Annotated in this window: 109 protein-coding genes, 2 tRNA genes and 1 pseudogene (1 of these 112 running past the window's edge); 46 read left to right on the plus strand and 66 right to left on the minus strand. The window is 35.8% G+C overall.

The genetic code is table 11. The annotated features are described in order from the left end of the window. Positions 1-751: OmpA family protein (locus ACFPVY_RS10760; protein ID WP_379792011.1), on the plus strand; the 751-nt coding region annotated here is incomplete at its 5' end. A 256-nt stretch (positions 752-1,007) separates the two neighbouring features. Here ACFPVY_RS10760 and ACFPVY_RS10765 read toward each other — a convergent pair. Next, a complete protein-coding gene (locus ACFPVY_RS10765) occupies positions 1,008-1,601 on the minus strand; it encodes a HupE/UreJ family protein (protein ID WP_379792012.1) in 594 nt (197 codons plus the stop codon). 130 nt (positions 1,602-1,731) lie between these two features. On the opposite strand from ACFPVY_RS10765, the gene ACFPVY_RS10770 reads away from it, so the two are divergent. After that, the gene (locus ACFPVY_RS10770; RefSeq protein ID WP_379792013.1) at positions 1,732-2,163 is read left to right on the plus strand and encodes a tellurite resistance TerB family protein; all 432 of its coding nucleotides are present in this window, start codon (positions 1,732-1,734) and stop codon (positions 2,161-2,163) included. A gap of 80 nt (positions 2,164-2,243) precedes the next feature. On the opposite strand, the gene fbp is transcribed toward ACFPVY_RS10770, so the two are convergent. Continuing rightward, positions 2,244-3,260: a class 1 fructose-bisphosphatase gene (fbp, locus tag ACFPVY_RS10775; protein WP_379792015.1), complete on the minus strand. Its 1,017-nt coding sequence runs from the start codon at positions 3,258-3,260 to the stop codon at positions 2,244-2,246. A gap of 145 nt (positions 3,261-3,405) precedes the next feature. Here fbp and ACFPVY_RS10780 point away from each other — a divergent pair, with 145 nt between their 5' ends. From ACFPVY_RS10780 to ACFPVY_RS10815, 8 genes are all read left to right on the plus strand, one after another. Beyond that, the gene (locus ACFPVY_RS10780) at positions 3,406-4,257 is read left to right on the plus strand and encodes a M48 family metallopeptidase (RefSeq protein WP_379792016.1); all 852 of its coding nucleotides are present in this window, start codon (positions 3,406-3,408) and stop codon (positions 4,255-4,257) included. 5 nt (positions 4,258-4,262) lie between these two features. Further along, positions 4,263-4,733 carry a GNAT family N-acetyltransferase gene (locus ACFPVY_RS10785; RefSeq protein WP_379792017.1) on the plus strand — a complete coding sequence of 157 codons (471 nt, stop codon included), beginning with the start codon at positions 4,263-4,265 and terminating at the stop codon, positions 4,731-4,733. Between the two features lie 51 nt (positions 4,734-4,784). Beyond that, positions 4,785-6,044 (plus strand): aspartate kinase, encoded by a 1,260-nt coding sequence (locus ACFPVY_RS10790; protein ID WP_379792018.1) that lies wholly within the window; start codon positions 4,785-4,787, stop codon positions 6,042-6,044. 14 nt (positions 6,045-6,058) lie between these two features. Next, entirely contained in the window at positions 6,059-6,208 is a 150-nt protein-coding gene (locus tag ACFPVY_RS10795) for a hypothetical protein (protein ID WP_379792019.1), read from the plus strand. Positions 6,209-6,250: 42 nt separating this feature from the next. Then, the gene (locus tag ACFPVY_RS10800) at positions 6,251-9,658 is read left to right on the plus strand and encodes a hypothetical protein (RefSeq protein WP_379792020.1); all 3,408 of its coding nucleotides are present in this window, start codon (positions 6,251-6,253) and stop codon (positions 9,656-9,658) included. 56 nt (positions 9,659-9,714) lie between these two features. Beyond that, complete coding sequence (locus tag ACFPVY_RS10805) at positions 9,715-10,188, plus strand: hypothetical protein (protein ID WP_379792021.1); 474 nt, start codon at positions 9,715-9,717, stop codon at positions 10,186-10,188. 326 nt (positions 10,189-10,514) lie between these two features. Beyond that, the gene (locus tag ACFPVY_RS10810; protein ID WP_379792022.1) at positions 10,515-11,648 is read left to right on the plus strand and encodes a M48 family metalloprotease; all 1,134 of its coding nucleotides are present in this window, start codon (positions 10,515-10,517) and stop codon (positions 11,646-11,648) included. Next, complete coding sequence (locus ACFPVY_RS10815; RefSeq protein ID WP_379792023.1) at positions 11,645-13,222, plus strand: DUF6770 family protein; 1,578 nt, start codon at positions 11,645-11,647, stop codon at positions 13,220-13,222. Before ACFPVY_RS10810 ends, ACFPVY_RS10815 begins: the two co-directional genes overlap by 4 nt. A 70-nt stretch (positions 13,223-13,292) precedes the next feature. On the opposite strand, the gene ACFPVY_RS10820 is transcribed toward ACFPVY_RS10815, so the two are convergent. The 20 genes and pseudogenes from ACFPVY_RS10820 to ACFPVY_RS10915 form a co-directional block, all read right to left on the minus strand. Continuing rightward, entirely contained in the window at positions 13,293-14,663 is a 1,371-nt protein-coding gene (locus ACFPVY_RS10820; protein WP_379792024.1) for an NADH-quinone oxidoreductase subunit N, read from the minus strand. Between the two features lie 16 nt (positions 14,664-14,679). Continuing rightward, positions 14,680-16,119 carry a complex I subunit 4 family protein gene (locus ACFPVY_RS10825; protein ID WP_379792025.1) on the minus strand — a complete coding sequence of 480 codons (1,440 nt, stop codon included), beginning with the start codon at positions 16,117-16,119 and terminating at the stop codon, positions 14,680-14,682. 16 nt (positions 16,120-16,135) lie between these two features. Beyond that, complete coding sequence (gene nuoL / locus ACFPVY_RS10830; protein WP_379792026.1) at positions 16,136-18,022, minus strand: NADH-quinone oxidoreductase subunit L; 1,887 nt, start codon at positions 18,020-18,022, stop codon at positions 16,136-16,138. Between the two features lie 6 nt (positions 18,023-18,028). Beyond that, the gene (gene nuoK, locus ACFPVY_RS10835) at positions 18,029-18,349 is read right to left on the minus strand and encodes an NADH-quinone oxidoreductase subunit NuoK (RefSeq protein WP_379792027.1); all 321 of its coding nucleotides are present in this window, start codon (positions 18,347-18,349) and stop codon (positions 18,029-18,031) included. A gap of 2 nt (positions 18,350-18,351) precedes the next feature. Beyond that, a complete protein-coding gene (locus tag ACFPVY_RS10840) occupies positions 18,352-18,870 on the minus strand; it encodes an NADH-quinone oxidoreductase subunit J family protein (protein ID WP_379792028.1) in 519 nt (172 codons plus the stop codon). Between the two features lies 1 nt (position 18,871). After that, positions 18,872-19,417: a NuoI/complex I 23 kDa subunit family protein gene (locus ACFPVY_RS10845; protein WP_379792030.1), complete on the minus strand. Its 546-nt coding sequence runs from the start codon at positions 19,415-19,417 to the stop codon at positions 18,872-18,874. Positions 19,418-19,585: 168 nt separating this feature from the next. Beyond that, positions 19,586-20,620 carry an NADH-quinone oxidoreductase subunit NuoH gene (nuoH, locus tag ACFPVY_RS10850; RefSeq protein WP_379792031.1) on the minus strand — a complete coding sequence of 345 codons (1,035 nt, stop codon included), beginning with the start codon at positions 20,618-20,620 and terminating at the stop codon, positions 19,586-19,588. A gap of 5 nt (positions 20,621-20,625) precedes the next feature. Beyond that, positions 20,626-21,675, minus strand: coding sequence for an NADH-quinone oxidoreductase subunit G (locus ACFPVY_RS10855; RefSeq protein WP_296142996.1), 1,050 nt, complete (start codon positions 21,673-21,675; stop codon positions 20,626-20,628). An 83-nt stretch (positions 21,676-21,758) separates the two neighbouring features. After that, positions 21,759-23,126 carry an NADH-quinone oxidoreductase subunit NuoF gene (gene nuoF / locus ACFPVY_RS10860; RefSeq protein ID WP_379792033.1) on the minus strand — a complete coding sequence of 456 codons (1,368 nt, stop codon included), beginning with the start codon at positions 23,124-23,126 and terminating at the stop codon, positions 21,759-21,761. An 11-nt stretch (positions 23,127-23,137) separates the two neighbouring features. After that, the gene (locus ACFPVY_RS10865) at positions 23,138-23,662 is read right to left on the minus strand and encodes a complex I 24 kDa subunit family protein (RefSeq protein ID WP_379792034.1); all 525 of its coding nucleotides are present in this window, start codon (positions 23,660-23,662) and stop codon (positions 23,138-23,140) included. A 93-nt stretch (positions 23,663-23,755) separates the two neighbouring features. Continuing rightward, positions 23,756-24,991: an NADH-quinone oxidoreductase subunit D gene (locus ACFPVY_RS10870; protein ID WP_379792035.1), complete on the minus strand. Its 1,236-nt coding sequence runs from the start codon at positions 24,989-24,991 to the stop codon at positions 23,756-23,758. After that, positions 24,992-25,339, minus strand: coding sequence for a HepT-like ribonuclease domain-containing protein (locus ACFPVY_RS10875; protein ID WP_379792036.1), 348 nt, complete (start codon positions 25,337-25,339; stop codon positions 24,992-24,994). After that, positions 25,332-25,631, minus strand: a complete 300-nt coding sequence (locus ACFPVY_RS10880; RefSeq protein WP_379792037.1) for a nucleotidyltransferase family protein — start codon at positions 25,629-25,631, stop codon at positions 25,332-25,334. The genes ACFPVY_RS10875 and ACFPVY_RS10880 overlap by 8 nt, the downstream gene beginning before the upstream one ends. A gap of 4 nt (positions 25,632-25,635) precedes the next feature. Further along, positions 25,636-26,157, minus strand: a complete 522-nt coding sequence (locus ACFPVY_RS10885; RefSeq protein WP_379792038.1) for an NADH-quinone oxidoreductase subunit C — start codon at positions 26,155-26,157, stop codon at positions 25,636-25,638. An 8-nt stretch (positions 26,158-26,165) separates the two neighbouring features. Beyond that, positions 26,166-26,714: an NADH-quinone oxidoreductase subunit B gene (locus tag ACFPVY_RS10890; protein WP_379792039.1), complete on the minus strand. Its 549-nt coding sequence runs from the start codon at positions 26,712-26,714 to the stop codon at positions 26,166-26,168. 119 nt (positions 26,715-26,833) lie between these two features. Continuing rightward, entirely contained in the window at positions 26,834-27,199 is a 366-nt protein-coding gene (locus tag ACFPVY_RS10895) for an NADH-quinone oxidoreductase subunit A (RefSeq protein WP_379792040.1), read from the minus strand. 302 nt (positions 27,200-27,501) lie between these two features. Next, a pseudogene (locus tag ACFPVY_RS10900) lies at positions 27,502-27,703 on the minus strand (cold-shock protein). Positions 27,704-27,983: 280 nt separating this feature from the next. Beyond that, on the minus strand, positions 27,984-29,156 hold the full coding sequence (locus ACFPVY_RS10905) for a carboxypeptidase-like regulatory domain-containing protein (RefSeq protein ID WP_379792041.1): 1,173 nt from the start codon (positions 29,154-29,156) through the stop codon (positions 27,984-27,986). 95 nt (positions 29,157-29,251) lie between these two features. Then, positions 29,252-30,997 (minus strand): aspartate--tRNA ligase, encoded by a 1,746-nt coding sequence (gene aspS / locus ACFPVY_RS10910; RefSeq protein WP_379792043.1) that lies wholly within the window; start codon positions 30,995-30,997, stop codon positions 29,252-29,254. Positions 30,998-31,128: 131 nt separating this feature from the next. Then, positions 31,129-31,536, minus strand: coding sequence for a hypothetical protein (locus tag ACFPVY_RS10915; RefSeq protein WP_379792044.1), 408 nt, complete (start codon positions 31,534-31,536; stop codon positions 31,129-31,131). 245 nt (positions 31,537-31,781) lie between these two features. Between ACFPVY_RS10915 and ACFPVY_RS10920 the strand changes: the two genes are divergently transcribed. Next, positions 31,782-32,129, plus strand: coding sequence for a toxin-antitoxin system YwqK family antitoxin (locus ACFPVY_RS10920; RefSeq protein WP_379792045.1), 348 nt, complete (start codon positions 31,782-31,784; stop codon positions 32,127-32,129). Positions 32,130-32,190: 61 nt separating this feature from the next. Here the strand turns inward: ACFPVY_RS10920 and ACFPVY_RS10925 are convergent, their stop codons facing one another. The 5 genes from ACFPVY_RS10925 to ACFPVY_RS10945 all read right to left on the minus strand — a co-directional run bounded on the left by ACFPVY_RS10925 (position 32,191) and on the right by ACFPVY_RS10945 (position 39,359). Beyond that, on the minus strand, positions 32,191-32,751 hold the full coding sequence (locus ACFPVY_RS10925) for a hypothetical protein (protein WP_379792046.1): 561 nt from the start codon (positions 32,749-32,751) through the stop codon (positions 32,191-32,193). Positions 32,752-33,031: 280 nt separating this feature from the next. Then, positions 33,032-36,205: an efflux RND transporter permease subunit gene (locus tag ACFPVY_RS10930; RefSeq protein WP_379792047.1), complete on the minus strand. Its 3,174-nt coding sequence runs from the start codon at positions 36,203-36,205 to the stop codon at positions 33,032-33,034. Positions 36,206-36,290: 85 nt separating this feature from the next. Next, positions 36,291-37,355 (minus strand): efflux RND transporter periplasmic adaptor subunit, encoded by a 1,065-nt coding sequence (locus tag ACFPVY_RS10935; RefSeq protein ID WP_379792048.1) that lies wholly within the window; start codon positions 37,353-37,355, stop codon positions 36,291-36,293. Between the two features lie 7 nt (positions 37,356-37,362). Continuing rightward, a complete protein-coding gene (locus ACFPVY_RS10940; RefSeq protein WP_379792050.1) occupies positions 37,363-38,730 on the minus strand; it encodes a TolC family protein in 1,368 nt (455 codons plus the stop codon). A 32-nt stretch (positions 38,731-38,762) separates the two neighbouring features. Then, entirely contained in the window at positions 38,763-39,359 is a 597-nt protein-coding gene (locus tag ACFPVY_RS10945; RefSeq protein WP_379792051.1) for a TetR/AcrR family transcriptional regulator, read from the minus strand. A gap of 179 nt (positions 39,360-39,538) precedes the next feature. Here ACFPVY_RS10945 and ACFPVY_RS10950 point away from each other — a divergent pair, with 179 nt between their 5' ends. Both ACFPVY_RS10950 and ACFPVY_RS10955 read left to right on the plus strand, forming a co-directional pair. Beyond that, on the plus strand, positions 39,539-40,513 hold the full coding sequence (locus tag ACFPVY_RS10950; RefSeq protein WP_379792052.1) for a polyprenyl synthetase family protein: 975 nt from the start codon (positions 39,539-39,541) through the stop codon (positions 40,511-40,513). A 53-nt stretch (positions 40,514-40,566) separates the two neighbouring features. Next, positions 40,567-40,920 carry a hypothetical protein gene (locus tag ACFPVY_RS10955; RefSeq protein WP_379792053.1) on the plus strand — a complete coding sequence of 118 codons (354 nt, stop codon included), beginning with the start codon at positions 40,567-40,569 and terminating at the stop codon, positions 40,918-40,920. 151 nt (positions 40,921-41,071) lie between these two features. Here ACFPVY_RS10955 and ACFPVY_RS10960 read toward each other — a convergent pair whose 3' ends face one another. After that, positions 41,072-41,605, minus strand: a complete 534-nt coding sequence (locus ACFPVY_RS10960) for a hypothetical protein (RefSeq protein ID WP_379792054.1) — start codon at positions 41,603-41,605, stop codon at positions 41,072-41,074. Between the two features lie 114 nt (positions 41,606-41,719). Between ACFPVY_RS10960 and ACFPVY_RS10965 the strand changes: the two genes are divergently transcribed. Together ACFPVY_RS10965 and odhB are read left to right on the plus strand one after the other, a co-directional pair. Next, positions 41,720-44,506 (plus strand): 2-oxoglutarate dehydrogenase E1 component, encoded by a 2,787-nt coding sequence (locus ACFPVY_RS10965; protein WP_379792055.1) that lies wholly within the window; start codon positions 41,720-41,722, stop codon positions 44,504-44,506. A gap of 77 nt (positions 44,507-44,583) precedes the next feature. Beyond that, positions 44,584-45,831 (plus strand): 2-oxoglutarate dehydrogenase complex dihydrolipoyllysine-residue succinyltransferase, encoded by a 1,248-nt coding sequence (gene odhB / locus ACFPVY_RS10970; protein WP_379792056.1) that lies wholly within the window; start codon positions 44,584-44,586, stop codon positions 45,829-45,831. A gap of 71 nt (positions 45,832-45,902) precedes the next feature. On the opposite strand, the gene ACFPVY_RS10975 is transcribed toward odhB, so the two are convergent. Both ACFPVY_RS10975 and ACFPVY_RS10980 read right to left on the minus strand, forming a co-directional pair. After that, positions 45,903-46,340, minus strand: a complete 438-nt coding sequence (locus ACFPVY_RS10975) for a retropepsin-like aspartic protease (protein WP_379792057.1) — start codon at positions 46,338-46,340, stop codon at positions 45,903-45,905. Between the two features lie 134 nt (positions 46,341-46,474). Beyond that, positions 46,475-47,431: a hypothetical protein gene (locus ACFPVY_RS10980; protein WP_379792058.1), complete on the minus strand. Its 957-nt coding sequence runs from the start codon at positions 47,429-47,431 to the stop codon at positions 46,475-46,477. Between the two features lie 186 nt (positions 47,432-47,617). On the opposite strand from ACFPVY_RS10980, the gene ACFPVY_RS10985 reads away from it, so the two are divergent. From ACFPVY_RS10985 to ACFPVY_RS11005, 5 genes are all read left to right on the plus strand, one after another. Continuing rightward, positions 47,618-48,088 carry an Lrp/AsnC family transcriptional regulator gene (locus tag ACFPVY_RS10985; protein WP_379792059.1) on the plus strand — a complete coding sequence of 157 codons (471 nt, stop codon included), beginning with the start codon at positions 47,618-47,620 and terminating at the stop codon, positions 48,086-48,088. 44 nt (positions 48,089-48,132) lie between these two features. Beyond that, positions 48,133-48,906, plus strand: coding sequence for a sensor histidine kinase (locus ACFPVY_RS10990; protein ID WP_379792060.1), 774 nt, complete (start codon positions 48,133-48,135; stop codon positions 48,904-48,906). After that, complete coding sequence (locus ACFPVY_RS10995; protein ID WP_379792061.1) at positions 48,869-49,588, plus strand: LytR/AlgR family response regulator transcription factor; 720 nt, start codon at positions 48,869-48,871, stop codon at positions 49,586-49,588. Before ACFPVY_RS10990 ends, ACFPVY_RS10995 begins: the two co-directional genes overlap by 38 nt. A gap of 107 nt (positions 49,589-49,695) precedes the next feature. Then, a complete protein-coding gene (locus ACFPVY_RS11000; RefSeq protein ID WP_379792062.1) occupies positions 49,696-51,966 on the plus strand; it encodes a cation:proton antiporter in 2,271 nt (756 codons plus the stop codon). 118 nt (positions 51,967-52,084) lie between these two features. After that, positions 52,085-52,414 carry a DMT family transporter gene (locus ACFPVY_RS11005; RefSeq protein ID WP_379792063.1) on the plus strand — a complete coding sequence of 110 codons (330 nt, stop codon included), beginning with the start codon at positions 52,085-52,087 and terminating at the stop codon, positions 52,412-52,414. On the opposite strand, the gene ACFPVY_RS11010 is transcribed toward ACFPVY_RS11005, so the two are convergent. From ACFPVY_RS11010 to pyrH, 3 genes are all read right to left on the minus strand, one after another. Continuing rightward, entirely contained in the window at positions 52,411-54,906 is a 2,496-nt protein-coding gene (locus ACFPVY_RS11010) for a DUF5686 and carboxypeptidase-like regulatory domain-containing protein (protein ID WP_379792064.1), read from the minus strand. The genes ACFPVY_RS11005 and ACFPVY_RS11010 overlap by 4 nt on opposite strands. A gap of 119 nt (positions 54,907-55,025) precedes the next feature. Continuing rightward, positions 55,026-55,589 (minus strand): ribosome recycling factor, encoded by a 564-nt coding sequence (gene frr, locus ACFPVY_RS11015; protein ID WP_379792065.1) that lies wholly within the window; start codon positions 55,587-55,589, stop codon positions 55,026-55,028. Between the two features lie 77 nt (positions 55,590-55,666). Then, on the minus strand, positions 55,667-56,374 hold the full coding sequence (gene pyrH / locus ACFPVY_RS11020) for a UMP kinase (protein WP_296143293.1): 708 nt from the start codon (positions 56,372-56,374) through the stop codon (positions 55,667-55,669). A gap of 152 nt (positions 56,375-56,526) precedes the next feature. Between pyrH and ACFPVY_RS11025 the strand changes: the two genes are divergently transcribed. Beyond that, on the plus strand, positions 56,527-57,138 hold the full coding sequence (locus ACFPVY_RS11025) for a thioredoxin family protein (protein ID WP_379792066.1): 612 nt from the start codon (positions 56,527-56,529) through the stop codon (positions 57,136-57,138). Positions 57,139-57,211: 73 nt separating this feature from the next. On the opposite strand, the gene ACFPVY_RS11030 is transcribed toward ACFPVY_RS11025, so the two are convergent. From ACFPVY_RS11030 to ACFPVY_RS11050, 5 genes are read right to left on the minus strand one after another with little or no spacing between them, the layout of a single operon-like run. After that, positions 57,212-57,841 (minus strand): YiiX/YebB-like N1pC/P60 family cysteine hydrolase, encoded by a 630-nt coding sequence (locus ACFPVY_RS11030; protein ID WP_379792067.1) that lies wholly within the window; start codon positions 57,839-57,841, stop codon positions 57,212-57,214. 2 nt (positions 57,842-57,843) lie between these two features. Further along, positions 57,844-58,551 carry a tRNA pseudouridine(55) synthase TruB gene (gene truB, locus ACFPVY_RS11035; protein ID WP_379792068.1) on the minus strand — a complete coding sequence of 236 codons (708 nt, stop codon included), beginning with the start codon at positions 58,549-58,551 and terminating at the stop codon, positions 57,844-57,846. Further along, positions 58,551-59,369, minus strand: a complete 819-nt coding sequence (locus ACFPVY_RS11040) for an undecaprenyl-diphosphate phosphatase (RefSeq protein ID WP_379792069.1) — start codon at positions 59,367-59,369, stop codon at positions 58,551-58,553. Before ACFPVY_RS11040 ends, truB begins: the two co-directional genes overlap by 1 nt. A gap of 51 nt (positions 59,370-59,420) precedes the next feature. Further along, positions 59,421-59,663, minus strand: a complete 243-nt coding sequence (locus tag ACFPVY_RS11045) for a DUF3098 domain-containing protein (RefSeq protein WP_379792070.1) — start codon at positions 59,661-59,663, stop codon at positions 59,421-59,423. Positions 59,664-59,707: 44 nt separating this feature from the next. After that, positions 59,708-60,583: a cell division protein FtsX gene (locus ACFPVY_RS11050; protein ID WP_379792071.1), complete on the minus strand. Its 876-nt coding sequence runs from the start codon at positions 60,581-60,583 to the stop codon at positions 59,708-59,710. 162 nt (positions 60,584-60,745) lie between these two features. Here ACFPVY_RS11050 and ACFPVY_RS11055 point away from each other — a divergent pair, with 162 nt between their 5' ends. From ACFPVY_RS11055 to ACFPVY_RS11080, 6 genes are all read left to right on the plus strand, one after another. Then, positions 60,746-61,252, plus strand: coding sequence for a hypothetical protein (locus ACFPVY_RS11055; RefSeq protein WP_379792072.1), 507 nt, complete (start codon positions 60,746-60,748; stop codon positions 61,250-61,252). A 48-nt stretch (positions 61,253-61,300) separates the two neighbouring features. Beyond that, on the plus strand, positions 61,301-64,501 hold the full coding sequence (locus ACFPVY_RS11060) for a leucine--tRNA ligase (RefSeq protein ID WP_379792073.1): 3,201 nt from the start codon (positions 61,301-61,303) through the stop codon (positions 64,499-64,501). A 247-nt stretch (positions 64,502-64,748) separates the two neighbouring features. Further along, the gene (locus ACFPVY_RS11065; protein ID WP_379792074.1) at positions 64,749-65,447 is read left to right on the plus strand and encodes a zinc metallopeptidase; all 699 of its coding nucleotides are present in this window, start codon (positions 64,749-64,751) and stop codon (positions 65,445-65,447) included. Between the two features lie 539 nt (positions 65,448-65,986). Next, on the plus strand, positions 65,987-67,420 hold the full coding sequence (gene asnS, locus ACFPVY_RS11070; protein WP_379792075.1) for an asparagine--tRNA ligase: 1,434 nt from the start codon (positions 65,987-65,989) through the stop codon (positions 67,418-67,420). Positions 67,421-67,534: 114 nt separating this feature from the next. Then, positions 67,535-69,001, plus strand: a complete 1,467-nt coding sequence (gene rpoN, locus ACFPVY_RS11075; RefSeq protein ID WP_379792076.1) for an RNA polymerase factor sigma-54 — start codon at positions 67,535-67,537, stop codon at positions 68,999-69,001. Positions 69,002-69,093: 92 nt separating this feature from the next. Beyond that, a complete protein-coding gene (locus tag ACFPVY_RS11080; RefSeq protein ID WP_379792077.1) occupies positions 69,094-69,699 on the plus strand; it encodes a hypothetical protein in 606 nt (201 codons plus the stop codon). Here the strand turns inward: ACFPVY_RS11080 and ACFPVY_RS11085 are convergent. Beyond that, positions 69,694-70,509, minus strand: a complete 816-nt coding sequence (locus ACFPVY_RS11085; protein ID WP_379792078.1) for a porin family protein — start codon at positions 70,507-70,509, stop codon at positions 69,694-69,696. The genes ACFPVY_RS11080 and ACFPVY_RS11085 overlap by 6 nt on opposite strands. 223 nt (positions 70,510-70,732) lie before the next feature. On the opposite strand from ACFPVY_RS11085, the gene ACFPVY_RS11090 reads away from it, so the two are divergent. Further along, positions 70,733-71,047 carry an HPF/RaiA family ribosome-associated protein gene (locus tag ACFPVY_RS11090; RefSeq protein ID WP_379792079.1) on the plus strand — a complete coding sequence of 105 codons (315 nt, stop codon included), beginning with the start codon at positions 70,733-70,735 and terminating at the stop codon, positions 71,045-71,047. 59 nt (positions 71,048-71,106) lie between these two features. Here the strand turns inward: ACFPVY_RS11090 and ACFPVY_RS11095 are convergent. From ACFPVY_RS11095 to ACFPVY_RS11115, 5 genes are all read right to left on the minus strand, one after another. Beyond that, positions 71,107-71,191: transfer RNA gene (locus ACFPVY_RS11095), tRNA-Ser, on the minus strand. 70 nt (positions 71,192-71,261) lie between these two features. Next, positions 71,262-72,290 carry an asparaginase gene (locus tag ACFPVY_RS11100; RefSeq protein WP_379792080.1) on the minus strand — a complete coding sequence of 343 codons (1,029 nt, stop codon included), beginning with the start codon at positions 72,288-72,290 and terminating at the stop codon, positions 71,262-71,264. Beyond that, complete coding sequence (locus ACFPVY_RS11105; protein WP_379792081.1) at positions 72,280-73,416, minus strand: 1-acyl-sn-glycerol-3-phosphate acyltransferase; 1,137 nt, start codon at positions 73,414-73,416, stop codon at positions 72,280-72,282. The genes ACFPVY_RS11100 and ACFPVY_RS11105 overlap by 11 nt, the downstream gene beginning before the upstream one ends. Positions 73,417-73,481: 65 nt before the next feature. After that, complete coding sequence (locus ACFPVY_RS11110) at positions 73,482-74,249, minus strand: TatD family hydrolase (RefSeq protein WP_379792082.1); 768 nt, start codon at positions 74,247-74,249, stop codon at positions 73,482-73,484. Positions 74,250-74,395: 146 nt separating this feature from the next. Continuing rightward, a complete protein-coding gene (locus ACFPVY_RS11115; RefSeq protein WP_379792083.1) occupies positions 74,396-75,766 on the minus strand; it encodes a saccharopine dehydrogenase family protein in 1,371 nt (456 codons plus the stop codon). A 127-nt stretch (positions 75,767-75,893) separates the two neighbouring features. Here ACFPVY_RS11115 and ACFPVY_RS11120 point away from each other — a divergent pair, with 127 nt between their 5' ends. Both ACFPVY_RS11120 and pckA read left to right on the plus strand, forming a co-directional pair. Continuing rightward, the gene (locus ACFPVY_RS11120; RefSeq protein WP_379792084.1) at positions 75,894-76,280 is read left to right on the plus strand and encodes a DUF423 domain-containing protein; all 387 of its coding nucleotides are present in this window, start codon (positions 75,894-75,896) and stop codon (positions 76,278-76,280) included. 78 nt (positions 76,281-76,358) lie between these two features. Next, entirely contained in the window at positions 76,359-77,987 is a 1,629-nt protein-coding gene (pckA, locus tag ACFPVY_RS11125; protein WP_379792085.1) for a phosphoenolpyruvate carboxykinase (ATP), read from the plus strand. A 58-nt stretch (positions 77,988-78,045) separates the two neighbouring features. On the opposite strand, the gene ACFPVY_RS11130 is transcribed toward pckA, so the two are convergent. From ACFPVY_RS11130 to ACFPVY_RS11140, 3 genes are read right to left on the minus strand one after another with little or no spacing between them, the layout of a single operon-like run. Then, the gene (locus ACFPVY_RS11130; protein WP_379792086.1) at positions 78,046-79,035 is read right to left on the minus strand and encodes a hypothetical protein; all 990 of its coding nucleotides are present in this window, start codon (positions 79,033-79,035) and stop codon (positions 78,046-78,048) included. A gap of 24 nt (positions 79,036-79,059) precedes the next feature. Continuing rightward, complete coding sequence (locus tag ACFPVY_RS11135) at positions 79,060-79,785, minus strand: LytR/AlgR family response regulator transcription factor (protein WP_379792087.1); 726 nt, start codon at positions 79,783-79,785, stop codon at positions 79,060-79,062. Beyond that, positions 79,782-80,783 carry a sensor histidine kinase gene (locus tag ACFPVY_RS11140; protein ID WP_379792088.1) on the minus strand — a complete coding sequence of 334 codons (1,002 nt, stop codon included), beginning with the start codon at positions 80,781-80,783 and terminating at the stop codon, positions 79,782-79,784. Before ACFPVY_RS11140 ends, ACFPVY_RS11135 begins: the two co-directional genes overlap by 4 nt. Before the next feature lie 276 nt (positions 80,784-81,059). Between ACFPVY_RS11140 and ACFPVY_RS11145 the strand changes: the two genes are divergently transcribed. Then, positions 81,060-81,836 carry a hypothetical protein gene (locus ACFPVY_RS11145; protein ID WP_379792089.1) on the plus strand — a complete coding sequence of 259 codons (777 nt, stop codon included), beginning with the start codon at positions 81,060-81,062 and terminating at the stop codon, positions 81,834-81,836. Between the two features lie 579 nt (positions 81,837-82,415). On the opposite strand, the gene ACFPVY_RS11150 is transcribed toward ACFPVY_RS11145, so the two are convergent. The 9 genes from ACFPVY_RS11150 to ACFPVY_RS11190 form a co-directional block, all read right to left on the minus strand. After that, entirely contained in the window at positions 82,416-83,471 is a 1,056-nt protein-coding gene (locus ACFPVY_RS11150; RefSeq protein ID WP_379792090.1) for a phytase, read from the minus strand. Between the two features lies 1 nt (position 83,472). Then, a complete protein-coding gene (locus ACFPVY_RS11155; protein WP_379792091.1) occupies positions 83,473-86,283 on the minus strand; it encodes a TonB-dependent receptor in 2,811 nt (936 codons plus the stop codon). Positions 86,284-86,410: 127 nt separating this feature from the next. Then, positions 86,411-87,664, minus strand: a complete 1,254-nt coding sequence (locus ACFPVY_RS11160) for a TSUP family transporter (protein ID WP_379792092.1) — start codon at positions 87,662-87,664, stop codon at positions 86,411-86,413. 48 nt (positions 87,665-87,712) lie between these two features. After that, entirely contained in the window at positions 87,713-88,624 is a 912-nt protein-coding gene (cysK, locus tag ACFPVY_RS11165) for a cysteine synthase A (protein WP_379792093.1), read from the minus strand. A gap of 27 nt (positions 88,625-88,651) precedes the next feature. After that, on the minus strand, positions 88,652-89,473 hold the full coding sequence (epsC, locus tag ACFPVY_RS11170; protein WP_379792094.1) for a serine O-acetyltransferase EpsC: 822 nt from the start codon (positions 89,471-89,473) through the stop codon (positions 88,652-88,654). Between the two features lie 12 nt (positions 89,474-89,485). Further along, complete coding sequence (locus ACFPVY_RS11175; RefSeq protein WP_379792095.1) at positions 89,486-90,724, minus strand: sulfate adenylyltransferase subunit 1; 1,239 nt, start codon at positions 90,722-90,724, stop codon at positions 89,486-89,488. Positions 90,725-90,745: 21 nt separating this feature from the next. Further along, on the minus strand, positions 90,746-91,651 hold the full coding sequence (gene cysD, locus ACFPVY_RS11180) for a sulfate adenylyltransferase subunit CysD (protein WP_379792096.1): 906 nt from the start codon (positions 91,649-91,651) through the stop codon (positions 90,746-90,748). A 21-nt stretch (positions 91,652-91,672) separates the two neighbouring features. After that, positions 91,673-92,365, minus strand: a complete 693-nt coding sequence (locus ACFPVY_RS11185; protein WP_379792097.1) for a phosphoadenylyl-sulfate reductase — start codon at positions 92,363-92,365, stop codon at positions 91,673-91,675. A gap of 548 nt (positions 92,366-92,913) precedes the next feature. Next, positions 92,914-92,987: transfer RNA gene (locus ACFPVY_RS11190), tRNA-Ala, on the minus strand. Positions 92,988-93,085: 98 nt separating this feature from the next. Here ACFPVY_RS11190 and ACFPVY_RS11195 point away from each other — a divergent pair. The 4 genes from ACFPVY_RS11195 to ACFPVY_RS11210 all read left to right on the plus strand — a co-directional run bounded on the left by ACFPVY_RS11195 (position 93,086) and on the right by ACFPVY_RS11210 (position 96,421). Further along, positions 93,086-93,853: an enoyl-CoA hydratase/isomerase family protein gene (locus ACFPVY_RS11195; RefSeq protein ID WP_379792098.1), complete on the plus strand. Its 768-nt coding sequence runs from the start codon at positions 93,086-93,088 to the stop codon at positions 93,851-93,853. 26 nt (positions 93,854-93,879) lie between these two features. Beyond that, positions 93,880-94,329 carry a 6-pyruvoyl trahydropterin synthase family protein gene (locus ACFPVY_RS11200; RefSeq protein ID WP_379792099.1) on the plus strand — a complete coding sequence of 150 codons (450 nt, stop codon included), beginning with the start codon at positions 93,880-93,882 and terminating at the stop codon, positions 94,327-94,329. An 87-nt stretch (positions 94,330-94,416) separates the two neighbouring features. After that, on the plus strand, positions 94,417-94,857 hold the full coding sequence (locus ACFPVY_RS11205) for a deoxycytidylate deaminase (RefSeq protein ID WP_379792100.1): 441 nt from the start codon (positions 94,417-94,419) through the stop codon (positions 94,855-94,857). Beyond that, positions 94,847-96,421 (plus strand): S41 family peptidase, encoded by a 1,575-nt coding sequence (locus tag ACFPVY_RS11210; protein ID WP_379792101.1) that lies wholly within the window; start codon positions 94,847-94,849, stop codon positions 96,419-96,421. Before ACFPVY_RS11205 ends, ACFPVY_RS11210 begins: the two co-directional genes overlap by 11 nt. A gap of 76 nt (positions 96,422-96,497) precedes the next feature. Here the strand turns inward: ACFPVY_RS11210 and ACFPVY_RS11215 are convergent, their stop codons facing one another. Genes ACFPVY_RS11215 through ACFPVY_RS11225 form a run of 3 tightly spaced genes read right to left on the minus strand, consistent with a single transcriptional unit; the run spans position 96,498 to position 97,936 of the window. After that, on the minus strand, positions 96,498-97,106 hold the full coding sequence (locus tag ACFPVY_RS11215) for an FAD-dependent oxidoreductase (RefSeq protein WP_379792102.1): 609 nt from the start codon (positions 97,104-97,106) through the stop codon (positions 96,498-96,500). A gap of 6 nt (positions 97,107-97,112) precedes the next feature. After that, the gene (locus ACFPVY_RS11220; RefSeq protein WP_296142720.1) at positions 97,113-97,313 is read right to left on the minus strand and encodes a hypothetical protein; all 201 of its coding nucleotides are present in this window, start codon (positions 97,311-97,313) and stop codon (positions 97,113-97,115) included. A 47-nt stretch (positions 97,314-97,360) separates the two neighbouring features. After that, positions 97,361-97,936, minus strand: coding sequence for a MarC family protein (locus ACFPVY_RS11225; RefSeq protein WP_379792103.1), 576 nt, complete (start codon positions 97,934-97,936; stop codon positions 97,361-97,363). Between the two features lie 170 nt (positions 97,937-98,106). Here ACFPVY_RS11225 and ACFPVY_RS11230 point away from each other — a divergent pair, with 170 nt between their 5' ends. The 9 genes from ACFPVY_RS11230 (at position 98,107) to ACFPVY_RS11270 (ending at position 105,983) form a co-directional block, all read left to right on the plus strand. Further along, positions 98,107-98,676 (plus strand): DUF3109 family protein, encoded by a 570-nt coding sequence (locus ACFPVY_RS11230; RefSeq protein ID WP_379792104.1) that lies wholly within the window; start codon positions 98,107-98,109, stop codon positions 98,674-98,676. 261 nt (positions 98,677-98,937) lie between these two features. After that, positions 98,938-99,927 carry a ribonucleotide-diphosphate reductase subunit beta gene (locus ACFPVY_RS11235; RefSeq protein WP_379792105.1) on the plus strand — a complete coding sequence of 330 codons (990 nt, stop codon included), beginning with the start codon at positions 98,938-98,940 and terminating at the stop codon, positions 99,925-99,927. Positions 99,928-100,035: 108 nt separating this feature from the next. Continuing rightward, complete coding sequence (locus ACFPVY_RS11240) at positions 100,036-102,477, plus strand: ribonucleoside-diphosphate reductase subunit alpha (RefSeq protein ID WP_379792106.1); 2,442 nt, start codon at positions 100,036-100,038, stop codon at positions 102,475-102,477. 91 nt (positions 102,478-102,568) lie between these two features. Then, on the plus strand, positions 102,569-102,787 hold the full coding sequence (locus ACFPVY_RS11245) for a hypothetical protein (protein WP_379792107.1): 219 nt from the start codon (positions 102,569-102,571) through the stop codon (positions 102,785-102,787). Beyond that, positions 102,784-103,068: a type II toxin-antitoxin system RelE/ParE family toxin gene (locus ACFPVY_RS11250; protein WP_379792108.1), complete on the plus strand. Its 285-nt coding sequence runs from the start codon at positions 102,784-102,786 to the stop codon at positions 103,066-103,068. The genes ACFPVY_RS11245 and ACFPVY_RS11250 overlap by 4 nt, the downstream gene beginning before the upstream one ends. Before the next feature lie 76 nt (positions 103,069-103,144). Then, on the plus strand, positions 103,145-103,864 hold the full coding sequence (locus ACFPVY_RS11255) for an AAA family ATPase (protein ID WP_379792109.1): 720 nt from the start codon (positions 103,145-103,147) through the stop codon (positions 103,862-103,864). A gap of 11 nt (positions 103,865-103,875) precedes the next feature. Beyond that, entirely contained in the window at positions 103,876-104,103 is a 228-nt protein-coding gene (locus tag ACFPVY_RS11260) for a hypothetical protein (RefSeq protein ID WP_379792110.1), read from the plus strand. A gap of 5 nt (positions 104,104-104,108) precedes the next feature. After that, positions 104,109-104,606, plus strand: coding sequence for an RDD family protein (locus ACFPVY_RS11265; protein ID WP_379792111.1), 498 nt, complete (start codon positions 104,109-104,111; stop codon positions 104,604-104,606). A gap of 30 nt (positions 104,607-104,636) precedes the next feature. Further along, on the plus strand, positions 104,637-105,983 hold the full coding sequence (locus tag ACFPVY_RS11270) for a deoxyguanosinetriphosphate triphosphohydrolase (protein WP_379792248.1): 1,347 nt from the start codon (positions 104,637-104,639) through the stop codon (positions 105,981-105,983). Position 105,984: 1 nt separating this feature from the next. Here the strand turns inward: ACFPVY_RS11270 and ACFPVY_RS11275 are convergent, their stop codons facing one another. Together ACFPVY_RS11275 and ACFPVY_RS11280 are read right to left on the minus strand one after the other, a co-directional pair. After that, positions 105,985-106,959, minus strand: a complete 975-nt coding sequence (locus ACFPVY_RS11275) for a DUF3078 domain-containing protein (protein ID WP_379792112.1) — start codon at positions 106,957-106,959, stop codon at positions 105,985-105,987. A 41-nt stretch (positions 106,960-107,000) separates the two neighbouring features. Then, positions 107,001-108,770: a 1-deoxy-D-xylulose-5-phosphate synthase gene (locus tag ACFPVY_RS11280; protein WP_379792114.1), complete on the minus strand. Its 1,770-nt coding sequence runs from the start codon at positions 108,768-108,770 to the stop codon at positions 107,001-107,003. Positions 108,771-108,818: 48 nt separating this feature from the next. Between ACFPVY_RS11280 and ACFPVY_RS11285 the strand changes: the two genes are divergently transcribed. Further along, a complete protein-coding gene (locus ACFPVY_RS11285) occupies positions 108,819-109,262 on the plus strand; it encodes a nucleoside deaminase (protein WP_379792115.1) in 444 nt (147 codons plus the stop codon). Here ACFPVY_RS11285 and ACFPVY_RS11290 read toward each other — a convergent pair whose 3' ends face one another. The 5 genes from ACFPVY_RS11290 to ACFPVY_RS11310 all read right to left on the minus strand — a co-directional run bounded on the left by ACFPVY_RS11290 (position 109,263) and on the right by ACFPVY_RS11310 (position 114,535). Then, a complete protein-coding gene (locus tag ACFPVY_RS11290) occupies positions 109,263-111,875 on the minus strand; it encodes a carboxypeptidase-like regulatory domain-containing protein (RefSeq protein ID WP_379792116.1) in 2,613 nt (870 codons plus the stop codon). It lies immediately after the preceding gene. Positions 111,876-111,914: 39 nt separating this feature from the next. Next, a complete protein-coding gene (locus tag ACFPVY_RS11295; protein ID WP_379792117.1) occupies positions 111,915-112,700 on the minus strand; it encodes a GLPGLI family protein in 786 nt (261 codons plus the stop codon). A gap of 7 nt (positions 112,701-112,707) precedes the next feature. Beyond that, positions 112,708-113,484, minus strand: a complete 777-nt coding sequence (locus ACFPVY_RS11300; RefSeq protein ID WP_379792118.1) for a GLPGLI family protein — start codon at positions 113,482-113,484, stop codon at positions 112,708-112,710. Between the two features lie 69 nt (positions 113,485-113,553). After that, positions 113,554-113,685, minus strand: a complete 132-nt coding sequence (locus ACFPVY_RS11305; protein ID WP_379792119.1) for a hypothetical protein — start codon at positions 113,683-113,685, stop codon at positions 113,554-113,556. Positions 113,686-113,851: 166 nt separating this feature from the next. Next, a complete protein-coding gene (locus ACFPVY_RS11310; protein ID WP_379792120.1) occupies positions 113,852-114,535 on the minus strand; it encodes a DNA-binding response regulator in 684 nt (227 codons plus the stop codon). A gap of 284 nt (positions 114,536-114,819) precedes the next feature. On the opposite strand from ACFPVY_RS11310, the gene ACFPVY_RS11315 reads away from it, so the two are divergent. Continuing rightward, positions 114,820-115,343 carry the 5' end (the start) of an alpha-2-macroglobulin family protein gene (locus tag ACFPVY_RS11315; protein WP_379792121.1) on the plus strand. The gene runs 4,972 nt beyond the window's last position, so the window shows 524 of its 5,496 coding nt (coding positions 1-524); its start codon is at positions 114,820-114,822; its stop codon lies off the right edge, out of view.

Raw genomic sequence — 115,343 nt, forward strand, 5'->3', positions numbered from 1 at the left:
TGTTGGCGAGCCGGTAAACACCTCGAAAGACGACTTCGCATTCTCGTTCAACAAGACAAAGAACGTGGGTTTCTTCTCAAGCAACAAGACAGGAAAAGACAAGATATACCAGGCTAATCCGGTTTGTCATATTGAGATCGTTACTTTGGTAAAAGATGCAAAAACTGGGGCTGTTCTATCTAATTCAAAGGTTTCTGTTCTTGATGACAAAAAGAATGTTATCGAAACGAAAACTTCTGGAGCTGATGGAAAAGTTTCTTATAACGCTGATTGCAACAAAGCATTTACTATTCAAGTTGCAAGAGATGGCTATGAAAGCAACAGTTTTCCGGTTGCAAAAACAAATGGCGGTGTCGTGAATATCGCTGCTGACTTGCAGCCAATTGAAACTATTGTTAAAGAGGATGTTGTGGTATTAAACGATATTTTCTTTGAGTTCAATAAATCTAATATCACCAGAGAAGGTGGTTTTGAATTAGACAAATTGGTTCAGGTTTTAAACAAATATCCAAATATGGTTATTATGGTTAAAGGACACACAGATAACAGAGGAAGCGACCAATATAACATGAATTTGTCTGACAGAAGAGCGAAAGCATCTGTTCAGTATGTTCTTTCAAAAGGTATTGCGAAAGCAAGAATTTCAGGAAAAGGTTATGGCGAAAGCGAGCCTAAAGTGGACTGCAAAGAAAACTGTACTGAAGAAGAACATGCTCAAAACAGAAGAAGTGAATTTGTTATCGTAAAATAATATATTTGATTAGTTTTAATTTAGTTAGCATGAAAAAGCAGCCGAAAGGCTGCTTTTTTTATGGGTAATTATTGGTGAAGACAAAGATTGGAAAAGCCAACAAGTATTCAAATGAATTCTCAAATAGCCCTGATGGTGGTGACTATCCTTTTGTGCCGGTCCCGACGCTTCGGGGGGGCGCAAAAGATAGTGCCAACCAGCAGGAAAATGGAAGGCTGAAAATGCCTAAACTTTCGCTTCTAAAAATGATTTGAAATTATCTTCCCCAGATTTCGCTTTCAATCACCATTGGAATTACAACGCCAATAACAAAGGCTGACATCACCAACGTCCAATCGCGTTTTGAAAAACGAAAGACGGTTTGCACAATGTAAGATAAAATCAAAACGATTAAAACGACGATCACTTGTGCGGCTTCGATTCCTAATGCGAATTCTAAGAGCGGAATTAATTTTGCGGAAGCATTTCCGGGTAAAATGGTATTGAAATAATTAGAAAATCCGAGTCCGTGGATGATCCCAAAGAATAAAGTTACGACTGCAATGAAACTGATGCTTTCTTTCTTTGAGTTTTTTCCGGCGGTAAAAAGATGAAAAACTGCGGTAATCAAAATGGTTATTGGAATCAGAAATTCTACCAAATTTACCTTGATTTGAACAAATCCATAAACTGAAAGTAAAAGTGCCATCGTGTGTCCAACAGTAAAAAGTGTCACTAATAATAAAACTCTTTGCCAGTCTTTAAACGCGTAAGGAATGGTAAGCGCTATTAAAAATAAGACGTGATCATAAGCGTTGATGTCTAAAACGTGACGCAATCCGGTGTTGAAATAGATCCAAAATTCTGACATAAAATTGTATTTTTTCGATTGGGATTCCAAACTTACGATATATTTTTAAAACACTTTATTTGTGTTAAGAAAAGTGACAATTTTGTGTTGTTAAAATGGAAATAGAATTATATTTGCAAAAAATTTAATTATGTCAATTTCAGATTTATTTGATAGCGGATTTAAAAATAGAAATAAAGGTCATTTTGCTTCTATCGTGAGAGTTGCAATGGAAAATGGGCATTTGAGCGAAGAAGAAAGACACTTCTTAGACAAATTAGCGAACCAATTGGAAATTTCTCCTGAAGAATATACAGAAATTCTTGCAAATCCGATGAAATACCCAATCAATCCTCCATATTTGCACACGCAACGTTTGGAGCGTTTATATGATTTGTCACGAATGGTTTATGCAGACCACGTTCTCGGACCTAGACAAAAAGAGATTTTGACGCGTTTTGCATTGGCTCTTGGTTTCACGCCTGGAAACGTTCATTATATCACTGATAAAGCGCTGTCATTGCTTGTTTTGGGAGTTGACTTAGATACTTTTCTTTTTGAAATGCAACACATGAACAAATAATTGTTCGTTTATTTATATTAAAAAAGCTCCGAGATTTTCGGAGCTTTTTTGGTTTTTGTTGGTTTGGTTTTTTGGTTGTATTATAAATTGTTATTTGCTTGCTCCATAAATTCTTCGGCTTTTTCAACCATATTATAGCTTCCGCAGAAAAACGGAACGCGTTGGTGTAATTCGGTTGGCTGAATTTCCATGATTCTTCCAAAACCGTCTGAAGCTTTTCCGCCTGCTTGTTCTGCCAAAAAAGCCATTGGATTGCATTCATACAAAAGACGAAGTTTTCCGCTTGGCGCTTTTGAACTCGTTGGATAAATATAAATTCCTCCTTTAATCATGTTTCGGTGAATGTCAGAAACCAAGCTCCCGATATAACGCGAAGTATAAGGTCTGTCGCCTTCTTCAAGCTGGCAATATTTGATATAATCTTTTACGCCTTGCGGAAAATGGACATAATTTCCTTCATTTATAGAATAAATAGTTCCGTCTTTTGGAAATTGCATATTTGGGTGCGAAAGATAAAAAGTTCCAATCGCCGGATTCAAAGTAAATCCATTAACGCCACGACCAGTTGTGTAAACTAGCATTGTTGAAGTTCCATAAATCACGTAACCTGCAGCAACTTGATTCACGCCCGGCTGCAAGAAATCTTCTATCGTTACCGGAGTTCCAATTGGCGTAATTCTTCTAAAAACCGAGAAAATTGTTCCCACAGAAACATTAACGTCGATGTTTGAAGAACCGTCAAGCGGATCCATTAAAACCACATATTTATTGTTATGGCATTCGTCTTTTCCTTTGATCGTAATAAATTCGTCACTTTCTTCAGAAGCAATTCCACAGACAATTTCTCTATTAATTAAAGTTTGGATAAAAGTGTCATTTGCAAAAACATCTAGCTTTTGTTGATCTTCACCTTGGATATTTTGTGCTCCAACGGCTCCAACGATATCAACTAATCCTGCTTTATTTACTTTGTAATTTACGACTTTCGCGGCCAAACGAATGGAATTGATCAATCTTGATAATTCTCCTGAAGAATATTGAAAGTCTTCCTGCTTTTCGATAATGAATTCGCCTAATGTTTTATTTCTTTCTTCCATACTATAACGTTGTAGTTGTTTTGCAAATATCGTTTTTAAATTCAATTAAACCATTTCGAAATAAATATTTTATAATTTAATTAATGTTAATTATTTCTCATAAAAGTTATTTATATTTGTTAAACAATTTTAAACCATGCAAACAATGAAAAAAAGTATTTTATTCGGCATTTTAGTGACATTTTTTGGCTTAACCGAAGCTGAAGCACAAATTAAATTAGGAGATAAAGCCGTTGGAGCTTTAGAAAAGGGCGTTAAAGGTTTCACTTTTAGCGATGCAGAAGCAGCAGCACTTTCAAAGGAAGCTGTTGATGAAATGGATAAAACAAATCCGGTTGCTGATGCAAAAGACGGTTATGCAGTTCGTTTGGAAAGACTTTTTGGGAAACACAAATCTGAAAACGGTCTGACCTTAAATTACAAAGTTTACAAAGTAAAAGACGTAAATGCGTTTGCAACAGCTGACGGAAGCGTTCGCGTTTTTGCTGGTTTGATGGATATTATGGATGATAATGAACTTTTGGCGGTTATTGGTCACGAAATTGGTCACGTTGCCAATCACGATTCTCGCGATGCAGTAAAAGCGGCTTATAAAAAAGAGGCTTTATTAGACGCAGCGGCTTCGCAATCTGATAAAGTTGCAAGTTTGTCTGACAGCCAATTGGGCAAAATCGGAAACGCGATGCTTGACAGCAAGCACAGTCGCAAGCAAGAAACAGAAGCCGACGAATATTCATATGAATTTATGAAAAGAAATGGCTATGACGTGAATGCTGTGGAGTCATCTTTTAATATCTTAGCAAAAATGAGCGAAGGATCTGAATCGTCTTTTATGGCAAGAATGATGAGTTCGCACCCAGATTCTAAAGACAGAGCTGAAAAATCGAAAAAAAAGGCAACCAAGGAAGGCTTGTATAAAGCTTACGTTCAAAAGCCGATTTCAAACACAGCGCCTGCAGCAGCAAAGAAAACTACCACAAAAAAGAAGAAAAAATAAAGTAGATGATTATCCGAAAGGGAAATAAAAATGATATGCCAGCTGTTTTAGACTTAATAAAGCAGCTGGCTTTTTTTGAAAAAGAACCAGAAGCCGTGGTGATTTCTACGGAAGATTTGGTCAAAGATGGTTTTGGCGAAAACCCATTGTTCAGTACTTTTGTAGCCGAAGTTAATAACGAAATTATTGGCGTGGCTTTATATTATTATCGATATTCCACTTGGAAAGGGAAAACAATTCACTTGGAAGATTTGATTGTAACCGAAAGCAAACGAGGAACTGGAGCCGGTTTCGCCTTATATTCCGAAATAATTAAGGAAGGAAAAAAACAAAATGTTCGAAGAATCGAATGGGCCGTTTTAGACTGGAATGAACCCGCAATTCGTTTTTATGAGAAATCAGGAGCCAAAGTTTTTGACGATTGGCGAACGGTTCAAATGGACGAAAATGCCATAAATGAATTTTTAAAAAGATAAGTTACCACATTTCAGATCCCAAATCTGGAATCTTAATTCTTAAAATAAATAATGAGAGTATTTAAATTTGGAGGTGCTTCAGTAAAAGATGCTGAAGGAATTAAAAACGTGTATGACGTTTTGCAACAAGTTGGTTTTGATGATGTTTTGCTCGTAGTTTCGGCGATGGGAAAGACAACAAACGCATTGGAAGTTGTGATAAAGAACTATTTTGAAAAATCCCCAGAACTTCAATCTTCGGTTCAAGATGTTAAGAAATACCACAACCAAATCCTTTTAGATTTATTTGACGACGAAAAAAATGGCGCTTTTACGGCAATAAATACGTTGTTCTCAGATTTAGAAAGTTTCTTGAAAAATAATAAGTCTCCAAATTATAATTTTGTTTATGACCAGATTGTAAGCTTTGGAGAAATTATTTCCACGACAATTATCAGCCATTATTTTAATTTTAGAGGATTGAAAAACAATTGGCTTGACGTTAGAAATTTTATTAAAACCGATACCACTTATCGCGACGCCATCGTTGACTGGGATCAAACACAACAATTGATTTCTAAAAATGTAAAGAAAAAAGTGCTGAATATCACCCAAGGATTTTTGGGTTCAGATGAAAATAATTTCACAACAACTTTAGGCAGAGAAGGTTCAGATTACACGGCGGCGATCTTTGCCTATTGCTTGAATGCCGAAAGTGTGACAATTTGGAAAGACGTTCCAGGAGTTATGAATGCAGATCCGCGATATTTTGAAAACGCGACTTTATTAAACCAAATTTCGTATCGTGAAGCCATCGAATTAGCATTTTATGGCGCGACAGTAATTCACCCAAAAACATTGCAACCTCTGCAAAGAAAGGAAATTCCGTTGTTTGTAAAATCATTTTTGAATCCGTCTTTGCCTGGAACAAGCGTGAGCAAAGGAGCCGATTTAGAACCGCATTTGCCTTGTTTTATCGTGAAGAGAAGCCAGCTTTTGATATCGCTTTCTTCAATAGATTTTTCTTTTATTATGGAAGAAAACATCAGCGAAATCTTTGCACTTTTCCACCAATATAAAATGAAGGTGAGTTTGATTCAGAATTCTGCGATTAGTTTTTCAGTTTGTATTGAAGATAAATTCGGGAATTTTAATGACTTAAAAACGATACTTTCAAAGAAATTTAAGGTTTCATATAATGACAATGTTTCGCTTTACACGATTCGTCATTTTAATGAAAAAGCGCCAGAAATGGTCGAAAAAGGAAAACAAGTTTTATTGAAACAAGTAAGTCGCGAAACAATGCAAATTGTGACTAAGGATGTGGAATAAATAAAATTTTGAAATTGAAAGAAAGTAAAATTACTAAGGAATATAAAAAGGAAATAGATTCTCGTTTAGAAAAACTTCTAGACGAGAATCTAAAATTATATACTTGGGAAGAAGTGAAACAAAAAATAGCGGAAGCACGAAAGGATTTTCATTCTAAATTTTAATTTTATAAATACTACTTTTGACCTTTCCGAGTTATAGTATTTATGTTGAAAAAACTGCTCTTTTTATTTTTAATCGGCTTTGTTTCTGGGCTTTCTGCTCAGGAAATAAAATCGCCTTATAAAAACAAGAGAATTGCTGTTTCAAACGATACTATTAAAATTGACAGCGTCAGCATCAATAAATCGTTTTTTAAACTCCAAGATGCGCTCGGAAACGCTATTGATACGACTTTTTACAAAATTGATTTCCAAAAAAGTATTCTGGTTTTTCGAAATAATTTTAAAGCTGAAGATTCTTTGAGTATTCGGTATTTTGCTTATCCTGAATATCTTACCAAAGAATATAGCATTTATGACGACAGTCGTGTAGTTTCAAATAATGCTGATCAAGGCAATCTTTACAAAGTTTCACGCGATCCAATTTCCACATTTAAACCTTTTGACGGATTAAATACTTCTGGAAGTATTACCAGAGGAATTACTGTGGGAAACAACCAAAATTCTGTTGTCAATTCGAATTTAGATTTACAGATTACCGGAAAAATCTCTGATAAAGTCAGCCTTCGTGCATCCATTCAAGATAGTAATATTCCATTGCAAGAAGGCGGTTATTCTCAAAAGTTAGATGAATTTGACCAAATTTTTATTGAGCTTTTTGCCGAAAAATGGAACATCCGTGCTGGAGATTTATTTCTTGAAAACAGACAATCTCGTTTTTTAAACTTCAATAAAAAAGTACAAGGTTTGGCGGCCAATTTCACATTTGGAACTCCAGAAAAAAAGACAAATGTTTTTGCTTCGGCGGCGTTGGTTCGGGGTCAATATGCCAAAAGTACTTTTGTCGGTCAGGAAGGAAATCAAGGTCCGTATAAACTTCAAGGTCCAAATGGTGAATTGTATATTTTAGTAATTTCAGGTTCTGAGCGTGTTTTTGTCAACGGAATTTTACTTACTCGTGGCGAAAATAAAGATTATACGATAGATTATAACGCTGGAGAAATCATTTTTACTTCTTTATTTCCAATCACTTCTGAAATGCGTATTAATGTCGAATACCAATATTCTGATAGAAATTACACGCGTTTTGTGACGTATGCAGGAGCCACGCACGAACAAGAAAAATGGAGCATCGGCGGTTATTTGTATTCTGAAAATGACGTAAAAAATCAGCCTTTGCAACAAAATCTTTCGGCTGAACAAGTGGCGATTTTAAAGGAAGCTGGCGATGATTCTGCTTTAATGACCGCGCCTTCCGCTTATGTTGATTCTTATTCTGAAAATAAAATTCTCTATAAAAAAGTAGTTATTGACGGCGTGGAAGTTTTCGAATTTTCTAATGATCAAGAAGCAGAATTATTCAACGTAAGATTTACTTTGGTCGGAGCCAATCAAGGAAATTATATTTTGTCAAATTCGGCCGCTGTTGGAAGAATTTACCAATATGTTGCGCCTTTAAACGGAATCCCACAGGGAAATTATGATCCGATTATTCGTCTTGTGGCTCCCACAAAAATTCAGATTGCCACGGTTATGGGAAAATATAAGCCGAGTGAAAAAACATTGGTTGACTTTGAAATTGGCATAAGCAATAACGATTTGAATCTATTTTCTTCCGAAGGAGATGATGATAATCAAGGAATTGCAGGAAGAATTTATGCCAAAAAAAGACTGCTTTCAAAGAAATGGGAAATCGATGCTTTTGGGAATTATCAATTTGTGCAGAAAGAATTTAAGACAATCGAGCGATTATTTACCATTGAATTTGACCGTGATTGGAACTTGACAAATCCGTTGGGCAATCAAAGTTTGCTGATAACCGGAGCCAATTTTAACCTTCCGGGAAAAGGTTCGGCGAAATATCAGCTTGAAAAATTAGACTTTTCAGAAAGTTTTTCGGGAACAAGACACGTTATCGACGGATTATTTCGCTTTAAAAATTTGATGATCCAAAACTCAGGAAGCATCTTGAAAAGCGACAGCAATTACTCTGAATCTACTTTCATCAGAAACCAATCGCAAGCTCGATATAATTTCAAGAAAAACTGGATTGGCGGTTCATTTCGACTGGAAGATAACGAAGAAAAGTTGAAAGAAACCAATCAATTTTCGGCTTTAAGCCAAAGATTTAATGAGTTTGGAGCCTTTGTTGGACGCGGTGACAGTACAAAAGTTTATGTGGAATTGGGTTATTTGCAACGTTCAAATGATAGTTTGGTCAATGGATTTTTGCAGAAAGTAAATACTTCAAATTCGTATTATTTAAAATCGAGATTGATTAAAACCGATAAAAGTGATTTGTCGCTCTTTGTAAATTATAGAAATTTAAAATTTGAAGACGAAACCAGAAAAAATGAGCCATCTTTAAATTCTAGATTGCTTTATAATGACCGATTTTTTGACCAGTTAATTCAGTTGACGACAGCTTATGAAACAACTTCTGGAACGATTCCGCAACAAGAATTTACGTATTTAAAAGTAGAACCTGGACAAGGAATTTACACTTGGATTGACTATAATGCAAATGAAATTCAGGAATTGGAAGAATTTGAAATTGCTCAATTTTCGGATCAAGCAGAATACGTTAGGATTTTTCTTCCGAACCAAATTTTTATAAAAACACATCAAAATAAATTCTCGACTTCCGTCATTTTAAATGGAAATCAATGGCAAAATGAGAAAGGTTTCTTGAAAATTCTCTCTTATTTTTATAACCAAACTTCGTTTTTAATGGATCGAAAAATCATCCGTGGAAATGACAATTTTGATTTGAATCCGTTTTCTTCAAATGACGAAGATTTGCTGGGATTGAATTCTAGTTTTAGAAATAGTTTGTTTTATAATCGAGGGAAACAAGATCACTCGATAACATTTACTTATTTGCAAAATCGGGCTAAAAATTTGCTTTCCGTGGGCTCGCAAGAAAGCAGTAATCGCTCGTATCAAGGACAATACACGCATTTATTGAAGAAAACTTGGCTGTTTAATTTCTTGACAAAAACCATTGAATCTGAAACAATTTCAGAAAATTATTCTAGCAAAAACTTCGAATTAAAAGGCTATCAATTGGCTCCGAAAATTTCTTACTTGTTTTCAAGAAATGCGAGTTGGGATTTATTCTATGAATATCAAGATAAAAAGAATCAAATTAACGACCGAGAAACCTTGGAACAGCATCGTTTTGGAACTTCTTTTACTTACAATTCAGAGAAAAAATTTACTGCAAATGGCGAGTTTTCATTGTATCAAAATGATTTTGCTGGTGATGCATTATCGCCTGTTGCTTATCAAATGTTAGAAGGTTTGCAAGCCGGACAAAATTTAACTTGGAGATTATTGCTCCAAAAAAATCTGACGCAATATCTGGATGTAAACGTGAATTATCAAGGCAGAAAAAGCGAAGAAAGTAAAACAATTCACACTGGAAGCGTTCAGTTAAGAGCCTATTTTTAACATAGATACTTGTTTTATTATAGTATATTTGGAATCTTAATATTTAACAACCAACGATGAAAACTAAAATATTTTTAAGTTCACTTTTAGCTGTTTCTCTTTTTATGGTTTCTTGTAAAAAAGAATTGCAACCACAAGAAAGTGCTGCGCCACAAGAGGCAGCTGTTATTGATGCAAGTTCACAACAGGTTCCGGGTAATCAACCTGCAGCAATGCCAGCTCAGCCAGTTACCGTAAGTAGTCCAGCTGCGCAACAAATACAACCGCAAGCGACGACTACCGCGCCAGGAATGAATCCGCCACACGGTCAGCCGAATCACAGGTGTGATATTGCTGTTGGAGCGCCTTTAAATTCACCTCCTGGAAAAAATCCTGCGCAGGCACAAGCGCAAGCTCCGGTTCAGGCACAACCACAAATGCAACCACAAGCATCGGCTCCGGCAGTTGCAACAGCTCCTGGGATGAATCCGCCACACGGTCAGCCAGGTCATAAATGTGAAGTTGCTGTTGGCGCACCGCTTCCAAAATAATTTTATCTTAAAATTAAAAAAAGGCTGTTTAAAATTTTAGACAGCCTTTTTTGTTTTTGAACATTTCTGATAAAATTTGTTACTAATAGCTAAAAGAATAATCTTATTATTTTTGTGTTAAAATAATATTCTATATTTATATTTATTTGCAAAATGCGATATTTATGAGATTGGTGTTTTTGTTAATGTTATATTTTTTCTGTCATTTAAGCTATTCTCAAAAAAGCTCGATTGATACCACTAATCATTCTTATAGAAAGGAATTAGAAAAAATGTATTTGCATCGAACTTCAATAACAAAACTTTCTTTCAAATCTATTTCTGATATGAAAATTAGAAATGAAGTCAGTAAGTCTTACACTGAAATGAACGAAGATTTTATCACAAAAATTAAAAAAGGAGTTTTTGTAAAAGATACTTTGTATTCTGAATTTCTGAACGAAATAGTGCAAAGATTAGCAAAAGAAAACACGGAGTTTCCTCAAATAAAAAATACTAAAATTCTGCTTTCGTTCAGTGATATTCCCAATGCTTATGCGATTGGTGATGATTTTATTATTGTGACCTTACCTTTATTAAAAAGCATAAATAATGAGTATGAATTGGCATTTATCATTGGGCACGAAATTGCACATAATATTTTATCGCATTCTTATAACGGACTTTTAGATTATGCTCAAACAGTACACTCGAGTGAAATCAAAAGGCAAACTCGAGCAATTGAAAAAAGAAAATATGATAAAGGCAGTTATGCGTCTGCGCTTTATAAAGAAATTGTGTATGGCAAAAGAAAGAATAGCAGAAAGTTAGAACAGCAAGCAGATTCTCTCGGATTCTTGCTTTATAGAAAAGCATTCAAAGGATATGAGCATTATGCTATTCAAAGTTTAGAAACTTTAGATAAAATTGATTTTGAAACAGATTCACTAACAATAGCTGATTATGCTCGCTTTTTTTCAACAGAAAAACTTCAGTTTAAGGCAGAATGGCTGAATAATGACGAAATTAGCGGTTATAAATATGACAAGTCAGTTAAGTATTGGCTGATTGATTCTTTGAAAACTCATGCTGATTGTGCCTTAAGAACTGGTTTTATGAAAAAGGAATTTCAAATTCATAAAACGCTTGAAAAGAAAAATACAGCCATTTTTGATTCAGTAAAGAAAAATAGTTTTTATGATTATATACTTGGGCTTTTTGTGATTGAAGATTATGGTAAATCCCTATATGAAACCTTGCTATTCTTAAAAAAAGAACCTGAGAATTTGTATCTGAAAAACTTGTTATATTTCAATTTGGTCAAAATTCAAGAAGCCCAAAAAGCATATACCTTGAACAGGCATCTTGACAATGTAAATCCAAATTTTTCGCAGAGCTATAATCGCTATTTGTCATTTATACGAGAACTTCGAAAAAGTGAATTGAATGAATTTATAAGTTATTATTCCTTACAACTATGAAAAAACACATTACCCTTTTATTTCTGTTTTTTGTTTCAATTGCGTTTTCACAAGTTCAGAAGTTGGGCGCGCTGTCTTCTGGGCAGTTTTTAGACTCCGCAATTATCTATGAAGAAAACGGAGAGGATGTTTGGGGCTATCTTTTGGCTTACAAAATTGACAAAAAAAGCAAGGAAGTCTATGAATTAGAATATGTTGTCTTGGATAAAAATTTAAACAAATTAACTTCTGCAAAGTTTTTAGAAGGAATGTTTGACACCTTGTTGCTGAAATTTAAAATTGAATTGACTTTCGTCAAAAAGATTAAAAATCAATTGATTATTGGTATAAATGACAAGGCAAATAATACAGAACTTGCTGCCAGAGTTTATATTAATCATAGGTTTAGAACTTTAAATTTAGACACATTTGCTTTTTCGAAAGAGTTTGTTCTAGAGGATTTTAAAATGATAGATAGAGATTATGCAGCGGGCACAAATACAACTATTGACGATTTTTGGAATGTGCAGCAATTGATCAAAACTAAAGGAAATTATCTTTTTGGTTTTGCAACTCCTGCATATAATCCAAAGGCAGTCGCTTACATGTCTGAACAACGCCATAAAGATAAAATTACCAAGTCTATTAAAAGTTTCGCAGTACTTGATGAAAAAATGAACATCGTCTGGAAAAAGGAAATCAATGCAGGTGATTCAAAAATATTTGATGAATACAGTTATTTCGATTCTGATACTGATGTGCTATTATTGCAGAAATACCGTCATGGAACTAAGGATAAAGAACCAAGGTCAATAGAAATATATAATTTGCACAACGGAGATTTGATTGGAGAAATGCCTTTTTTAGATGCAAAATACCTCATGTTTCCAGATCGTGCAGAATTTACTAAAGATAAAGTCGCATTCTATGTTCAGCTTTATGACAATAAAAATATGTTATACGAGGAAGTTGTGGGTTTCTCAAAAGTTATCTTTGATAAAAAAACCGGTAAAGAATTAAATCGAGATCATTTTTTATGGGAGAATTTTAAGCCTCATTTACAAATTACAAACAAATATGGCGAATATGATAAGTATGGAAAAATATTGCCACAAGATTTTGTATTGTTAGAAAACGGCAATACATTGATTGTTGCTGAAGGATACAAAAGCAAAAGATCTTCAGAGATTTTAGATCTTTTTATGGTAGAATTATTGCCTGATATGTCAATCAAGTATTTTAAGAAAATCGATAAAAATAAAATTTCATTGCAAAATATTAACGCAGCAGGAATTGAGTTAAGACAATATGGTTATTTTGATTTTCTATACAAACAGAAATTAAATAATCGAGAGGAATATGTCTTTTTCTATGCGAATAATGAACGAGAAGGAAGCAAATATGAGCGCCGAAAAAATCCTTCGTGGGTGTTGGGAATTATTACTTTTGTGGATGGAGAATTTAATTATGACAAGTTGCAACTTACTAAAAAAGCATCTCAAATTATTCCGGGAAAAGCTAAGAAAGGTTATGTAAGATTGATAGAAGTTGGCAGTGACGATGTCGAAATGCGTTTGGAAAAAGTAAATTATTAAACATGTTATATCTCCAAGAAAAAGGCTGTCTAAAATTTTAGACAGCCTTTTTTGTATGGTAAACTGTTTTCTAATTAAATAAATCTAGTAAAAAAGAAGGATAAAGCCCAATTGCAATGTTTAATGCGATTGCAAGAGTTGCTACGGCATGATAAACGAATGGAACTGGTCTTGCTTCTTCCGTAGCGTCTTTGGTGTACATCGCTAATATCAACTTGAAATAATATCCAACACTAATAATTGAATTAACTACGGCAAAGATTACTAAGACGAGATGCCCTGAATTCAACATTTGTCCGAATAAAAATACTTTTGCAAAGAATCCAGAAAAGATTGGGATTCCGGCCATTGAAAGTAACGAACAGGTCAAAATTCCGGCTAATAACGGACTTGTTTTTCCTAATCCGTTGAAATTGAAGATATCTTCGTTGTCTTTATCTTTGGTTACATATAAAACCACAGCAAATGCTGCAATTCCGGCAAATGCATAAGCTGAAGTGTAATATAATAAAACGCCAGCTGAAGTTGTTACTGCCAATAATGTCATCAGCATAAATCCGGCGTGTGAAATACCAGAAAACGCCAACATTCTTTTCACATTTGTTTGTTTCAAGGCCATGATATTACCAATTGACATTGATAGAATTGAAATTACAATTATTACTGTCGAAGAAGAACTTGGAAGATTAACATTCATTGCTCCGACCAATTTGAAGAAAGCGGCCATCGCCACAACCTTCGCCAAAGTGCTCATCAAAGCTGTTGTTAATGCTGGAGAACCTTCATAAACGTCTGGAGCCCAAAAATGAAATGGCGCAGCTGCAACTTTAAAAAGCATACCAATACTTAGTAAAATGGCTCCGATGTAAAACCAATCTTCCACGTCAGCAGAACTTCCTGCTTCTGTGATTGTTGCCATGTCAAAAGAACCTGTTGCTCCATAAATCAAAGCAATTCCGAATAAAATAAATCCAGAAGCAAAAGCTCCCATCAAGAAATATTTCATTCCCGCTTCGTTACTTTTTAAGCTTAAGCGATCGCTCGCTGCCAAAACATATAAAGCGATGGAAAGGATTTCAATTCCTAAGAAAAACATAGATAAATTTCCGAAAGAAACCATTGCCACGGCTCCGGTCAAAAGAAATAATTTGATAGATACGAAATCTGATATTTTGTGTAATTGTTTGGCATGAAAACTTGGCGTTAACGCTACCAAGAAAATGGTCAAAATCATGAACAAACAAGAGAATGTAGTTGCAAATTTGTCAAATACAATCATGTTATTGTAAGTATCTGCCGAGTCATTGAAACCAGTCGCAGTCAATCCTAAGATGGCCAGCAACCCCACAATTGTTATTGGGACGATTGCTTTTCTTCCGTTGAAAATTTCAGCGATAAGGCATAAAACTCCTAATGCGGCAATAGCTATTAATGTGTACATTTTATATCTGACTAAATTAAATTCTGTTTATAACTGCTAAAATCTGCTCTAAGCTTGGCGTGATCAAATCAACGATTGGTTTTGGATACAATCCAAAAAACAATAAAACCGCAATAATTATGACCATTGTAAAACCTTCGTTGAAATTTACATCAGCAAAAATCTTTTCGTTTTTGTCTCCAAGCATTACTTTTTGGAACATTCTCAACATATAGAAAGCGCCTAAAATAATTGTTGTTCCGGCTAAAGCGGCAACCCAAATATTTCTTTGTGCCAAACTATAAAGCAATTCAAATTCTCCGATAAAGTTGAAAGTTCCTGGCAAAGCTACAGAAGCTAATACCAAAATTAAGAACATCGAAGTAAACTTTGGTGTCTGAATTCTGATACCACCCATTTCTGAAATTTTCGTGGTATTATATCTTCTTGTAATTATTTCAGCAGCGAAGAACAATCCAACTACTCCAAAACCGTGAGCGATCATCTGTAAAACTGCCCCACGAAGACCATCTAATGTCAAAGTATAAATTCCTGCAGCGATTAAACCAACGTGCGCTAATGAAGAATAAGCCAATAATTTTTTAAGATCTTTTTGCTTCAAGGCCACGATTGAACCATAGATTACTCCGGCCACGCTCAATCCGATGAAATAAAACATAAATTCTTTTCCTGCAACTGGCGCAATTGGCAATTGCCATCTGATGATGCTATAAAGTGCCATTTTAAGCATAATTCCAGATAAAAGCATCGTTCCAACGGCTGGCGCTTTTTGGTACACTTTTGCTTGCCAAGTATGAAAAGGGATCAAAGGAATTTTAATTGCGTACGCCAAGAAGAAACCTAAGAATATCCAAAATTGTTCTCTTGGAGAAAGGTCAGCTTGTACTAAATCTGCAAGCAAGAAACTTCCCGCTCTCAAATATAAATAGATAAAACTCACAAGCATAAATAACGAACCTGCAAAAGTGTAAATAAAGAATTTTACTACTGCTTTTCTTCTGCTTTGTATGTTTCCACCACCCCAAATTAATGCAATGAAATAAATAGGAATTAAGGAAAGTTCCCAGAAAATATAATATAAAAACCCGTCGGCGCTCAAGAAAGTTCCAACCATGGCAAAAACCATGAACAATATTAGTGCATAGAAATTTTTAGATTTTGCGTATTTATTTCCAAAGGAAGAAAATATGATTAATGGCGTTAATGCAGTTGTCAATAAAACCAATGCCATTGAAAGACCGTCAAGATTTAATGCGATATAAATGTTTGGTGATTTTACCCAAGGCAAAATGATTCCGGTATTTTGTCCAGAATTATATAAATTTAAAAGTAAAATCGAAGCGGCGAAAGCAACTAAGCTGAATGCCAAAGCTGTTTTTGAAGCCCATTTATCTCCAGATAAAAAAGTGGCAATTGCTCCAACTAATAAAATAATTAATAATAAAGATACGTCCATTAGTGATGATTATAGTCTAAAGATAGTGTTCTAAAAATAAATAGGCGATGAAAGAAGCTGATGCAATTACAAAGACAAAAAGGTATAAACCAACGCTTCCGTTTTGAATTGCTTTTCCTTGATTTCCAACCATATTTGTTACTTTTCCTAATCCGAAAACAAATCCAGACAAGGCCGTTTCAATAAAGTTTTTCGAGAAGCTTGCAATTGCATAAATTGGCTTCACGATTACCGCCGTATAAATTTCATCTACATAAAATTTATTATATAAAACTTTTGAAAAGCCAGTGATTTCGCTGTCTTCGTTTGGCACTTGCGATTTTTTGATATAATTTGAATACGCAATACCAATTCCGATTAAGGCTCCGATAACTGCAATTCCCATTAACATATAAGTCGTTCCGTCTAAATGATGTTCTTCTCTTGCTCCGATAAAAATTGGTTTCAAATAACCGTTCAACCAGCTATGACCCGGGAAGCTGATAAAACCTCCAACAGTTGAAAGAATTGCCAAAATAATCAGTGGAAAAGTGATCAAACTTGGAGACTCGTGCAAGTGGTGTTTTTGTTCTTCCGTTCCTCTAAATTCTTTGAAGAAAGTCAAATATAACAAACGGAACATATAAAAAGCGGTCATAATTGATGCTAACGAAGCAATAATCCAAAGCGCTTTATTTTCATGGAAAGCCACCATCAAAATTTCATCCTTAGAGAAGAAACCTGCAAATATTGGAATACCTGAAATTGCTAAAGTTGCAATCAAAAAAGTGATATAAGTCACTTTCATATATTTTCTCAAACCGCCCATTTTGCGCATGTCTTGTTCTCCGTGCAGTGCGTGAATTACAGAACCTGAGCCTAAGAAAAGACAAGCTTTAAAGAACGCGTGCGTGATTACGTGAAAAACAGCAATTTCATAAGCTCCTAAACCTAAGGCCAAGAACATCAAGCCTAATTGTGAAACCGTAGAATAAGCCAAAACTTTTTTGATATCGTTTTGTACCAAAGCAATAAATGCAGCAACTAACGAAGTTACAGCTCCGATTACAGCAATAATCATTTGAACATCTGGCGTCAAATCAAACAAGAAATTTAATCTTGTGATCATAAAAATACCAGCAGTTACCATCGTTGCCGCGTGAATCAATGCAGAAACCGGAGTTGGTCCGGCCATCGCGTCAGGCAACCAAGTATATAATGGAATTTGTGCCGATTTTCCGGAAGCTCCGATGAAAAGACATAAAGTTGCAAAACCTAACCAGCCTAAATCTACAGATTTTCCGGTAGCAATCGCCGTTTTCATTGTTGCAAAATCTACAGAATTGAATAAATATCCAAGGATGAAAATTCCGATTAAGAAACCTAAATCTCCGATTCTGTTCATGATAAACGCTTTTTTAGCCGCGTCATTATAATCTTGATTTTTGTACCAAAATCCGATCAAAAGGTAAGAACAAAGTCCTACGCCTTCCCAACCGATGAACATTATTAGCAAGTTTGAACCTGTTACCAATGTAATCATAAAGAAGATGAACAAATTTAAGTAAGCAAAAAACTTATTTAAATTCTCATCATCGTGCATGTAACTAATTGAGTAAATGTGAATCAAAGTTCCGATTCCGGTAACGAACAACAGCCAAAGAATTGACAATTGGTCTAACAAGAAGCTGAAATTTACATTGAAGTTTCCTAAAGTCATCCATTGAAATAAATCAATAAGAATCGGCTGTTTCGTGCTGTTTATTTGGAAGAAAAAATTCAAAGAAACGATGAAAGAAACAGCAACAGCAATGGTTCCGATAGTTCCGGAAATATTTCGGCTGACTTTCTTTCCAAAAAATACATTGAATAAGAACCCTGCGAATGGGGCCAATAGTAAAGTTAATAGTAAGCTTGTCTCCATCAGGGATTATCCTTTTAAATTTTTTAATTTGTCAATATCAATCGAATGGATGTTTCTGTAAATTCCAACCAAAATCGCTAATCCAACGGCAACTTCCGCGGCAGCGACAGCCATTGAAAAGAATACGAAAACTTGTCCCGAAGCATCTTGGTGATACGTAGAAAAAACAACCAAAAGTAGATTTACTGCATTCAGCATAATCTCAATCGACATAAACATTACGATAGCATTTCTTCTGAACAATACTCCAAATATCCCGATACAAAATAAGATTGTAGAAAGATAAATATAGTTTTCAACGCCTATTTCTTGTAAAACATTTTGCATAACTATAAGCTTATTTTTTCTTCTTTTTTAGACAATAAAACCGCTCCAATCATTGATACCAAAAGTAAAACAGAAGCAAATTCGAACGGAACCATAAATCCATTTTTCTCGTCAAGCAAAACTTGACCAAGAACTTTGATGGATTGATAATCTTCGCCTGAAACATAATATTCCTCGATAATTGGCATAGTTTTCAAGAAAGCCGCCAATAATACGAAGCAAACCAAACAGAAAGAAGCAACTGCCGCAATAATCGTGAGGCCACTTTTATGTCGTTCGTCTTCTTTGTTGAGATTCATAAGCATTATGGTAAATAATAGCAGAATCATAATTGCTCCAGAATACACGATGATGTGAACAACCGCCAAAAATTGTGCGTTGAACATCAAGTAATGGCCGGCAATTGAAAAGAAACAGATTACCAAATAAATCGCACTGTGGATTGGGTTTTTGGTCAAAATGGTCAAAAACGCCGACGCCAGAGTCAATGCAGATAAAATATAAAATACAGTTGTCAACATATTAATTCGCCGTTTTCAATTTAGTATTATTCAAAGCTTGCTCAAGTGGCATCACCAATTTGTCTTTTCCGTAAATAAATTCTTCACGGTTGTAATCTGCCTGAACGATTTTTTTAGAAGTCGTCAAGTAAATTGCCTGTTTTGGGCAAGCTTCTTCACATAATCCGCAGAAAATACAACGCAACATATTGATTTCATAAATCGAAGCATATTTTTCTTCTCTGTACAAATGTTTTTCGTCTGGTTTTCTTTCTTCGGCTTTCATGGTAATGGCTTCCGCAGGGCAAGACAAGGCACAAAGTCCGCATGCCGTACACCGTTCGCGACCTTCGTCATCACGCATCAACATGTGTTGACCACGATACACAGGACTCATTTCTCTTTTTTGTTCTGGATATTTAATCGTCACTTTTCTGGTGAATAAGTGCTTGATCGTAATGAACAATCCTTTCACAATCGCAACAAGATAAAGGCTTTCCAAAAAAGTCATCTTTTTATTGGAAACCTGCGTTTTTCTTCCCGATAATGATACAGTTTCTATACTCATTTTTGATTTAAGATTTTTGATTTAAGATTTAGAAATAAATTTCTTCGCTTAATTCCCTTTGTTATATCTTATTTATATTCTTGTCATTCCGACGAAGGAGGAATCCTCGTTCGTTAAATTCTTCTGGAGATTCCTCCTTCGTCGGAATGACAAAATTCCTTTTAGTTTCTAGCTATCAAACAACAAAATCACAACTCCAGTAATCACAATATTTGCAATCGCCAACGGAATCAACATTTGCCATCCCAATCGCATTAATTGATCATATCTAAATCTTGGAATCGTCCATCTTACCCACATAAAGAAGAAAATGAAGAAACAGATTTTGCCAAATAACACAAAAATCCCGATTACGTTTGCAATGTTCACGCCCCAGTTTTCAACAGCCCAAGCCATTCCTGGATAATTATAAGCACCAAGGTATAAAACGGCTAAAATCGTAGATGAGATAAACATACTCGCATATTCAGCGAACAAATAAAATCCCATTCTCATTGACGAATATTCTGTGTGGTAACCTCCAATTAATTCGGCCTCACATTCTGCCAAGTCAAAAGGCGTTCTGTTAGTTTCAGCGAAAGAACATACTAAAAAGATTACGAATCCTAAAGGCTGGTAGAAAATATTCCAGTTCATTCCTGATTGCTGTAACGAAATTTCGCGCAAGCTTAAAGTTCCTGTCATCATTAGTAAAGCAATGATTGAAAGTCCCATCGCAACTTCATAAGAAATCATCTGCGAAGCCGCACGCATTGCTGACATTAACGAAAATTTGTTGTTAGAAGCCCAGCCTCCAATCATAATTCCGTAAACACCAACAGACAAAACTCCGAATACATATAAAATTGCTACGTCAATATCCGTAGCTTGTAAAATAATATCTCTGCCAAATAAATGCAACTTGTCACCCCAAGGAATAACGGCACTTGTCATCAAGGCCACACTCATTGAAATCGCCGGACCAACTACAAATAAAAATTTATTTGGAGTATCTGGCAAGAATTCTTCTTTTGAGAATAATTTCAAACCATCGGCAAGCGGTTGCAAGATTCCACCTTTTCCAGCTCTATTCGGACCCACACGGTCTTGAAGCCAAGCGGCAACTTTTCGTTCTGCAAGCGTAGAATACATCGCCATCAACATTGTAATTGCAAAGATGATGACAATGAAAATCCCTTTTTCTATAATTATAGTGCTATCCATTTTGATTAAATATTACCTTCCTTAAATGCTTCTTGTTCTTCTCTTTTCAAAGGAATTGCCGGCATACTGATTTTTTTTCTGTCTTGGTCACGACCTTTCAAGATTCCTTTTTCGGTTTCAATAACTACCGTATCTAATTTTCTAGTGTAATTATTTTGGTTGATTACAGAATCTTTTTCGAATTTTCTTGGACCTTCAATAACCCAGTCTTTTGTGTCTTTATGGTCAAAACGGCATTCGTTGCAGATGAAATCTTCCACTTCGTGAAATTCATCTTTTCTTCCTGTAACTCTTTGGATTTCGTTACCAAACATCCAAACCGTAGTTTTTCCGCAACATCCTGGCGTCGTACATTCTCTGTGTGCGTTGTAAGGTTTGTTAAACCAAACTCTCTGTTTGAAACGGAAAGTCTTGTCAGTCAAAGCTCCAACAGGACAAACATCAATCATATTTCCAGAGAATTCATTGTCAATCGCTTTTGAAATACAAGTCGAAATGTTCGAGTGATCGCCTCTGTCCATAACTCCGTGAACGCGATTGTCAGTTAATTGGTCAGCAACCATCACACATCGGTAGCACAAAATGCAACGATTCATATGCAATTGAATATTCGGACCTATGTTTTCTGGCTCAAAAGTTCTTTTTTCTTCGATATAACGCGTTTGCGATTTTCCGTGCTTGAAGCTCAAGTTTTGCAAATCACATTCTCCAGCTTGGTCACAAACAGGGCAATCCAATGGGTGATTAATCAGCAAAAATTCCGTAACCGATTTTCTTGCTTCTGTAACACGTTCTGATTTGATGCTGTTCACTTCCATACCGTCCATAACTCCTGTCACGCAGGAAGCCATCAACTTTGGCATCGGAGTAGGGTTGGCGTCGCTTCCTTTAGAAACTTCTACCAAACAGGCACGGCATTTTCCGCCAGAACCTTTCAATTTTGAGTAATAGCACATCGTTGGCGGTACAGATTCCCCACCAATCATTCGAGCAGCTTGCAGGATTGTGGTCCCTGGTTCTACTTCTATACTTTGACCGTCTATTGTTACTTTCATATTTTTATGCTCTAAGCTTTAAGCTTTAGGCTGTAAGCTAAGTTTCAAGACTTATAGCTTACCGCTTATAGCTTACTGCCATTTTAAACTGTTTGCTTCGCTACCAAATGTTTTACCTTTTCAAAAGGTTCCGCCACATAATGGTCTCTGTTTTTAATCTTTTCAGGAAAACGAACGTGGTATTCAAATTCGTCTCTGAAATGGCGAATTGCTGCTGCAACTGGCCAAGCTGCCGCGTCACCTAACGGACAGATTGTATTTCCTTCAATTTTTCTCTGGATGTCCCAAAGCAAGTCGATATCTTCTTCACGGCCGTGACCGGTTTCAATTCTATGCAAAACTTTTTCAAGCCATCCTGTTCCTTCACGGCAAGGCGAACATTGGCCACAGCTTTCGTGGTGGTAAAATCTTGAGAAATTCCAAGTGTTTCTAACGATGCAAGAAGTGTCATTGTAAACGATAAATCCTCCAGAACCAAGCATCGAACCCGTTGCAAAACCTCCATCGCTTAAAGATTCGTATGACATCATTCGGTCATCGCCGTTGGCTGTCTTGTAAATTAAATGCGCTGGCAAAATTGGCACAGAAGAACCTCCTGGAACCAATGCTTTCAAAGGTCTGTCGTCTAACATTCCTCCTAAATACTCATCAGAATTGATAAATTCATAAACACTTATTCCTAATTCAATTTCATAAACTCCTGGATTTTTGATATGTCCCGAAGCAGAAATTAATTTAGTTCCTGTAGATTTTTCAGTTCCGAATTTTGCGTATTCAAGACCAGAATTATTTACGATATAAGGAACTGTAGCGATAGATTCCACGTTATTTACAACGGTAGGATTTGCCCATAATCCACTGATTGCTGGAAATGGCGGTTTGATACGAGGATTTCCTCTTTTTCCTTCCAAAGATTCAATTAAAGCAGTTTCTTCTCCGCAGATATAAGCTCCAGCTCCAACGTGAACGTGCAAATCTAAATCATAACCTGTTCCTAAAATATTTTTTCCTAACCATCCCGCAGCATAAGCTTCCTTGATAGCATTTTCTAGAATTTTAAAAACCCACATATATTCTCCACGAATATAAATGTAAGAAAGGTGTGCTTCCAAGGCGAAACTTGCGGTAATCATTCCTTCAATCAAAAGATGCGGAATATATTCCATCAAATAACGGTCTTTAAAAGTTCCTGGTTCAGACTCATCGGCGTTGCAAACCAAGTGTCTCGGATTTCCAGATTTCTTGTCGATGAAGCTCCATTTCATTCCCATTGGGAAACCAGCGCCACCACGACCTTTCAGTCCAGAATTCTTAACTTCAGTAACAACTTCGTCTGGAGTCATTGTTTTCAGGGCTTTTTCCACAGAAGCATAACCGCCTTCGCGACGATAGACTTCATAGGTTTTAATCCCTGGAACATTTATTTTGTCTAATAATATTTTCTTTGACATAATTTCTATTATTAGTGTAAGCTTACTTTACCGTTTTTGCAATCCTCAATCAGTTCGTCAATTTTTTCTTTCGTAAGATTTTCTTTGTAGAAATCTCCCAATTGAAGCATTGGCGCATAACCACAAGCACCAAGACATTCCACGCCTCTGACTTCGAACAGTCCGTCAGCAGTTGGTTCGCCTAAATTAACGCCTAACTTATCGCAAGTGTAATCCATTAAATTTTCAGCGCCACGAAGACAGCACGAAGACGTCTGGCAGAATTCAAACATAAATTTACCAATTGGCCTTCTGTTAAACATCGTGTAAAACGACACCACTTCATACACTTCGATAGGTTTGATTTCAAGGATTTCTGCCACTTTATCCATTAATTCGATGCTCAACCAATTGTCGTGAGCATCCTGAACATCGTGTAAAACCGGCAATAAAGCTGATTTTTTCTTGTCCGCTGGATAATGGCTCAAAAGCTCGTTGATGCGTTCCATCAAGGCTTCTGTCATGTTTATTTCTTGTTTGATATGCGAAACTTCCATATTCTGTTTACTTCTAATATATTTGAGATTTATGATTTATGATTTATGATTTTTAGCGTTGCTTCCAATCTGAAATCTAAAATCTGAAATCTTTTAAGCGTCTAATTCTCCTGCAATTACGTTCAAGCTTGACAATGTTGCAATCGCATCGGATAGCATTTGTCCTTTTACCATTTCGTTAAATGCTTGGTAATAAATGAAACAAGGTCTTCTGAAATGCAATCTAAAAGGTGTTCTTGAACCATCTGTAATTAAGTAAAAACCTAATTCTCCGTTGCCGCCTTCCACCGGATGATACACTTCTGTTACCGGAACCGGAATTTCTCCCATCACGATTTTGAAATGGTAAATCAAAGCTTCCATTGTGGTGTAAACATCTTCTTTTGGAGGCAAATAATAATCAGGAACATTAGCGTGGAAAGGACCTTCCGGCATTTTTGCCAACGCTTGTTTGATAATACTGATACTCTCCCAAACTTCTGCATTTCTTACGCAGAAACGGTCATACGTATCACCTGATTGCCCAACTGGAATTTTAAAATCAAAATCTTCGTAAGAACTATAAGGTTGCATTACTCGAATATCATAATCAATTCCAGAAGCTCTTAAATTTGGACCCGTAAATCCGTAGCTCATGGCGCGTTCTGCAGAAATAGGACCCACGTTTATCGTTCTGTCCATAAAGATTCTGTTGCGTAACAATAAGTTTTCAAATTCTTGCCAAACTGGAGGAAATTCTTCCAAGAAATCATTGATTTTTTTGAATGCAGCAGGACTCCATTCTCTTTCAAAACCTCCGATTCTTCCCATATTTGTAGTCAAACGAGCGCCACAAATTTCTTCGTAGATTTCATATATTTTTTCTCTGAATTGAAAAACGTATAAGAAACCTGTTAAAGCTCCAGTATCCACTCCAAGTACAGAATTACAGATAATGTGGTCGGCAATACGCGCCAACTCCATTACAATAACTCTTAAATATTGGACTCTTTTTGGAACTTCTATATTTAATGCTTTTTCCAAAGTCATCCACCAACCCATATTATTGATAGGCGACGAACAGTAATTCATTCTGTCTGTCAACGGCGTGATTTGGTAAAAAGGTCTGTTTTCTGCAATTTTTTCGAAAGCACGGTGAATGTAACCAACCGTTCCTTCGCCTTCCACGATGCGTTCTCCATCCATCAAAAGAATGTTCTGGAAAATTCCGTGCGTTGCCGGGTGCGTTGGCCCAAGATTCAGAATCGATAGCTCGCTTCCGTCTTCATTTTGCCTTTGCTTGATGATATCGGCATATCTTAATTCTGGTGGTAATAATAAGTCTGACATTTATAATGCGGAATTATTTATTTTTGTTTCTACTTCGTTTTTTAGGCTCGGAATATGATTTATCACGATACTCCAAATATTTTCGTCAGAAATATTGTCATAAGAATGAATAATTTGGTTTCTTAATCCAATAATTCTTTTGGCATTTTTTATTTCAAAATCAGGATTGCCTTTCAAGATTCTGTTTGTTGCTTCTCCGATGATTTCAAGATTTCTTTCAATTGCACGGCGAAGCAAAATATTTTTTTGATAATTTGAAAATGTTTTTTCTTCCTTTAAAAAGAAGTTATCCATTTCTTCAATTGCCAATTTTATGTCATAAAGCGATTTTAAAATCTTCTCATCCATAAATTAGTTGTTTTTCTCTGTCAACAATTTTTCGGAAAACAGGATTTTTTATGGCTTGATTTTCAACAAGGTCTATTTCTCTTTTAAATAGGTTTTCTAAGCTTTCTTTAAAATCCATATAGTTGTCAAAATAGTCTTTCAATTCAATTTTCGAAAACTGAATCAGCATATCTATGTCGCTATCTTTATTAAATTTTTTTGTCAAAATAGATCCAAACAAGTAAAGTTCTTTCACATTATATTTAATGCAAAGCTGTATTAATTTTTGCTTGTTATCTTCTATTAGTTTCATTTATTTAGCAATTATCAGTTGTTCTTCCGAAGAAACGGTCGTCTTTATCAGTTCTTCCGCCGTCTTCCAAAGGAAATTCTTTACGCATTGGGAAAGAAGTCATTTCATCCATATTTAAAATTCTTTTCAACTGCGGATGGCCGTTGAAAATAATTCCGTAGAAATCATACGTTTCTCTTTCTTGCCAGTTGGCACCAAGGAATAAACTTGTAACCGTATCAATTTCTGGATTTTCTCCGTTTAAAAAACATTTGATTCTGATGCGAACATTGTCCATCCAATTGTGCATATGGTAAACCACGGCAAATTGCCTGTCAATTTCATTATCAGGGTAATGGATACCGCAGACGTCAGTTAAGAAATTGAAACGTAATGTCTTGTCATCTCTCAAAAATTTCATCACTTCGATGATTGATTCAGAATCAACTTCGAATGTAAAAATATCGTGCTGTTGTTCAAAATTTGTTGCAATTAATTGGAAATTATCAACAAGCTTATTTTGTATATCAGAGGTTTCTAAAGCCATTTTTCGTATTAAGAAATGTTATAAGAAGCTAATAATTCTTGGTATTCAGGAGAACTTCTTCTTCTCACAGATTCAGATTTTACTAAATCTTGCAAACGCATCACACCATCAAGAATTTGTTCTGGTCTGGGCGGGCAACCCGGAACGTAAACATCCACAGGAATTACCTTGTCAATACCTTGCAAAACAGAATAAGTATCGAAAATTCCACCTGAAGAAGCGCAAGCTCCCACAGCGATAACCCATCTTGGTTCTGCCATTTGTTCATAAACTTGGCGTAAAATTGGCGCCATTTTTTTTGCGATTGTTCCCATAACCAAAAGCATGTCTGCTTGGCGCGGGGAAAAACTCATACGTTCTGAACCAAAACGTGCCACGTCATAATGGGATGCCATTGTGGCCATAAATTCAATACCGCAACAAGATGTCGCGAAAGGCAATGGCCAAAGTGAATTGGCGCGCGCTAAACCTACAACGTCAGATAACTTTGTTGCAAAAAAGCCTTCGCCTTGAACTCCTTCTGGAGCGTTTACTATATTTACTTTTGAATCACTCATTTTTCTAGATTTTAGATCTTAGATTTCAGATTTCAGAAAAATCGGAAGCTTAAATCTGTTTCATCATTTATTCATAAAGTTTGAAAATCTTAAAATCAAAATTCTCAAATCTCAAATTATTATTCCCACTCCAATCCTTTTTTCTTCATTACGTAGAAAAAGCCTACGACAAGAAGAGACATAAAGATTCCCATTTTTGCTAATCCCATCCAGCCCATTTCTCTGAAATTTACGGCCCAAGGATACATAAATATTACTTCAACATCGAATAATACGAACAGAATTGCAACCAAAAAATATTTTACAGAAAAAGGAATACGCGCATTACCGACAGATTCTATACCGCACTCAAAACTTTTGTCTTTGTTTTTTGATTTTCTTCTTGGCCCTAAAAAACTAGAACCGATGATGGTCATCACTACAAATCCAACAGCAAGCAAAAACTGCATCAATATTGGAAAATAACTAGCCTGATCTGTGTTCATAAATTAAGTTTATTTTATAAAATATCTACAAATATACGAGCCAATATTGATTTCGCACCCTAACGTTTTCAATACCTTATTATATTGTGCTTAATTTTAATTTAGAATGAATAAAAATAATAATTAATTAATTTTATTGATTTTATGAATATGTTATTTTTTTAATGCAAATATTTAGAATTGCTTATAATTAAACTTAAAAATTTTAATCAATTTATAACTATTGTTAAAATTAAGGCATAAAAAAACCGCTCCAATTGGAGCGGCTAGTTGTGAGGTAACTAAAAATAGTATGCTATATATTAGTCTTCAAGAACTGCAACTTGAGCAGCTACTTTACCTTTTCTTCCTTNCTTCTTCTTCGTAAGATACTCTGTCACCTTCGCGAAGTTCTTCCGCTCTGATTCCTGATGCATGAACGAAAATGTCTTTTCCTGTTTCTTCGTCTGTAATGAATCCGTAACCTTTAGACTCATTGAAAAATTTAACTGTACCTGTACGCATTGTAATTGTAATAATAATTTATAATAAGCAAATGTAATATTTAATACAATACGAAAGACACATTTGTGTTAAAAAAATGAAAAAAAAATATTATTTTCTTTTTAAGCTTCCATTTTATAAGCATCTGCAACGTTTTGATTTTCAAATTTTAAAGAGAATAAGTTGCTGTTTTACGCTTTTTTTATTTCAAAATCGAACGCCATTTTAATCCTAAATTTCTTAATTTTACAAAGCTTCATTTTGAAACATTACCAGTTTTACTAAAACGTTTTCTTTAAGATTATTCAAATGACCTGATGATTTTTTCTTCCTTTGAAGTTAACAATATTATGTTACTGGTTTTCCAATATTCGTTTTGAATATTATTCCCGGCTTCAAAAAGACCTTTTTTCTTAAAACGTAGTTTTCGGTCAAAATCAAATTCGCCTTCTTTGTAATCCATCATCACAAAATCATTTACAAATTCAAACGTATCATCAAAGCTCTTTTTTGTTTTTACATAAAAATTTATTCTGTTTTGGCTGTACGTCATCACATATTTATCTCCGTCGAGTTTAAAGTTTATCTTTTTTGCGAATTCGTTTATTTTCATTTTTACGATTAAAAAATTGTATAATTTGCTGTATTTCTGATGTTCAGGAGACTTTTTTAAATCAATTTCAAGAATCAGTTTGGTTTTTGCATCATACGTTATAGAACCGATGTAAAGATCCTTTTCAACTTCAGGCTTCGGGATTATTTTGATAATTTCTAATTCATTCCCCGCATTGTCTTTTTTTGTGCGCAACTCAAACTCATATTCTTTTGTGTTTGTTAACGTTTTTATGGCTTTAAAATCATAAGCATCTTCCATTGCCTCGGTAATATCATAAAATGCAATGGCTTCTTTTCGAGATTCAAAATCAGATTTGTCTTCCGTTTGGTTTAATTTGAACGTACGACTTTGTTTGATAAAAAGGTCAGAAGCGCCACTTTTTCTTTTTATATAATAATCCAAAAGTCCATCAGAAAACTTTACGATTTTGCCATTTAAGCTGATGAATTCTCGGCCATAAGTGTTGATAAGCAATGATTTTTCAAGTCTTTTCTTAGAAGTGTTTAATACATCAGAAAATATCTGGTCAACAGGTTTGCTAGTAACTACAATTTCATCTAAATCATACCCGGCCGGCTCCAGGAGAATATCGATTTCAGATTTCCCAGAAGCTAATTCATACGTTGAAACTTTGTAATTCAAATGGTTGAAAAGTAAAGTTTTTGCTTTTGCTGGAACTGTAATTCTAAATTTTCCTTCTTCGTTTGTGACCGTTCCCACATTGAAATTTTCAACCCCAATGGAAACCATCTCAATGGGCTGATTGTTTCCTGATTCGTGAATTGTTCCTGTAAAAGTTTTGCTTTGAGCTAATGATAAAAAGGGGAGGAGTAAAAAAAAGTGTAAAAGTTTTTTCATTTGGTGGTTTTAAGTTGGTTGAAGCCCAAATGTAGCTTTTTTTGGCATAAAAAAAGCCCCGAATTTCTTCGAGGCTTGATTTATAAAAAATTTTTTTATTTCAATCTAATGTGTAACTCTTCCAATTGCTTTTCATCAATAACAGACGGCGCGTCAATCATCACATCGCGACCTGAATTGTTTTTTGGGAAAGCGATGAAATCACGAATCGTTTCTTGTCCGCCTAAAATGGCAACCAATCGATCCAAACCAAAAGCCAAACCTCCGTGTGGTGGCGCTCCAAATTGAAACGCATCCATCAAGAAACCGAATTGTGCTTTTGCTTCTTCTTCGGTGAAACCTAAATATTTGAACATTAATTGTTGTGTAGCCTTGTCGTGAATTCTGATAGAACCACCACCAATTTCATTTCCGTTCAAAACCATGTCATAAGCGTTTGCACGAACTTTTGCTGGGTCGGTTTCTAATAAAGCCATGTCTTCTGGTTTTGGAGAAGTAAATGGATGGTGCATTGCGTGCCATCTTCCATTTTCCTCGTCTTGTTCCAAAAGCGGGAAATCAACCACCCAAAGCGGTGCGAAAACCTCTGGATTACGCAATCCCAAACGAGTCGCCAATTCCATACGCAAAGCGCTCAATTGTGCTCTGGTTTTATTGGCCGGACCAGAAAGAACCAAGATTAAATCGCCTGGTTTTGCTCCAGTAATTTCTGCCCATTTTTTTAAATCTTCTTGATCGTAGAATTTATCTACCGAAGATTTTATGCTTCCGTCTAATTCATATTTGGCATAAACCATTCCTGAAGCACCAACTTGAGGACGTCTTACCCAATCAATTAAATTGTCGATTTCTTTTCTTGTATAAGTTGCGCAACCTGGCGCTGCGATTCCAACAACCAATTCGGCACTATTGAAAACTGGGAATTCTTTATGCTGAGCAATTTCGTTCAACTCGCCAAATTCCATCCCGAAACGAATGTCTGGTTTGTCGTTTCCGTAAGTTTTCATGGCATAATCGTAAGTAATTCTTGGGAATTTCTCTACTTCAATGCCTTTTATAGTTGAAAGCAAATGACGCGTCAAGCCTTCAAAAACTTTCAAGATGTCTTCTTGTTCCACGAAAGCCATTTCGCAATCGATCTGTGTGAATTCTGGTTGTCTGTCAGCTCTCAAATCTTCATCACGGAAACATTTCACGATTTGGAAATATTTGTCCATTCCACCCACCATCAACAGTTGTTTGAACGTTTGTGGTGATTGAGGCAAGGCATAAAATTGTCCTTCGTTCATTCTTGATGGAACAACGAAATCCCTTGCACCTTCCGGAGTCGATTTGATTAAATAAGGCGTTTCCACTTCACAGAAATCCAAATCAGATAGATATTTGCGTACTTCCATCGCCACTTTATGACGGAAAAGCAAGCTGTTTTTTACCGGATTTCTTCGGATATCCAAGTAGCGGTATTTCATTCTGATGTCTTCGCCACCGTCTGTTTCGTCTTCGATTGTGAAAGGAGGTGTCAAAGCGGCGTTCAAAATATTTAATTCAGAAACTAAAATTTCAATTTCTCCTGTCAGGATGTTTTTGTTTTTGGCTTCACGCTCAATTACGGTTCCTTTAACTTGAATAACAAATTCTCTTCCAAGGGTTTTTGCTAATTCAAATACGGCTTTGTCGGTGCGACTTTCGTCGAAAATCAATTGCGTGATTCCATAACGGTCGCGCAAATCAACCCAATTCATGAATCCTTTGTCGCGTGATTTTTGAACCCAACCCGCAAGAGTAACTTCGGTATTAATATGTGAAGCGTTTAATTCTCCACAATTATGACTTCTATACATGATCAAAATTTTAGATGGCAAATTTAGTGATTAAACTTAATTATGGCTTATAAACTTTGAAATTTAAAAACAAGATTTTAAATAAAAAAAGCTGCCTTTTCAGACAGCTTTAATGTTTCTTCAAACAAAGATTACTTCATTGAGTTCGCTTGCTCTTGAGCAAGTGCAGTCGCAAAAGTTGACCATTTTTGAGCATCTTCTGGAGTCATTTTTGACATCGCAGCAGTTGTTTTTGTAGCCCATTCTGTTCCTTTAGCTTGAAGTGCAGTGATTTTTGCAGCGTCACCAGATTTTGCGGCAGCCATAGCTTCTGTAGAGTAAGCAGCATATTCATCAGCAAATTTCTGCATTTCAGGTGTACTGAATTTTGGAACTTCAACTGTTGCAGTTGTAGTTTCTGCTGGAGTTTCTGTTGCTGGAGTTTCCTCTGTTGCAGTTACTTCAGTTGCAGGAGTTTCTTCTGTTTTTACTTCTTCCTTTTTGCAAGATACCATTGCTGTCATACCAATAACTGATAATCCAAATAACACTTTTCTCATAATTATTAAACCTTTAAAATTATTAATTAAAACAAATATATGTTAAAAATAATGGTATAATTTAATAATTTAGGCTTTAGGGTACATTAATTTTAATGTAGTCGGAACGCCAATAAATACGGGTTTTCTAAATCTCCAATGTTAAGTTTTACTTTAATGTTACGAAATTGTTAAGCGAAAGTTTTTTTAATGTAAAGTATTTTTTATATTTGTTATTCAATTGTAAACAATTTAAAACTCTGAATATGAAAAAATTAATGCTTTTAGGAATTATGATGTTTTCAGGAGTTGTTTTTGCACAAGAAAAAGATCACAAATATGAAGTTGTAGATAATAATGTGAAAGCAACATATTTTTATGAAAATGGAGCAGTAAAACAAGAAGGTTTTTACAAAGATGGAAAAGTTCACGGAAAATGGGTGGCTTATGACGTCAATGGAAACAAACAATCTCTTGGTGAATATAATAACGGTGTGAAAACCGGAAAATGGTTTTTTTGGACAGATAATAATTTAAGTGAAGTTGATTATTCTGATAGCAGAGTGGCTTCAGTAAAAAGCTGGAAGCAAGATGCTCTTGCAAACAGAAATTAAATGTAATTGTCTTTCAAAAGAAAAATCCATTAGTTTTTTGCTAATGGATTTTTTTTGTGCCTTATTTTTTGCTTCTTTCTGAACTTCGGTCAGCGCCGATCTCTTTAAAAGAATTGATGATTTTTTGCATTGGGTCTTTATATTTGTCTTTGCTGGTTTCTAATGTCCAAGTGACGATTTGATAAAATCTTTCTTTTCCTTCTAAATAAGCGACTTCATAATAAACCGGAGTTCCTTCGATGTCGCCGGTCAATGAAAATGTTTTGGCTTTCAGGCCGTTAATTTGCAAATCTTTTGTGGGAGTGATGTCTACTTTTGCGATTTCGTCTTCAAGTCCGCCTTTTAAAATGTCGTGGTATCCGTTAAAATCTGCAGGAAAATCTGAAGTTGTTGATGCGATGTCAAAAAACTCTTGTTTTGGCTCGTCAATTACCACAACATAAAATTCTCTCAGCGCATTTTGATACTGCAATGAAGCGTCTTGATGTAAATCTCGTGCTTCAGAAAGATAATCTGGAAGCTCGATGGTAAATTTATTTTTTATTGTAACGGTTTCAACTTCTTTTGATTCTGAACAAGAAAACAGCGTGGTAAAAAGACAAAGTGCGAGTATTTTTTTCATATATAAGATTTTACTGCAATATAAAAAATAATCTCGTTTTTATACATACTGATTATTGACAAAGATTGGCGGGAAGTTTAAAAGAAGCCTAAAAGTTTGAAAATAGCCCTGATGGTGACTTTGTTTGAGCTCCCGCGCCAGCCTAAAAAGCTGGCGTGAAGCGAGTGGCACCAGCAGGAATTTCATTTAAAAAGAGGCGAGGAGTTTGGCTCATAAAAAAAATCCCGAATGAAATGAATCAATCGGGAAGTTTCAATCAAAGGGTTATTTTGATTTATGCTTAATTGTGTTTTGGGTTAAAACCGTCTTCGCTTAATTCTTTGTGCTCGTAATCGGCAACCATTTCTGCTTCATAATCAGTTTTTTCGCCTTTAGAGAATTTGGTTACGATTTTCTCCATGATTTCATAAATTACCGGAACTACGATTAATGTCAAGAATAATGAGGAAATTAATCCACCGATAATTACCCAAGCCAATCCGTTTTTCCATTCGGCTCCAGCTCCAGAAGCTAATGCGATTGGAAACATACCAAAAACCATCGCAATTGTTGTCATCAAAATTGGACGTAACCTTGCGTGATTTGCTTGGATTAATGCGGTTCTCACATTTTCTCCGGCAGCACGTCTTTGATTCGTGTAATCGACAAGCATAATTGCGTTTTTACAAACCAGACCGATCAACATAATTACCCCAAGAATGGTGAAAATATTCAAAGTGTTGTTTGTCAAAGCCAGTGCAAGCAAAGCTCCGATGAATGAAAGCGGAATCGCAAACAATACTACAAACGGGTGAATAAAACTGTCATATAACGAAACCATTACCAAATAAACCAAGATGATTGCGGCTAATAAGGCAACTCCCAATGTTCCAAAACCTTCGCTTTGGTTTTCTTGATCGCCACCCCAAATGTAATTTACACCAGTTGGTTTTTCTAACTTATCAATTTTTTCTTGCCATTTAGTTACAATTGTTCCAGAAGCGACACCCACATTTTGACCTTTTACAGTTACAGACGCTGATTTATCTCTTCTTTCCAATTCACTTGGTCCAGAACCTTCGGTTACTGTTGCAAATTGGTTCAACTTAATTTGTTGTCCGGCGTCATTGATGAAAATCAAATTGCTTACGTCAGTGATACTTTTTCTATCAAAAGCGTTGTATTTAATATTGATGTCGTATTCGTATTCTCCGGCTCTGAATCTTCCATCAGTGTTTCCGCTGAAGGCCGTTTGCATTGTCATCCCGACAGTTTGCAAGCTCAATCCTAACGAAGCCATTTTATCTCTGTCCACTTTTACGTTTACTTCTGGGTTTCCATCTTCTACAGATAATTCAATTTCTGTAGCTCCAGGAATGGTGCGTAGTTCTTTTTCGGCCGCGACCGCAAATTTCATAGCGCTTTCCACATTTGGACCTGTGACGATAAGGCCTAAAGTTGCATCTTCAGCAGTTCCTAAAATACCAACGGGAACCGTTTTGATTTTTGCTCCGACCAATAATTTTTCAAGTTTTCTTTTGGTTTTTGCAGCATAAACATTCGCTGGTTCATCACGTTTGTCTAATTCAACCATTTTTACGTTGATTTCAGACTTGTAAGCCGTGGCTTGTTGTGCGCCAAGACCTTCACTCGTTTGACCAACCGTTGTAATTTGGCTATGAACAAAAGCTTCTTTCTTCAAGAATTCTTCTGCTTTTTGCGTCATAAAGTTGGTTTGTTCTAACGAAGCATCTTTCGGCATTTCGATTTGAACTAAAAATTCCCCACTATCAGATGCTGCGAAGAATTCAAAACCTATGAAACCACCGCCCACTAATCCGAATGTTGATCCGAAAAAGATAACTAAAACTACTGCAATTGTTTTGATATAATGATCTAAACACCAAGTCAATAAATTAGAAACCCAGTTAATGAAACGTGTCAAATAGCTTTCAAAACCAAGGATGATTCTTCCGAAGATATTTTTTCCTTCAATGTGCTCTAATTTTCCAAATCGAGAGGATAACCAAGGAATAATGGTAAATGAAGCGACTAATGAAAGCAATGTTGAGATGATTACAGTAACGCAAAATTGCGTGATAATGTTGGAAACCAAACCGGTACTTAAAGCAATTGGTAAAAATACAACCACAATTACCAAGGTAATCGAAACTACAGTTCCGCCAATTTCTGCGGTTCCATCGTAAGCGGCACGAACTCGGTTTTTACCCATTTCCATGTGCCTGTAAATGTTTTCAAGAACCACAATCGCGTCATCCACAAGAATACCTACAACCAATGATAAACCTAATAAACTCATCAAGTTTAACGTATATCCTAATAAATAAATTCCGATAAATGTGGCAATCAATGACGCTGGAATCGAAACCATTACAATAAGTGCATTTCTAATACTATGCAAGAAAAACAACATTACAAAAGCCACCAAAACAACGGCAATCAGCAAATCGTGTACCACAGAATCTGCAGCTTCTAACGTGAAAATCGTACTGTCTTTTGCGATTTCAAGTTGCAAACCGTTGGCTTCATAATCGCCTTCAAGCTTTTTTATCGTCTTAACAACTTCTTCACTTACCGCAACGGCGTTGGCGTCAGATTGTTTAATTACTTGTAAAATAATTGCGCTTTTTTGGTCAACACGCGCTACTTTCTCTGTGATTTTCTGAGTATCTTGAACATCGGCAATATCACCCAGACGAACTTGGATTCCGTTTCTGTTTGCTACAATTAAGTTTCTTAATTCATTTACATCTTTGTATTTTCCTGCCAAACGAATCAAGATTTTTTGTTCACGAGTTTGGATATTTCCGGTAGGGAAATCTAAATTTGAAGACAAAATATTTTGTTGTACTTCTGGAATCGAAAGGTTGTAACCTTGCATTTTTACTGCATCAAGATTGACCTGAATCTCTCTTTCGTTACCACCAATGATGTTCACTTGGGCAACACCTTCCACACGAGAAAGTACCGGAGTCAATTTTTTATCAATCAAGTCGTAAAAAGCTGCTTCGTCCATTTTTCCGTTGGCACCAATCGTCATAATTGGCAAATCGCTCAAGGAGAATTTTGTTAATGAAGGCGTTTCGGCGTCATCTGGCAAGTCGCTGATGATGGCGTTAATTTTTCTTTGCGCATCGTTCATCGAAATATTTACATCGGCTGTCGAAGTCAATGTGATAGAAACGGTGGACAAACTTTCGTAAGATTTCGAGTCTATTTTTTTAATATTTTCTAAGGAAGCAATCGCATCTTCAATTTTTTTGGTCACTGTGTTTTCCACCTCACTCGGCGAAGCACCAGGATAAGTCGTGGCAATGGTGATTACGTTTGTCTCAAATTTCGGGATCAATTCATAACCCAAATTGCTGTAACTGAACAGTCCACCAAGAGTCAGAATTGTAAACAATACAATTACCAGCGAAGGACGTTTTATGGATATTTCTGCTAATTTCATTTTATTTATTTTTTATGTCTAAAGTTGTAAGGTCATAAAGTCATAAAGTTGCTCACTTTCGACCTCTGACTTTTGAACTTTCGACTTATTTGATGATTTCCACTTTGCTTCCTTCTTGCAAATTGATTTGTCCAGTCACAATAACTTGTTGTCCGTCATTTAACCCGTCTAAGATTTCCACTTTGTCGCCAAGAATTCTTCCGGCGGTAACTTTTTTCAATTTAGCGGTTCCGTTTTCAACGATGAAAATTTGGTTACTGCTCACACTTCCAACGAAAGCATTTCTAGGAACAATTTTCAAAGAGCTTTTTTGTTGTTTTGAAGCAAATTCTGCCGTTCCATACATACCTGCTTTCAAGTCATTTGCAGTGTTGTTTGCGATTTCAATTTCCACCGGAAAGTTTAAGCTTTCATCTGCTTTTGAAGCAATAAATGTGATTTTTCCAGAAAATTCTTTATCTGGATAAACGCTGGCTTTGATTTTTGTAATATCGCCAACTTTTAAGCTCGCTACTTGACTTTCGTTAACCGTAACTTTCAATTTTAGTTTAGAAACATTTACGATATCAAACAATTCTGTAGCTGGCATTCCTGCTAAAATGGAACCTGGCTCGATATATTTTTTATTAATAAAACCGCTAATTGGCGCTTTAATTCTTGTGTCGCCAACATTGATATTTGCTTGTGTCAATTGCGTTTTTGCATTGACCATCGCCAATCTTGCTTGGTCTAATTGCTGTTTTGTAACACCGCCCGTTTTAAAAGCATTTTCATATCTGTTGTAATCGGTAACGGCATTTTGGTAAGACGCTTTTGCATTGGAAGCTTCCACATTCACGACATCGCTTCTCACAATGGCAAGCACTTGACCCACTTTTACGTAGTCGCCTTCTTTAGCAAGAACTTGAATTACTTTTCCTGATTTTTCAGCAGAAAATTTTAATTCTTGAATTGGTTCAAAATTTCCGTTAGAAACGAAATCTAAAGAAACTTCTTGGGTTTTTACCGTGTCAATTTTTACAGAGACCGTAGCATTTTTCTCAGCAACAATCGCTGTTTTCTCTTCGTTTTCGGCTTTGTTGTTCATTAAGATAAAAGCAATAAGTCCGATTACTGCAATCCCGATTAATATATAAAGTAGTTTTTTCATTGTATGATTAGTTTGTAAGTGTTTTTAATTCTCCTTTTGCTTTAATTAATTGAATTTCAGCTAATTTATAATCTAAAAGTGCTGATGTATAATTATTTTGTGCTTCCACATTTGAGTTTTCAGCATCTAATAAATCAGTTAACGGAGCCAATCCGTTGTAATAGTTATTTTGAGTGTTATCTAAAACTTCCTGCGCCAATTTCACATTTTCTTTTTGAGAATTGATCGTAATTATGCTGTTGTTGATTTGAGTTTTAGCGTTTTCGTAAGCCAAATCAAGCGAAAGTTTTGTGTCAATCATATCTTCTTTCAGTTTTCTGATTTCCACATCGGCTTGACGAACTCTGGCTCTAGTTCCAAATCCAGTAAAAATCGGAACTTTTAGATTTAAACCGATAACGGAATAATCAGTCCAATAAACGCCGTCCGCAGGTTTTGCAAACAAAGGCATTTCAGGACCTTGACCCAAATAATTATAACTTCCAGAAATGGAAAGAGAAGGGTAATATTCAGCAATCACAGACTTCTTTTGGAAATTTAAAAGCTGTTCTTGTTTTTCTAAAGCCAAATATTCCGTTCTATTTGCAGTATTTGGAACTTCAGAAAGTGATTGTGGTGTTACTTCAAATTCTTCTTCCGGAATAATAATTTTTGTTTCAATTGGCATTCCGATATAAAATTTCAATGCGTTTTCTTGCAATTGCAAAGCATTGATTAACTGCTGACGTTGTGTATTTATGTTGTACAAATTCACGGTCATACGATCTAAATCAATTTTCTTGGCCAAACCATTGTCAAATTGGCCTTTAATAATGTCACGAACCTTTGAAGTATTCACGTAATTGCTGTCCACAACTGCCAATTTTTCTCTTTGAACAAAAACTTGATAGTAGTTATTTGCTACATTTTCAATAACTTGTTCTTCAGTCAATTGCTGGTTGATTTGATAAAATTCTCTAGTTGTTTTCGCTGCTTTTAATCCAGTAAAAACGGCTTGATCAAAGATCGTTTGTGTTAAGGAAACTCCCGCGCCCGATGTCCATTTTTGCCCTAAAGGAGCTAATAATGTTGTTCCTGGTTGCCCAAAGAAATCTCCTGGCAAAGCATTTAATTGCAAAATCGGATTGTAAGTAATATTTCCGTTTGCCGAAATTTGTGGCAACGCTCTCGAACGAACTTCCTCAATTTGGTAATTACTATTTTCTACATCAAGCTTGGCTTTTTTTGCGTCGGCCTTGTTTTGCAAAGCATAATTTATCGCATCTTTCAGCGTCAATGTTTGGACTTGCGCCGAAACATTTTGCGAAATGAAAAGCGATACCACAAAAAGTAAAGCGATCGCTCGAAGCTTGTTTAAGCTACATATGGTTTTCATTTGTTTAAATTTATAATTGATTATGATTGATTTTACTTGATAAATAAGGTGTCCATGATGATTTCTTTTCGGTCTGATAGAATTTTTTCATATTCTTCGTCAGTCAAATGCATCGTTTTTTGAAAAAGCGGACGCATCGCAATCGGAAAAGAAGTCATTGAAACCATGTTAAGAATAAACTGAATTGGATCTGTTTTTCTGATCAAACCTTCTTCCATTGCCACTTCAAATTCTTCGTAGAATTTTTTCAGCATTCGGTCCATTCCTTCTTCGTCCTTAAAATAACAGCCTTGGTTAAATTGGGTCACCAAATACATTTCCATGTAAGGATATTCTTTTGCGATTTCAAAGGTATCGTCGATAAATTCAGCGATTTTTGCTTTGAAAGGAAGCTCAGAAAAGATAATAGATTCTGTTCTTTCTTGTTCGCGAGCTTGAGCGTCTGTAAAAACCAAGTCGAATAATTTGTCTCTTGATCTAAAATAATAGTTGATCAAAGTTCTATTTACACCAGCTGCATCAGCAATTTCCTGAGTTGTTGCATTAAATTTTCCCTCTCCAAAGAATAATCTTTTGGCGGTATTTTTAATCAACTCTTCTGTTGCTTCGTCTTTTTTAGTTGTTGCCATTTTTGTTTAACTAAAATATTTAACAATTTTGTCAATACAAAGATATGTACAAAAGTGTTTAACAAAAATGTCAAATTTATTTTTAACGATTTTTTAACAGAAACCGTTTTCGTTTGAATTATTTGCAATGCTATTTGTTATAAGAGCGGATTACTGTAAATTAGCGCAAAATTATTTTTATGCATTCGATCAGCGATTATCAAGAAAACTTCCTAAATTATTTAGAAAGCCAGAAAATTTCTAGAGAGCCAAAAAGTCTTTACGAACCAATTCACTATATTTTGTCTTTAGGCGGAAAAAGAATTCGTCCGATTTTGACGCTGTTGACGGCTGAAATTTTTGATACTAATTATAAGGAAGCGCTTCCGGCGGCATTGGCTGTTGAGGTTTTTCATAATTTTTCGTTAGTTCACGATGATATTATGGACGACGCGCCATTGCGAAGAGGAAAAGAAACCGTTCACGAAAAATGGAACTTAAATACAGGAATTCTTTCTGGAGACGCCATGCTGATTTTGGCATATCAATATTTTGAAAAATACGAACCAAAAATATTTCAATCGCTTGCAAAATTATTCAGCAAAACCGCGCTTGAAGTTTGTGAAGGCCAGCAATGGGATGTTGATTTTGAAAATCGTGATGATGTTACGATTTCAGAATATTTAAAAATGATCGAATATAAAACGGCAGTTTTAGTTGCGGCAGCGATGAAAATGGGAGCGATAATTGCCGAAACCAATGAAGAAAATTGCAATGCGATTTATGATTTTGGGCTAAATCTAGGAATTGCTTTTCAACTGCAAGACGATTATTTAGACGCTTTTGGAAATCCAGAAACTTTTGGGAAACAAGTTGGCGGTGATATTATTGAAAATAAAAAGACTTATCTTTATTTAAAAGCTTTAGAATTTTCTACCAAAGAAAATGCGGAACAATTGATGAATTTATTTTCAATTCAACCAAGCGATAATACCGAAAAAATCAATTCAATTAAAGAAATTTTCAATGAGACAGGCGCTTCAGAAGCTACGCAAGTTGCTATCAAAGAATATACTTTAAAAGCTTTTGAGACTTTGGATAAAATGAAAATTGACGAAGATAAAAAGGCAATCTTGAGAATCTTTGGAGAAAATTTAATGAGCCGAAAGGTTTAAACTTTAAATAACCCTTCCAGAGTTTCAAACTCTGGAAGGGTTGAAATTACTATATGAATTTTATAGCTCCAATAAATACTGATAATTTACTTTCAGAAGCTGAAAAGGAAAATTTATATCTAAAACTGATTGAACAAATCAACAAAGATTTTAATTTGGCCAATGAACCAATTGATTTTCCGATGAGCACTTTGCCGGAAGAATTGAAAATCCAATTGCACGAAAAAATCTTTAGATTGATTCAATACAAATTTGCGGAATATTTGAATCTACTTTATATTATTGATGTTTCAGAAAATGAAATCAAAAAGTTAGACGGTTCTGATTTGGTAAATTTATCAGAAGATGTTGCTTTTTTGATTTTGAAGAGGGAATGGCAGAAAGTTTGGTTTCGAAATAAGTTTTAAGTCTACCAATTTTCGATTTGTTTTACTGAATCTTCCTGTTTAGTAAAATTTCCTTTTTTATAATCTAAATAAGATTCATCACGCTTTCGTTATATTCTTTCAGTGTTAATGGTTTTTCATCAACTATTATGCTACAATTTCTTCCGTAATTTTAAAAATAAACCCTCACAAAAGGCATAAAAGCATCGCTGTAAACATTTTTATCGCTGTCATGCAAAACATTATATCGCACGCCAATCGTCACATTATTAGTTCGATAACCTGCTCCTAAAAACAAAGCAGTATTCCAAAAATTATCATTTGGGAAACCTAAACCGTCGTCATAATCTACATTGACACGCAACTGTTCTAACTCGGCGGAAAGCTGAATTTGAGGAATTGGATTTCCTAAAACAATCAAACTTGGTCCATACATATACGATTCATAAAAATTCTTATCGCGAACATAGCTTCCTTGCAAAGCGATTCCGGCAGAAATGTATTGGTTGAAATCATATATCGCACTCGGAGCCAACGCAATATTGGTATAATTAGAACCAAAACCAATGCCCAAACCGCCTCCAAAATGAACTCTGCTCCAAAAATCAGTGTATTCATTTTCCTGCGCTTTTACGCTGTCAGAAAAAACAAATAAACTCACCACGAAAACGATTTTTGTTATATGGTTTAAAATCCTTACTTTCATACCCTAAATTTAAGTTAAGTTTAATACATAAAAGTATGAAAAAATTATTAGATTGTTCTAATTGTCGTACTTTTGCAAAAATATTTCTAACATATTAGGACATTCAATTATATTATGGATAGGTTTTCCTTTTTAAACGCGGCACATACTGAATTTTTTGCTCAATTATACGATCAATATCTTGAAAATCCGGATAGCGTAGAACCAAGTTGGAGAAGTTTTTTCCAAGGTTTTGACTTCGGGATGGAAACATATAACGAGGAATATCAGGCACCTGCACAACAATTGGCCAATTACGCATCTTCAAACTCTGTGGACGTAAGCCAAATTTCAGAGAAATTACAAAAAGAATTTAATGTCTTAAAGCTGATCGAAGCTTACCGAGCGCAAGGACACTTGTTTACCAAAACAAATCCGGTTCGTGAGCGAAGAATCTTTACGCCAAACTTGGATCTTGAAAATTTCGGACTTTCAAATGCTGATTTGAATACCGTTTTTGACGCTGCAAAAGCAATTAAAATTGCGCCTTGCACGTTGCAAGAAATCCTTGGTCACTTAGATAAAATCTACCGTGAGCACATTGGTGTTGAATATATGTACATCAGAAATCCAGAGGTAAGACAATGGATTCAAGACAAAATTGGTTACAACGATAACCAGCCGAAATTTTCTGCCGACGAAAAGAAAAACATCCTAAATAAATTGAACGAAGCGGTTTCTTTTGAGAACTTTCTTCATACAAAATATGTAGGCCAAAAACGTTTCTCTCTTGAAGGTGGCGAAACTTTGATTCCGGCTTTAGATGCTCTGATCGAAGCTGCAGCTGAAAAAGGAGTGGAGCAGTTTGTGATGGGAATGGCTCACCGTGGTCGTCTGAACGTTTTGGCAAATATCTTCGGAAAAAATACACAAGACATTTTCTCTGAATTTGACGGAAAAGATTATGACGATGATGCGCTTTTTGATGGTGACGTAAAATATCACTTGGGCTTGACTGCTGACAAAAAGACAAAATCAGGAAAAAATATTAATATCAATTTAGCGCCAAATCCTTCTCACTTAGAGACTGTTGGAGCTGTGATTGAAGGAATTGCGAGAGCAAAACAAGACCGCCATTTCCCAGATGATTTCTCAAAAGTATTGCCAATCGCACTTCACGGTGACGCTGCAATTGCTGGACAAGGAATCGTTTATGAAATCGTTCAAATGGCACATTTGGATGGATACAAAACGGGCGGAACAATCCATATTGTGATCAATAACCAAGTCGGATTTACGACAAATTACTTAGATGCACGTTCTTCTACGTATTGTACAGACGTTGCAAAAGTGACAAATTCTCCGGTTTTACACGTAAATGCGGACGATGCGGAAGCTGTTGTTCACGCAATGTTGTTCGCTTTAGACTACAGAATGCAATTCGGAAGCGATGTTTTCATCGACTTATTAGGATACAGAAAATATGGCCACAACGAAGGTGACGAACCACGTTTTACACAGCCAAAATTATACAAACTGATTGCCAAACATGAAAATCCAAGAGATCTTTATGCAGCAAAATTAATTGCTGATGGAATTATCGACGATAAATATGTGGGCAAATTAGAGAAAGAATACAAAGGAGTTTTGGATGAAAATCTGGAAGCTTCTCGTAAAAAAGACTTGACAATCATCACTCCGTTTATGCAAAACGAATGGGGCGGATATACTCAGGCTGATGAAACCGAAATGCTTCAAAAAGTAAATACGACTTTCTCAAAAGATATTTTGACAGACATCGCAAAAACAATTACAACATTGCCAAGCGATAAAAAGTTCATCAGCAAAATCCAAAAGCTGATCAACGACAGAAAAAATATGTTCTTCGAAACCGATAAGTTAGATTGGGCAATGGCTGAATTATTGGCTTATGGTTCGTTAATGACTGAAGGCTATGACGTTCGTATTTCTGGTCAAGATGTGGAACGAGGTACATTCTCGCACCGTCACGCCGTTGTGAAAGTAGAAGATTCTGAAGAAGAAGTTATCCTTCTGCAGCAATTGAACAACCAAAAAGGAAAATTCAATATCTTCAATTCACTTTTATCTGAATATGGAGTTGTTGGTTTTGACTACGGATATGCTTTGGCTAGTCCAAAAACATTGACTATCTGGGAAGCACAATTTGGAGATTTCTCTAACGGAGCCCAAATTATGTTAGACCAATATATTTCTGCAGCAGAAGACAAATGGAACAATCAAAACGGGTTGGTAATGTTATTGCCACACGGTTATGAAGGCCAAGGAGCAGAGCACTCTTCAGCAAGAATGGAAAGATATTTACAGCTTTGTGCGAACCACAATATGTTTGTGGCTGACTGTACAACGCCGGCAAACTTCTTCCACTTATTGAGAAGACAGATGAAAACCACGTTTAGAAAACCTTTGATTGTGTTTACACCAAAGAGTTTATTGCGTCATCCATCTGTAGTTTCTACGGTAGATGAGTTTGCAAATGGAGGTTTCCAAGAAGTTTTGGATGATCCAAATGTAGAAGCAAAAGACGTGAAAACATTGGTATTCTGTACGGGTAAATTCTATTATGATTTAGTAGCAGAAAGAGAAGCAAACGGAAGAAAAGACGTGGCATTCGTGAGAATCGAGCAACTTTTCCCATTGCCAGTAGAACAATTGAAAGCAATTATCGAGAAATATCCAAATGCTGACGATTATGTTTGGGCACAAGAAGAGCCTAAAAACATGGGAGCTTACAGCTATATGTTGATGAATTTTGATTTGGTAAAATTAAGAGTCGCTTCATTAAAAGCTTACAGCGCGCCAGCAGCAGGAAGTTATGCACGTTCTAAAAAACGTCATGCAGCAGCAATTGCGATGGTTTTTGACAAAAATCTTTTTAGTTAATTAGATTCTGTCAAGGCTAAAAACCGTAATTTTGAAATAAGAAAACAAAAAATAACACACCATAAAATTATATACAGATGATTTTAGAAATGAAAGTTCCTTCTCCAGGGGAATCAATCACCGAAGTTGAAATCGCAACTTGGTTAGTAAAAGACGGAGATTACGTAGAAAAAGATCAAGCGATTGCTGAAGTAGATTCAGACAAAGCAACTTTAGAATTGCCTGCAGAAGCTAGCGGTATTATTACGCTTAAAGCGGAAGAAGGTGACGCTGTAGCTGTTGGTCAAGTGGTTTGCCATATTGATACTGACGGAAAACCTTCAGGCGATGCTCCGGCAAAAGAAGAAAAGAAAGAAGAGAAAAAAGAAGAACCAAAAGCGGAAGCTAAAAAAGAAGAACCTAAAAAAGAAGAAGCAAAACCAGCTCCAGCAGCTGAAAAAAGCTATGCTTCAGGAACTCCTTCGCCAGCGGCAAGAAAAATTTTGGACGAAAAAAGTATAGATTCAGCATCAGTTTCAGGAACTGGAAAAGGTGGAAGAATCACAAAAGACGACGCTGTAAACGCTGTTCCATCAATGGGAACTCCAACAGGAGGAAACCGTGGATCAGAAAGAACAAAATTGTCAATGCTTCGCAGAAAAGTAGCTGAACGTTTAGTAGCTGCTAAAAACGAAACAGCAATGTTGACTACGTTTAACGAAGTGAACATGACGCCGATCAATAATCTTCGTAACGAATATAAAGATGCGTTCAAGGCAAAACATAACGGAATCGGTTTAGGATATATGTCTTTCTTTACAAAAGCGGTGACAAGAGCATTGCAATTGTATCCAGATGTAAACTCAATGATGGACGGAGATCACAAACTAGCATTTGATTTCGTTGACGTTTCAATCGCAGTTTCTGGACCAAAAGGTTTGATGGTTCCTGTTGTAAGAAATGCAGAAAACTTGACTTTCCGTGGAATTGAGGCTGAAATCAAAAGATTGGCTATCAAAGCACGTGACGGACAAATTACTGTTGACGACATGACGGGCGGAACATTCACAATCACAAACGGTGGTGTTTTCGGAAGCATGCTTTCAACGCCAATCATCAATCCTCCACAATCTGGAATCTTGGGAATGCACAATATCATCGAGCGTCCAATCGCTGTAAATGGTAAAGTGGAAATTCACCCAATGATGTATGTAGCTTTGTCTTACGACCACAGAATTATCGACGGACGTGAGTCAGTTGGCTTCTTGGTTGCAGTAAAAGAAGCGTTAGAAAATCCAGCAGAATTATTGATGGATAACAATCCTAAAAAAGCTTTGGAACTATAATATATCGCGAAAGCAATCTCTTATAAATAAAAAATCCCGTTCATTTGAACGGGATTTTTTTGTTTTAGATTTTATTTCAAATAAAAATGTTCTCCGTTATAATCGATAATTCCCTTTCCTTTCATCAAAATATCAGCACCGATGATTCCGTGGACAGGTTTCGCTTTATATTGTTCCAAGGCAAGATTGACGTGCTCCATATTAAAAATAACTAGCGAAAAATCATCTGTTTTCCATCGGCCTAATTGAAGCGTGTTGTTTGTTGAAACTTGCGTATCCATTCCCACGGCTCCAGCTCCGGCTGCTTTTGTGAGCGAATCTTCGGCCATTAATTTAAAATGTTCCACATCGCCAAAACCCACGCAACTGCTCGAAGCACCCGTGTCTAAAATAAAGTTGCCTTCAATTCCGTTTATTTTGGCTTTGATAACTAAATGATGTGTTTTTGAAACTTTTAATTTTATTTTTTTATAACCTTTGCTTTTCAAGGCGTCGAAAATTTTGTCCATTTTTGGTAAGTTGTAATCCAAAAATAGCCAATAAATGCCGAAGATTACATAACCGAAACCATAATATTTTACTAAAGATTGAGCATAAAAAAAGCGATGAGGTTGTCATCGCTTTTAAATTTGTTAAGTTCTATTTATGGTAAGGCGTTGATCGCGGCAACAACTTCTGCCATTGTTCCTGTTTGTAATTCAGAAGCATCAAATGAGTAACTTGCTCCGTTTGGCAAAGACGCAATAGTTTTTATGCCATAACTCCACAATCCATCTTCTTCTGTTACAAAAATAATGTAGCAGTTTAAACCTACCGGAAATTGTCCATAAAGATATCCAAGCGTATTTGGCTCACCACTAATTCCAATAAAAACGGATGAATTTTCATTGTTGTATCCCTGCGGAAGTAAAACCGAAATCTCTGTCATCGGTCCTGTGAAGTTCGCAAATTTATCACAATTGAACCAACCGAAACTTTCAATAAACGCGCTATAATAACTTTCGCCACCACCAGTTGGACCTTGGTTATTAGAAATCCAAAACTCTTGTTGCGCAACGGCCCAAACCAGTTCGCCTTGAGCATTAATCGTTCCTGTAAAAGGCGCCATGTCATAATCATCTCCGCCACTTAAAGATGTTGGGACTTGAATTTGATAGCCACAATTTGTCTCTAATTCCACGCCGTCTTGAAAAGCTTTTACCGAAAATTCACCGCCAGAAATAAGCAGTTTTCTTTCTCCACCCGCAACCGTTGCAGTTGTTGGTTTATTTGCAACTAACATACTTCCACGGTCAAAAATTTCGACGATCTCCATTGTAAATGCTCCGGTAACCGCATTTCCGTTTTTTCTCAAACAACTCGGATCAATGCTGATCATTACACCTTTTACCGTCACAAATGTGGTGTAACCGTCGCTCACATTTAGATTGAAATTTTGAGTCATATTTTCTAAAGCCGTTTCTTCCAAAGCATTAAATTCCGCGGGAGTTGGAGGAGGAACTTGCGCGACCGAATCTGGTAAATCAACTTCTGTAATACAACTTGATAATCCGATGATTGCAAAGAAAAGCAATCCTAATTTTGTAAAATTCGTTTTCATGATTTTGTTCAATTTAGTTAGTAAAATTAAATAGTTCGTCTTCTGATATCTATGTAACAACTGACTTTTGTAAAACCCTACCTTGAAGATTGATTTTTTTAATCTAAGTTAATTTTCTTCGTAATTTTATTATATTTGATTCCTAAAATATATTAATTATCGGATTTTAGTTATAAATAAACAGCGATGAAAATAAATTCCTTACAAATAGAAATTGACGGTATCGATAAAGAGATTCTTCGAGATTTAATGGATGATGCCAGAAAACCAATTCTTCAGATTGCAAATAAAATCGGAATTTCTGGTGCGGCAATTCACCAAAGATTGAGAAAATTGGAACAAACAGGAGTTATTTCGGGTTCAAAATTTGTGGTAAACCCAAAAGTTTTGGGTTACAGCACAATGGCTTTCGTCGGAATTTATTTAGACAAAGCCGCTCGAAATTTAGAAGCTGTAAAAGAATTGAGAAAAATTCCGGAAGTTTTAGAATGTCATTACACGACCGGAAATTGGTCGATTCTAATAAAAATTATCTGTCGAGACAATGAACATTTAATGCAATTGTTAAATACTAAAATTCAGGCGATTGAAGGTGTTTCCAGAACAGAAACTTTTATTTCATTGGATACTCAAATTGAAAGACAGATTCAGGTTTAAGAATTTTGAAACTTAAATTTGCCTAATTTTACAAAAAAATCGAAATGAAAACGGACGTCTTAATCTCAAACACGCTCTATGTAATTGGGATTATTCTCATCATTCTTCTTGTTGTCGGGATTTTGCTTTTGGTCTATAAATTGAACCAAGCCAAAACGCAAAAAAACGAGTTTGAAGAAAAATACAATTCATTGGAATTGAAGGTAAATGGTTTGAAATTAGAAACTTTAGAATCGAAATTAAACCCGCATCTTTTTAAAAATATTTTGAATTCTATTCAGTCGCACGCCTATCAAACCTATCACGCGCTTGATAAATTGGCAAACGTTTTGGATTACATTTTATACGAAAGTCAGAAAAAATTTGTCTCTCCAAGAGAAGAAATTGAATTTGCCTTAAACTTGATCGAAATCAATAAAATCAAGGTGAGTCCGCTTTTTGAGTTGAAAGTAAAGACCAAAATTAAGGAAGGTGAAATGCTTTATGAACAAGACATTTTGGCTCCGATGATTTCCATCGATTTAATAGAAAATGCCTTCAAACACGCCGATTTAAAAAGCCCAGACGCGTTTATTTCAATTGTTTTTGAGTTTAAGGAAAGCAGTTTTTATTTGACAGTTTCTAATAAAATCTCCGATCATAAAACGTTGAAAAAAGACAACAGCGGTTTGGGATCCAATACGTTAGAACAGCGATTGAAAATAATTTACAACAATAATTTCAAGCTCGATAAATTTATCGAAGACGATGTTTATATTGCTCACTTAAAAATTGACCTCCTTGAATACAAAGCTCAAATGCTTGCTTCTGGACGATGAATTGCCAGGACTGACGTACTTAAAAATGCTCTGCGAACAAATTCCAGAACTGGAAATCGTGAAGTCATTTGACAATCCCGAAAAATTGCTCGCAGAAATGAAAAACCTCGATTTTGATTTGGTCATAACCGATATCGAAATGCCGGGAATGGACGGTTTGAGCGTGGCCAATTTGCTGAAAGACAAAATGGTAATTTTTACAACGGCCTACAAAGAATACGCCGCAGAAGCCTTTGATATTGAAGCGATTGATTACATCACAAAGCCTGTGAAAAAAGATCGTTTGCAGAAAGCGGTTTCAAAAGCTTTGGAAAAAGTCAATAAAAAAACAACAAATAAAAAGTTTGTACAACTTAATACCGACAAAGGAAAAGCGCTTCTTTTTTTCGACCAAATCATTCATATCCAGCCTTCTGAAAGCGACAGTCGTGACAAAGAAGTTTTGATGAAAGACGGAAATTCCATTTTATTGAAGAATATTACGTTCGCAAAATTGATTGCCCAACTTCCAAAAGCAGATTTTTGTAGAATTAATAAAAAGGATATTTTGGCAATGTCTGCCGTGAAATTTTTTGCCCACGATGAAATTACCACCACAATTTTAGACAAATCTGGAAAAAATATGGTGTTGTTTTTAAGCGATATTTATCGGTCAGACTTCCTCTGCAAAATCAACCTTTAAGTTTCATTACAAAATTCTGCCGTCTCATTACAATTGCCAAAAACTATTTTACAAAATCAATTTGTAAAACCATTTCAATGTAGATATTTGCGCAAAATAACCACATCATGCGCAAACATAAAAACTCCATTTTCTACGTGGTTCTAATCGCTGTTTTTTCACTAGTCATTTACTGGTTTTTGAACGAAGGAAAACATTTGGAAGCGGGAAGAACTATCATAGAAAAAACCTCAGATAAAACAGATTGGGCCGAATTTCTTGATTCAATGCAACACAGTTTGCAACATCCGTTGGCGATTTTATTGGCCCAAATCTTGACCATTATTTTAGTCGCAAGATTCTTCGGATGGATTTGTAGAAAAATCGGACAGCCTTCTGTCGTAGGTGAAATCATCGCTGGAATCGTGCTCGGACCTTCATTATTAGGATTGTATTTTCCAGAATTTAAAGACACGCTTTTTCCCGTGGCTTCACTCGGAAACTTGCAATTCTTGAGCCAAATCGGATTGATTCTTTTCATGTTCGTCATCGGGATGGAATTGGATCTAAAAGTTCTTAGAAATAAAGCGCACGATGCCGTTGTAATCAGCCACGCCAGCATCATTTTTCCGTTCACGTTGGGAATTGGATTAGCCTATTTTATGTACGAAACTTTTGCTCCAGCAGGTGTTGAATTTTTATCATTTGCACTTTTTTGCGGAATCGCGATGAGCATCACGGCGTTTCCGGTTTTGGCAAGAATCGTTCAAGAACGTGGCATTCACAAGACAAAATTGGGAAGCATCGTGATAACTTGCGCAGCCGCAGACGACATCACCGCTTGGTGTATTTTGGCAGCAGTAATTGCGATTGTAAAAGCCGGATCGTTCGTCAGTTCGCTATATATTATTGCCTTGGCAGTAACTTACGTATTTCTGATGATTTGGATCGTGAAACCGTTCTTGAAAAGAGTAGGAGATTTATATTCTTCCAGAAAAGCATTGAGCAAACCTGTCGTTGCCATTTTCTTTTTGACCTTGATAATTTCTGCGTATGTGACTGAAGTTATCGGAATTCACGCTTTATTCGGAGCTTTTATGGCTGGAGTAATTATGCCAGAAAGTGCCAAATTCAGAAGTATTTTTATCGAAAAAGTGGAAGATATTGCATTAATCATATTGCTTCCGTTGTTCTTCGTTTTCACCGGATTAAGAACTGAAATCGGACTTTTAGATGATCCTTATTTATGGAAAATCACCGGATTAATTATTGCGGTTGCCGTGATCGGAAAGTTTTTGGGAAGTACTTTGGCTGCAAAATTCGTAGGTCAAAATTGGCGCGATTCTTTATACATCGGTGCTTTGATGAATACCAGAGGTTTGATGGAACTGATTGTTCTTAATATCGGATACGAGCTAGGAGTACTTTCTCCGATGATATTCACGATGATGGTAATTATGGCTTTGGTGACCACTTTTATGACCGGACCCGCATTAGATTTAATCAATTATATTTTTAAAACCGGAAATTCAATGATTCCAGAAAATATTTCGAACAAAGCAAAATACAAGATTTTACTATCTTTTGCCGTTCCGGAGAGAGGAATTGCATTACTGAAAGTAGCCAATAGTTTGGTCAAAAAACAGAACGGAAACGCAATGGTAACCACGATGCACCTGTCTTCAAGTAATGAATTACACGGATTTGAAGCGAATCATTACGAACAAGAAATTTTTAAGCCAATCATAAACGAAGCCGAAAATTTGGAACAAAAAATCGTCACGCTTTTCAAAGCTTCTGTGGACGTGGATTCTGATATTACAGAAATCGCGAATCAAGGCGAATTTGATTTGCTTTTGATTGGTTTGGGACAGTCAATTTTCGAAGGAACGCTACTCGGAAGGGTTTTGGGTTATACCACAAGAATCATAAATCCAGACCGTTTAATTGACAAATTATCAGGAAAAGAGGGCTTGTTTGAAAATTCTCCGTTTGACGAAAGAACGCGTCATATCGTCGCTTACAGCAAAATGCCAGTGGGAATTTTAGTTGATAAAAGTTTGGAAGAAATCGACCAGGTTTTTATGCCGCTGTTTTCTGCCGACGATAAATTTTTAATAGAATATGCTCAGAAATTAATTCACAATAACGGATCTCAAATTACGATTTTAGATACCGCCGGAGAAATAAAAAATAATTCTGAAATCAAGGAAAGTATTCGTTCAATTGAGCAGATTGCACCAAATCATATCACCATGTCAAACGAAAAAACGATGAAAAAAGAATTTTTGGAAAACCAAGATTTGATGATCATCAGTTTAGACAGTTGGAAAAAATTAGTTGATTCGCAAAGCGTTTGGTTAAATAACACGCCATCTGTGTTAATTATTAAGCCATAAGCTAGAAAAAGCAATACTTTTGCACTTGGATTATTTATAGATTTACGTTAATATTAATTCTAATAAACCTGCCTGACTTTCGAGTTCGGCAGGTTTTATATATTTAAAAAACATCGAAATGAATTGGATTTTAGTGATTATCGCCGGATTATTTGAAGTAGGTTTTGCATCTTGTTTAGGCAAAGCCAAAGAAACTTCGGGAACAGAATCCACACTCTGGATGGTGGGATTTTTTGTTTGTTTGACGATTAGCATGGCGCTACTTTATAAAGCAACACAAACGCTTCCAATCGGAACAGCTTATGCCGTTTGGACCGGAATTGGTGCTGTTGGAACTGTTTTAGTGGGAATTTTAATCTTCAAAGAACCAGCAACTTTTTGGAGAATCTTCTTCCTTTCAACTTTAATTGCATCAATAATCGGATTGAAATTTGTATCAAGCCATTAAATTCCTAAGTTCAGAATCACGGTTAATTTTATAGAAATATTATCTTCAAATTTCGGAAGCTGATTTGGTCCATATCTATAAAATCCAGACAATCCGATGAATTTGTAGATTTGATTTAACTCGATTCCAGATTCAAAATAACCATCTTTTAAGGTTTTATAATCGAGTCCAACGTGCTGTTCTGGTTTTTCCATATCACCCCAAGCCGCACGAGTAACTAACACTGCAGAAGGTTTGATATTCTTGAAAAGTGTCACTCTTTTGAAACCGTGTTTCAACTGAAACATTGCATATTTGCTAGAGAAAAACTCATTGAAATACATCGTCTCAAAACTGTTTTTTCCAGAAATGGTAATACGCTGAATCAGTTTTTCTTTCGTAAGGCTATTTGGCGAAGTATTGTACAAATGCGAAATCGGAACATCGCCTAAAGCATAACCGGCTTCCATCAAAAAAGAAGTTTTTTGCCCGTTCAGATATTTCTTTTCATATTCAGCACGAACATCTAATTTCGAAAACTGAAAGTCGTTTTCAAACACTTTTGGAAGCGCTTGTGTAAACTGAAATGTAAACTTCGGATACCTTTTTTCAATTTCTAATTTTCCTGTGGGAGTTTGCATATAATCGCTGAAAGGATTCCATTGCAAGGCAAACATCGCCGTGGTCATGTCATAATTATTGTACAATTTTCCATCAAGATTATACACATAATTGAATTTTGGTTCAATTCTGCTGTGCGTCAATTGCCAGATACTTTCTGTTTTTGGGATAATTTTTGTTTCAATATAACCGCGCCACGTTTTATGATTGTAAAACGTACTTAAGTTGATTGGTCGAGGATCATAAATCTTAAAAACGCGCTTGTCAATCGCAAAAGACGTGCTACCTATTTCTCGAACATCATCTGTATAACTTCCACCAATCCAAGTGTTTGAAAAAATACCTAGACGAACTGCGCCACCGATACTGTATTTTATTTCACCATCTTTTGTACCATAAGCCGTGTAAGCTTCTAACCTAAATTTATTCGAAAATTTTTCATTGGTAACACCGCCCAAACCTAATCGAAATCCTTCATAATTGTTATAACTCAAAAGATAGCGAAGGTCTAAATCTACTGGACCAATTGGAATGTATCCATTCAAAATTTTTCTGCCGAGACGCAATTTTTTCTCAAATTTTTCTTTTTCAGCAATACTGTCTAAGGCAAAATAAGTTCGTTCGCTCCTGAGGTCGAGCGTGTCAATTCTGTATTTATTCCAAAATGATTCTTCTTTGTTTATAGCGTCATTCTTTACTTCAAGAGAAACTGCCGCATGCCTGATTTTAATCGGAACATTATATTCTTGGTCGAAATTGTACGATTTTGAAAGTAAATAAGTAAAATCAGAAGCTTCTTTCTTGCGGTTTTTTGTTTCGTCAAAATCACCTTCAAATTTTATGGTTCCACCTAAAATTCTAATGTCATCATCATTTTTCCCTTTGACAATTTTGAATTCTTTTTGTGTTGGAAACCACATTTGTTGATCTTCCAAATATTTGAATTCGTGTGTGGCAGAAATGTCTAAAACTGCACGAATTCGCATAATTGCTCTGGCAACAGCAAAGTTTTCTTGATCAATATAAAGAACTCCTTCCAAACCAAAAGTCTTGCTTTTTTTCCTTGGCTTGAAATAAATCATATAAGCATTTCTGTTCTCGATTTTTACCGTATCAAGCAGTTTGAAGCGATAGTCAGAAAACGCATCTGGAGCAATCGGACTGTTATATTTGGTTTCAAAAAGCTCATATTTCAAGTCATAAACTGAAAATGACTGCAGGTTAAAAGCAATAATTTCATAAATCGGATTCTTTAATCCGGCCATTCTGGTTCCTAAAATTGTTTCCTTCAAACGATTGTTGCTGAACTGAAATTGTGATACTTTTTCGGTCTGAAACAAATGCTGTTTGTCAATTATTTTCTTGAAATTATAATCAGAAGAATCGATTTCTTTAAAAACTCGTCCCGAATATTTTTCAACAAAAACCGAATCAATTCGTCCATCAATCGAATCTGGATCTGCCGTTACAACCAACTTGTTATAAGTCTTAAATTGAAAACTGTTTAATTTTTTTTGCGGATCGTTATTTTTTTTGTTCTGAATTGCCTTTCGAATTATCTCATTTGCAGGATTTTCTGATGAAGCAACTAAAACTTCTTCTAAATTTTCAGCCTTTGGAGAGAGATATATTTCAAAATGCTTTTTAAAACCTTTCGAGATATTATTTTTTGAATTATAACCAATGTAAGAAACTGAAAACAAATGTACTTCTGCTTTTGTAAACAAGATAAATTTTCCGTCAACATCAGTAATCGTAGAATTATTTTCGGCAGCAATTGTAGCAAAAGGAAGTGGTTTTTTCGTGCTTTCGTCTCTCACGATTCCAGAAATCTGAAATTGCGCTTGCACAGCAACCGAGAAAAAAAGAATCAAAAAAGTGAGAAATCTCATCAAGGGAAATTTGAATATAAGACGATTAAAATCCAGATTTGTTACAGTTGCAAATGTAATCTACTTAAACAAAAAAAATCCACTGTTTAAGTGGATTTTAATATTTTTAATCTGAAAGATTAAACTTTCATAATTTCAGCTTCTTTATTAGCCAAAAGTTCGTCGATTTTTTTAATGTAAGCATTAGTCAAATTCTGAACTTCGTCTTCTGCGCTTTTGCAAATGTCTTCAGAAGTTCCTTCTTTTTCTAGTTTCTTAATATCAGAATTAGAGTCTTTACGAACATTCCTCACGCCAATTTTTGCATCCTCTGCTTCCGCTTTTGCTTGTTTAGCCAAATCACGACGGCGCTCTTCTGTTAACGGCGGTACGCTGATGATGATCATATCGCCATTGTTCATTGGGTTAAACCCGATATTTGCAACTTGAATTGCTTTTTCGATCGGCTGAATCATATTTTTCTCAAAAGGCTGAATCGTAATCGTTCTCGCATCTGGAACACTCACTTTTGAAACCTGAGACAAAGCCGTTTGTGAGCCATAATAATCCACAAAAACGCTTCCCAACATCGCAGGACTCGCTTTTCCAGCACGGATATTTAAAAATTCTTTTTCAAGGTGCGCAATGGAACCTTCCATAGATTCTTTTGTGCTGTCTAATATAAAATCAATTTCTTCAGTCATCTTTTAGATTTTTAGAGTATTAGATGGTTAGATTTTTAGACTGTCTGGCAATCTAAGAAGTCTAAGCAGTCTAAAAATTATACATTAACTACTGTTCCAATATTTTGTCCTTCGCAGATTTTTAGAAGGTTTCCTCTTTTGTTCATGTCAAAAACAACGATTGGCAATTCGTTTTCTTGGCTTAAAGTGAAAGCCGTTGTGTCCATTACGTTCAATCCTTTTTTCAAAACGTCTTCAAAAGAAATCGTGTCGAATTTAACCGCATCAGCATTTTTTTCTGGGTCAGAAGTATAAACTCCATCGACGCGAGTTCCTTTTAAAATCACATCAGCGTGCACTTCCACACCTCTTAAAACTGCTGCAGTATCTGTTGTAAAATACGGATTTCCAGTTCCGGCTCCAAAAATAACAATTCTTCCTTTTTCAAGGTGACGAACCGCTCTTCTTTTGATGTAAGGCTCTGCAATTGCTTCAATTTTCAAGGCTGTTTGCAAACGCGTCAGCATTCCTTTGTCTTCAAGAGCGCCTTGAAGTGCCATTCCGTTGATAACGGTTGCCAGCATTCCCATATAATCGCCTTGAACGCGATCCATTCCGTTGCTTGCTCCGGCAACACCGCGAAAAATATTTCCTCCTCCAATCACGATTGCAATTTCTACGCCTTTGTCGTGGATTTCTTTAATTTCTTCTGCATATTCAGCCAATCTTGCTGGATCGATACCATATTGTCTGTCGCCCATCAAGGCCTCTCCGCTTAATTTCAGAAGGATTCTTTTATATTTCATAGCTGTGTTTTAGTTTTTCTTTTGCGTAAATCGTTTGAGTAATTTACTAAAAGTTGTGCAAATATAGTCATTATCTGTTTTTTTGGAATAAGTTGCTGAAAAAAAAGTAAATCCGTTTTTTAGATTTAATTTTGTATTGTAAAATCAAAGTTATGAAAGATATAATTAAAAATAGTTTGGACAAAAGCTTGACTTATTTTGAATATAGAAAAGTGGTTACGGATTTACTTTCGGAAGGAAAATCAACAGGAAATTCCCAGTCAGAAGATTTGTTGCATTACAGCAATTTGAACGAAACCCGAATGAATCGTTTGGAGAAAACAATTGTTATAACTCCAGAAAATGTAGAACGATTAAAACTTTTAAAAAAAAAATATCTTTGGCTGGTAATTTCTGAAGGTTGGTGTGGCGACGCAGCGCAATTGCTTCCGATTATGCACAAAATGGAAGTTTTGTCGGATAATATTGATTTTAAAATCGTGCTTCGTGACGAAAATGAAGCATTGATGAATCAATTTTTAACCAATGGTGGAAAGTCAATTCCGAAGTTAATTATTCTGGATGCAGATACTTTAGAAGTTTTATCAGATTGGGGGCCAAGACCGAAAGAAGCTTTTGATCTGGTAAAAAACTACAAAGAAAAACATGGCATTTTAGACGAAACCATCAAAACTGAATTGCAAATGTGGTATCTGCACGACAAAGGTTTGAGTGCTCAAAATGAACTTTTGGAGATGATGCGTTTGATTGATATTCAAGAGTAATTTGAAAAAATTTCAACACAGATTTCTCAGATTTCCACAGACATAATTTTTGTAAATCTATGCAAGCTGTGTTCTATTTTAAAGTTCCCAAAATAAAAATTTTATCCGAAGTTGACATTCCACCAGGATTACAACCCGGTTTTCCTTCCGGAATTTCGCTTCCAATTGCTTTGTAATATTCAATCCAAGCTGGGAAAAAATCATTCGTTCCCGGTTCTTTATAAGTCATTGGAAATAACTGAAAGAACGGTTTTTTGTTATTTGCCTTTTTAAAAGCATCATAAATCAATTCGGAACAATAATATTTTTCATTGTCATAAACATAATCATCGTCATACGGAACTCCAATTTGTTCCAAAGAAAAAGAAATCGCTTCTGGAATTATTTTTTCATATTTCTTTTTGACTCTTCCGATGTACATTGGTTTTTTTGTGTTTTTCGAAAATTTTTCCAACGTATTTAATCGAACCGCAGAACCCGCCGCTTCGATAATATAAATCGTATCATTTTTTTTGTAAACCAATCCCATATGGCTGAAATCGTTTCCTTTGTAACCTTCAGTAACGGCTTCAATCGCATCACATAAAGGACCGCAATCCATATCTTGGAAAATAAAATCGCCTGTTTTTAAATCAGATGGATTTATTTGAGCGTTTGATAAATACGTAAAACCTAAAAGAAATAGAAGGATTACTTTTTTCATAATTATTCTTTTTTTTCAGAAATAGAATCCACAAAAGCTTCTAAATCATAACCGTCTTCCACTTTATAATCGCCAATTTTTGTTCTTCGCAAAGCCGAAAGATGCGCGCCAGAATTCAAGGCTTTTCCAAAATCAAAAGCCAATGAACGAATATAAGTTCCTTTGCTACAAACTACTCTGAAGTCGATTTCGGGCAAAGCAATTCTGGTAATTTCGAATTCGTGAATAACTGTTTTTCTTGTTGGAATTTCAATTTCCTCGCCCGCTCTCGCGTGTTCGTATAAGCGAATTCCGTCTTTTTTTAGAGCGGAAAATATCGGTGGACGCTGGTCAATTTCTCCCAAAAACTGTTTTACGGTTTCGCAAATTAATTCTTCCGTAATATGTTCAGTTGGAAAAGTTTCGTTGATTTCAGTTTCCAAATCATAAGATGGCGTTGTGCCTCCAACCGTGATTGTTCCTGTATATTCTTTGGCTTGGCCTTGTAATTCGGTAATTCTTTTGGTGAATTTTCCGGTACAAACCAAAAGCAATCCTGAAGCCAACGGATCTAAAGTTCCGGCATGACCGATTTTAAATTTCTTTGGAAGTCCTACTTTGTTAATTAAGGTGTATTTTAATTTATTAACCGCTTGAAAGGATGTCCAATTTAATGGCTTGTCAATTAATAAAACTTGTCCTTCTTGAAAATCTTGTACGGATAATTTCATTATTTAAAGTAAGTAAAATAAATTAATAGAGCGATTCCAATTATGATTCGGTACCAGCCCCAAAATTTAAATCCATATTTGGTCAGAAGATTGATGAACGTTTTCACCGCAATTAAAGCCACGACAAAAGCCACAATATTTCCAACTACGAATAAAGTAATATGATTTTGGTCCTGAAAAATCATCTCATAACCTTTCATTTCCGTTGGCGTTCCTTTTCCCCAAGTTTTTACAAAAATCGAATAAACCGTCACGGCTAACATCGTAGGAACAGCCAAGAAAAAAGAGAATTCAGCAGATGCTTTTCTGCTCAAACCTTGTGTCATTCCGCCAATTATGGACGCTGCAGAACGGCTTGTTCCGGGCATCATCGCCAAACATTGCCAAAAACCAATAATGACAGCTTTTTTTACTGAAATTTCTTTTTCATCAACAATAGTTGGATTTTTAAACCAATTATCTACAAACAACAAAACAATGCCGCCCAAAACCAAAACCGATGAAATGGCGATTTGATTTCCTAAAACGGCTTCAATTTTATCATCAAAAAGATACCCCAAAACTAACGCTGGAATCACAGCAAAAATTAATTTTAGATAGAAATTTAAGTTACTAAAGTCAAAGAATTTCTTCCAATAAAGTACAACAATTGATAAAATCGCACCAAATTGTATCGAAACCTGAAACATTTTTAAGAATTCACTTTCCTCCATATTTAAAAGTGAGGCAGTGAATCCCATGTGAGCAGTTGATGAAACCGGCAAATATTCTGTTAAACCTTCGACAATGGCGATTAAAATAGCTTGAATTAAATCCATGTAATAAAATTATTATTAGCGAATGAGCTAATTAGAAAATGCGCTAATTCGCTAATTTTTCTTTGGGTTTTTTAAAATCGCATAAATCGTGATTCCAAAACCAATCAAAACTGTCGTTGGCGCCAATTTAATTCTTCTGAAATCAAAAATCTTGTCGCTAAAAACCGCTGGATTATCCGTTCCACCGCCTGACATCAAGATAAATCCAAGCGTGATTACTGCAATTCCAATTAATAGAAATTTGTAATTAACCTTCTCAAAAAGGAATTCGTTTTTATTTGTATCTTTATTCATAATATTATGTCTTAAAGTCTAATAATCTAATTTGTCTAAGCAGTCTAATAAAGGTCGTCGGTTCTTAAATTCAAGAAACGTTGCGTTGCAAAGAAAGTGCTGAACCAAGTAATCAAAATTCCCACCAGCAGCACGCCAACCAAAACCATCGAAATCATGAATTGGTCTTCCAAAATGTTTAAATTCGGGAAATTGGTGTCCACGTAATACAAAACGCCCATCAAGGCAATAATCGCCAAAACAGAACCAATTACGCCTAATTTTATGCTTCTCCAAATAAATGGCTTTCTGATAAATGATTTCGTCGCGCCAACCATTTGCATTGTTTTGATGATAAAACGATTCGAGTAAATCGAAAGTCGCATCGAGCTATTAATCAATAAAACCGCTACCAGAGCCAAAAATCCGCTGGCAATTAAAATCCAAAAACTGATTTTTTGAATATTGTCATTAACCAAATTCACCAAAACTTTGTCATAAACGATATCAGAAACCATCGGGTTTTCCAAAATTTTTGTCTCAAATTGTTTGATGCTATCCGTCACGATATAATCGGCTTTCAAGTGAATATCAAAAGAGTTTTCCAAAGGATTTTCGCCCAAAAACGCCATAAAATCTTCACCGATAATATCGGTATGCTGCTTCGCCGCTTGTTCTTTCGTCACGTATTCATACGATTTCACGAACTTTGAAGTTTTGATTTCCGTGTCAAAAGCGTTGATAATACTGTCCGTTGCTTCATTTTTAAAATAAACCGACATTGCAATTTCTTCCTTGAAATCATCCGATAATTTCTTAGAATTGATTACAAATAACCCCAAAATTCCCAATAAAAAAAGTACCAAGAAAACACTCAATACCACAGAGAAATAGGAAGAAATAAGTCGTCGCTTTTGAAATTTTTCGAAAGAAGATGCCATAGATTTTAATTTAAGCCGTAAAAATAATAAAGAATTTCTTTAAACACAGTTTATAACGCTCAAAGTTTTGACTTTCGTACAATAAACGTAAATTTGCGACTTCGAATTGATTTTTTTTGTATGAAGTCATTGCGAGGGAATTCTTTTAAGATAAAAAAATAAATGAGCAACACAAGATTGACACACGAAGAAAAAAATATTTTAAAAAAATCAATAAGTTTTGAGTTCCGTTTAATAAGCATCTATTACAAAAGTTTCTTTAAAATAATTCTTTTTCTCTCATTAATGATGGTACTAAGTTCGTTTTTTATAAAACTTAATTTTACTTTTTTAAATGGACTTTACATTTTTTTAGGTGTGCTTTTTCTGTTATTTTTGATTACCTATGAAAATTTATGGAAAATAGCAAAAGTATATTTAGACATAAATAATGACAAAAAAATATCAACTAAGATTCTTGATTTTGAATTAATAACAAATGAAGAAGTTTCATTTATAAAAGATAATATGAATGGAAGTCTTTTTAAAATTAATGAAGATTTAATACCATTTATAAAAACAAATTTACCTTTAGAAATAAAAATGGCGACAATAAGCAAACAAATAATATTCCTATCACAAGAAGATGGTAAAAATATTATTTTGACTGCGGAAATTCTCAAAACATAAACGTTCAGCCCTAAAACCCTGAACCCAAAACCTTGAACTGAAAGAAAAATGAAATACAATCCTAACGAGATAGAAAAAAACTGGCAGAAATATTGGGCCGAGAACCAAACCTTTGCTGCAGAAAATAATTCAGACAAGCCAAAATATTATGTTTTGGATATGTTTCCTTATCCATCTGGAGCCGGCTTGCACGTTGGGCATCCACTAGGTTACATCGCTTCTGACATTTATGCACGATTCAAACGCCACCAAGGTTTCAACGTTTTGCATCCACAAGGATACGACAGTTTCGGACTTCCGGCTGAACAATATGCCATTCAAACCGGCCAGCATCCTGATAAAACGACTAAGGAGAATATCGCCCGTTACAGAGAACAATTAGATAAAATCGGTTTTTCTTTTGATTGGAGTAGAGAAGTTCGTACTTCAAACGCCGATTATTACAAATGGACGCAGTGGATTTTCATCCAACTGTTCAATTCTTGGTACGATAAAGATGCCAACGAAGCCCGTGATATCAAGACATTGGTGATGGATTTTGAAGAAAACGGAAACGCAAAAGTAAACGCGGTTTCTGACGATAATATTCCAACATTCTCTGCAGAAGACTGGAAATCCTACTCAAAAGAAGAACAAGAAAGAATTTTACTAAAATACAGATTAACATTCCTTGCCGAAACCGAAGTCAACTGGTGTCCGGCATTGGGAACTGTTTTGGCAAACGACGAAATCGTAAACGGTGTTTCAGAACGTGGAGGGCATCCTGTAATCCGCAAGAAAATGACACAATGGAGCATGCGAATTTCCGCTTATGCTGAACGTTTGCTTCAAGGTTTGGATACCATCGATTGGACAGAATCTCTGAAAGAAAACCAAAGAAACTGGATTGGAAAATCGGTTGGAGCTTCGGTTACTTTTAAAGTGAAAGATTCAGAATTTGAACGAAATGCGGTTGATTATATTTTAAGCGGAGACGAAACTAACGAACACGTTATTGAAGTTTTCACGACAAGACCTGACACGATTTTCGGAGTAACATTTATGACTTTGGCGCCAGAACATGATTTGGTTTCAAAAATCACAACTCCAGAGCAAAAACAAGCTGTCGATGCTTACGTAGAAGCCACTGCAAAACGTAGCGAGCGTGAAAGAATGGCCGATGTAAAAACGATTTCGGGCGTTTTCACAGGCGCTTATGCCGAACATCCTTTTACCAAAGAAGCTATTCCGGTTTGGATTGGCGATTATGTTTTGGCAGGTTACGGAACTGGAGCCGTGATGGCCGTTCCTTGTGGCGACGAACGCGATTATGCTTTCGCAAAACACTTTGATATTGAAATTAAAAATATTTTTGAGAACGTAGATATTTCAGAAGAAGCTTACGGTTCAAAAGACAATGTGGTGATTGATAATTCAGATTTCCTAAACGGATTGAATTACAAGGAAGCCACCAAAAAAGCCATCGAAGCTTTGGAAGAATTAAACCAAGGAAAAGGAAAAACAAATTACCGTTTGCGTGATGCCGTTTTCTCCCGCCAAAGATATTGGGGCGAGCCGTTTCCTGTTTATTATGTAAACGGATTGCCACAGATGATTGCAACCCAGCACCTGCCGATCCGCCTTCCGGAAGTGGAGAAATATTTGCCAACTGAAGATGGACAACCGCCTTTAGGAAACGCAACCGAGTGGGCTTGGGATAGTGTTCAGAATGAAGTTGTCAGTACTCAGTTGATTGACGATAAAACAATTTTTCCTTTAGAATTAAATACCATGCCAGGTTGGGCAGGAAGTTCGTGGTATTGGTTGCGTTATATGGATGCGCATAATAATGACGAATTTGTTTCTGACGAAGCACAAAACTATTGGCAGAATGTCGATTTATATATAGGAGGAAGCGAGCACGCCACAGGCCACTTGTTGTATTCCCGTTTCTGGAACAAATTTTTGAAGGACAGAGGTTTTGTCAATCAGGAAGAACCGTTCAAGAAATTGATCAATCAGGGAATGATTTTGGGGATGAGCTCCTATGTCAATGTTGTTAGTTTTAACTTAACTCAAGTTAAGACTACGGAAACAGAATACATTAAAGATAGTGAGCTTAATAAGCCTAAATTATTAATTGATTATGACTTTTATAAAAAGATTATTGATGTAAAAGACAAAATAGGATATGTAGATTATCAATTTTTTAGTAATCCAATCTGGGTTGAAGATGCTTTGGGTTTACAAGATAAAACAGATGATATTTTATATGATGTGGAAAGAAAAATAAAAAAGAATTTAACCTCTGATGATTTTTCTACATTATCGCAACTTAAAAATTTAGAAGATGTTTTTGTAAATGAACTACAAGAATTGAATCCTTCATATAAAAATCAATTAAGGAGATTTCTAATTTCTATCAATTATTATCAAGTAAGAATTGATAGTTCTTTAGTTAATCCAATAACAAATGAATTAGATTTTGAAAGATTTAAAAATCATAATATTTACAAAGATGAATTCAAGTTCGCAAGTCTTTATAATTTAAATGTAAAGAATAAGTATGTAGTCAAGAGAGAAGTAGAAAAGATGTCGAAATCATTTTTAAACGTAGTAACCCCAGACGACATCTGCGAAGAATACGGAGCCGATACCTTACGTTTATACGAAATGTTCCTAGGTCCGTTAGAGCAGGCAAAACCTTGGAATACTGCCGGAATCACAGGTGTTTTCGGGTTCTTGAAAAAACTATGGAGATTGTATTTTGACGAATCAGGTTTGATTGTAAACTCAAATCCTGCGACGCCAGAAGCCTTGAAAACATTGCACAAAACCATCAAAAAAGTGCAAGAAGATATCGAGAATTTCTCTTTTAACACTTCGGTGAGTTCTTTTATGATTGCCGTGAACGAATTGACTGCGCAAAACTGCCACGAACGTTCGATTTTAGAGCCGTTGGCCATTTTAATTTCTCCGTACGCGCCTCACATTGCTGAAGAATTGTGGGAAAAATTAGGACATTCTGGAAGTATTTCAACGGTTCCTTTCCCAAGATTTAATCCAGAATATTTGGTAGAAAGCAACAAAGAATATCCGGTTTCTTTTAATGGAAAAATGCGTTTCACAATGAACCTTCCATTAGATTTGACGGTGGCAGAAATTGAAGAAATCGTGATGAAAGATGAAAGAACCATCAAGCAACTGGACGGAGCCACGCCTAAAAAAGTGATTATCGTTCCTGGGAAAATCATCAACTTGGTTGGGTAAGACTCGGAAGTTTTTCTTTGCGGATCTTTGCGATTTCTTTTTCTTCTCTTTGCGTTTATTTCTCAACAACAGTTTTTTAACGCAAAGATTGTAAGGTTTCGCAAAGTTTCGCAAAGCTCAAATTTTTAAGAAAAATTTATCACTGACAAACTTTCATAATACTAAGAACCTCGCTAAATTGGCGAGGTTCTTGCTTTCTATACACAAAGAATTTTAAATCTTTCAATCATTAAATTTTAAATCAAAAATGATAGGATATTATATTTTACTCGGAGTTATCGCTTTAGTCAGTTGGGCGGTCAGTGCAAAACTGCAAAGCAAATTTGAGCATTATTCAAAAGTGCATCTTCGCAACGGAATGAGCGGTGCAGAAATTGCCGAAAAAATGCTCGCTGACCACGGAATTTCAGGCGTTCGCGTGATTTCAACTTCCGGGCGTTTGACAGACCATTATAATCCGTCAGATAAAACCGTGAACTTGAGCGAAGCCGTTTACAACCAAAGGAATGCCGCAGCTGCAGCCGTTGCCGCGCACGAAGTGGGTCACGCTGTGCAACACGCCCAAGCTTATCAATGGCTGACGATGCGTTCAAAAATGGTTCCGATGGTGAATGTTGCTGCGCCAATTTCGCAATGGCTGATTATTATCGGTTTGGTTTTGGGTGCCGCCGCAGGTATCGGAGCCGGATTTTATGTTGCCGTTGCCGGTCTTGCCTTGATGACCATCGCCACTATTTTTAGCGTGGTTACGTTGCCCGTTGAATATGACGCCAGCAACCGCGCTTTGGCTTGGCTAAAAAATAAAAATATGTTGAGCCAGCAAGAATATGCCGGAGCTGAAGATTCCCTGAAATGGGCTGCGCGAACCTATCTTGTTGCGGCTTTGGGTGCAGTTGCTTCCCTGATTTATTGGGCAATGCAGGTTTTTGGAGGACGAAGAGACTAAACTAAAAATAAATTTAAAAAGAGCCATATCCATAAGGATGTGGCTTTTTTTTTGAAGCGAGTCGGCAGTAATTTATAAGGAAAGGCAATTCCCGCTGTATTCCAGAACTTTTCATTTTTAAAGAAAAAATGAAAAGGTTCTTCCCTGCCATCGGGGCTATTTGAGAAAGTATTCGCTTACTTGTAAACTTCAGGGACAAACGTTGTCGATATACTTTGTCGTTAGCTAACCGATTTTCAAAACGGGTTAGGTATTTTTTGACGTATAAAATTTTTTAGCTTCTTTCCGATTTTCCTTTGAATCTTCCCATCTTTTTTTATCTTCGTTTTTAGTATCTTTGCGGGCTGTTGATTCCAGTTGGCGGACGGAAGTTAAAAGAAAACGAAAAGTTTTCAACTAGCCCTGATGGCCGACAATATCCTTTTGTTCTGGGGTTCAGAACAAAAGATATGGCGAGCCAGCAGGAAAATGATTTAAAAAAAGCCGATTGTTTGGCTCATAAAAAAAGAATAAATTCAAGAATATTTATATTAGTAAAAATGAAACACACAAAAGTTAAGGAGCTGTTGAATAGTGCTCAAACGATGCAGGAAGTTTATGTAAAAGGCTGGGTCAGAACGTTTAGAAATAATCAGTTTATTGCCTTGAATGACGGTTCGACTATCAATAATATTCAGTGTGTTGTGGATTTTGAAAATACGCCGGCAGATACTTTAAAGCGTATCACGACTGGTGCGGCGGTGGCTTTGAAAGGTGCATTGACGGAAAGCAAAGGTGCCGGACAAAAATATGAAATTCAGGTAACGAGCTTGGAGATTTTAGGCGATTCTGACCCAGAGAAATTCCCGATGCAACCCAAAAAACATTCGCTTGAATTCTTGCGTGAGAATGCGCATTTGCGTGTGAGAACGAATGCTTTTGGAGCGATTATGAGAGTTCGTTCGGTGTTGTCTTTTGCGGTGCACCAATATTTTCAAGAAAAAGGTTTTGTGTATGTGAATACGCCTGTAATTACTGGTGCTGACGCGGAAGGTGCGGGCGAAATGTTTCAGGTAACTTCTTTGCCTTTAGATAATTTGCCAAAAAACGAAGAAGGAAACATCGATTATAAAAAAGATTTCTTCGGAAAACATACAAATTTGACAGTTTCTGGTCAATTGGAAGGCGAGGCTTTTGCAATGGCTTTGGGTCAGATTTACACTTTTGGACCTACTTTTAGAGCGGAGAATTCAAACACTTCACGCCACTTGGCCGAATTTTGGATGATTGAGCCAGAAGTTGCATTCAATGATTTGCACGACAATATGGATTTAGCCGAAGATTTTATTCAATATGTAATTAAATATACGGTTGAAAAATGTGGCGACGATTTGAAGTTTTTGGAACAACGCCTTTTAGAAGAAGAAAAATCAAAACCGCAAGCGGAAAGAAGCGAATTGGCTTTGCTTGAGAAATTGAATTTTGTGTTGGAAAACAATTTTAAACGTGTTTCTTACACAGAAGCGATTGATATTTTGAAAAATTCAACTCCGAATAAAAAGAAAAAATTCAACTATATTATTGAAGAATGGGGCGCTGATTTGCAATCAGAACACGAACGTTATTTGGTGGAAAAACACTTCAAATCGCCAGTAATTGTTTATGATTATCCGGCAAATATCAAATCGTTTTACATGCGAATGAACGAAGACGGGAAAACGGTTGGAGCGATGGATATTCTTTTCCCGGGAATTGGAGAAATCGTTGGAGGTTCACAAAGAGAAGAGCGTTTAGACGTTTTGCTCGAAAAAATGAAAGTGATTGGCATCGATGAAGAAGAACTTTGGTGGTATTTAGATACGCGCCGTTTTGGTTCTGCGGTTCACAGCGGTTTCGGTCTTGGTTTTGAGAGATTGGTGCTGTTTGTAACGGGAATGACGAATATCAGAGACGTAATTCCTTTTCCAAGAACTCCGGGAAATGCGGAGTTTTAATAGTCAATACTTTATAAAAATCATCTCAAAAATGGCACAAGTTTATCTTAACATGTGCCATTTTTGTTTGAAAATGCTTAAATTTGAAATGTAAATTCCAAATAAATCCATAGAATGCTTAAGCAATTTTTACAACTTAAATTATCTCAGAAATTATCTCCGCAGCAAATCCAGCTGATGAAGTTAATTCAATTGCCTACGCAAGCTTTTGAACAGCGTTTAAAAGAAGAAATGGTCGAAAATCCTGCGCTGGAAACGGGGAAGGAAGAAGATGAATATGAAAAAGACGAATTCGAAAACGAAGAATATGACGATTATGATGAATTCGAAAACGACAGAATTGATGCCGAAGACATCAATATCGATGAATATTTAAGCAATGACGAAACGCCAGATTACAAACTTCAGGCGAATAACTATAGTGATGACGACGAAGACAGAAGCATGCCGTTCGCCGCACCGGTGAGTTTTCACCAAGATTTGATCAATCAATTGAACACGTTTATCTTGAACGATGAAGAGCGTGAAATTGCAGAATTTTTAGTTGGTAGCATTGATGATATGGGTTATATCAGAAGAAGCATTCCTGATATTGTGGACGATATGGCGTTCACGCAAGGAATTTATACAGATGAAAAAAACGTAGAAAAAATCTTGCACGTTATTCACGAATTAGAGCCTTCGGGAGTTGGCGCACGAGATTTGCAAGAATGTCTTTTGTTGCAATTAAAGCACAAAACTCCGACGGAAGCTGTGGAACTGGCGATTGATATTTTAGAACACCAATTCGAAGCTTTTACGAAGAAACATTACGATAAATTGCTTCAAAAATATGGCGTTTCTCAAGACCAATTGAAAAAAGCAATTGACGAAATTGAGAAATTAAACCCAAAACCAGGAGGCGCTTTTACCGGAAATAATAAAATGGTGGAGCACGTTGTCCCTGATTTTACCATAAGAATTGTCGAAGGAGAATTGGAGCTTTCCTTAAATGGAAGAAATGCACCAGAACTTCATATTTCGAAAGATTATCAAGAAATGATGCAGACTTACAAAGCATCTCGCGATAAATCTAACCAGCAAAAAGAAGCGGTTCAGTTCATCAAACAAAAGCTGGATTCAGCAAAATGGTTCATCGATGCGATCCGTCAGCGTCAAGAAACGTTGTTTGTGACGATGAACGCAATTATGCATTATCAGGAAGAATTTTTCTTAGATGGCGATGAAACCAAACTAAAACCGATGATTTTAAAAGACATCGCTGATATGGTTGGCTTGGACATTTCAACCGTTTCTCGTGTGGCAAACAGCAAATATGTGGAAACGCCATACGGTACAAAATTAATCAAGGAATTCTTTTCGGAAGCGATGAAAAATGACCAAGGCGAAGATGTTTCTACGCTTGAAATCAAGAAAATTTTGCAGAATGTAATCGAGGAAGAAGACAAGCAGAAACCGCTTCCGGATGACCAATTGGCTGATATTTTAAAAGAAAAAGGATATCCAATTGCCAGAAGAACGATTGCAAAATACAGAGAACAGTTAGATATTCCAGTGGCGAGAATGAGGAAGAAAATGTAATTTAGTTAGGAAATTTGAGAATGAGAGTAATTAGATAATTGTTTCAAAATGTGTAAATTATTGGCTTTTGCCTAATTACTTTTGGCTTAAAAATGAAAAAATTCCTCTCCATCTTTTCTTATATTTTTCATCCGATGTTTATCTCGGTGTATGCCGTTTTGCTGTATTTTTTCTTAACCGACCGATATCATACGTATCAGGAATTTTTCTTGATAATGATTCAAATTATCATCTTGACGATTTTAATCCCCATCTCAATGTTTTACTTTTTAATGACTTTGGGAAGGGCAAGTTCTTTTATGCTTTCTGAAATTCGGCAACGCAAAATTCCGCTGGTTATTAATATGATTTTACTCTATATTTTAATTACGCAGAGTATTCGTGAAGAATTTATACCCGAATTGTATTTCTTCTTTTTCGGAGCTTTGGCAAGCACGATTTTAACTTTTCTCTTGATTTTTACCAATTTAAAAGCCAGTATTCACATGGTGGGAATTAGTTCTTTGGCGGTTTTTGTAATTGGATTTAGCCTTCACACACAAGTCAATCACATTTATTTAGTGGCTTCGTTTTTGTTTTTGGTTGGAGTTGTCGCTACTTCCAGATTATCGATGAAAGCGCACGATGGAAAAGAATTAATTGCCGGATTTATCGCCGGAGTTTTGCCTCAAATCAGTCTTTTGTATTTTTGGCTATAAGATATAAAACATCAACCCGATGTTAATTGTATTCATATCAATTGATTTTCCGTCAATTTTCGCATCCGATTTTAAAAGTGAATTTAAGCCATAATAAGCGTGAAAATTCCAAGTATTGTATCCAAATGCAATGTAAGCGCCATATTGAAATTTGTTGAAATCCTTATTATTGAAGATTTTCACCGTTTCGTTTCCGTCCACATATTTTGATTTGTTCAAGAACAGATAACTGAATTTGACGCCAGTATAAATTCTCCAAAATCGGTGCGTCTGCATCGTTGAGGTTCTCCATCGAAATTCAATCGGAAGGTCCACAAAATGAAGCGCAAATTTATTTTTATCAAAATCAACTTCGTTTTCATCAATCACTTCATAATTTGGATTTCCGTCGACTTCTGTAATTTTTATATTTTGCCTAAAATCATTCATCGAATAACCAAGACCGACTGCAATGGCCACATTTCGTCTTTTATTCAAAGGCATATCTCTTAAAAAACCCAAGTGCAATCCCGAAGAAAATGAATTTTGGCTCACACCATCCGGATTATTTTGAAGCAAATTATAAGTCAACCCAATGTAAAATTGGTCTTCGCGATACAAAGAATCAATTACGGTAACGGTAATATTTGTGGAATCTCTTTTTCTCTTAGCTTCTTCAATTTCTCTTGCGTCTGCGGGTTTTTCCTCTCGCAAAGATTCCTTGATGCGCTCTTGTTCTTCTCGTTCTTGAGCCTCTTTAATCTGCTGATTTTCTTGCGCAAAAGCGGTAAAAAATGCAAAGAAGAATAGCAAGAAGAAATACTTTTTCATAAGATATATGTTTTTGGTTTTCCAATCAAAAGTAGCAGAAATCCAATGCGGTTTTATTTTTGAGGGAAATTACAAAAAAAGGAATTATTTTCGGCTGAATTGCTTAAAATTAAGTTTTGAGAAGAAGTTATTTTTTTGAAAATTTACTCACAATGTTTTACTAATTGCTTCTGATAATCAAAAATCAATCTCTAAATTTGATAGAAACAAAACACAAAATATTATGCAAATACAGTTCAACACAGACAAGACAATTGAAGGCCACGAGAGAATGCAGAACCATTTTTCAGCGGAAATTGAAGAAAAACTAAAACGTTTCGACGATAAAATTACGCGCCTTGAAATTCACATTGGTGATGAAAACAGCGACAAGTTTGGCTTAGACGACAAACGTTGCGTAATTGAAGCCAAATTAGCCGGATTAAATCCAATTGTGGTGACGCACAACGCAGATTCTGTTGAAAAAGCATTCAGCGGCGCTTCTGATAAAATCAAAAAAGTTTTGACAACGACTTATGACAAAATGAAAAGTCATTAATGGTTTTTAACCTAAATAAAAAAGGCTTCTGATAATTTTCAGAAGCCTTTTGTTTTTTGCAGAGAGGATGGGATTCGAACCCACGATATGTTGCCATATACACGCTTTCCAAGCGTGCGCCTTCAGCCACTCGGCCACCTCTCTATTTTATTGCGGTTGCAAATAACTGCAAAATTTATGAGGAAAGAAAATTTACTTAGAGATTTATCAAAAATTAAGAAAGCTCGCCACGAAGTGAAGTTTCAAAAATTGTTTTGAAAACATTTGGCGAAACTTTTTGTCCTAGTAAATACATCAGCTTGGTAATCGCAGATTCTGTCGTAATATCTTTTCCTGAAATCACGCCAATTTTTTTCATTGCAGAACTGGTTTCATATTTTCCCATGTCCACGCTTCCGGCAGAACATTGTGTTACGTTGATTATTATCAGTCCGTTTTTGATGGCTTTCTTGATTAGCGAAATAAACCAATCGTCTGTTGGAGCGTTACCGGCGCCATAAGTTTCCAATACAATTCCTTTCAAATTCGGAATATTTATGATGGCCGAAAGCACATTTTCGCTGATTCCCGGAAACATTTTTACAACGGCAACATTGTCATCAATTTCGGTATGAACTTTGAATTTCTTGGCTCCAGATTTTGGTAGAAGCAATTCGTTATTTACTTTTAAATGTACTCCAGATTCTGCCAAAGGCGCATAATTAGAAGAAACAAAAGCGTTGAAATGTTCTGCATTAATCTTTGTAGTACGGTTTCCGCGGTATAATTTGTATTCAAAATAAAGGCAGACTTCATTGATAACCGGCTTGTTTTTGTGTTGCAAAGAAGCAATTTGAATTGCTGTAATCAAGTTTTCTTTGGCGTCTGTTCTCAAATCTCCAATCGGCAATTGCGAACCCGTAAATACAACAGGCTTTGCTAGATTTTCCAACATAAAACTCATCGCTGACGCAGAATAAGACATGGTATCTGAACCGTGAAGCACCACAAATCCGTCGAAAGAAATGTAATTTTCTTCTATGATTTTGGCGATTTGAATCCATTTTTCAGGATTCATATTCGAAGAATCAATCGGATTGTCGAACGAAATAGTTTCGATTTCGCAGTCCAATTGTTTCAACTCTGGAATTCGCTGTAAAAGTTTGCTAAAATTGAACGCTTTCAAGGCTCCAGTTTCAAAATCCTTCATCATTCCGATGGTTCCACCGGTGTAAATCAAAAGTATTTTTGGCCTAGATTGCATTTTCGTATTTTGATTTATTCACCACCGGATTCGCGTACATCGCTAAAAAACCTTGCATCTCAATCGGATTATTTTCGTCGATTCTGATTTCAAGGCGTCTTTCGAAAAGCGATTTTTCTTTCTCGGTATATAAATGTGAATATTTTGTAGTGTTGTTTAAAATGTCATAAGCAATATAATTTGTCGGCCATAATTTATAGCTCGCCAAAATCGAATCGTCAATTATTTGTGCCAAAGCCTGAATTTGCTTGTTTGAATTGTCAAATTCTGAGGTAATCGCATCTAATTCAGTATCTAAAACGTCGCCGACGTGAATGTGAATTCGCTTTTTCTGACCCATAATTCCGCTTAAAAGCGTCATAAAGTCTTCGTTTTTATCTTTGATGTACACTTCGTCGTTTGCTTCCGCCATTAATTGTGGCATTTTCAAAGCATCCGTTGGGTCATATTCATAAGAAATTGAAACCGGGACAATTTTTAGTTTTTTGAAATATTCCATCAAATTTTCTTCGTCAGAAGCCATTGAAAGCATTTTCAAAACGCCTGGATGTGTAGCATCGTTTCCGTCTTTTGTGCGTCCTTCGCGTTGCGCAATCCAAACCGAACGGTTTTCTCTCAAAATTAATTGCCCAATATATTCCGACATTAATTTAGAGCTTTGCAACAATTCTCTTGGCGACAAACCGCGTTGAACTAAGAAATTTCTATTTAGTTTTGATAAAACGTGCAGAAAAGTTTTTTTGACCAAATTATCTCCGATAGCCGAAGCAGTCATCACCAAACCGTTTTCAAATAGACAGGTATTTAACAAAGAAGTGTCTAAAATAATATCACGGTGATTGGAAATAAAAAGATATGGAGTGTGTTTGTCAAGCTTTTCAAAACCCGAAGTCGTCAATCCTTCAGAGCTGTTTTCAAGCACTTTCATCACAGCTTTGTAGATGAAATTGCACTGAAAATCTCTTATAGAATGCGTTCTTTTTAATTGCTCAATCCAGACTTTATCTTCTAATTCTGGGAAGGTAAAACTCATCATCGCCTTCATCATCGGATGGTCGGCAACTTTACATAAAGCCTCGTTTACTTCTACATCATAAAACGGTCGGATAGTATCAAATTTGGACATTTACTGTATTTTTTTAACAATTCACAAATGAACAAAAATTTTATGAATTTTGCGTGATTTCTTTGTTAAATCCCGAAAATTGCTTTTGAGTTTTCCGTAGTAATTTTTGCAATTTCTTCCAAAGGCAAATTATAGATTATTGCCAGTTTTTCTGCAACTAATTTTGTGTAACTACTTTCGTTTCTTTTTCCTCGAAAAGGAACAGGAGCGAGGTAAGGCGAATCGGTTTCCAAGACGATGTGTTTGAGGTCAATTTCGTTTAAGAATTGGTCAATTTTTCCGTTTTTAAAGGTGGAAACACCGCCTATTCCGAGTTTTAAATTATAAGAAATGGCTTGAAGTGCTTGTTCGTAAGTTCCGGTGAAACAATGAAAAATCCCGAATAACTCGTCTGATTTTTCGGTTTCCAAAACTTCAAAAACCTCGTCAAATGCGTCGCGACAATGAATGTTTATCGGAAGCTTGTATTTTTTAGCTAATTGAATTTGTCTTTTGAAAGCTATTTTTTGCTGTTCTAAAAACGTCTTGTCCCAAAACAAATCAATCCCGATTTCACCAATGGCGTAGAATTTTCTTTTTTCTAATTGGGATTCCACAAAAGCCAATTCTTCTTGATAATTTTCTTTGACGTAAGTGGGATGCAAGCCCATCATCAAGAATACATTTTCTGGATATTGCTTTTCGATTTCATACATTTTTTCGGTGTAGGTAGAATCAATCGACGGGACGAAAATACGCTCAACGCCAGCTTCAAAAGCACGTTGCATCATTTCGTTTCTGTCTTGGGCAAATTCTTCGGAGTAAATATGGGAATGGGTGTCGGTGAAAATCATTTTAACTTTATTGAGAGGCAAAATTACGGAATTTTTTGTCGATTTGTCATCGCGAGGAACGAAGCAATCTCACAACTATTGTCGACAAAGATTTTGGAAATTAATTATGTGATTGCTTCGTTCCTCGCAATGACTGGACCTATGTTTTAGCTGGAAACATTTTTTGGATTGTAACCCATGTAAGGCACTTGTTTTTCGTGGAAAATCACGCCATATTCTTCTAGTTCTTTTAAAATTGGCAGATACACTTCGCGGTTTATTGGGAGCTGAACGCCGGGAGTTTTGATGTTTCCGTTGAGGATTTGCAGAGTTGCCATTGCCACGGGAAGTCCCACGGTTTTTGCCATCGCTGTATACGTTTGGTCGTCGCCAAGGCATACCATTTTTGAGTCAATCTGGTGTTGTTTTCCTGCGATTTCGTAGCCAAATTTGTGGTACATCACAATCATATCTTTGTCGTGTTCTTCTAAAGTCCACGAATCGGTCAATATTTTTTCTAAGATTTGAGCGGGAGTTGCGTTTTTCAAGCCTACCATTTTGGTTGGATTAAACAAATCTAGCTCTAAAAGTTTGTCCCATTTGATGTCATCTTGGTCAATTTTTAAGCTCAAACGCAATTTAATTTCGACAGAATCTGTTGGGTGATAGGGCAAAAATGAATTGGTAAACTCCCTGTAAGTCATCGTTTCAGAGTTTTCCATCGTGTAACTGTCATCCGTCATGCCAAGTTGCACGAACATATTCCACGCTTTTGAATAACCAACGCGACGAATTGTACCTCTATATAATGTAAGCACGTCGTCAAGGCCGTAAACGCTTCGGTATTTGAGAGAATCACGATTGGCATATCCTTCAAAACGGCCGTATCCTTCGACTTCCATAAACTCCGTTCTGCGGAATAATTTGTGATATGGAATGTATTTATAAGAGCCTTCTTGGATGAATTTTGCGGCGCCACCTTGGCCGGCAAGCACCACGTTTCTTGGGTTCCATGTGAATTTATAGTTCCAAAGATTGTTATCCGATTCTGGAGCTACCAATCCGCCACAAAAAGATTCAAAGAGGATGATTTTTCCGCCTTGGTCCCGAATTTCGTCGATGACTTTCATGGCGCTCATGTGGTCGATTCCTGGGTCAAGCCCAATTTCGTTCATGAAAATCAAATTGTTTTCTTTGGCCAATTGGTCCAAATTCTGCATTTCTTCACTTATATATGAAGCAGTAACCATATGTTTCTTGAACAAAATGCAGTCTTTTGCCACTTCGATGTGCATAAATGCGGGCAACATCGAAATCACGATATCCGCTTTTTGGATTTCGTTTCGTCGTTGCTCTTCATTATAGATGTCTAAAGCAATGGCGGTCGCATTTTTGTGATGTTTGGTTTTTCGTTGAGCCAATTCTAGCGATAAATCGCCGATGGTAAGGTGTAAATTTTCTTCTTCTGATTTATTTAAAAGGTACTGAATTAATGAAGATGCTGACCTTCCGGCACCAATTATTAGAATATGTCTCATAAAAACCTGAATTTTTTAATAATAACACAAAAGTAGCGATTTGTTATATTTAAAAAAATTTAAAGGCAATTGATTATCATAAAGTTTTTAAGTTGGCGTAAATTTGCAATTTAAATTTCATAGTAAAATGGACAGAAAAATAATTTCCACCGGAGCAGTTTTAGGTTTTATTGCAATTATTTTAGGAGCATTTGGAGCACACGCTTTGAAAAAAGTTTTGGACTTGGACCAATTGGCTTCGTTTGAAACTGGCGTAAAATACCAAATGTATCATGCGCTGTTTTTAATGTTCTTGGGAAGCTCAAATTTGGTATCTGAAAAGGCTAAAAAAAGCATCTATTTTTTGGTTTTATCTGGAGTCGTACTTTTTTCGGGTTCCATCTATCTTTTGGCTACAAAAAACATCTCAAACATCGATTTTGGCATTATCGGAATAGTAACTCCCATTGGAGGATTGCTAATGATTGTGGGCTGGGCGATACTTTTTTTGAATATAATGAAGAAAAAAGCATAAAGTTTTACCAAATAAATCAACTTTCAAAAATTATTTTTACTTTTGCCGAATAATTAAACACAACTCAATTATAATTCTATGGATAATTACGCCCAATTTACGAAATCGATTTCGTTAGAAAAATATGGAATCAAAAATGCAGAAGAAGTGATTTATAATCCTTCGTATGAAATGCTTTATGATGAAGAGTTAAATCCGGCTTTGGAAGGATTTGAAAAAGGCCAGTTGTCAGAGCTTGGAGCTGTCAATGTGATGACTGGAGATTTCACCGGGCGTTCTCCAAAAGACAAATATATTGTTGAAGACGAAATTACAAAAGATACGATTTGGTGGACTTCGCCAAAAGCGGTTAACGATAATAAACCCATTTCAAAAGAAACTTGGAGCGCGCTTAAAGAAACTACGCTTACCCAATTGTCAAACAAGAAATTGTATGTTGTAGATACTTTTTGTGGCGCCAATGAAAATACCCGATTGAAAGTACGTTTTATTATGGAAGTGGCTTGGCAGGCGCATTTTGTAAAAAATATGTTCATCCGTCCAACTGAAGAAGAATTGGAAAACTATGGAGAGCCTGATTTTGTGGTGATGAACGCTTCAAAAACAGAATTCTCAGATTATAAAGCGCACGATTTAAATTCTGAAGTGTATATCGCGTTTAACTTGACCGAAAAAATCCAAATCATTGGAGGAACTTGGTATGGTGGCGAAATGAAAAAAGGATTGTTTTCAATGATGAATTATTATTTGCCATTGCAAGGAATCGCTTCAATGCACTGTTCTGCTAACAAAGGAAAAGATGGCGATGTTGCCGTTTTCTTCGGGTTATCTGGAACAGGAAAAACAACTTTATCAACAGATCCAAAGCGCGAATTGATTGGTGATGACGAACACGGCTGGGATAACGACGGTGTTTTCAACTTTGAAGGCGGTTGTTATGCAAAAACCATTGACTTGAGCAAAGAAAACGAACCAGACATTTTTAATGCAATCAGAAGAGATGCGTTGTTAGAAAATGTAACGCTGGACGAAAACGGAAAAATTGATTTTAAAGACGGTTCTGTAACTCAAAATACTAGAGTTTCGTATCCAATTTACCATATCGACAATATTGTGAAGCCAGTTTCAAAAGCAGGCCACGCTTCAAAAGTGATTTTCCTTACGGCAGATGCTTTTGGTGTAATGCCTCCGGTTGCGAAATTGACTCCAGAGCAAACAAAATATCACTTTCTTTCAGGTTTTACGGCAAAATTAGCCGGAACAGAAAGAGGCGTTACCGAGCCTCAGCCAACGTTTTCAGCTTGTTTTGGAAAAGCATTTTTGTCTTTACATCCAACAAAATATGGCGAAGAATTGGTTAAGAAAATGGAACAAAATAACGCAACGGCTTATATCGTAAACACAGGCTGGAACGGAACAGGAAAAAGAATTTCTATCAAAAACACCAGAGCAATTATTGACAGAATCTTGGACGGTTCTTTAGAAAATGCAGAAACAACTATGTTACCGATTTTTAATTTTGCAATTCCAACAAGTTTAGAAGGTGTGGATTCTGAAATTTTAGACCCAAGAAAAACCTACGAAAATGAACTAGATTGGCAAACAAAAGCAAAAGATTTAGGAAAGCTTTTTGTTGCAAATTTTGAACAATATGCTACTAATGAAGAAGGCAAAAACTTAAGAAAAGCTGGACCGCAAGTGGTTTAATTTTTAATTCAAAGACAAAAAATCCGCTCATTGAGCGGATTTTTTTATATGAGCTAATTTATTTCTTCTTTGAAAAACTCGGATTAAATGAAAATCCTAAGCTAAAATATCCGGTTCCATCTTGTTTTGATGAATAAATATAGTCGTTTGTGTTTTCGCCTCTTTCAGAAATTCTTGAGTTGAAAACATTGGCAAAACCACCTCTGAAACTTGCAATAATTGACTTTCCAAAGCAATGCTCATAAGTCAATCCCGAGTTGATTTCTAAAACACGATAATCATATACTTTTGCAAAGCCGGGTTGGTTTACATAGGTATAAAATCCGTTAGCGTTTAATTCTGTACCTAAAGATAATCTTCCGTCTTTGAATAATTCTCTTTTGAACATCAAGCGCTGTGGCAAGATGAAATCGAATGTCCACGGCGAGTTTTCAAATTTATGTTCCATCATAAAAGTTGGCGCGGCAGGAACTGGCGATGTTGGATCGACTAAAACAATCAAACCAACGCCAATCGTCGTTCTCTCTGTCTTTTTCAAGATTAATGTAGCTCCAAAAAAACCTTTGATTCTTTCGGCATCTTTTTCGGTTCCGTCCACAATAACGCTGGAGTTGTAAATAAACGGCTTGTTGAATAATTTTGAAAAATAAGTAAAACTTAGCGCTCCAGAAAGGTAATGGAAATCATCTTTTCTGTCATAAAGCGGTGCTGTATTGTCAATTCTGGAAGCCACATCACTGGTTTCAAAAGATTCATAACGGTATCTCAAAGAGGTCGTGATGTTCCATTTTGGCTTCATGATTATCGGAAGATTGGCACTCACGCTCAAACGATTGTGGTTCTTGATTTCGCCTTCTTCAAACGGAGCGTCAAATATTTCTGAATCAAAATCTGTGGGCAAATATTGCTGGTATTGCACATCAAAAAGGCGTGTTGTCGGAAAACGGTTGGTAAACGCTTTGGTCGCATTTTCTTTGACAGTTGGTTCTTCTTGCGCATTTGCAACGAGGCAAACGAAAAACATTAAAAGCAAAAACTTTAATTTCATTGGTTGATGATAATTGGGTTAGTTTTATATTTTGTCGGGATTATTTTTCCCTAAATATTGTTCCAAAAACTTTTTTCGAAACACTTCACCGATGGGTATTTCGGTGGTTTTTATATAAATGGTATGGTTGTCAAATGAATCAATATAACTGCTGTTTACCAGATAAGATTTACTCACTCTGATAAAAATATTTTCGGGTAAATGCTGTGAAATGGTCTTTAAATTCATGGCTGTAATGACCTTTGAATCATTCACATAAATCACTACATAATCTTTCAAGCCTTCAACATAAACAATATCCTTGAACAAAATCTTATGAAATTTTCGATCAGATTTCACTAACATATAATCAGTATCAAGGCTTTCTAAAGTGCTTTTTCCCTCTTTATTGGCCAAAAGTTCTCCATAAGAAAATGCTTTTTTGACCGCTTTTTCTAATCTTTCCTTGATAATCGGCTTGACCAAATAATCAATCGCGTCAACTTCATAACTCTTTAAAGCATATTGCGAATAAGCTGTGGTGAAAACAATTAGCGTTTTTTCTGAAATGGTTTCGGCAAATTCCAAGCCGTTGATTCCGGGCATTTGAATGTCTAAGAAAATCAAGTCCACATCGTTCTCAGACATAAATTCTTTGGCTTTTTTGGCTCCGTTAAAACACCCGATGACGTTTAAATCAGCAATATCTTGAAGCAATAAAAGCATTCCTTCTCTTGCCAATGGCTCGTCGTCAACAATTATGCAATTCATATTGGTAAGGTTAAGGTTGCGGTATAATTTCTCTCGGTGTCTTCAATTTTCAGGCTAAAATCGTTGTCATATAAAAGCTCTAATCTTCGTTTCACATTGACCAAACCAAGACCGCCTTTGTGCGATTCATCAATGGGTTCGGCAGGTTTTGTATTGGAAGAAATAAAAATTAATTCCTTATCAAAAATCTGAAACAAAATTTTTACTTCAGATGGATGGTCTAGGTCAACACTATGTTTGATAGCGTTTTCGATAAAGGTGATAAACAAGTTGGGAGGTAAAACCAACTGCGAAACCATATCCTCATTGGTACCTTTATTCTCAATTTTCAAGTCATAAGAGAAATCATCTCGCCTGATTTTTTCAAGCTCAATAAAACCTTTCAAAAACTGGATTTCAGAAACCAGCAAAACAGAATCTTGGTTGTTGTCATACAATTGATAACGCAAGAAATCAGAAAGTTTTAAGATGGTCATCGATGCTTTTTCAGGATCTTTCTTGACCAAAACATTCACATTATTCAGCATATTAAAAAGAAAATGCGGATTAATTTGGTTCTTTAACTCCTTTAATTCTAGTTGCATCGAGTTTTTTTCAAGCTCATTAATGCGTTCTGTATCACGCGCCCATTGCTGAAATAATTTGATGGAAGTAGAGGAGAAAACAAGCATCGTCAAGATATTCACAGAGGCCACCATTTCATGAATAAAGCTTGAAAAAGCACGTCTTGGGATAATTCGGTAAGGCTCAAAATAATGTGTAGCAACCAACTTTAAAACCAGGAAACTGCAAATAATAGACAGCACCAGCATGGTTAGATAGGTTAAATATTTAGCCTTAAAAAGCAATCTGGGCACCAAGACATACATATTAAAATAGACCATTCCCATAAAATAAGAAATCGAAATCCACTTTTGAAGATAATGATAGTTGCCACTAAATTCTTTTATTTCGCCAGAATCATAGGCCAATGCCACAATATATAAAAGAATAGACAAATGCCTATATATCCTATATTTTGGATCAATTAAAAACTGAATGAAATTATTTTGTGAGCATACGTTTCTCAAGACGATTCTATTTTAAGTTGCGAAGTAAAGCCAAAAAGAATTACCGCAAAATTAATTTATACCAAACCCCAGTTTATTTATACAAAAGTAGAAACCAAAAGATTTGCTCTTTTAAATAACGGCTTTTGTATAAAATAAGTTTGTGTTCGTATAAAAAAATAAATATGCTTTTAAGTTGAAGCTACTTTTGATAAAAATTAAGTTATGAAAAGCATACAGCAAATTGAAGATTGGATTGAGGCGATTGAAAGTTCAAACATTTCAGCTAAAAAGCAAGAACAGCACATTGCTGACGTGGTCGATTTCTGGAAGTTTGCCACAACTTATGACAATCATATTTCTATCCTTGAAAAAGGGAAGGTGTTGCTTAATGAAAATGGTTTTGATGAAGAAATAACCATTGCCACTTCCAATCTTGTTTTAAGCCAAAAAAGAAATCCTTTTGAAAAAATTATAACCGAAGTAGAAGCAGCGCTGTTAAATTTTGGCGCAAAATATTCAGGCTTATACAGCATTCGCTTTCACAATTTGAATAGAAATTTTCAGGAAGAAGATTTGGCTTTGGTCAAGGATGAAATTCTTTCTGCGATCAAAGGCGAAATTGTTTTCTTCAAATACATCTACAAACTAAACAAAATTGAATCTACAGAGTTAAAGATTTATAAGAATGATTTAGGCGTTTTGCAATGCAATTCTGAAGATATTCAAAAGCAAATCTCAAAAACAAAACCAGAAAAAACAGAAGAAAAACAATGGCTAATTTTATTATTAGATACTGTTGACCACAATTGCAATTCATTTCTGTTTGAAAGCAATATTAAAGAAGCCGTTTTTAAATCGGGCTATGACAAAGTGTTTCTTTTTGATTTCTATAAATCAGAAATCATTTCTATAAACGTGTCTGATGGCCTCAAGAACCCCATCAGACACGTCAAGAGCCACATCGATGACGTTCAAAGGCCCATCAGCGTGGTTGCATAACCCCATCAGACACGTCGGCAACGCCATCAACGGGGTTCGGGACGCCATCGATGGGGTTACCCAACGCCATCAGACACGTCAGCGACGTCATCAACGGCGTCTCTGACGTGGTATCACACCTTTCATGCCTATTTTAGTCTTATAAAGAATCATCTGAAAAAATCTGTGCCGTCTGTCTTCAAATTAAACTTAAAAAAGGGGTAGGGTACCGTATTAAAACACCCTGGAGACGTATTAAAATACCCTCGTTACGTATTAAAATACGTCTGTTACTACTTTAAAGTGGTCGTTGACGTGTTTAAATACGTCTATTAACCCCTTTTAATAGGTTGACAAGGTACTTTTAATACGTATAATGCCTATTTTAATGGGTTGTCATACCCATTTTAATAGGTCAGCGAGGTATTAAAAGGGGTGAGGTAACCCATTAAAAGTAGCTTCGAACGTATTAAAACACGTTTTTAAAGGATCTAACCTGAGAAAATCTAAAAAATCTGAGTTCAAAAAAGCTTTAAACTAAATTCGGGACACCAATACTGATATCCCGAATCTTTTCAATGGAGTTTATTTCTAAAAAATCTATTTCTGATGCTTGTCAATTGCAGCCTGAATTATATTCCAGTCATAAAAATGAAACGTCATTCCGTTGCTCATCGCCACCAGCATTCCGTTTGGATATTTGGCACCTAAGTTTACATTCGTTACATCAGCTCCGTCACATTCAATTGTGGAAGTCGGGATTTCCGCCAAAAGGGTATGGTTGTTAGGATTTCCGTCAGCACCTTCTCTTGCATATACCATAAAACTGTTGGCTTGCTGATTTGAAATCAAGATATAACCGGTTTTAGCGCCGGTTTTGTAAATTGCAATTCCTTCGTTATCGGCCTTGAAATCTTTCTGTCCAAACAAAGCCAATTCGTTATCGTCTTTGGCTTCTGGGTCAGCCAGATATTTTTTCACGCCAAACTGCTCGTCGCAATAATAAACGTATCCCAATTCATTATCCACAGCAATCGCTTCAATTTCTTTCTTGCCACTAAAGCTCCCGAATTTGCGAACTACTTCACCTTTAACAGCTCCGTTTCCATTGTCAGAAAGCAAATATTGCCAAAGATACGTTCCGTCCGGACCTGTTTTTCTTCCTACGATAGCAAAAATAGCATTGTCTTTTTTTCTGGTATATAAAGAAATTCCCATCGGGTCGCGCAACGCTTCTCCGATAAAAACGTCAATTCCTCCGTTGTCAACTGGCGTCAAATCAGGCAATGAGAAAATTCTAAGCTTATTGGTTTCTCTTTCGGTCGTTACTGCAATATCGGTTTTCTTGCCGTTGATTGTAATTCCATACGCGATATCCACGTTGTTTGGTCGCTTTAAAACAATGGATTTCTTGATAATTTTTCCGTCTAAATCATAGGCATAAATCCCGCCATCAGTGTCTTTGTCTGTCCCAATAATGATGCTTTTTGTAGCATCTTTTGAATTGATCCAAATTGCGGGATCATCAGTATCGTGAGGCGTTGGCTGTGTAACGGCAGTCGGTTTCAAGGCATCCTCACGAACCGGAGCCAATTGGCTTGATTTGCAAGAAAGTAATGTGATTGTTACTAAGGAAAGCAGCGTTATCTTTTTCATATTAAAAGTCAAATTTTAGACCCAAATTAAAACGGGCTTGGTAGTATTCTAATTGTTTTGTTCTCGAAGAAATTCCTTGGTAATAACGCAAAGGCTGGTTCGTGATGTTGTTGGCTTCCGCGAAAATTCTAATGTTTTGCGTGATTTTATACGAAGCATTTAAGTCTAAGAAAAACTGCTTGTCATAATAACTGTCTTGGAACGCATCAGAACCCAATTCATCTAAATAATCTGAAGCAAAGTTAGCCGAAGCTCTTGCAGAAAACTTAGAGTTTTCCCAGAAAAGTGAGCCGTTTAACATGTGTGGTGCCGTTCCTGGAAGGCTCACGTCTTTTCTTTCGTTACCGTCTTCGTCAGCAATTCCTTTTGCTTTTGATTCTGTGAAAGTGTAATTTGCATAAATCCCAAAGCCTTTCAAGAATTTTCCTGGCAAGAAATCCAATTGTCTTTGAAACGCAACTTCAAAACCATAAACGTCCACGCTATTTCCGTTTCTTGATTGCAGGAATGTCCAGTTTTCATCCACCGGAATAGGGTTCGCCTGTGTTGGAAAATCATTAGCGAAATCTGTTGCAGTATATTGATTGTTGCTATACGTGTAAATAAAATCGTTTAAGTTTTTATAGAAAACTCCGGCAGAAACCAAACCAACGGACTTGAAATAATTCTCAGCCATCAAGTCAAAGTTATACGAATAAGTTGCATCTAAATCTGGATTTCCCGCCTGAATTTCAGAATCTGCTGCAATATTGTTTACATAAGGTGCCAAAGCATAATAATCAGGTCGCGCCAAAGCAGTTGTGAAAGCCACTCTCAAGATGAAATCTTCGTTGACATTATATTTGAAAGAAGCACTCGGAAGAATGTTGGTATAAGAGTTTGTGGTGTTGATTTCTCCTTCTAATTCTTCTTCGTCTAAAACTCTGTTTCCGGTATAATCAATGTTTGTATTTTCAATTCTGAAACCTAAAATCATCGAAAGCTTGTTGTTGAAATCTTGATCCCAACGCACATATCCTGCATAAATATTTTCTTTTGCTTTGTAATTTACCGCCAAATATTCAGAAGGATCTAATTCGCTTTCATACAAAGCTGAATTATTTAATTGTAAGCTTCCAAGGTAATTTGCTGAAGCAAAAGTTCCAGGAATATATTGGCTTCCCGGATTAAAACCGTTTCCGTTAAAATAGCTCGCGCCAACGTCAGCAAGGGTTACGCCGTTAAAAGGCTCATATGAATAGAAAATATTATTTCTAGATTTGTCTTTCAATCTCAAACGAAGTCCGGTTCTCAAACGACCTTTTTGTCCGTCAATTACAGAAAATGGAAAACGGATATTTACCTTCGCTCCAAATTCGCTTTCTTCGGTATTATCTCTATTTTCGGTCAAAGCAGATTGCTCAAAAAGTGCTAAATCTTCTCCTTGCGAAGTAATCAAAGGTTTTCTGTTCGTGCTTCCGTTTTGGAACAAATCCAAACCTTCCTGCTGAAATTCAATATATCGCTCATTCGGACGAAATTCTCTTGCCGTAGCATAATTCATCGACCAGTCTAAATCTAATTTTGAGCTTAAAAGGTGCTCGCCACGCAAAGCATAATTCTGAACTCTTTGGTCTTCCAATCGTCTGCTTTTGTTTCTGTCGCTATCGATTCCACCTTTTGTTTCACGAGTTACACGACCTGTAAAACCAGTAATTGCTTGTCCGTCATAAGTCGCTTCGATATCGTCATAAGTTGTTCTGAAACGATTTTCGCGGTCGTCTCTCCAGTTGTAAATTGCATTAGCAAAAATCGTATTGTTGTCATTGAATTTATAATCCACCGCGACAGCCGCACTTCTTCTAATTCGTTGCACATCATATTTTCTGATGTCAGCTTCTTCTACATACACATTCCCAAAATCATCCTGAACCCAAACGGCCTCGATATTATCAGAACCATAATCATTATTGTTGTAAGAACCGCTGACCACAACGCCCAATTTGTTATCCAAATAACGGTTTCCATAAACCAAACCAGCCGTGTAAATCGCCTTCTCACGAATTGGCGCATAACCACCGGCAACAGTTGCAGAAATTCGTTCCCCGTTTGGAGTCGCTCTTGTGATCAAATTTACCGAACCACCAATGGCATCACCGTCCATATCTGGCGTCAGCGTTTTGTTCACTTCAATAGTCGCAATCATATCAGACGGAATTAAATCCATCTGCACGTTTCTATTATCACCTTCAGCCGACGGAATTCTGTCGCCGTTTAAAGTCACCGAGTTTAAAGCAGGAGCAAGACCGCGGATGATAATATTTCGCGCTTCGCCTTGGTCATTTTGCATCGTGATTCCGGGAACGCGCTTCAAGGCGTCACCAATATTGGCATCAGGAAAACGCCCAACTTGGTCAGAAGAAATCACATTGGTAATATTTCGATTGTTTTTTTGCTGGTTCAAAGCACGCGCTTGACCTTTTAAACGCTCGCCAGAAATCACGACTTCGCTTAAAGTTTCAGAACCGCTGGTCATGGAAAGGTTGATTTTCACGTTCTTTCCTTCTTCAACAGTAACTTCCTGCGTAAGATTTTGGTAACCTATGTAAACCACCTCAATTTGGTACGTTCCCGCCGGAACATTTAAGAATTCAAAGTCACCAATCTGGTCCGAAATGGTGTAACGGTTACCCGAATTTAATTTGATTGTAGCGCCTGGCAACGAAATATTTCCGTCAGGATCTGTGATTTTTCCTGAGATTACGCTGTTCTTTTGAGCAAAAGAACTCGCGCAGAATCCAAGAATGAAAAGCAAGAGTAGTAATTTTTTCATCATCTATAGTTTGTGTGTTTAATGTGGTGCGAAACTAAAGATGCGATATAAATTGACTGTTAACGTTTCATTGGGAAATGTTTTTGTTGTGTGAAATTTTGATTTCTAATGTTATGAAATGGTAAGATTAAAATAAAATCCGTTTTAAGCTGGTAATTATAATCAAGATTCCCACCAGAATCATCATCGCCTTCGTCGGAATTTTATTCGCCATAAAAGCGCCAATCGGAGCTGCGATAACACCGCCAACAATTAACCCGAAGATAACCGACCAATGTGTGAAACCAATAGTTGCAATGAATGTGAATGAACTGGCAAGTGCCACAAAAAATTCGGCTAAATTTACCGAACCAATGGTGTACCGCGGTTTTTTTCCGTTGGCAATTAATGTAGAAGAAACAATCGGACCCCAACCGCCACCGCCAATAGAATCTAAGAAACCGCCCGCTGCAGCAAGTGGAAATAATCGTTTGACTTTGGAACGAGCACGTTTTTTCTGCAATGCTTTTCTAATGATAATTATTCCGAGAATCAACGTGTAAATTGAAACAATCGGCATGATATATTGGTTGTAATCTTCTAAACTTGTCAAGATATAAGCGCCCAAAATTGCTCCGATAACACCCGGAATCAATAAGTTTTTAAACAACTTTGAATTCACATTCCCAAATTTCAAGTGCATTAATCCCGAAACACCGCTCGTGAAAACTTCAGAAGCGTGAACGCTCGCGCTTGAAACCGCGGGAGATAATCCAAAGGATAATAAAAAGCTTGTTGCCGTAACTCCATAAGCCATTCCCAGCGCGCCGTCTATAAGTTGCGCTACAAAACCGGCTAGAATAAAAAGGAGAATGTTTTCGTCGAGATTATCGACAAGACTTGCGCCCAATCTTCCGATTTCTTCGGGAGAAATAAATCTTCCGAGAAAATAACCAGTTAATAATAATGCAGGAATACTGAAGCCATAAATCCAAAGACGGAGGTTGCTAATTTTTAGTCTTCCTGTTTTTTCTGCGTAGTTTTCAGTCAAAGAAAAGTCACTTTGCTGTGGATTTCCGGCCACATAAACCGGAATCTTTTTCTCCTTGGCAATGGTTTTTAAGGCCAAGTTTTCAGCATCGTCGCCAGTTGCCAAAATCAAGAAATCAGCATCGTCAAGGTCATTGATGGTAAAAGATTTGGCCCTAGTTTTTATATGCGGAAATTTCCCCAACATTTCTGAAAGCGATGGGGAAATTTTATCTGAGAGTAGTGTAATCGAGGCTTTTGGATACAATTTTAAAACCATTTCGGTTTTTTTTATTGCGGTATTTCCGCCACCAACAATTAAAAATCGAGCCACATCTGCCTTTAAAAAGACAGGAAAAAGTAGTTCACTCATTTGAATATTTTAGTTCCTAATTGAAGAAACTTTTAGGTAGAAAATAATTTAAAACAAACCTTCGATTGAAAGGTAACGTTCGCCGGTATCATAATTAAATGTCAGGATTACCGAATCGTCTGGCAACGTTTTTACTTTTTTTGCAACTGCGGCAAGAGAAGCTCCGGTAGAAATTCCGACCAAAATTCCTTCTTGTTTTGCAATGGCTCTGGCGTATTCAAAAGCTTCGTCTTTGCTTACTTGAATTACTTCGTCAATCAAATTTCCGTGGTAATTAGCAGGAACAAATCCAGCGCCAATTCCCTGAATTGGATGAGGTGAAGGCGAACCGCCACTTAAAACCGGAGACAATTCTGGTTCAACCGCAAAGACTTTTAAGTTTGGATATTTTTCTTTCAAAACTTCGGCTACACCTGTAATATGACCGCCGGTTCCCACGCCCGTAACCACATAATCCAATCCGTCAGGAAAATCAGCAAGGATCTCTTGAGCCGTTGTTTTTTTATGGACTTCAATATTTGCAGGATTTTCAAATTGTTTCGGCGACCACGCTTTCGGGTTTTCCGCAGTTAATTCTGCAGCTCTTTCAATCGCACCTTTCATACCTTTTTCACGAGGCGTCAATTCAAATTCAGCTCCGTAGATTTCCATCAACTTGCGACGTTCAACCGACATGGATTCTGGCATAACCAAAATAACTTTATAACCTTTTACGGCTCCGACCAAAGCCAAACCAATTCCGGTATTTCCAGAAGTCGGCTCAATGATAACGCTGTCTGGTTGCAACAATCCTTTGGCTTCGGCATCTTCAATCATTGCTAATGCGATACGATCTTTGATACTGTTTCCTGGATTATTTCGCTCTAATTTGAGCCAAACGTTTTTATTTTCTCCGTATAATTTATTGATTTTCACCACAGGCGTTTTTCCGATGGTTTCTAAAATGTTCTGTGCTTTCATAATTTTATAGTATTAATTAAGACTCATTTATATGCTAAAATTCAAAGCTTCAGGAAAAACCTGCTTGCTTTTTATGACGATTTCGCTCTTGTGAAAAACCAAAGATTCTGGCGGAATTGAATTGGTGATCCAAACATTTCCTCCAATGACAGCACCTTTTCCGATGGTTGTATTTCCTCCTAAAATCGTGGCGTTTGAATAAATAATTACGTCATCTTCAATCGTCGGGTGGCGTTTTTCGGCGGCTTTGTCTTTGCTTACGCTTAAAGCACCGAGCGTCACGCCTTGATATACTTTCACATCGTTTCCGATAATTGTGGTTTCGCCGATGACAACGCCGGTTCCGTGATCGATAAAAAATCGTTCCCCGATTTGTGCGCTGGGATGAATGTCGATTCCGGTTTTGCTATGCGCGAATTCAGAAATCAATCTTGATAAAATCAAGGCGTTTTGTTTCCATAATTCGTGCGAAATTCGGTAAACCGTAATTGCAAAAAATCCGGGATAAGCCAATAAAACTTCATTGCGTGACTTTGCCGCAGGATCAAATTCTAAGATTGCTTTTAAATCTTCAGAAAGCGATTTGTGAATCAGATTTATAGTTTCGAAGAAGTTTTCTGCAATTTCCAACGCTTTATTTGGAGCAAAAGATTCTTCTTCGAGCAAGGTTTTTAAAAGCTGTTGTAATTCGATTTCCTTATTTTCAAAAAACGTAAAATTTACATATTCTTTTTCACTGCAAAAAAGCCAGTTGGACAATTCGTTGATCCAATATTTGGCTTCCTTCCGATTTAAGAAAATCCGTTTTTGCAGAAAATTAGACTGATATAATGATTTGTTTTTTGACATAATTAAAAGGAATTAATTTTCTAAAAACATTAAAGCACCAACAGTATTGAAGCTCGTTTCATCAATGAGAATCGCGTTTCCGGTTTTGTCATTGTCCACAAAAGAATCAAAGAAAAGTGGTTGATTCGTGCGAATTGAAATCTGTGCGATATCGTTTAATTTGATGTCTTCGGCAGGCGTAAATTCCCAATCGTTGACATTCCATTTTTGGTTGATGGCTTGTACTTTCACGCGAACATTTCTGAAACGGTGCTGTAAAATATAGGTTTTGCCTAATTGCAACGGCGCATTATCCAACCAAGAAATCCATGTATTTATTTGGTTCGATTCCTTCGGAAGCTCATCAAATTTCACAACGGTATCGCCACGGCTGATGTCGATATTATCTTCAAAATGCAAAACCACATTTTCTCCAGCTTTTACTTCAGCAACTGATTCTAAGTTTTTTTCAATCTTCACAATCGAAGTTTCAATATTCGCAGGAAGGATTTTCACTTTGTCGCCCACATTGTATTTTCCGCTTAAAATCAATCCGGCATAACCTCTGTAATCGTGATTTTTCTCATCCTTTGGACGAATTACCCATTGCACTTGAAAACGCGATGCCAGATTGACGTTGCTTTTGGGTTCAATTTCTTCCAAAGTTTCCAAAAGTGCTTTCCCAGAATACCAAGGTGTTTGCGAAGATTTAGTCACAATATTATCTCCCGCCAAAGCACTTACCGGAATGTAAACAATTTCGTCAAAAAGCAATTCGGTGCTGATTTTGGCAAAATCATTTTTGATAGTTGTAAAAACTTCTTCAGAATAATTAACCAAATCAATTTTGTTCACGGCAATAATCGCTTTTTTGATTCCCATCAAAGAACCAATGCTGGCGTGTCTTTTGGTTTGAACGGTGATTCCTTTTCTGGCATCGACCAAAATAATGATCAGGTCAGAATTAGAAGCTCCGGTAATCATATTTCGGGTGTATTGCTCGTGGCCTGGCGCATCGGCAATAATGAATTTTCTTTTCTTCGTAGAAAAATATTTATAGGCTACGTCAATCGTGATTCCTTGTTCTCTTTCTGCACGCAAACCGTCTGTAATCAAGGATAAATCGATATCAACGCCTTCTTGTTTGGTCTGTTTTTGCAAGACGCCAAGTTGGTCAGTATGGATGCTGTCAGAATCGTAAAGCAATCTTCCGATCAAGGTACTTTTTCCGTCGTCAACATTTCCTGCGGTTATAAATCGTAATGTTTTCATATTCGTTTTCTTGGCTTTAAATTAAAAATATCCTTGTTTTTTGCGGTCTTCCATTGCGGCTTCAGAAAGCTGGTCGTCTAAACGTGTTTGACCTCTTTCGCTGATTCTTGTTTGGATAATATCTTCAATAATATCCTGAATTGTAGCCGCTTCGGAGGGAACTGCTGCGGTGCAAGTCATGTCGCCAACGGTTCTGTATCGCACTTTTTCAACCACAACAGTATCGGTTTCTAAAGGCTGAATAAATTGCGAAGTCGCCACCAATTTGTCTTGGTGAACGATGCATTCTCTTTCATGAGAGAAATATAAATTCGGCAATTCGATGTCGTATTTTTGGATGTAATTCCAAACGTCTAATTCAGTCCAATTGCTGATCGGGAAAACACGAACGTTGTGGCCTTGTTGCGTTTTTCCGTTTAAAATGTCCCATAATTCAGGACGTTGCAGTTTTGGATCCCATTGGCCAAAATCATCTCTGACAGAAAAAATTCTTTCTTTGGCACGCGCTTTTTCCTCATCACGACGCGCGCCTCCGATGCAAGCATCAAATTCATTTTCTTGGATAACATCCAAAAGCGTGTAAGTCTGCAACGAATTTCTTGACGGAAAACGACCTGCAGTTTCTTTTAAATTGTATTTTTTGATGCTGTCTTCCACCGAACCGACAATCAATTTTTCTCCTATTTTATTGGCCAAATAATCTCTGAAAGCAATCGCTTCCGGAAAATTATGTCCTGTATCAATATGTACTAAAGGAAACGGAAATTTCCCCGGACGAAATGCTTTTAATGCCAAATGCACCAAAACAATCGAGTCTTTTCCGCCTGAAAAAAGCAAGGCAGGCTTCTCAAATTGCGCGGCAGTTTCACGAAGAATGTAAATCGCTTCGTTTTCTAATTGGTCTAGATAGTCTTTTGAGTTATTCATTTACTGCTAAAAATTTTAAAATTATTTATGAAGACCGCATTCTTTTTTAGAATTGTCTTCCCACCACCATCTTCCGGCTCTGAAATTCTCACCCGGTTTTATGGCGCGAGTACAAGGCGCACAACCGATGCTGATAAAACCTTGATCGTGCAAAGTGTTGTATGGAACCGCATTTTTCTTCAAGTAATCCATCACATCTTCGGTTGTCCAATGCAAAAGCGGATTGTATTTGAAAAGCTGTTGCTGTTCGTCCCACTGAATGATTTCTAAGGAATTTCTATTCTCAGATTGCTCGGCTCTTAAACCGGTAATCCAGATTTTGGCACCTTTCAAACCTTGTTGCAACGGAACAACTTTTCTGATCGAACAGCATTCTTTTCGCAATTCAATTGATGTATAAAATGGATTGATTCCGTTATCATTTACAAATGCTTCAATCGCATCCGCATTTGGATAATAGCTTTTTATTTTGGCACCATATTGTAAAAGTGTTTTATCCCAAACAGCATACGTTTCTGGAAATAATCTTCCGGTATCTAAGGTAAATACTTCGATATTTTTTATTTTTTGTCCGAAAATAGCGTGCGAAATCACTTGATCTTCAATCCCAAAACTTGTCGAAAAAACCATTTTTTCGCCAAAATTCTCTGAAAGAAATTTCAAACTATCCTCAAGATTGAGTTGCGCTAAGTTTTCTAAAAATTGAATATTCATTCTTTTGTCAAATTAAAAAAAGCCTTTTGAAATATATCAAGAGGCTTTGGTAGAACTAATTATATGGCAATGCTATAATTGGACGACTTTCTCTTGACCACAAAAGCAGACAGCAGCAGGTTTCGTTTAAAAGCATTGAATTTGAAATCATTTGATATTATTTGTAAATAAAAAATCCCCAATTTCTTGAGGAGTCTTTGTTATACTTGAATCATTTTAAAATGGCAAAAGCTGACAAATCACTCCTCGATTTTCGAGCAGCAGATGCAAGCCATGTGCTTCATAATAAAGTGATTATTCATTATTTTAATGTGTAAAATTATAATAGTAAACTTAAAAAGTTTTTTCTACATCTCAAACTTTCTCACTTCTATTAACATCGAAATTGGAAATTGTTTTTTTTAGGTCTAAATTATTGAAGTATCAATTTTTTTAGGTAAAAATTTGTTGAAGAAAGTCAATAATTCGCAAGAATTGGCAAATGGAAATGTTAATAATGCTAAAAAAGAAAACCCTCAGATCAAATGAAATGAGGGTTTGAAGTTTTGTGGAGAATATCGGATTCGAACCGACCACCTCTTGCCTGCCAGGCAAGCGCTCTAGCCAAATGAGCTAATCCCCCAAGCGTTCAGCAAATAAAGTCAATTAAATCACAAAAACCAAATACCTTCGGCGGAAATTATTTTGCAAAACCGTAACTTTACGAAAAATATACTTTTTATGATTACAGATAGAGAAAACGGCTCACTTTATACTCAAATCCATAATAAAATTGCAACCGTTGAATTCGGGCATCCAGCGAGTAATTCTTTTCCGAGCGAGCTTTTGCAACGCTTGACAGACGAATTAAATGCTTTAAGCAAAAATAATGAGGTAAGCTTGATTATTTTGAAAAGCCAAGGCGAAGGCGCATTTTGTGCTGGCGCTTCTTTTGATGAATTATTGCAAGTTTCAGATTTGATTGAGGGAACAAAATTCTTTTCAGGTTTTGCAAACGTAATTAATGCGATGCGAAAATGTTCTAAATTAATCATAGGAAGAATCCACGGAAAAGCTGTTGGTGGTGGCGTTGGTTTGGCTTCCGCTTGCGATTATGCTTTTGGGACTGTTGATAGTTCTGTAAAATTATCAGAATTAGCGATTGGAATTGGGCCTTTTGTAATCGAGCCGGCGGTTTCTAGGAAAATTGGGAAAGGTGCTTTGGCAGAAATGACTTTGGCCGCGCACGAATGGAAAAATGCGTATTGGGCTCAAGAAAAAGGAATGTTTGCGAAAGTTTTTGAAACGATTCAAGATTTAGATAAAGAACTAGAAATTTTTACTTCGAAATTAGCATCATACAATCCGGAAGCATTGTCAGAAATGAAAAAAGTGCTTTGGGAAGGAACCGAAAAATGGGATTCCTTATTATATGAAAGAGCTTCGATTTCTGGGAAATTGGTTTTGTCAGATTTTACGAAAAATGCCTTAAACCAATTTAAAAAGTAACTAAATTTGCACCCAAATATAATAGAATGAGCAAAATCAGAATTACCAAGCAATTTAATTTCGAAACCGGGCACGCGCTTTACGGCTATGACGGAAAATGCAAAAATGTCCACGGACACAGTTATAAATTGTCGGTAACCGTTATCGGAACGCCAATTACGGACAGCTCAAACGTGAAATTTGGGATGGTGATTGACTTTTCAGATTTAAAGAAAATTGTGCGAGAAGAAATCGTGGATATTTTTGACCACGCGACAGTTTTTAATCAAAATACGCCACATATTGAATTGGCAAAAGAATTGCAAAGCCGTGATCATCACGTGATTTTGGTGGATTATCAGCCAACTAGTGAAAATATGGTGATCGATTTTGCAGCAAAAATAAAAAGCAGATTACCACAAAATATCGCTTTGCATTCGCTACGATTACAGGAAACTGAAACTTCTTTTGCAGAGTGGTTTCAAAGTGATAACTAAGGTGTAAGGTTTTGGGTAAAAGGTTCAGGAAATCAATTACGCAAAAAAATAAAACTTAGAAATTTAGCATTTTAGAAACTAAAAAAAATGAATCCAAAGAAACTTAATAAATACGACAAAGCTTACCTTCGAATTGCAAAAGAATGGAGCCGACTTTCTTATTGCAAAAGAAAACAAGTTGGCGCAATTATTGTAAAAGACAGAATGATAATTTCTGACGGATATAACGGAACGCCATCCGGATTTGAAAATTGCTGTGAAAGTGAAGACGGATTGACGCTTTGGTATGTGCTTCATGCAGAAGCAAATGCGATTTTAAAAGTTGCTGGATCGACACAATCTTGCGATAAAGCGACGTTATACATCACGCTCTCGCCTTGCAAAGAATGCAGTAAATTAATTCACCAATCTGGTATCAAAAGAGTGGTGTATCAAGACGGTTACAAGGACGAATCAGGAATACAATTTTTAAAAGAAGCAGGCGTTGAGGTAGTGCATATCTCAGAAACTGAAATGAATGAAAAATAACAAAATATATTTACCAATCGTTATTTTTGCTGCTCTGGCTATCGGAGTGGTTTTGGGCGGAATGCTTAATTTTCCGACCCAAGGCGTTGCTTTTTCTAAAACAAATCCGAAAAATAAATTAAACAAGTTACTTGATTTTATTGACCGCGAATATGTCGATAATGTCAACACCGATTCGATTGTAGATTTGACTGTCACCGGAATTTTAGAAAAACTAGATCCGCATTCGGTTTACATTGCCAAGAATGAATTTGAGCAGGTTTCTCAAAGCATGAAAGGTGATTTCGTGGGAATCGGGGTCAATTTTTATATGTACAATGATTCTGTTGCCGTCATAAAACCAGTAGAAGGCGGACCTTCTGAAAAAGCAGGAATCAAATCTGGAGACCGAATTTTGTTTGCAGATAGTTACAAACTTTTCGGAAAAAAAATTACTAATGATACTTTGTTTTCCAAATTAAAAGGAAGCGTTGGCTCAGAAGTAGAACTTACGATTTATCGAAAAAGTGAAAATAAAAAAATAAAAGTCAAAGTAAAACGAGACATCGTTCCGATAAAAAGCGTCGATGTTGCTGTAATGGTGAATCCAACGACCGGTTATATTAAGGTGAATCGTTTTGCAGAAACTACTTACGATGAATTCGAAGAAGGGTTGCTGAATTTGAAAAAACAAGGCGCCAAGTCGATGATCGTTGACGTTCGTGATAATGGCGGCGGTTATCTTGACAAAGCCATTGAAATTGCTGATGATTTTTTAAAAGATGATGCTTTAATCGTATTTACAAAAAATAAAAAAGGCAGAATCGACAGAACTTTTGCCACAAACGACGGAAGTTTTGAAAACGGAAAAGTATATATTTTAATCAATGAAAATAGTGCTTCGGCAAGTGAAATTTTAGCCGGAGCCATTCAAGATAACGACCGCGGATTAATCGTGGGAAGAAGATCTTTTGGAAAAGGTTTGGTACAAAGAGAAATGCCTTTAGGTGATGGTTCTGCCGTAAGATTGACGGTTGCAAGATATTACACGCCAACCGGAAGATCGATTCAAAAGTCCTACGAAAAAGGAAGCGAAGAATATTTCAAGGAATTTGAAAAACGTTTTGATTCGGGAGAATTATACAAATCAGATAGTATCAAAGTGGCTGACACTTTAAAATTCAGAACACCAAAAGGAAGGATTGTGTATGGCGGAGGCGGTATCGTTCCAGATATTTTTGTGCCTTTAGAAGTAGAACACGGCGAAGAAAGCATCGCTTATTTGATGCAATCTGGTTTGGTTGGTTATTTTGCCTTTGAACAATTGGACAAAAACCGAAATGATTTTAAAGGATTGACTTTTGATCAATTCCAAGAAAAAATGCAGAAAACCGATGTTTACTTTGATGCTTTCCAGAAATATTTGGTAAAGAATGCAGTCTTATTGAATTTGAAACATACCAGAAACCTTGTAAAACGTTACTTGACGGCTGAATTTGCAAGACAATTATATGGTGACGGCAAGTATTTTGAAATCGTATTGAAAGAGGATGCGATGATCAAAGCGGTTTTGGAGGCGAAATAAAATTTTTTAGCCACGAATTCACGAATAAAAAATAAATTCGTGAATTCGTGGCTAATTTTTTTTTGTAAGCTATCATTTATTTTCGAATACTATCGTGAACCTGAGAGTGTTTCCCTTCGTTCCATAAAGTTAAAATATCCGTGGCAACAGACGCGCCACTTCCTGCAGCGATTGACAATTGGCTTCTCCAGCCTGCCAAAGTTCCCGCTACATAAATGCCGCTGGAAACTAAATGATCTTCGTTCTGAAGTTGAATTCTATTCTTCTCAACAATTGCTTTTTTATGCGGAACCACATATTGCATCAATCCTTCAATTGCAAAAGTATTCGAAGCATTTATCGCCACAACAATCATTTTTGTCTGGTAAGAATCTTTGTTGGTTATAACCGTAAAATTTGGATATTGACCGTCAACTCGCAAAACTTTTTCGTTTGAAATCTGTTCAACTTGTGGATAAAGTGTAGTTAATTGCTCGATGCTTTCAGACATGATTTCCGAGCCTAATTTTCCAGCTGGAATCCCGTAAGCATTATTAAATAAGGCATCTTGAAGATTTGATGCTTTTTGGTGTGTAAAAATTCCGATTTTTTTGTCAGCTGCAAAAGCTTTGTTTCCGGCAGAACCTAAAACCAAGGCGCACGACATTCCTGAAACGCCTCCGCCGATTATTAAAACGTCAAACATAAGTGATTATCTGTCTTTAGTTTTCTCTTCGATCATTTTTGACATTCTAAAAATTAATAGAATAAAAATGGCGCAAAAAGAAGCAGCAATACCAATCAAACCCACAACGCTATCGCCTTCAAAAAGATGATCAAAGTCTAAAATTGTGATGTTAAATACGATTAATGCTAAGGCTAAAAATATTAATATGTAAGTAAAAATCTTCATTATAAGATGGGTGTCTATTTATGACTGTGAAATTAATAAAATCTATTTTAGATGAAAAGCCCTTTAACATTGGCGCCAAATAATTTAACAGCAATTGCTAATAATATGACTCCAAATATTTTTCGGATGACTCCGAGTCCGTTATCACCAAGAATTTTCTCAATTTTAGCGGAAGACTTTAGAACAGCGAAAACTACAATTATATTTATGATAATCGCCATAATAATATTTATTTTTTCATATTCTGCACGAAGCGAAAGAATTGTGGTCATTGTTCCGGCTCCAGCGATTAAAGGAAAAGCAATTGGCACGATCGAAGCTGTACTTGGATTGTCTTCTTTATATAAACGAATTCCTAGAATCATTTCCAGCGCCAGGAAAAACAAAACGAAAGAACCTGCAACAGCAAAAGAACTCGCGTTAATTCCGATTAATTTCAAGATTTCTTCTCCCACAAAAAGAAAAGCAATCATGATTACGCAAGCCACGATCGAAGCCTTTTCAGATTGAATGTGACCAATTTTTGAGCGCAAATCGACAATAATCGGAATACTTCCAACAATATCAATTACTGCGAACAAAACCATACTTACGGTAAAAATTTCTTTCCAATCAAATCCCATGACTTACTGCTTTTTTGAAGCTGCAAAAATATTTTATTTAAACAAGAAAATTGCTAATCATACGTTAATTTTTTATCATCATAATATACTGAAAATCTGATTATTGCGTTAATATATAAATTCTCAATTCTAAATTCTGAATTCTAAAATCCAAATCGTATCTTTGCAAAATGTTTCAATTAGGAAAAACCATTGTCTCTGAAGACATATTAGAAAAGGAATTTGTGTGCAATCTTTCGGCTTGCAAAGGCGCTTGTTGTGTTGATGGCGATGCCGGCGCACCATTAAATGAAGAGGAAACCAAGATTTTGGAAGCCATTTATCCAAAAGTGAAACCATTTCTTCGTAAGGAAGGAATTGCCGCAATCGAGGCACAAGGAACTTGGGTGACCGGAACCGACGGCGATTTAGAAACGCCATTAATTGATAATAAAGATTGTGCTTACGTCATCTTCGACGGAAAAACGGCACTTTGCGGTATCGAGCAAGCTTACAATCAAGGAATTATTGACTGGAAAAAACCGGTTTCGTGTCATTTGTATCCAATTCGAATTAAGGATTTCTCAGAATTTGCTGCGGTAAATTATGACAAATGGGATATTTGTGACGATGCCTGTTCTTTAGGCAAAGAATTGGAAGTTCCGGTGTATAAATTTGTCAAGGAAGCACTCGTTCGTCGCTTTGGTGAAGACTGGTATATGGAACTTGAAAAAGTGGCCCAAGAGTTAAAAAACCAATAAATTTCCTTTATTCTTTTTAAGGATTTCTTTATACAAAGATTCCTATATTTTACGGGCGATTACAACGTTTTCTATTTTGTAATTGTTTGTTTTTCAATATTTTATATTTTGTAAAAAAAGTCACGGTAAAATTTTCAGTTGTTCAAAACTATGCCCAATTGTGGATAAGTTTGGCTTTTTTAAACCGTAAGAAATGACAATCTTTGTATCTCTGAAATAACGAAAAATCGTTTTTTCCAACACAATAAAAGTCAACCGAATATGTCTGCAATAGAACCAATTTTACAAGAAAACAAAAACCGATTTGTCATTTTTCCAATCAAACACCATGATATTTGGGATTGGTACAAGAAAATGGAAGCTAGTTTTTGGACTGCTGAAGAAATCGACTTGCACCAGGATTTAAATGACTGGAATAACAAATTAAATAGTGACGAAAAATATTTCATCAAACACATTCTTGCTTTTTTTGCCGCTTCTGACGGAATTGTAAACGAGAATTTGGCTGAAAATTTCGTGAACGAAGTGCAATACGCGGAAGCGAAATTCTTTTACGGTTTCCAAATTATGATGGAGAATATCCACAGCGAAACCTATTCGTTGTTGATTGATACGTATGTTAAAGACGAAACTGAAAAAGACCAATTGTTCCGTGCTTTGGAAGTTTTTCCAGCGATCAAAAAGAAAGCAGACTGGGCTTTAAAATGGATTGATTCTGATTCTTTTGCAGAAAGATTAATCGCTTTTGCAGCAGTAGAAGGAATCTTTTTCTCTGGAGCTTTCTGTTCTATTTTCTGGTTGAAAAAACGCGGATTAATGCCAGGATTGACATTCTCAAACGAATTAATTTCTCGTGATGAAGGCGTTCACTGTGATTTTGCAGTGCATTTGCACAATCATCACTTGGTTAATAAAGTTCCGAAAGAAAGAATCAAAGAAATTTTGGTGGATGCTCTTGATATTGAAAGAGAATTTATCACAGAATCCTTGCCAGCAAGTTTGATCGGAATGAACGCGACTTTGATGGCGCAATATTTAGAATTTGTAACCGACAGATTATTAGTGGAATTAGGATGCGAAAGAGTTTATAATTCTTCAAATCCGTTTGATTTTATGGATATGATTTCGTTGCAAGGAAAAACAAATTTCTTTGAAAAACGTGTTTCAGAATACCAAAAAGCGGGTGTAATGAACAGCGGATCTCAAGGAGATAGCGATTCTCAGAAAATTAGCTTCGATGCTGATTTCTAAAAAGTTTCAAAGTTACTAAGTTTCGCTTTGCGTCTTTGCGCCTTTGCGAGAAGAATAAAAAAATGAAAGCGCGAAAGCGTAAATGACAACACTCAAAATTCGAAAAATATGTATGTAGTAAAAAGAGACGGCAATAGAGAGCCGGTAATGTTTGATAAAATTACGGATAGAGTAAGTAAGTTATGCTACGGATTAAACGATTTGGTTGATCCAGTAAAAGTGGCAATGCGTGTTATTGAAGGTCTTTATGACGGAGTTACAACTTCTGAATTAGACAATCTTGCGGCTGAAACTGCAGCTTCAATGACGATTTCGCATCCAGATTATGCACAATTGGCGGCGCGTATTGCGGTTTCTAATTTGCACAAAAACACCAAAAAATCGTTTTCAGAAACGATGAACGATATGTTTCATTATATCAATCCAAGAACTGGAACTGCAGCTCCGTTATTGGCTGATGACGTACATGAAATTATCCAAAAAAATGCTCAGGCACTTGATTCTGTAATTATTTACAACAGAGATTTTAACTACGATTACTTCGGATTTAAAACTTTAGAGCGTTCTTACTTGTTGAAAATCAACGGTAAAATCGTCGAAAGACCACAACATATGTTGATGCGTGTTTCTGTGGGAATTCATAAAGAAGATATTGCTTCTGCGATTGAAACGTATGAATTAATGTCTAAAAAATTCTTTACGCACGCAACGCCAACACTTTTTAACGCAGGAACTCCAAAGCCTCAGATGTCGTCTTGTTTCTTGTTGACAATGAAAGATGATAGTATTGACGGAATTTATGATACTTTAAAACAAACGGCAAAAATCTCGCAATCAGCGGGAGGAATTGGTCTTGCAATTCACAATGTGAGAGCGACAGGTTCGTATATCAGCGGTACAAACGGAACTTCAAACGGAATCGTTCCGATGTTGAGAGTGTATGATATGACGGCTCGTTATGTGGATCAAGGTGGTGGAAAACGTAAAGGAAGCTTTGCAATGTACATCGAGCCTTGGCATGCCGATATTTTTGATTTCCTTGATTTGAGAAAAAATCACGGTAAAGAAGAAATGAGAACTCGTGACTTGTTCCTTGGAATGTGGATTCCTGATTTGTTCATGAAACGCGTTCAAGAAGATACAACTTGGACCCTAATGTGTCCGAACGAATGTCCAGGATTGTCTGACGTTCACAGTGAAGAATTCGATAAATTGTACTTAGGATACGAAGCAGCTGGAAAAGGTAGAAAAACGGTAAAAGCAAGAGAAATTTGGGAGAAAATCTTAGAATCTCAAGTTGAAACTGGTCTTCCTTATATGTTGTACAAAGATGCGGCGAACAGAAAATCAAACCAAAAGAATTTAGGAACCATTCGTTCTTCAAATTTATGTACTGAAATCATCGAATTTACATCTCCGGATGAAGTCGCAGTTTGTAATTTGGCTTCTATTTCGTTGCCAATGTTCGTTGAAAACGGAAAATTTGGCCACCAAAAACTATTCGATGTTACAAAACGCGTGACATTGAACTTGAATAAAGTAATTGACAGAAATTATTATCCTGTTATTGAAGCTGAAAACTCAAATACGCGTCACAGGCCAGTTGGTCTTGGTGTGCAAGGTTTGGCTGATGCTTTCATCTTGTTGAGAATGCCTTTTACAAGTGACGAAGCAAAGAAATTGAATCAAGAAATTTTTGAAACGCTTTATTTCGCAGCGGTTACAGCTTCTATGGAATTGGCTAAAATCGAAGGTCCATATTCAACTTTCCAAGGTTCGCCGATTTCTCAAGGAGAATTCCAATACAACCTTTGGGGATTGAAAGATGAAGAACTTTCTGGAAGATGGGATTGGGCTTCATTAAGAACTGAAGTTGTGAAACACGGTGTGAGAAACTCACTTTTGGTGGCTCCAATGCCAACAGCTTCGACTTCTCAAATCCTTGGAAACAACGAAGCTTTTGAGCCTTACACTTCAAATATTTATACAAGAAGAACGCTTTCAGGAGAATTCATCGTTGTAAATAAACATTTATTAGAAGATTTAGTAGAACTTGGAATCTGGAATGACAGCTTGAAACAAGAAATCATGCGTCACAACGGATCGGTTCAAAACATCGATATCATTCCAGCTCATATCAAAGAATTGTACAAAACAGTTTGGGAAATGAGCATGAAAGACATCTTAGATATGTCACGCCAAAGAGGTTATTTCATTGACCAATCACAGTCTTTGAACTTGTTTATGGAAAATGCAAACTTCTCAAAATTAACGTCAATGCACTTTTATGCTTGGCAATCAGGATTGAAAACGGGAATGTATTATTTAAGAACAAAATCTGCGGTTGATGCCATTAAATTTACATTAAACAACGATAAAAAAGAGGAGCCAGTTTTGGTTGAATCTGAAGTTGTCGCATCAGCTCCAGCTAAAAAATTAGCGCCAAATGTTTCTACAGATGTAGAACCTATTGATGTTAATGAATTCAAAGCGATGTTGCAAAGAGCGCAATCTTCTGAACCGGATGATTGTGAAATGTGTGGATCTTAATTTTTAAGAAAATAATCAAATCAAAAGAGCTGTTAATTGACAGCTCTTTTTTGTTTTTAATTTGTAAATTTGTTTTCTAATGCTTGATGTTATGGATATTACAATAGAAAAACAAAACATACTTCAATGGTTGAAAGATCTTAAAGATGAAAAAATTATCGAAAAGATTTTGGATATAAAAGAAGAAACAGAAATTTCTGATTTTGAAAATCAATCAATTCAAAAAGGTTTAAAAGATATTGAAGACGGAAGATTTTCTTCTCATAATGAAGTTTTAGAACGCTTCAAGACAAAATTTGAAACCAAATGAATGTAGTTTGGACTGAAAATTCTGAATATACTTTAAATGAAATTATAGATTACATTGAAATAAAATTTGGACTTTTAGTAGCGCAAGATTATTACTCTGATGTGATTTCAGTTGTAAATTCTATCAGTTTGAAGCCTGAAATTTTTCCAATTTATCAATTAAAAAAAGAAATCAGAAAAGCGGTTATAAATAAGAAAACAATTCTGTATTATAAAACCATCGAAAACGAAATTTACCTTATTGCATTTTACGATACAAGAAAAGGAATTCACAAACTATAAACAGCTCTCATTTTGAGGGCTGTTTTTTTATAAACAACCGTATTTAGTAACTATCTTTGTATAAAATTTTTCACAATTGAGTGCATTATATTACAGAGATCGAGAAGATGTAAATTTAAAGGATGTGGTTTTTGAAGCTTCGGTTTCAGAGCAAATTGACCAATTCTTGAAGGAACATAAATTTTCTGAAATTCTGCATCAATATGAGCTTCCGGTGGCCAATAAAATGCTTCTGTTTGGAAAAACGGGTTGTGGTAAAACTATGACTGCCAAAGCGATTGCAAAGGAATTAGATAAAAGAATTTTTATCGTAAATCTGGCAACCGTTGTTTCTTCCAAATTAGGCGAAACGGCAAAAAATATCCACAGTATTTTTAAGGAAGCCAATTATGAAAACTCGGTTTTGTTCTTTGACGAATTTGATTCTTTGGGACAAATCAGGGATTATGATAACAAAGACAGCAGTGAAATGAAACGCGTTGTCAATGCGATTTTGCAATTGATCGACAACTTTCCGAAGAATTCGATTTTGATTGCGGCGACAAACCAAATTCAGATGATTGACGAAGCTTTGGTCAGAAGATTTGAACTGAAATTGGAATTCAATTCTCCCGATGAAAATTTATTGGAAGATTATTATAAAAAATTGCTCGAAAGATTTCCTAAAAAGTATCAAAACATAGAAAAGAAATTCGGAATTTCATTTTCAGAAGCAAAAGATTTTGTCTTCAAGCAAATCAAAAATAATATCATCAACGACGAAATAAGCAAGCTGGAAACAGCGACAAAAAATTAAATAAAAACAAAATGTCAAAAGAAAATCAAAAGGGAGTTTATACAGGAATTATCGAAAAAGATGAAAACGGAAATTATTTCTGCGGACCATATTTATTAGATTATCAGCAAGTTGAAGCTAGTTTTAAATTGGGCGACGAAGTAAATTTAAAAACTGTTATCGAGAATCCAAGCGATAAAACATACGAGAAATATCCAAAGAAATCGAAACTTTTCTTTCTTTCGAATAAAAAAGAATAGTTTTAATGCAAGAACAGAATTCTACAAAATTTGAATTAGATGATGAACTTTTCGCTTCTCACGGACAGCGTTTTGCAAATTATTTGATCGATTATATTTGCCAAGTGATCATGATGTTTGGCATTTTTATGATCATTGTAATCGTCGCAATTTCCAATGGAAATAAAGATATAGTTGCAGAAATTGAGTCGGTAAAAGATGTGGTCAAATATGCTTTTGTGTCGGCAATTATTCTAGTTTACTACAATTTTTTTGAGATACTTTTCGCTGTAACCATCGGAAAATTAATCACAAATACAGTCGTGGTTGATAGAAACGGAGAAAAACCAACTACTGATGAAATCTTGGTTAGATCTATTTGCAGGCTGATTCCGTTTGAAATTTTATCATTTTTAAGTCCTCCTGGAAAAGGCTGGCATGATTCAATTTCAAAAACATATGTTGTAAAAAGAAAAGTTTTAGAAGACCGAAAAAGACAATTCAATACTCAAAATAAATCCTAAATCAAAAATCTTAAATCATAAATTCCAATGATGAACTGGGAACAACTTTTATCGTTAAAAAGGCAAGGCGACAAAGGCAAAAGACTGCGAAAAGAGCAAGACGACACGCGACTTGGTTTTGAAGTTGACTATGACCGAATCATATTTTCGGCACCTTTTAGAAGCTTGCAAGATAAAACCCAAGTGATTCCGCTTTCAAAAACTGATTTTGTGCACACTAGATTGACGCACAGTTTGGAAGTTTCGGTTGTTGGACGTTCGATAGGAAGATTGGTAGGGAAAAAAATCATTGAAAAGTATCCGCATTTAAAGGAAGTTCACGGTTATCAGCCCAATGATTTCGGTGCAATTGTCGCCGCAGCTTCGTTGGCGCACGACATCGGAAATCCGCCTTTTGGTCATTCTGGAGAAAAAGCAATTGGAGAATATTTCAAGATTGGAAATGGTAAGCAATTTAAAGACCAGCTTTCTGAAAAAGAATGGCAAGATTTGATTGATTTCGAAGGAAATGCTAACGGTTTTTCACTTTTAACAGCAACCCGACCAGGAATTGAAGGCGGTTTGCGACTTTCGTATGCGACTCTCGGCGCTTTTATGAAATATCCGAAGGAATCGCTTCCAAAGAAACCTACGAAAAATATTGCCGATAAAAAATATGGTTTTTTCCAAACAGATAAAGATTTCTTCGAAGATGTAGCGAAAGAGTTAGGAATGATTCCCAATAAAACCGGAAACGATATTGGTTTTGAAAGACATCCGTTAGCTTATTTGGTTGAAGCAGCCGATGATATTTGCTACACAATTATTGACTTTGAAGACGGAATAAATCTTGGTTTGGTTTCGGAAGATTTTGCTTTAGAATATCTAATCAAGTTGGTAAAAGACAGCATTGACACACCAAAATTCAACGCCTTAACTACCAAAGAAGATCGTATCAGTTACTTGCGAGCCCTTGCTATCGGAAGCTTAATTAACGATGCGGTTAAAGTCTTTGTAGAAAATGAAGAATTGATTCTGCAAGGAAAATTTCCTTATGCATTGACGGAAAAAAGCAAATACACAGCTCAAATGAATGATATCATCGCTTTGAGTGTGAAAAATATCTACCAAAGCAGGGAGGTTATTGAAAAAGAAGTGGTTGGCTATCAAATCATCCAAACTTTATTAGATAAATTCATCACAGCTTTCAATAATAAATTCCTTGGAGAAGCTTCTAATTATGACAATTTGTTGCTGAAAATGCTTCCGGAAAAATTCTTAAATGAAAAGGAAAGTTTGTACCACAGATTGCTTCACATTTGCCATTACGTCTCGCTTTTAACAGACGGAAATGCTTTAGAATTGTTCAACACCATAAACGGAAGAAAGAAATTATAGCTTAAAAACTATAAATTAATCCAACGCCAAGCATTTGTTTTAGCTGAATTTTTGGACCAACGATAACTTGTTCGCCGTTGATTTCCTCCTTTGCTTTGATATCATCGTCATAAATCACGTGCGTATTGATGTTCGCACGAACGTATTTATTTACGATAAAATCAAGTTGCAGTTGCCAGTCAACATCAATGTTTCCGAAGTTATTGATGTAATCGCTGTACAATGTCAACTTATTTTCAAGCTTGATATTCTTTACAATTTCAGTTTTGTAACCGCTTGTGAACAAGAAACCGAGCTCTGTTCGGGAATTACTTCCGTCTCTTAATTTTTCGCCGGTTACCGGATCATAAACCGCTTTATCAACTCCAAAAGCGCCTTGGTCAGCCAATCTTTGTTCTAAAACCAAAGTATTTTTAAGCGTCAACGGAGAAATATAGAGTTGTAAATTTTTCTTTTTATTGTTAAATTCGGCACCGACCCCAAGAAAAGTATAAGCTGGAGCAAATGGTTTTGAAATCGCCAGTTCAGTATTTGGGTAAGCATAACCGCTCGTAAACTGTGTGTTAAAGTTAAATTTTGCAGTATGAAACCAGCTGGAAGTCGTGTCTTTTCTATAACCAAAGGTGGAATTAAACTGAAAAGCATCGTCCGTTTTTCGAAGTTCAACGCCATCTTGCTTGCTTATTCCATAACGAACGATTAATTCATTATTCCATTTTAGATTTCCGTTTTCATATTTTCTGGTAAAGGTTCCTTTGATAAGCCCAGAAATAGCGCTGTTTCCACCGGCATTCCAGTTTACAAAAGCAATTTCATTTAAATCAAAACCCACGATATTTTCCTTTTTCCACTTCGAAACTGGCATCGGGATAATGACGCTATCTGGTTTTTTTACATTAATTGTATCAACAGATTGAGCAAAAGAGTTGGCAGAAAATAAAAGGAATAACCCGAAAGTTATAGAAAATAATCTCATAGCAAGCATTTTAGATTTTGGTTTTGCAAAAGTCAGCAATTTCAATAGCTTTCAAAAATTATTTTCAAACTTTCTGCATCGATTTTGCTATAATTTTGCAATTCTTCAATAGTTCCATGTTCTATGAAGGCATCGGGAATTCCGAGTACTTTTATAGGAATTGAATAACCATTTGAAGAAGCAAACTCCAATATAGAACTGCCAAAACCGCCTTTTATTGTGCCATTTTCTAACGTTATGATATTTTCAAAATTGCTAAAAATTTCGTGAAGTAAGGTTTCATCCAAAGGTTTTACGAATGGAAAATCATAATGCGCAAAGTCGTGCGGATTGTTGATTTGTGCCAAAGCAGGAATCACGTTTGTACCAATAAATCCGTTGGAAAGTATGGCAATTCTGCTTCCTTTTTTCAATAATTTGGCCTTCCCGATTTCAATTTTTTCGAAAGGTTTTTTCCAATGCACAATTTCGCCACGACCACGCGGATAACGAATTGCAACTGGGTGATTTAAACCTAATTGTGCGGTGTACAAAATATTTCGCAAATCAATTTCATTCATCGGAGAATAAATAATCATATTTGGAATACATCGAAGGTATGCCAAATCAAAAACGCCGTGATGTGTCGCGCCATCTTCGCCAACCAAACCGGCTCGATCCAAACAAAAAATCACCGGAAGATTTTGCAAAGCTACATCGTGAATTACTTGATCATAAGCGCGTTGCAAAAAAGTTGAGTAAATATTGCAATACACAATCATTCCTTGAGTCGCCATTCCGGCAGATAGAGTCACCGCGTGTTGTTCTGCAATTCCCACGTCAAAAGCACGTTTTGGGAAAGCATCCATCATAAATTTTAAAGAGCTTCCGGATGGCATTGCAGGCGTAATTCCAACAATTTTTTCGTTTTTTTCGGCTAATTCTAAAAGCGTCAACCCAAAAACATCTTGAAATTTTGGAGGAAGATTTTCTTCCGATTTAACGATAATTTCTCCAGTTAATTTATCAAATTTCCCCGGAGCGTGATATTTTACTTGGTCTTTTTCAGCTTGTTCTAAACCTTTTCCTTTTGTGGTAATTATATGTAAGAACTTTGGGCCTTTTGTCTTTTTTAAACGTTGCAATTCTTTGATTACGGCAAAAATATCGTGGCCGTCAATTGGTCCAGAATAATCAAAATTCAAAGATTTTATCATATTATTCTGCCGTGGATTTTTGCCTTCTTTGACTGAAGTCAAATAATTTTTTAGAGCGCCAACGCTCGGATCAATTCCAATGGCGTTGTCGTTTAAAATCACCAATAAATTCGCGTCAGTAACGCCAGCGTGGTTCAATCCTTCAAAAGCCATTCCAGATGCGATTGAAGCATCGCCAACAACCGCAATATGATTTTTGTCAAAATTTCCATTCAAATTAGACGCAATCGCCATCCCCAAAGCCGCCGAAATGGCCGTGGAAGAATGGCCTACGCCAAAAGTATCAAACTCGCTTTCATCACGTTTTGGAAAACCAGAAATCCCACCTAATTGGCGATTTGTATCAAAATTATCTTTTCTTCCGGTTAAAATTTTATGACCGTAAGCTTGGTGTCCAACATCCCAAACCAGCAAATCTTCAGGTGTATTAAAAACATAATGCAACGCAATCGTCAACTCAATCACGCCAAGGCTTGCGCCAAGATGACCTTCTTTAACCGAAACAATATCAATGATAAAATCACGTAATTCTCGGGCAAGTTGAGGCAAATCCTTTTCAGGAATTTGTCGTAAATCTTTCGGAGAATTTATATTTTGAAGCAAATTTTCTGGCATAAAGCAAAGGTACGATTTGAAATCGTATTTTTACGACCTAGATATATTATGGAAAACATTTTCACAGACGAATATTTTATGAAAAAAGCGTTGCAGGAAGCACAATCCGCTTTTGACAAAGGCGAAATTCCTGTTGGAGCCATCATTGTCGTGGAAAATCGGGTGATTGCAAGAAGCCATAATTTGACCGAAGTGCTGAACGACGTGACGGCGCACGCAGAAATGCAATCGATCACCGCCGCCGCTAACTTCTTAGGCGGAAAATACCTTAAAAATTGCACGTTATATGTAACTTTGGAACCTTGCCAAATGTGTGCCGGCGCTTTATATTGGAGCCAAATCTCAAAAATTGTCTTTGGAGCCAGGGACGAACAGCGCGGTTTTATGACTTTAGGAACAAAATTACATCCAAAAACGGTTGTCGAGTTTGGTGTTTTGGAAGAAGAAGCCTCGAGTTTAATGAAGCGATTTTTTGTGGAGAAAAGGAAATAATTAAAACCTATATTTTACACTAAGAAGCAAATATCTTGGGACTAATTTTGTTTCTGAACGATAAGACGTGAAATTGCTAAGAGAAACGGTTTTAAAATTATCTTCATTATTAATATTATTGAAAATAAGTCGATAAGAAAATTTACATTCAATGGGATTATAATTTACAATGATGTTGCTAAAAGAGTAGGTGCTTCTGTCGATAAAATAGAATGAATTGTTGAATTCCGCCAGCAGCGTTTCTGAAATGGCGTAATTAAAATTTGCAAACGCTTCTTTAGTAATATTGCTGTTTTTTATTCCGTTAAATTTTGATTGACTATAATTATAAGCAAATCCGCCATCTAAATTAATGGGTAATTTAAAATAAGTTGTCGCTGAATATTTTACAATATTGCTATAACTTTTTGCATGCGAAAAAGCGTCTGAATTCACTTTAAACGGTGAATTATTCCAAGACTGAATGGTTTCTAATTTTGAGGCCACTTTCAATTTTCGGATATAATTTACAAAGCTGAAATTAAAATTATAGTTTTCACCGCCTTTAATCGGTACATAATTCATAAAATTAAATTCATTGGTAATTATACTTTCCGTTGTTAACGTGGAATGTGTTTTAATGTAAATAAGACTGGAATTAATCGAAAATCTTTTTTCATCGTTATACATGGCATAGTTGAAACTCGCAACTGAATTTTTCAAAGGTTTGTCAAATAACGTTCCTCTAGAAAAGCTTCTGTAATCTATCAATTGCAAATTTGAAGTAAGCTGATTGATTTCATACAGCGTGCTGTTTTCTTTGTAAGATACTGTGAAGTTTCCAAACCCAGTTTTTTTAATATTTATTGAAATTTCTGGATTTACAATGAAAGCATTGTTTCGAACATCTGTTTTGAACGAAATATTCTGAAAATTTACGCTTCCTGTAAAGTCTATTTTTTTCGAAAGATTATAACGAAAAGTGTTATCAAACGAAGATTTTGCTTGGTTTAATCTTGTGTTATTTTCATATTCAGAAAATGTGGTGCCATCTGCATCAAATGTGCTTTCAAATTGTTCTTTGTTGATTTCAAATTGCAAACTATTGGTAATATCAATTTTGCCAAATTTTGAAATCAACTTGCTTTGTGCGCCAGCGAAAAACACCTTGTTATCAGCAACTTGATTGATTACAGAAGAATTATTGATATTTAAAAAATCATTAAGAAATGGAGAGCTGATTTTAGTTTTTTCTTTGATATTGTCATTTCCAAAATAAATATAGTTGCTCAAAGCCTTGTATTCTGCCAGCTGGTAGGTGTGATTAAAATGATTGTAAAATGTGCTATTTCTGACCTTAGAATATTGATGCACATAATCATCGTTGAACAGAAGGTCGCTATTCGTTTTGTTTGGATTATTTTTTAGCACAAATAAATTGGTTATATAATTTTTATCATCGGCAAAATATTTTAGCTCCACTTCCGTCGATGCTAGAGTCTTGTGATTTTTGAAGTCATTATTTTCTGTGAAAGAAATGGGCTCGATGTCTAGATTATAGTTAGTTTCAGAAAAAGAATTTTGGGTTTGTTTGTCATCAGCAAGGTAAACCACGCCACGCAAGGACAGCTTAGCATTCACTTTTGTAGTAAAACTAAAAGAATTTAAAAAAGCGGTATTAAAAACATTCTGGGTTTTACTAAATAACGAAATCTCACTGCCGTTAATCTTATACAGTCGCTTTGCTGTATATTCATAGCGATCATTCCCAAAAATATCATTTTGAAATACATTTTCAGAAATCATTTCAGTCGCTTTTTCGCCTAAATTATTGTAATCACCCAGATAAAATAGTTTTATCTTTTTCTTGAGCAATCCAAGATTTAAGCTCTCTTTCCATCGATCTTCTGAAACAACACCTGTACCCAGAGAAATATTTCCAAACCAGATATTAGTTTTGTCTTCTTTTAACTTTAGATTTAAAGCTACCTTATCTGAATTATTCAATTTTTTCAAAATCGGATTATCTTCAAAAGCATCAATAATTTGAACAGCGTCTAAAACTTTTGCATCCAGATTTTTTGATAAAAGCTTGTAGTTTTTATCGAACATGTCTTCGCCTTCAATCAATAGTTTGTCGATTCTTTTTCCATGCGCCTTGATAGTTCCATCTTTTAAAACTTCAATTCCGGGTAGTTTTTTTAAAATGTCTTCAACAGTTTGTTCTGTTTTATTGCCAAAGCTAGCCACTTTTATGGTTGTGGTATCTTGGTCAATTCTTATTTTTTTTCCTGCTTCAATGACCACTTCGTCTAAAAATTCTGCTTTTTCTTCTAATGTGAAATTGACGGTCAAACTATTTTTTGAGGGAACTGTGAGCCTTTGTTGCTGAAAGCCTAAGTTGGAAACTTCCAATATAATTTCTTCGGTAGCTTTTTCTATTGATAATGAGTAATTTCCATTTTCATCAGAAAACCCATACCCCAAGCTATTTTCGTTGGTATCCATACATAAAACAGAAGCACCATCGATGCTTCTGTTTTGAGAATCTGTTATTTTTCCTGTTACTTTTATCTGTTGCGCAACTAATGAAAAGGAAAATAAAATGATGAGCAATGAAAATCTAAATTTCAATATGAAAACTTTTATTGATTTATATTTAACTTTTAAAAATTACTCACATTCTAAAAACATATCTGTTAATTTGGGCAGTAAGAACTGTACGCCAGGAAATTTTTTCGCGTTCAACTTATTATTATCGTCAGCTAAGTTAATTTCATTTTGTTGCGCTTTTTTGAACTCTTGGTATGATAACCATTTCAGCCCTTTTGGAATGGACATGTAATTTGCATTTTGCTTAGTTTTTGAGGGATACTCGGCGCTTTTAAAATACCAATATGCATTTTTATTAGAGTCGTACGCTTCTAATATCAATCCAGGCAATCCATGCAATTTCCATGGGCCGTAGGGTAAAGGAATATCACTGGTAAACCAAGCGGTGTATGTTCTTCCTCTAAAAGTGGTTGTCGCTTTTTTGCAATTAAATTTTCCAATTTTTTTTGTTTCTTTTTCTATTTTCCATGTTTGACTAGGCGCAACTTCTTTAATATAGATTTGCTTCCGATACAAAACATTTGACCACATCGTATTTTTTTTGATGTGATAAGCCACTTGGTCACCTTGGGGACTAACTTTCATTCCATTATATATTGTTCCTCCGCTATCGTCGTCATTGTTGTATGTTTTCTGCTCGTTAATCTTTTCAGCTTTTTCTAAACTATCTTTAGCGGTTACATAATAGGATTGCTCTTTGTTGAATACGAGGTAGGCATTACTGTCTGGACCTTTTCCATTACCAATTCCCTTTGCATCAATAAATCCATAATGAATGAGGCCTTTTTGCGAAAAACAGTTAGTAAGAAAGAAAAATGTGAAAAGACATAGTTGAAATTTTATCATATTTTTATTATTTAAACTCTATAAACATCAATTCTATATCAGGGTCACTTATTTTAAAACCTGGATATTTTTTAGCCATTATTTTGTTTTTCTCCATAGCTTTTTCAAGTATATCTTGTTGCTCTTTTTGAAACTCTGTATAATTTAGCCATTTATTGTCTTTGGGAATAGACATGTATTTAGCTTTTTCTTTTGTTTTTGAGGGATATTCTACGCTTTTAAAATACCAATAAAGATTTTTATCGGTGTCATAAGCTTCTAAAATCAAGCCAGGTAAGCCATGCAATTTCCATGGGCCGTAGGGTAAAGGAATATCACTGGTAAACCAAGCGGTGTAAATTCTTCCTCTAAAATTAGATGTTGCTTTTTTACAATTAAATTTTCCTATTTTTTTTATTTCTTTACTAATTTTCCAATTCATATCTGGAGCGACTTCTTTAGTGTATATTTGATTTCCAAGTAATACATTAGACCACATCGTATTTTTTTTAATATGATAAGCCACTTGATCTCCTTGCGGACTAACTTTATTCCCCATTATAGTCAAGCCTCCACTTTCTCCCTCATTTTTAAAAGTTTTAGTTTCGGTTTTTGACACTTTGCTTTCCAAACTATCTTTAGCTGTTACAAAATAGGATTGTTCTTTGTTGAATACAAGGTAAGCGTTGCTATCAGGACCTTTGGCATTCCCCATGCCTTTCGCATCTATAAAGCCATAATATACAAGACCGTTTTGAGCAAATAGATTTGTAGAAAATAATAATATAAATATGTATTTTATCATAATTGTAAGTGTATTGAAAAAGACTACACCCTCAGTATTATAACTGAATAAAGGTGTAGTAAGTTTGACTTAAGAACCGCAATAGATACTACCCCAGTCGTTAACGTCTTGCTGGTCGATACATCCACATTGAAAAGTAACATAATGTCCGTCAGCACATCTAACGGTATGTTCATTTGGATTAGTTTTTAATAGCTTCAATTTTATTCGTAAACGAACTCAAACTAAACTCCAACAACTGATAATAAAAGTAATTTTTTCATAATTTAAAAAATTTTAAGTTAAATAATTTCTCAAATCCTGCAGTATTTGATTTTCAAACTTAAACACTTTTTTTAAAACAATTTTACGGGTTTTTCTGTAAAAATCACATTAAGTTTGATTTTTTTAATATTTCAATTAATGTCTTGTTATTCTGACCTTCAATATTTAAAATTTGTTTAATCATTGCTGTTCTTTTCTCAATCGTACTTGTTGAAATCTGCAACTTTTCAGAAATCTCTTTGCTCGTATACCGTTCTGAAGTCATGAGCAGGATATTTCTATTAATCTCATCGTGGCAAAAAGCATGTTTAGAAACATTTTCAAGCACGCATTCGGCAGTTTTACTATAATATCTTTTCTTTGCAAGTACCATTTCAAATGTTTTGATGATTTCGTTAGCATCAGCATCGCTCTTTATTAAAAATGCTTCGGGTCTAATTTTTTCAATAACATCATAAATGTACAATGGCGAGGTGTGCATTGTCAAGATGATAATTTTAATCGCAGGAAATTTTTTTCTAAGAATTTTTGCTAAATGAAATCCATCTTCTATTTTCTCCTTTAGATAAGAAGGCATACTCAAATCAAGAAATATAATATCTGGGTTATATTGGTTAGACAGCGTATCATAAAAATCCTCAATTGTATTAAAACAAGAAACTTTAAAATTTTCACAATGAGTCATACAACTAATGCAATTGCTGTAAGAGTCAGTAATTGCAGGATGATCATCCAATAGTGAAATTCTTAACGGTATAATCATTTGGTTAGGCTTGTAATTTTTCAAATGTAAAATATTTTACATATAAAATAACATTTTACGAATAAATGTTTATAAATTTAAAAAATATATAAAATGTGTGTTTTAATTTAAAAAAACTTGATGTTTCTTAACGAAATTATTTTTATAAATTTTCTTACTAAAAATCTCAAAAATTAATCTTACATTTAATACAATAAAGAAAGAGCATATTTAGTTATGGTCAAAAGTCGCGGTCGATTCATTTTGAGTTCAAACGTGATTTAAATTCTTGGAACAAACCTTACGTTCAATTTTAATCAACCTTTTTTATGAAAACTCAAAAAGTGCTACTGTTGCTTTCAGTGTTTTTTTTCTTAAATGCCTGTAAAAAGTCTTCACCAGAAGATTTTGACTCTGATTTTACAAAATACAAAGACTACGTGACCAGCTTTTCATCCGGAATTATTTCGGCGGAGGCACCAATTCAAGTGGGGCTGGCTTTTACAAAAACCGAGTGGCAACCCAATCAAGAATTGGACAGCGATGTTTTTGACATTTCACCAAGCGTTGACGGAAAAGTTGTGGTTTTGCCAAACAATATTTTGGCTTTTCAGCCAAAGAAAAAATTGAAGCAAAACGAGCAATACCAAGTGACTTTGCATCTTGATGAGTTGATTGATGTACCCAAGGAATTGTCTGAATTCAAATTTACGGTGCAAACAATTGCCCAAGATTTTATTGTGGAAACGCAAGATTTGCAGTCGTATAACAAAGATTCTCAATTTTTGAACGTCTTGTTGAAAACCGCAGATAATATGGATTTGGCCACGGCAAAAAAACTCGTTTCTGCAGA

The organism is Flavobacterium qiangtangense, assembly GCF_042658345.1.
Classification (GTDB): Bacteria; Bacteroidota; Bacteroidia; order Flavobacteriales; family Flavobacteriaceae; genus Flavobacterium; species Flavobacterium qiangtangense.

Coding starts and splice junctions, on each gene's coding strand:
- ACFPVY_RS11110 (WP_379792082.1), bottom strand. CDS start 74,249: ATGATTTTCACCGACACCCATTCCCATATTTACTCCGAAGAATTTGCC.
- ACFPVY_RS10805 (WP_379792021.1), top strand. CDS start 9,715: ATGAAAACTAAAATATTTTTAAGTTCACTTTTAGCTGTTTCTCTTTTT.
- ACFPVY_RS10905 (WP_379792041.1), bottom strand. CDS start 29,156: ATGAAAAAACTTTTACACTTTTTTTTACTCCTCCCCTTTTTATCATTA.
- ACFPVY_RS10815 (WP_379792023.1), top strand. CDS start 11,645: ATGAAAAAACACATTACCCTTTTATTTCTGTTTTTTGTTTCAATTGCG.
- ACFPVY_RS11010 (WP_379792064.1), bottom strand. CDS start 54,906: ATGAGATTTCTCACTTTTTTGATTCTTTTTTTCTCGGTTGCTGTGCAA.
- ACFPVY_RS10800 (WP_379792020.1), top strand. CDS start 6,251: ATGTTGAAAAAACTGCTCTTTTTATTTTTAATCGGCTTTGTTTCTGGG.
- ACFPVY_RS10885 (WP_379792038.1), bottom strand. CDS start 26,157: ATGGCTTTAGAAACCTCTGATATACAAAATAAGCTTGTTGATAATTTC.
- ACFPVY_RS11230 (WP_379792104.1), top strand. CDS start 98,107: ATGTTTCAATTAGGAAAAACCATTGTCTCTGAAGACATATTAGAAAAG.
- ACFPVY_RS11295 (WP_379792117.1), bottom strand. CDS start 112,700: ATGATAAAATTTCAACTATGTCTTTTCACATTTTTCTTTCTTACTAAC.
- ACFPVY_RS11000 (WP_379792062.1), top strand. CDS start 49,696: ATGCGCAAACATAAAAACTCCATTTTCTACGTGGTTCTAATCGCTGTT.
- ACFPVY_RS10790 (WP_379792018.1), top strand. CDS start 4,785: ATGAGAGTATTTAAATTTGGAGGTGCTTCAGTAAAAGATGCTGAAGGA.
- ACFPVY_RS10765 (WP_379792012.1), bottom strand. CDS start 1,601: ATGTCAGAATTTTGGATCTATTTCAACACCGGATTGCGTCACGTTTTA.
- ACFPVY_RS11245 (WP_379792107.1), top strand. CDS start 102,569: ATGGATATTACAATAGAAAAACAAAACATACTTCAATGGTTGAAAGAT.
- ACFPVY_RS11090 (WP_379792079.1), top strand. CDS start 70,733: ATGCAAATACAGTTCAACACAGACAAGACAATTGAAGGCCACGAGAGA.
- ACFPVY_RS10990 (WP_379792060.1), top strand. CDS start 48,133: ATGAAAACGGACGTCTTAATCTCAAACACGCTCTATGTAATTGGGATT.
- ACFPVY_RS11275 (WP_379792112.1), bottom strand. CDS start 106,959: ATGAGATTATTTTCTATAACTTTCGGGTTATTCCTTTTATTTTCTGCC.
- ACFPVY_RS11145 (WP_379792089.1), top strand. CDS start 81,060: ATGAAAAGCATACAGCAAATTGAAGATTGGATTGAGGCGATTGAAAGT.
- ACFPVY_RS10960 (WP_379792054.1), bottom strand. CDS start 41,605: ATGAAAGTAAGGATTTTAAACCATATAACAAAAATCGTTTTCGTGGTG.
- ACFPVY_RS10810 (WP_379792022.1), top strand. CDS start 10,515: ATGAAAATTAGAAATGAAGTCAGTAAGTCTTACACTGAAATGAACGAA.
- cysD (WP_379792096.1), bottom strand. CDS start 91,651: ATGAATAACTCAAAAGACTATCTAGACCAATTAGAAAACGAAGCGATT.
- nuoL (WP_379792026.1), bottom strand. CDS start 18,022: ATGGAGACAAGCTTACTATTAACTTTACTATTGGCCCCATTCGCAGGG.
- ACFPVY_RS10875 (WP_379792036.1), bottom strand. CDS start 25,339: ATGGATGAGAAGATTTTAAAATCGCTTTATGACATAAAATTGGCAATT.
- nuoK (WP_379792027.1), bottom strand. CDS start 18,349: ATGCAAAATGTTTTACAAGAAATAGGCGTTGAAAACTATATTTATCTT.
- ACFPVY_RS11175 (WP_379792095.1), bottom strand. CDS start 90,724: ATGAAAACATTACGATTTATAACCGCAGGAAATGTTGACGACGGAAAA.
- ACFPVY_RS10840 (WP_379792028.1), bottom strand. CDS start 18,870: ATGTTGACAACTGTATTTTATATTTTATCTGCATTGACTCTGGCGTCG.
- ACFPVY_RS10870 (WP_379792035.1), bottom strand. CDS start 24,991: ATGTCAGACTTATTATTACCACCAGAATTAAGATATGCCGATATCATC.
- ACFPVY_RS10845 (WP_379792030.1), bottom strand. CDS start 19,417: ATGAGTATAGAAACTGTATCATTATCGGGAAGAAAAACGCAGGTTTCC.
- ACFPVY_RS10945 (WP_379792051.1), bottom strand. CDS start 39,359: ATGGCAACAACTAAAAAAGACGAAGCAACAGAAGAGTTGATTAAAAAT.
- ACFPVY_RS10935 (WP_379792048.1), bottom strand. CDS start 37,355: ATGAAAAAACTACTTTATATATTAATCGGGATTGCAGTAATCGGACTT.
- ACFPVY_RS10780 (WP_379792016.1), top strand. CDS start 3,406: ATGAAAAAAAGTATTTTATTCGGCATTTTAGTGACATTTTTTGGCTTA.
- fbp (WP_379792015.1), bottom strand. CDS start 3,260: ATGGAAGAAAGAAATAAAACATTAGGCGAATTCATTATCGAAAAGCAG.
- ACFPVY_RS11300 (WP_379792118.1), bottom strand. CDS start 113,484: ATGATAAAATACATATTTATATTATTATTTTCTACAAATCTATTTGCT.
- odhB (WP_379792056.1), top strand. CDS start 44,584: ATGATTTTAGAAATGAAAGTTCCTTCTCCAGGGGAATCAATCACCGAA.
- ACFPVY_RS11005 (WP_379792063.1), top strand. CDS start 52,085: ATGAATTGGATTTTAGTGATTATCGCCGGATTATTTGAAGTAGGTTTT.
- ACFPVY_RS10890 (WP_379792039.1), bottom strand. CDS start 26,714: ATGAGTGATTCAAAAGTAAATATAGTAAACGCTCCAGAAGGAGTTCAA.
- ACFPVY_RS11285 (WP_379792115.1), top strand. CDS start 108,819: ATGGAAAACATTTTCACAGACGAATATTTTATGAAAAAAGCGTTGCAG.
- ACFPVY_RS11115 (WP_379792083.1), bottom strand. CDS start 75,766: ATGAGACATATTCTAATAATTGGTGCCGGAAGGTCAGCATCTTCATTA.
- ACFPVY_RS11055 (WP_379792072.1), top strand. CDS start 60,746: ATGAGCAACACAAGATTGACACACGAAGAAAAAAATATTTTAAAAAAA.
- ACFPVY_RS10895 (WP_379792040.1), bottom strand. CDS start 27,199: ATGAACACAGATCAGGCTAGTTATTTTCCAATATTGATGCAGTTTTTG.
- ACFPVY_RS10955 (WP_379792053.1), top strand. CDS start 40,567: ATGAATTTTATAGCTCCAATAAATACTGATAATTTACTTTCAGAAGCT.
- ACFPVY_RS10925 (WP_379792046.1), bottom strand. CDS start 32,751: ATGAAAAAAATACTCGCACTTTGTCTTTTTACCACGCTGTTTTCTTGT.
- ACFPVY_RS10865 (WP_379792034.1), bottom strand. CDS start 23,662: ATGGAAGTTTCGCATATCAAACAAGAAATAAACATGACAGAAGCCTTG.
- nuoH (WP_379792031.1), bottom strand. CDS start 20,620: ATGGATAGCACTATAATTATAGAAAAAGGGATTTTCATTGTCATCATC.
- epsC (WP_379792094.1), bottom strand. CDS start 89,473: ATGTCAAAAAACAAATCATTATATCAGTCTAATTTTCTGCAAAAACGG.
- ACFPVY_RS11225 (WP_379792103.1), bottom strand. CDS start 97,936: ATGGGATTTGATTGGAAAGAAATTTTTACCGTAAGTATGGTTTTGTTC.
- ACFPVY_RS11025 (WP_379792066.1), top strand. CDS start 56,527: ATGAAAGATATAATTAAAAATAGTTTGGACAAAAGCTTGACTTATTTT.
- ACFPVY_RS11270 (WP_379792248.1), top strand. CDS start 104,637: ATGAACTGGGAACAACTTTTATCGTTAAAAAGGCAAGGCGACAAAGGC.
- ACFPVY_RS10880 (WP_379792037.1), bottom strand. CDS start 25,631: ATGAAACTAATAGAAGATAACAAGCAAAAATTAATACAGCTTTGCATT.
- ACFPVY_RS10920 (WP_379792045.1), top strand. CDS start 31,782: ATGAAAAAATTAATGCTTTTAGGAATTATGATGTTTTCAGGAGTTGTT.
- cysK (WP_379792093.1), bottom strand. CDS start 88,624: ATGAAAGCACAGAACATTTTAGAAACCATCGGAAAAACGCCTGTGGTG.
- aspS (WP_379792043.1), bottom strand. CDS start 30,997: ATGTATAGAAGTCATAATTGTGGAGAATTAAACGCTTCACATATTAAT.
- ACFPVY_RS11065 (WP_379792074.1), top strand. CDS start 64,749: ATGATAGGATATTATATTTTACTCGGAGTTATCGCTTTAGTCAGTTGG.
- ACFPVY_RS10855 (WP_296142996.1), bottom strand. CDS start 21,675: ATGAAAGTAACAATAGACGGTCAAAGTATAGAAGTAGAACCAGGGACC.
- ACFPVY_RS11185 (WP_379792097.1), bottom strand. CDS start 92,365: ATGAATATTCAATTTTTAGAAAACTTAGCGCAACTCAATCTTGAGGAT.
- asnS (WP_379792075.1), top strand. CDS start 65,987: ATGAAACACACAAAAGTTAAGGAGCTGTTGAATAGTGCTCAAACGATG.
- ACFPVY_RS11155 (WP_379792091.1), bottom strand. CDS start 86,283: ATGAAAAAATTACTACTCTTGCTTTTCATTCTTGGATTCTGCGCGAGT.
- pckA (WP_379792085.1), top strand. CDS start 76,359: ATGGATAATTACGCCCAATTTACGAAATCGATTTCGTTAGAAAAATAT.
- ACFPVY_RS11080 (WP_379792077.1), top strand. CDS start 69,094: ATGAAAAAATTCCTCTCCATCTTTTCTTATATTTTTCATCCGATGTTT.
- frr (WP_379792065.1), bottom strand. CDS start 55,589: ATGACTGAAGAAATTGATTTTATATTAGACAGCACAAAAGAATCTATG.
- ACFPVY_RS11120 (WP_379792084.1), top strand. CDS start 75,894: ATGGACAGAAAAATAATTTCCACCGGAGCAGTTTTAGGTTTTATTGCA.
- ACFPVY_RS10825 (WP_379792025.1), bottom strand. CDS start 16,119: ATGGACGTATCTTTATTATTAATTATTTTATTAGTTGGAGCAATTGCC.
- ACFPVY_RS11205 (WP_379792100.1), top strand. CDS start 94,417: ATGAATCCAAAGAAACTTAATAAATACGACAAAGCTTACCTTCGAATT.
- ACFPVY_RS11195 (WP_379792098.1), top strand. CDS start 93,086: ATGATTACAGATAGAGAAAACGGCTCACTTTATACTCAAATCCATAAT.
- ACFPVY_RS11060 (WP_379792073.1), top strand. CDS start 61,301: ATGAAATACAATCCTAACGAGATAGAAAAAAACTGGCAGAAATATTGG.
- ACFPVY_RS11160 (WP_379792092.1), bottom strand. CDS start 87,664: ATGAGTGAACTACTTTTTCCTGTCTTTTTAAAGGCAGATGTGGCTCGA.
- ACFPVY_RS11280 (WP_379792114.1), bottom strand. CDS start 108,770: ATGCCAGAAAATTTGCTTCAAAATATAAATTCTCCGAAAGATTTACGA.
- ACFPVY_RS11240 (WP_379792106.1), top strand. CDS start 100,036: ATGTATGTAGTAAAAAGAGACGGCAATAGAGAGCCGGTAATGTTTGAT.
- nuoF (WP_379792033.1), bottom strand. CDS start 23,126: ATGTCAAAGAAAATATTATTAGACAAAATAAATGTTCCAGGGATTAAA.
- pyrH (WP_296143293.1), bottom strand. CDS start 56,374: ATGAAATATAAAAGAATCCTTCTGAAATTAAGCGGAGAGGCCTTGATG.
- ACFPVY_RS11260 (WP_379792110.1), top strand. CDS start 103,876: ATGTCAAAAGAAAATCAAAAGGGAGTTTATACAGGAATTATCGAAAAA.
- ACFPVY_RS11265 (WP_379792111.1), top strand. CDS start 104,109: ATGCAAGAACAGAATTCTACAAAATTTGAATTAGATGATGAACTTTTC.
- ACFPVY_RS11030 (WP_379792067.1), bottom strand. CDS start 57,841: ATGAAAAAAGTAATCCTTCTATTTCTTTTAGGTTTTACGTATTTATCA.
- ACFPVY_RS11040 (WP_379792069.1), bottom strand. CDS start 59,369: ATGGATTTAATTCAAGCTATTTTAATCGCCATTGTCGAAGGTTTAACA.
- ACFPVY_RS10940 (WP_379792050.1), bottom strand. CDS start 38,730: ATGAAAACCATATGTAGCTTAAACAAGCTTCGAGCGATCGCTTTACTT.
- ACFPVY_RS11130 (WP_379792086.1), bottom strand. CDS start 79,035: ATGAAATTAAAGTTTTTGCTTTTAATGTTTTTCGTTTGCCTCGTTGCA.
- ACFPVY_RS11105 (WP_379792081.1), bottom strand. CDS start 73,416: ATGTCCAAATTTGATACTATCCGACCGTTTTATGATGTAGAAGTAAAC.
- ACFPVY_RS11200 (WP_379792099.1), top strand. CDS start 93,880: ATGAGCAAAATCAGAATTACCAAGCAATTTAATTTCGAAACCGGGCAC.
- ACFPVY_RS11210 (WP_379792101.1), top strand. CDS start 94,847: ATGAAAAATAACAAAATATATTTACCAATCGTTATTTTTGCTGCTCTG.
- ACFPVY_RS11135 (WP_379792087.1), bottom strand. CDS start 79,785: ATGAATTGCATAATTGTTGACGACGAGCCATTGGCAAGAGAAGGAATG.
- ACFPVY_RS10930 (WP_379792047.1), bottom strand. CDS start 36,205: ATGAAATTAGCAGAAATATCCATAAAACGTCCTTCGCTGGTAATTGTA.
- rpoN (WP_379792076.1), top strand. CDS start 67,535: ATGCTTAAGCAATTTTTACAACTTAAATTATCTCAGAAATTATCTCCG.
- ACFPVY_RS10820 (WP_379792024.1), bottom strand. CDS start 14,663: ATGTACACATTAATAGCTATTGCCGCATTAGGAGTTTTATGCCTTATC.
- ACFPVY_RS10915 (WP_379792044.1), bottom strand. CDS start 31,536: ATGAGAAAAGTGTTATTTGGATTATCAGTTATTGGTATGACAGCAATG.
- ACFPVY_RS10975 (WP_379792057.1), bottom strand. CDS start 46,340: ATGGACAAAATTTTCGACGCCTTGAAAAGCAAAGGTTATAAAAAAATA.
- ACFPVY_RS11220 (WP_296142720.1), bottom strand. CDS start 97,313: ATGAAGATTTTTACTTACATATTAATATTTTTAGCCTTAGCATTAATC.
- ACFPVY_RS10950 (WP_379792052.1), top strand. CDS start 39,539: ATGCATTCGATCAGCGATTATCAAGAAAACTTCCTAAATTATTTAGAA.
- ACFPVY_RS11235 (WP_379792105.1), top strand. CDS start 98,938: ATGTCTGCAATAGAACCAATTTTACAAGAAAACAAAAACCGATTTGTC.
- ACFPVY_RS11050 (WP_379792071.1), bottom strand. CDS start 60,583: ATGGCATCTTCTTTCGAAAAATTTCAAAAGCGACGACTTATTTCTTCC.
- ACFPVY_RS10785 (WP_379792017.1), top strand. CDS start 4,263: ATGATTATCCGAAAGGGAAATAAAAATGATATGCCAGCTGTTTTAGAC.
- ACFPVY_RS10985 (WP_379792059.1), top strand. CDS start 47,618: ATGAAAATAAATTCCTTACAAATAGAAATTGACGGTATCGATAAAGAG.
- ACFPVY_RS11150 (WP_379792090.1), bottom strand. CDS start 83,471: ATGAAAAAGATAACGCTGCTTTCCTTAGTAACAATCACATTACTTTCT.
- ACFPVY_RS10980 (WP_379792058.1), bottom strand. CDS start 47,431: ATGAAAACGAATTTTACAAAATTAGGATTGCTTTTCTTTGCAATCATC.
- ACFPVY_RS11085 (WP_379792078.1), bottom strand. CDS start 70,509: ATGAAAAAGTATTTCTTCTTGCTATTCTTCTTTGCATTTTTTACCGCT.
- ACFPVY_RS11215 (WP_379792102.1), bottom strand. CDS start 97,106: ATGTTTGACGTTTTAATAATCGGCGGAGGCGTTTCAGGAATGTCGTGC.
- ACFPVY_RS11100 (WP_379792080.1), bottom strand. CDS start 72,290: ATGCAATCTAGGCCAAAAATACTTTTGATTTACACCGGTGGAACCATC.
- ACFPVY_RS11250 (WP_379792108.1), top strand. CDS start 102,784: ATGAATGTAGTTTGGACTGAAAATTCTGAATATACTTTAAATGAAATT.
- ACFPVY_RS10770 (WP_379792013.1), top strand. CDS start 1,732: ATGTCAATTTCAGATTTATTTGATAGCGGATTTAAAAATAGAAATAAA.
- ACFPVY_RS10965 (WP_379792055.1), top strand. CDS start 41,720: ATGGATAGGTTTTCCTTTTTAAACGCGGCACATACTGAATTTTTTGCT.
- truB (WP_379792068.1), bottom strand. CDS start 58,551: ATGAAATTATCCGTACAAGATTTTCAAGAAGGACAAGTTTTATTAATT.
- ACFPVY_RS11045 (WP_379792070.1), bottom strand. CDS start 59,663: ATGAATAAAGATACAAATAAAAACGAATTCCTTTTTGAGAAGGTTAAT.